The 110,852-nt window shown below is 59.2% G+C and carries 99 protein-coding genes and 5 pseudogenes; 39 read left to right on the top strand and 65 right to left on the bottom strand.

The features are described 5' to 3' along the window. From GR212_RS29475 to GR212_RS29445, 7 genes and pseudogenes are all read right to left on the bottom strand, one after another. Positions 1–260, bottom strand: a 260-nt coding sequence (locus tag GR212_RS29475) for an aldehyde dehydrogenase family protein (protein WP_163992241.1), incomplete at its 3' end; no start/stop codon positions are given. Next, positions 257–1,055, bottom strand: a pseudogene (locus tag GR212_RS29470) (N-formylglutamate amidohydrolase). The pseudogene GR212_RS29470 and the gene GR212_RS29475, both read right to left, overlap by 4 nt. After that, positions 1,056–2,213 carry a M24 family metallopeptidase gene (locus tag GR212_RS29465; RefSeq protein WP_163992239.1) on the bottom strand — a complete coding sequence of 386 codons (1,158 nt, stop codon included), beginning with the start codon at positions 2,211–2,213 and terminating at the stop codon, positions 1,056–1,058. 114 nt (positions 2,214–2,327) lie between these two features. Continuing rightward, positions 2,328–3,143 (bottom strand): ABC transporter permease, encoded by an 816-nt coding sequence (locus GR212_RS29460; RefSeq protein ID WP_163992237.1) that lies wholly within the window; start codon positions 3,141–3,143, stop codon positions 2,328–2,330. After that, positions 3,143–4,018 carry an ABC transporter permease gene (locus GR212_RS29455; protein ID WP_163992235.1) on the bottom strand — a complete coding sequence of 292 codons (876 nt, stop codon included), beginning with the start codon at positions 4,016–4,018 and terminating at the stop codon, positions 3,143–3,145. The genes GR212_RS29460 and GR212_RS29455 overlap by 1 nt, the downstream gene beginning before the upstream one ends. Positions 4,019–4,094: 76 nt before the next feature. Further along, a complete protein-coding gene (locus GR212_RS29450; protein WP_163992233.1) occupies positions 4,095–5,189 on the bottom strand; it encodes a polyamine ABC transporter substrate-binding protein in 1,095 nt (364 codons plus the stop codon). A gap of 36 nt (positions 5,190–5,225) precedes the next feature. Next, positions 5,226–6,329 (bottom strand): polyamine ABC transporter ATP-binding protein, encoded by a 1,104-nt coding sequence (locus GR212_RS29445; protein ID WP_163992230.1) that lies wholly within the window; start codon positions 6,327–6,329, stop codon positions 5,226–5,228. A 512-nt stretch (positions 6,330–6,841) separates the two neighbouring features. Here GR212_RS29445 and GR212_RS29440 point away from each other — a divergent pair. Then, positions 6,842–7,045 carry a cold-shock protein gene (locus GR212_RS29440; RefSeq protein ID WP_163992228.1) on the top strand — a complete coding sequence of 68 codons (204 nt, stop codon included), beginning with the start codon at positions 6,842–6,844 and terminating at the stop codon, positions 7,043–7,045. A gap of 114 nt (positions 7,046–7,159) precedes the next feature. Here GR212_RS29440 and GR212_RS29435 read toward each other — a convergent pair whose 3' ends face one another. After that, a complete protein-coding gene (locus GR212_RS29435; protein ID WP_163992227.1) occupies positions 7,160–7,321 on the bottom strand; it encodes a zinc-binding dehydrogenase in 162 nt (53 codons plus the stop codon). Between the two features lie 225 nt (positions 7,322–7,546). Between GR212_RS29435 and GR212_RS29430 the strand changes: the two genes are divergently transcribed. Further along, positions 7,547–8,581 carry an IS110 family transposase gene (locus GR212_RS29430; protein ID WP_163992225.1) on the top strand — a complete coding sequence of 345 codons (1,035 nt, stop codon included), beginning with the start codon at positions 7,547–7,549 and terminating at the stop codon, positions 8,579–8,581. Between the two features lie 565 nt (positions 8,582–9,146). On the opposite strand, the gene GR212_RS29425 is transcribed toward GR212_RS29430, so the two are convergent. Further along, on the bottom strand, positions 9,147–11,984 hold the full coding sequence (locus GR212_RS29425) for an FAD-binding and (Fe-S)-binding domain-containing protein (protein WP_163992223.1): 2,838 nt from the start codon (positions 11,982–11,984) through the stop codon (positions 9,147–9,149). A gap of 57 nt (positions 11,985–12,041) precedes the next feature. Here GR212_RS29425 and GR212_RS29420 point away from each other — a divergent pair, with 57 nt between their 5' ends. Then, positions 12,042–12,968 carry a LysR family transcriptional regulator gene (locus GR212_RS29420; protein WP_163992221.1) on the top strand — a complete coding sequence of 309 codons (927 nt, stop codon included), beginning with the start codon at positions 12,042–12,044 and terminating at the stop codon, positions 12,966–12,968. On the opposite strand, the gene GR212_RS29415 is transcribed toward GR212_RS29420, so the two are convergent. From GR212_RS29415 to GR212_RS29365, 11 genes are all read right to left on the bottom strand, one after another. Then, complete coding sequence (locus tag GR212_RS29415; protein WP_163992219.1) at positions 12,944–13,888, bottom strand: AEC family transporter; 945 nt, start codon at positions 13,886–13,888, stop codon at positions 12,944–12,946. The two genes, GR212_RS29420 and GR212_RS29415, sit on opposite strands and share 25 nt — an antisense overlap. 32 nt (positions 13,889–13,920) lie before the next feature. Next, positions 13,921–14,934 carry a zinc-dependent alcohol dehydrogenase gene (locus GR212_RS29410; protein WP_163992217.1) on the bottom strand — a complete coding sequence of 338 codons (1,014 nt, stop codon included), beginning with the start codon at positions 14,932–14,934 and terminating at the stop codon, positions 13,921–13,923. 55 nt (positions 14,935–14,989) lie between these two features. Beyond that, on the bottom strand, positions 14,990–16,576 hold the full coding sequence (locus GR212_RS29405; RefSeq protein WP_163992254.1) for a GMC family oxidoreductase N-terminal domain-containing protein: 1,587 nt from the start codon (positions 16,574–16,576) through the stop codon (positions 14,990–14,992). Between the two features lie 63 nt (positions 16,577–16,639). Beyond that, the gene (gene attM / locus GR212_RS29400) at positions 16,640–17,428 is read right to left on the bottom strand and encodes an AttM family quorum-quenching N-acyl homoserine lactonase (RefSeq protein ID WP_163992215.1); all 789 of its coding nucleotides are present in this window, start codon (positions 17,426–17,428) and stop codon (positions 16,640–16,642) included. 59 nt (positions 17,429–17,487) lie between these two features. Beyond that, on the bottom strand, positions 17,488–18,924 hold the full coding sequence (locus GR212_RS29395) for an NAD-dependent succinate-semialdehyde dehydrogenase (protein WP_163992213.1): 1,437 nt from the start codon (positions 18,922–18,924) through the stop codon (positions 17,488–17,490). Positions 18,925–18,995: 71 nt separating this feature from the next. After that, positions 18,996–19,748 carry an ABC transporter ATP-binding protein gene (locus GR212_RS29390; RefSeq protein ID WP_163992211.1) on the bottom strand — a complete coding sequence of 251 codons (753 nt, stop codon included), beginning with the start codon at positions 19,746–19,748 and terminating at the stop codon, positions 18,996–18,998. 11 nt (positions 19,749–19,759) lie between these two features. Further along, the gene (locus tag GR212_RS29385) at positions 19,760–21,520 is read right to left on the bottom strand and encodes a branched-chain amino acid ABC transporter ATP-binding protein/permease (RefSeq protein WP_163992209.1); all 1,761 of its coding nucleotides are present in this window, start codon (positions 21,518–21,520) and stop codon (positions 19,760–19,762) included. Next, positions 21,520–22,425 carry a branched-chain amino acid ABC transporter permease gene (locus GR212_RS29380; protein WP_281411088.1) on the bottom strand — a complete coding sequence of 302 codons (906 nt, stop codon included), beginning with the start codon at positions 22,423–22,425 and terminating at the stop codon, positions 21,520–21,522. Before GR212_RS29380 ends, GR212_RS29385 begins: the two co-directional genes overlap by 1 nt. Positions 22,426–22,572: 147 nt before the next feature. Next, positions 22,573–23,874, bottom strand: coding sequence for an ABC transporter substrate-binding protein (locus GR212_RS29375; protein WP_163992205.1), 1,302 nt, complete (start codon positions 23,872–23,874; stop codon positions 22,573–22,575). Positions 23,875–24,482: 608 nt separating this feature from the next. Further along, positions 24,483–25,061: an amino acid synthesis family protein gene (locus tag GR212_RS29370; RefSeq protein WP_163992203.1), complete on the bottom strand. Its 579-nt coding sequence runs from the start codon at positions 25,059–25,061 to the stop codon at positions 24,483–24,485. A 20-nt stretch (positions 25,062–25,081) separates the two neighbouring features. Next, positions 25,082–26,041: an NAD(P)-dependent oxidoreductase gene (locus GR212_RS29365; protein ID WP_204326812.1), complete on the bottom strand. Its 960-nt coding sequence runs from the start codon at positions 26,039–26,041 to the stop codon at positions 25,082–25,084. A 72-nt stretch (positions 26,042–26,113) separates the two neighbouring features. On the opposite strand from GR212_RS29365, the gene GR212_RS29360 reads away from it, so the two are divergent. Continuing rightward, positions 26,114–27,010 carry a LysR substrate-binding domain-containing protein gene (locus GR212_RS29360; RefSeq protein WP_163992201.1) on the top strand — a complete coding sequence of 299 codons (897 nt, stop codon included), beginning with the start codon at positions 26,114–26,116 and terminating at the stop codon, positions 27,008–27,010. A gap of 13 nt (positions 27,011–27,023) precedes the next feature. Here the strand turns inward: GR212_RS29360 and lhgO are convergent, their stop codons facing one another. Continuing rightward, positions 27,024–28,214, bottom strand: a complete 1,191-nt coding sequence (gene lhgO, locus GR212_RS29355) for an L-2-hydroxyglutarate oxidase (protein WP_163992199.1) — start codon at positions 28,212–28,214, stop codon at positions 27,024–27,026. A 168-nt stretch (positions 28,215–28,382) separates the two neighbouring features. Here lhgO and GR212_RS29350 point away from each other — a divergent pair, with 168 nt between their 5' ends. From GR212_RS29350 to GR212_RS29340, 3 genes are read left to right on the top strand one after another with little or no spacing between them, the layout of a single operon-like run. Further along, the gene (locus tag GR212_RS29350) at positions 28,383–29,075 is read left to right on the top strand and encodes a GntR family transcriptional regulator (protein WP_163992197.1); all 693 of its coding nucleotides are present in this window, start codon (positions 28,383–28,385) and stop codon (positions 29,073–29,075) included. Positions 29,076–29,085: 10 nt separating this feature from the next. After that, the gene (locus GR212_RS29345) at positions 29,086–30,690 is read left to right on the top strand and encodes a GMC family oxidoreductase (RefSeq protein WP_163992195.1); all 1,605 of its coding nucleotides are present in this window, start codon (positions 29,086–29,088) and stop codon (positions 30,688–30,690) included. Positions 30,691–30,747: 57 nt separating this feature from the next. Next, entirely contained in the window at positions 30,748–31,293 is a 546-nt protein-coding gene (locus tag GR212_RS29340) for an SMP-30/gluconolactonase/LRE family protein (RefSeq protein WP_163992193.1), read from the top strand. On the opposite strand, the gene speB (GR212_RS29335) is transcribed toward GR212_RS29340, so the two are convergent. The 8 genes from speB (GR212_RS29335) to GR212_RS29300 all read right to left on the bottom strand — a co-directional run bounded on the left by speB (GR212_RS29335) (position 31,280) and on the right by GR212_RS29300 (position 41,105). Next, positions 31,280–32,221: an agmatinase gene (gene speB / locus GR212_RS29335; protein ID WP_163992191.1), complete on the bottom strand. Its 942-nt coding sequence runs from the start codon at positions 32,219–32,221 to the stop codon at positions 31,280–31,282. The genes GR212_RS29340 and speB (GR212_RS29335) overlap by 14 nt on opposite strands. A 31-nt stretch (positions 32,222–32,252) precedes the next feature. Next, the gene (gene speB, locus GR212_RS29330; protein WP_163992189.1) at positions 32,253–33,215 is read right to left on the bottom strand and encodes an agmatinase; all 963 of its coding nucleotides are present in this window, start codon (positions 33,213–33,215) and stop codon (positions 32,253–32,255) included. A gap of 15 nt (positions 33,216–33,230) precedes the next feature. After that, positions 33,231–35,312 (bottom strand): dipeptide ABC transporter ATP-binding protein, encoded by a 2,082-nt coding sequence (locus GR212_RS29325; protein ID WP_163992187.1) that lies wholly within the window; start codon positions 35,310–35,312, stop codon positions 33,231–33,233. Between the two features lie 2 nt (positions 35,313–35,314). Beyond that, positions 35,315–36,178, bottom strand: a complete 864-nt coding sequence (locus GR212_RS29320; RefSeq protein ID WP_204326811.1) for an ABC transporter permease — start codon at positions 36,176–36,178, stop codon at positions 35,315–35,317. After that, positions 36,165–37,121, bottom strand: a complete 957-nt coding sequence (locus GR212_RS29315; protein ID WP_163992185.1) for an ABC transporter permease — start codon at positions 37,119–37,121, stop codon at positions 36,165–36,167. The genes GR212_RS29320 and GR212_RS29315 overlap by 14 nt, the downstream gene beginning before the upstream one ends. 48 nt (positions 37,122–37,169) lie before the next feature. Continuing rightward, positions 37,170–38,672, bottom strand: coding sequence for an ABC transporter substrate-binding protein (locus GR212_RS29310; protein WP_163992183.1), 1,503 nt, complete (start codon positions 38,670–38,672; stop codon positions 37,170–37,172). A 29-nt stretch (positions 38,673–38,701) separates the two neighbouring features. Next, entirely contained in the window at positions 38,702–39,631 is a 930-nt protein-coding gene (locus tag GR212_RS29305) for a MurR/RpiR family transcriptional regulator (RefSeq protein ID WP_163992181.1), read from the bottom strand. Positions 39,632–39,782: 151 nt separating this feature from the next. Next, positions 39,783–41,105: an aspartate aminotransferase family protein gene (locus GR212_RS29300; RefSeq protein ID WP_163992179.1), complete on the bottom strand. Its 1,323-nt coding sequence runs from the start codon at positions 41,103–41,105 to the stop codon at positions 39,783–39,785. A 225-nt stretch (positions 41,106–41,330) separates the two neighbouring features. On the opposite strand from GR212_RS29300, the pseudogene GR212_RS37300 reads away from it, so the two are divergent. The 3 genes and pseudogenes from GR212_RS37300 to GR212_RS36980 all read left to right on the top strand — a co-directional run. Further along, positions 41,331–41,471 (top strand): annotated as a pseudogene (locus tag GR212_RS37300) (IS6 family transposase); the annotation flags it as partial. Positions 41,472–41,553: 82 nt separating this feature from the next. After that, the gene (locus tag GR212_RS29295) at positions 41,554–42,027 is read left to right on the top strand and encodes an LLM class flavin-dependent oxidoreductase (RefSeq protein ID WP_432444418.1); all 474 of its coding nucleotides are present in this window, start codon (positions 41,554–41,556) and stop codon (positions 42,025–42,027) included. Continuing rightward, entirely contained in the window at positions 42,024–42,278 is a 255-nt protein-coding gene (locus GR212_RS36980) for a hypothetical protein (protein WP_204326814.1), read from the top strand. The genes GR212_RS29295 and GR212_RS36980 overlap by 4 nt, the downstream gene beginning before the upstream one ends. Before the next feature lie 88 nt (positions 42,279–42,366). Here GR212_RS36980 and GR212_RS29290 read toward each other — a convergent pair whose 3' ends face one another. Then, entirely contained in the window at positions 42,367–43,440 is a 1,074-nt protein-coding gene (locus GR212_RS29290; RefSeq protein WP_163992177.1) for an SDR family oxidoreductase, read from the bottom strand. 24 nt (positions 43,441–43,464) lie between these two features. Next, entirely contained in the window at positions 43,465–44,838 is a 1,374-nt protein-coding gene (locus GR212_RS29285) for a PLP-dependent aminotransferase family protein (RefSeq protein ID WP_163992175.1), read from the bottom strand. A gap of 155 nt (positions 44,839–44,993) precedes the next feature. Here GR212_RS29285 and GR212_RS29280 point away from each other — a divergent pair, with 155 nt between their 5' ends. The 16 genes from GR212_RS29280 to accC all read left to right on the top strand — a co-directional run bounded on the left by GR212_RS29280 (position 44,994) and on the right by accC (position 62,047). Continuing rightward, positions 44,994–46,490: an ABC transporter substrate-binding protein gene (locus GR212_RS29280; protein WP_163992173.1), complete on the top strand. Its 1,497-nt coding sequence runs from the start codon at positions 44,994–44,996 to the stop codon at positions 46,488–46,490. A 104-nt stretch (positions 46,491–46,594) separates the two neighbouring features. Next, positions 46,595–47,596 carry a carbohydrate ABC transporter permease gene (locus GR212_RS29275; RefSeq protein ID WP_163992171.1) on the top strand — a complete coding sequence of 334 codons (1,002 nt, stop codon included), beginning with the start codon at positions 46,595–46,597 and terminating at the stop codon, positions 47,594–47,596. Beyond that, the gene (locus tag GR212_RS29270; protein ID WP_163992169.1) at positions 47,593–48,471 is read left to right on the top strand and encodes an ABC transporter permease subunit; all 879 of its coding nucleotides are present in this window, start codon (positions 47,593–47,595) and stop codon (positions 48,469–48,471) included. The genes GR212_RS29275 and GR212_RS29270 overlap by 4 nt, the downstream gene beginning before the upstream one ends. Positions 48,472–48,482: 11 nt before the next feature. Beyond that, complete coding sequence (locus GR212_RS29265; RefSeq protein WP_163992167.1) at positions 48,483–49,640, top strand: ABC transporter ATP-binding protein; 1,158 nt, start codon at positions 48,483–48,485, stop codon at positions 49,638–49,640. Positions 49,641–49,650: 10 nt separating this feature from the next. After that, a complete protein-coding gene (locus GR212_RS29260) occupies positions 49,651–51,183 on the top strand; it encodes an FGGY-family carbohydrate kinase (protein ID WP_163992165.1) in 1,533 nt (510 codons plus the stop codon). Continuing rightward, entirely contained in the window at positions 51,180–52,727 is a 1,548-nt protein-coding gene (locus tag GR212_RS29255; RefSeq protein WP_163992163.1) for an FGGY-family carbohydrate kinase, read from the top strand. Before GR212_RS29260 ends, GR212_RS29255 begins: the two co-directional genes overlap by 4 nt. Continuing rightward, positions 52,724–53,395, top strand: coding sequence for an HAD family hydrolase (locus GR212_RS29250; protein ID WP_163992162.1), 672 nt, complete (start codon positions 52,724–52,726; stop codon positions 53,393–53,395). Before GR212_RS29255 ends, GR212_RS29250 begins: the two co-directional genes overlap by 4 nt. Next, a complete protein-coding gene (locus GR212_RS29245; protein ID WP_163992160.1) occupies positions 53,392–54,300 on the top strand; it encodes an SMP-30/gluconolactonase/LRE family protein in 909 nt (302 codons plus the stop codon). Before GR212_RS29250 ends, GR212_RS29245 begins: the two co-directional genes overlap by 4 nt. A 33-nt stretch (positions 54,301–54,333) precedes the next feature. Continuing rightward, positions 54,334–55,176: a transketolase gene (locus GR212_RS29240; protein WP_163992158.1), complete on the top strand. Its 843-nt coding sequence runs from the start codon at positions 54,334–54,336 to the stop codon at positions 55,174–55,176. After that, positions 55,169–56,158, top strand: coding sequence for a transketolase family protein (locus GR212_RS29235; protein ID WP_163992156.1), 990 nt, complete (start codon positions 55,169–55,171; stop codon positions 56,156–56,158). The genes GR212_RS29240 and GR212_RS29235 overlap by 8 nt, the downstream gene beginning before the upstream one ends. Positions 56,159–56,167: 9 nt before the next feature. Beyond that, positions 56,168–56,944, top strand: coding sequence for an SDR family NAD(P)-dependent oxidoreductase (locus GR212_RS29230; protein ID WP_163992154.1), 777 nt, complete (start codon positions 56,168–56,170; stop codon positions 56,942–56,944). Positions 56,945–56,956: 12 nt separating this feature from the next. Then, positions 56,957–57,502, top strand: coding sequence for a 2,4'-dihydroxyacetophenone dioxygenase family protein (locus tag GR212_RS29225; protein WP_432444417.1), 546 nt, complete (start codon positions 56,957–56,959; stop codon positions 57,500–57,502). Beyond that, positions 57,499–58,617 (top strand): glycerol dehydrogenase, encoded by a 1,119-nt coding sequence (locus tag GR212_RS29220; RefSeq protein ID WP_163992152.1) that lies wholly within the window; start codon positions 57,499–57,501, stop codon positions 58,615–58,617. Before GR212_RS29225 ends, GR212_RS29220 begins: the two co-directional genes overlap by 4 nt. A gap of 15 nt (positions 58,618–58,632) precedes the next feature. Next, entirely contained in the window at positions 58,633–60,165 is a 1,533-nt protein-coding gene (locus GR212_RS29215; protein ID WP_163992150.1) for a pyruvate carboxylase subunit B, read from the top strand. After that, positions 60,155–60,673 carry an acetyl-CoA carboxylase biotin carboxyl carrier protein gene (gene accB / locus GR212_RS29210; RefSeq protein WP_163992147.1) on the top strand — a complete coding sequence of 173 codons (519 nt, stop codon included), beginning with the start codon at positions 60,155–60,157 and terminating at the stop codon, positions 60,671–60,673. Before GR212_RS29215 ends, accB begins: the two co-directional genes overlap by 11 nt. A gap of 33 nt (positions 60,674–60,706) precedes the next feature. Next, positions 60,707–62,047: an acetyl-CoA carboxylase biotin carboxylase subunit gene (accC, locus tag GR212_RS29205; protein ID WP_204326813.1), complete on the top strand. Its 1,341-nt coding sequence runs from the start codon at positions 60,707–60,709 to the stop codon at positions 62,045–62,047. 82 nt (positions 62,048–62,129) lie between these two features. Here the strand turns inward: accC and speB (GR212_RS29200) are convergent, their stop codons facing one another. From speB (GR212_RS29200) to GR212_RS29160, 9 genes are read right to left on the bottom strand one after another with little or no spacing between them, the layout of a single operon-like run. After that, complete coding sequence (gene speB / locus GR212_RS29200) at positions 62,130–63,176, bottom strand: agmatinase (protein WP_163992143.1); 1,047 nt, start codon at positions 63,174–63,176, stop codon at positions 62,130–62,132. A gap of 19 nt (positions 63,177–63,195) precedes the next feature. Continuing rightward, the gene (locus GR212_RS29195) at positions 63,196–63,978 is read right to left on the bottom strand and encodes an enoyl-CoA hydratase/isomerase family protein (protein ID WP_163992141.1); all 783 of its coding nucleotides are present in this window, start codon (positions 63,976–63,978) and stop codon (positions 63,196–63,198) included. Between the two features lie 14 nt (positions 63,979–63,992). Next, entirely contained in the window at positions 63,993–64,769 is a 777-nt protein-coding gene (locus GR212_RS29190) for an enoyl-CoA hydratase/isomerase family protein (RefSeq protein ID WP_163992139.1), read from the bottom strand. Positions 64,770–64,773: 4 nt separating this feature from the next. After that, positions 64,774–65,703 carry a dihydrodipicolinate synthase family protein gene (locus GR212_RS29185; RefSeq protein WP_163992137.1) on the bottom strand — a complete coding sequence of 310 codons (930 nt, stop codon included), beginning with the start codon at positions 65,701–65,703 and terminating at the stop codon, positions 64,774–64,776. A 57-nt stretch (positions 65,704–65,760) separates the two neighbouring features. Beyond that, positions 65,761–66,948: a CaiB/BaiF CoA transferase family protein gene (locus GR212_RS29180; protein ID WP_163992135.1), complete on the bottom strand. Its 1,188-nt coding sequence runs from the start codon at positions 66,946–66,948 to the stop codon at positions 65,761–65,763. Between the two features lie 56 nt (positions 66,949–67,004). After that, positions 67,005–68,075 (bottom strand): extracellular solute-binding protein, encoded by a 1,071-nt coding sequence (locus tag GR212_RS29175; protein ID WP_163992133.1) that lies wholly within the window; start codon positions 68,073–68,075, stop codon positions 67,005–67,007. A gap of 41 nt (positions 68,076–68,116) precedes the next feature. Then, a complete protein-coding gene (locus tag GR212_RS29170) occupies positions 68,117–69,184 on the bottom strand; it encodes an ATP-binding cassette domain-containing protein (protein ID WP_204326809.1) in 1,068 nt (355 codons plus the stop codon). Positions 69,185–69,219: 35 nt separating this feature from the next. Further along, complete coding sequence (locus tag GR212_RS29165) at positions 69,220–70,056, bottom strand: ABC transporter permease (RefSeq protein ID WP_163992129.1); 837 nt, start codon at positions 70,054–70,056, stop codon at positions 69,220–69,222. Continuing rightward, positions 70,053–70,889 carry an ABC transporter permease gene (locus GR212_RS29160; protein ID WP_163992127.1) on the bottom strand — a complete coding sequence of 279 codons (837 nt, stop codon included), beginning with the start codon at positions 70,887–70,889 and terminating at the stop codon, positions 70,053–70,055. The genes GR212_RS29165 and GR212_RS29160 overlap by 4 nt, the downstream gene beginning before the upstream one ends. A 169-nt stretch (positions 70,890–71,058) precedes the next feature. On the opposite strand from GR212_RS29160, the gene GR212_RS29155 reads away from it, so the two are divergent. Beyond that, positions 71,059–71,847 (top strand): IclR family transcriptional regulator, encoded by a 789-nt coding sequence (locus GR212_RS29155; protein WP_163992125.1) that lies wholly within the window; start codon positions 71,059–71,061, stop codon positions 71,845–71,847. 82 nt (positions 71,848–71,929) lie between these two features. On the opposite strand, the gene GR212_RS29150 is transcribed toward GR212_RS29155, so the two are convergent. From GR212_RS29150 to GR212_RS29130, 5 genes are read right to left on the bottom strand one after another with little or no spacing between them, the layout of a single operon-like run. Next, positions 71,930–72,253: a 2Fe-2S iron-sulfur cluster-binding protein gene (locus GR212_RS29150; RefSeq protein ID WP_163992124.1), complete on the bottom strand. Its 324-nt coding sequence runs from the start codon at positions 72,251–72,253 to the stop codon at positions 71,930–71,932. After that, positions 72,225–73,637, bottom strand: a complete 1,413-nt coding sequence (locus GR212_RS29145) for a M20/M25/M40 family metallo-hydrolase (RefSeq protein WP_163992122.1) — start codon at positions 73,635–73,637, stop codon at positions 72,225–72,227. Before GR212_RS29145 ends, GR212_RS29150 begins: the two co-directional genes overlap by 29 nt. A 5-nt stretch (positions 73,638–73,642) precedes the next feature. After that, on the bottom strand, positions 73,643–74,569 hold the full coding sequence (locus tag GR212_RS29140; protein WP_163992120.1) for a dihydrodipicolinate synthase family protein: 927 nt from the start codon (positions 74,567–74,569) through the stop codon (positions 73,643–73,645). Between the two features lie 10 nt (positions 74,570–74,579). Beyond that, a complete protein-coding gene (hydA, locus tag GR212_RS29135; RefSeq protein ID WP_432444416.1) occupies positions 74,580–76,049 on the bottom strand; it encodes a dihydropyrimidinase in 1,470 nt (489 codons plus the stop codon). 40 nt (positions 76,050–76,089) lie between these two features. After that, entirely contained in the window at positions 76,090–76,809 is a 720-nt protein-coding gene (locus GR212_RS29130; RefSeq protein WP_163992117.1) for a GntR family transcriptional regulator, read from the bottom strand. A gap of 175 nt (positions 76,810–76,984) precedes the next feature. Here GR212_RS29130 and GR212_RS29125 point away from each other — a divergent pair, with 175 nt between their 5' ends. Genes GR212_RS29125 through GR212_RS29085 form a run of 9 tightly spaced genes read left to right on the top strand, consistent with a single transcriptional unit; the run spans position 76,985 to position 86,546 of the window. Further along, positions 76,985–78,649: an ABC transporter substrate-binding protein gene (locus tag GR212_RS29125; protein WP_163992115.1), complete on the top strand. Its 1,665-nt coding sequence runs from the start codon at positions 76,985–76,987 to the stop codon at positions 78,647–78,649. Positions 78,650–78,667: 18 nt separating this feature from the next. Next, positions 78,668–79,492, top strand: coding sequence for a hypothetical protein (locus GR212_RS29120; RefSeq protein WP_163992113.1), 825 nt, complete (start codon positions 78,668–78,670; stop codon positions 79,490–79,492). Then, entirely contained in the window at positions 79,489–80,400 is a 912-nt protein-coding gene (locus tag GR212_RS29115; RefSeq protein WP_163992111.1) for an MBL fold metallo-hydrolase, read from the top strand. Before GR212_RS29120 ends, GR212_RS29115 begins: the two co-directional genes overlap by 4 nt. A gap of 3 nt (positions 80,401–80,403) precedes the next feature. Next, a complete protein-coding gene (locus GR212_RS29110) occupies positions 80,404–81,405 on the top strand; it encodes an ABC transporter permease (RefSeq protein WP_163992109.1) in 1,002 nt (333 codons plus the stop codon). Then, the gene (locus GR212_RS29105; protein ID WP_163992107.1) at positions 81,405–82,295 is read left to right on the top strand and encodes an ABC transporter permease; all 891 of its coding nucleotides are present in this window, start codon (positions 81,405–81,407) and stop codon (positions 82,293–82,295) included. Before GR212_RS29110 ends, GR212_RS29105 begins: the two co-directional genes overlap by 1 nt. A gap of 4 nt (positions 82,296–82,299) precedes the next feature. Further along, positions 82,300–83,394, top strand: coding sequence for an ABC transporter ATP-binding protein (locus GR212_RS29100; protein ID WP_163992105.1), 1,095 nt, complete (start codon positions 82,300–82,302; stop codon positions 83,392–83,394). Next, positions 83,391–84,413, top strand: a complete 1,023-nt coding sequence (locus tag GR212_RS29095) for an ABC transporter ATP-binding protein (RefSeq protein ID WP_163992104.1) — start codon at positions 83,391–83,393, stop codon at positions 84,411–84,413. Before GR212_RS29100 ends, GR212_RS29095 begins: the two co-directional genes overlap by 4 nt. Further along, positions 84,410–85,660, top strand: a complete 1,251-nt coding sequence (locus GR212_RS29090) for a cytochrome P450 (protein WP_163992102.1) — start codon at positions 84,410–84,412, stop codon at positions 85,658–85,660. Before GR212_RS29095 ends, GR212_RS29090 begins: the two co-directional genes overlap by 4 nt. Next, entirely contained in the window at positions 85,653–86,546 is an 894-nt protein-coding gene (locus tag GR212_RS29085; RefSeq protein ID WP_163992100.1) for a polysaccharide deacetylase family protein, read from the top strand. Before GR212_RS29090 ends, GR212_RS29085 begins: the two co-directional genes overlap by 8 nt. Before the next feature lie 221 nt (positions 86,547–86,767). Here the strand turns inward: GR212_RS29085 and GR212_RS29080 are convergent, their stop codons facing one another. The 5 genes from GR212_RS29080 to GR212_RS29060 are packed head-to-tail and all read right to left on the bottom strand — an operon-like array spanning position 86,768 to position 92,584. Further along, complete coding sequence (locus GR212_RS29080; protein ID WP_163992098.1) at positions 86,768–87,847, bottom strand: ABC transporter ATP-binding protein; 1,080 nt, start codon at positions 87,845–87,847, stop codon at positions 86,768–86,770. Between the two features lie 48 nt (positions 87,848–87,895). Beyond that, a complete protein-coding gene (locus GR212_RS29075) occupies positions 87,896–89,377 on the bottom strand; it encodes a GH32 C-terminal domain-containing protein (RefSeq protein ID WP_163992096.1) in 1,482 nt (493 codons plus the stop codon). Positions 89,378–89,393: 16 nt separating this feature from the next. Beyond that, positions 89,394–90,266 (bottom strand): carbohydrate ABC transporter permease, encoded by an 873-nt coding sequence (locus GR212_RS29070; protein ID WP_204326808.1) that lies wholly within the window; start codon positions 90,264–90,266, stop codon positions 89,394–89,396. 1 nt (position 90,267) lies between these two features. Further along, positions 90,268–91,212, bottom strand: a complete 945-nt coding sequence (locus GR212_RS29065) for a carbohydrate ABC transporter permease (protein ID WP_163992094.1) — start codon at positions 91,210–91,212, stop codon at positions 90,268–90,270. 58 nt (positions 91,213–91,270) lie between these two features. Further along, on the bottom strand, positions 91,271–92,584 hold the full coding sequence (locus GR212_RS29060; protein WP_163992092.1) for an ABC transporter substrate-binding protein: 1,314 nt from the start codon (positions 92,582–92,584) through the stop codon (positions 91,271–91,273). Between the two features lie 117 nt (positions 92,585–92,701). Between GR212_RS29060 and GR212_RS29055 the strand changes: the two genes are divergently transcribed. Further along, entirely contained in the window at positions 92,702–94,117 is a 1,416-nt protein-coding gene (locus GR212_RS29055) for an ROK family transcriptional regulator (RefSeq protein ID WP_246726044.1), read from the top strand. Positions 94,118–94,171: 54 nt separating this feature from the next. Here GR212_RS29055 and GR212_RS29050 read toward each other — a convergent pair whose 3' ends face one another. From GR212_RS29050 to GR212_RS29005, 10 genes and pseudogenes are all read right to left on the bottom strand, one after another. Beyond that, positions 94,172–95,782, bottom strand: a complete 1,611-nt coding sequence (locus GR212_RS29050) for a ribulokinase (RefSeq protein WP_163992090.1) — start codon at positions 95,780–95,782, stop codon at positions 94,172–94,174. A gap of 1 nt (position 95,783) precedes the next feature. Continuing rightward, a complete protein-coding gene (gene tkt, locus GR212_RS29045; protein WP_163992088.1) occupies positions 95,784–97,820 on the bottom strand; it encodes a transketolase in 2,037 nt (678 codons plus the stop codon). 866 nt (positions 97,821–98,686) lie between these two features. Then, positions 98,687–99,343, bottom strand: a pseudogene (locus GR212_RS29040) (peroxiredoxin). Continuing rightward, on the bottom strand, positions 99,340–100,536 hold the full coding sequence (locus GR212_RS29035) for an alpha-hydroxy acid oxidase (protein WP_163992086.1): 1,197 nt from the start codon (positions 100,534–100,536) through the stop codon (positions 99,340–99,342). Before GR212_RS29035 ends, GR212_RS29040 begins: the two are co-directional and overlap by 4 nt. A 1-nt stretch (position 100,537) precedes the next feature. After that, the gene (locus GR212_RS29030; RefSeq protein WP_163992084.1) at positions 100,538–101,218 is read right to left on the bottom strand and encodes an amino acid ABC transporter permease; all 681 of its coding nucleotides are present in this window, start codon (positions 101,216–101,218) and stop codon (positions 100,538–100,540) included. Then, a complete protein-coding gene (locus tag GR212_RS29025) occupies positions 101,215–101,886 on the bottom strand; it encodes an amino acid ABC transporter permease (protein WP_163992082.1) in 672 nt (223 codons plus the stop codon). Before GR212_RS29025 ends, GR212_RS29030 begins: the two co-directional genes overlap by 4 nt. Continuing rightward, the gene (locus GR212_RS29020; protein WP_246726043.1) at positions 101,883–102,689 is read right to left on the bottom strand and encodes an amino acid ABC transporter ATP-binding protein; all 807 of its coding nucleotides are present in this window, start codon (positions 102,687–102,689) and stop codon (positions 101,883–101,885) included. The genes GR212_RS29025 and GR212_RS29020 overlap by 4 nt, the downstream gene beginning before the upstream one ends. Before the next feature lie 50 nt (positions 102,690–102,739). Beyond that, on the bottom strand, positions 102,740–103,675 hold the full coding sequence (locus GR212_RS29015; protein ID WP_163992080.1) for a substrate-binding periplasmic protein: 936 nt from the start codon (positions 103,673–103,675) through the stop codon (positions 102,740–102,742). 26 nt (positions 103,676–103,701) lie between these two features. Then, entirely contained in the window at positions 103,702–104,811 is a 1,110-nt protein-coding gene (locus GR212_RS29010; RefSeq protein WP_163992078.1) for an LLM class flavin-dependent oxidoreductase, read from the bottom strand. A gap of 10 nt (positions 104,812–104,821) precedes the next feature. After that, entirely contained in the window at positions 104,822–105,139 is a 318-nt protein-coding gene (locus tag GR212_RS29005; RefSeq protein WP_163992077.1) for a YdhR family protein, read from the bottom strand. Between the two features lie 148 nt (positions 105,140–105,287). Here GR212_RS29005 and GR212_RS29000 point away from each other — a divergent pair, with 148 nt between their 5' ends. Continuing rightward, positions 105,288–106,661 (top strand): PLP-dependent aminotransferase family protein, encoded by a 1,374-nt coding sequence (locus GR212_RS29000; RefSeq protein ID WP_163992075.1) that lies wholly within the window; start codon positions 105,288–105,290, stop codon positions 106,659–106,661. 150 nt (positions 106,662–106,811) lie between these two features. On the opposite strand, the gene GR212_RS28995 is transcribed toward GR212_RS29000, so the two are convergent. From GR212_RS28995 to GR212_RS28985, 3 genes and pseudogenes are all read right to left on the bottom strand, one after another. After that, the gene (locus GR212_RS28995; RefSeq protein ID WP_163992073.1) at positions 106,812–107,402 is read right to left on the bottom strand and encodes a mobile mystery protein B; all 591 of its coding nucleotides are present in this window, start codon (positions 107,400–107,402) and stop codon (positions 106,812–106,814) included. Then, a complete protein-coding gene (locus GR212_RS28990) occupies positions 107,399–107,872 on the bottom strand; it encodes a mobile mystery protein A (RefSeq protein ID WP_163992071.1) in 474 nt (157 codons plus the stop codon). The genes GR212_RS28995 and GR212_RS28990 overlap by 4 nt, the downstream gene beginning before the upstream one ends. Before the next feature lie 347 nt (positions 107,873–108,219). Then, positions 108,220–109,342: pseudogene (locus GR212_RS28985) on the bottom strand (type II toxin-antitoxin system HipA family toxin); the annotation flags it as partial. Here GR212_RS28985 and GR212_RS28980 point away from each other — a divergent pair. Further along, positions 109,341–109,982, top strand: a pseudogene (locus GR212_RS28980) (hypothetical protein); the annotation flags it as partial. The pseudogenes GR212_RS28985 and GR212_RS28980 sit on opposite strands and share 2 nt — an antisense overlap. 106 nt (positions 109,983–110,088) lie before the next feature. Here the strand turns inward: GR212_RS28980 and GR212_RS28975 are convergent. Together GR212_RS28975 and GR212_RS28970 are read right to left on the bottom strand one after the other, a co-directional pair. Next, positions 110,089–110,382, bottom strand: coding sequence for a type II toxin-antitoxin system RelE/ParE family toxin (locus tag GR212_RS28975; RefSeq protein WP_163992067.1), 294 nt, complete (start codon positions 110,380–110,382; stop codon positions 110,089–110,091). Then, positions 110,379–110,621: a type II toxin-antitoxin system ParD family antitoxin gene (locus tag GR212_RS28970; protein WP_163992065.1), complete on the bottom strand. Its 243-nt coding sequence runs from the start codon at positions 110,619–110,621 to the stop codon at positions 110,379–110,381. Before GR212_RS28970 ends, GR212_RS28975 begins: the two co-directional genes overlap by 4 nt. Positions 110,622–110,852: the final 231 nt, after the last annotated feature.

Genomic DNA, 110,852 nt, shown 5'->3' with positions numbered 1-110,852 from the left:
AAGCCCCGATATTCGCCGCCATACTTGATCGGCCGGCCCATCTGCCAGGCAAGTTCCGGCACGACGACATCGGCAATCTCGTTGAGCCGGGCGACGCCCTTCAGCACGAGTTGGACACGATCTTCCAGCGGGCGGCGGGCCCAATCCTTCTGTGCCTTGCGGGCGCGTGCAACGACTTCCCTGGCGGCATCCAGCGACAAGGCCGGACGTTCAGCATAAACCTCTCCGTTCACCGGGGAGACGCATTGTATAGTGGTCATGAGCGACCTTCCGTCTGGTTTGCGTTGTCGGGCCCGGCTTGCTGAGTGAGCGCGGCTGAGATCAGTTCTCCGAGATAGACCGCCATCGCATCGATCTCCTTCTGCGTTCGTAACAGATCATTGCGGACCTCGATCATGACGTTGAGAAGCGCATTTTGAATGCCGCTCCCCGAGCGTGTGCGTGACACCATCTTTTGGGGCCGTAGGGTTCATTCCTACGGGTTACAAACGGCTTTTGAGCCTCTCGGCCTCAGCAAGCATTGCATCGTCAAGCCGTGTATCGGCACCGTGGAGGATGCCAACTTCGACGAGGCGCTGTTTGCCAAAATAGACAGGCGTGAAGCTGTGGGCTGTGACCAGAACTGTCCGGCTCCCTGACCGCTTGCGCGCATCGAGCAAGCCGGAAAGTCCCTTCTGAAAGGGATGATAAAAAGCTTCCACGCGCCGATCGCGTTCTTTTGCGGAAAGATCACGGTTGCCGGGAATGTCATAGGTTTCGCTCTCGTCACGAATAGCGCCGGAGCTTTCCGGCGGGCGGTTGCAATCATAAAGTAATCTCGAATAGCGCCGGTAGCACAATGTCGCGTCAAATATATTCGCCAGGCTTATCGAGAGTGCCAACGCCCCCGGATCGTAGGCGATATGGCTCAACAAAGCCTCGTTCTGCAGGCAGAGATCTGCATATCCCACCGGGATCGTTGCGCTGGCATGTTCACAGACCAAAACGACATCGCCTTCACCACTCGCGTTAAAAACACCATAAGGCTCATCGAGCTGATCGCTCGCGGAGTGCATTTATTGAGCCCTCCGCATCGGCACGGATAGAAGCCGGCGCGGTGTTTGCGTGAGACGCTTGCCACCCTCCTTTGTCACCACCACGGTCTCGCTGAACGCCAGGCCCTTGCCTACGGTGTACATGTGGAACACCATGTTCTCGCGGAGTCTCCAGCGGGCGTTCGGACGGAACGTGTAGGAGAAGTCGCTGGAGCGGCAGGTGAAGTGCTGATAATAGCCGAGGCTGTAGCCTGAGATATTGCGGTAACTGTCCTTCAGTCCAGCCTTCAGCATGCCGTCCCTAACGATCGCATCGACTTCACACGCCTCGACGCCGGGGCGCATGGCGGAAAACTGCCGATCCTGGATGCTGACGATATCGTCTGCCGTTTGGCTCAGATGGGCCGGCGCATCGCCAAAATATACGGGACGCATGATGCGCGATGAGTAGCCCTGAAACTGCGGAATAAGCTCGACGTGGAGCAATGCGCCCTCTTCGAGCGGGACATCGTCTACGAGCGCGTGCATTTTGGTATCGTCGATCGCCCGGGTGACCACGCCCACAATTCCAAGGTCACCGCCCAGGCGGATGGTGTGTTTCGAAGCGATTGCCACGCACTCGCGCGCACTGAACCCTGATCGAATTTCCTTGAGCAGTTCGGCGATTGCGTCGTCGGCGATCGTCGACGAGCGTTGCAAAAACTCGAGTTCCTCAGGCGATTTCTCGGATCTAAATGCGATCAGAAAATCTGAGAAATCCGTGAATGAGGCCTCGCCAAACGTAACCTGGAGCGCCTCAAATCGAAGCAGGGTGAGGTTGTAGGAATTCCTGTCGATCCCGATGCTGTTGACGTCGAGGCGCTTCTTTCGAAGCGCAGCCAAAAGGGTCTCGGTCGGGCTTTCCCAGTCTTGGAAGCCGACAATGTTCTCGTCCGGAAGGTAAGAGAATTCCTTGCAGGTGCCCTCGTCCACGGAGCGCAACACCATTAGGGGGTTGCCGCGCGCGGGAACGGCGCAAAACTGATGATAGCCTTCCGACATCGCATAACCGATGAAGTGAAAGATAGTCTCCGGCTGGTCCAGCAGCACAAGGCTGACGTTGCGGCGCTGCATTTCTTGCTGGATCGCGTCCCTGCGTCGATCGAACTCCGACTGGGAAAAAATGGGTGTTTTGGTCATGATCTGGTCCTGGAAGAGAAGTAAAAAACTGGCGCGGTTCCACCGGTCCTGGTTTTGCGACCGAGGTGAAAGCCATTGGATCGCGATGCGTCGAAACGGCGAGCTAAAGAAGCGTTACGGGCTAACCTTTCCGCGCTTTCCTGTCCTGGACAGAAAGAGCCCGATCAGCGCGAGCACCAGCAAACTGAATACGACAAGCAAGGTCGAGACGGCTGCGAGGGTCGGTTCGATTTCGAACCGGATTCCTTCCCACAGCTTCTTCGGCAGAGTGGAAAAGGTAGGTGTCGAGATAAACAGCGCGATCAGCAGCTCGTCGAACGAAATAAGGAAGGCGAACAACATGGAGGATACTACCGCGGGGAATGCGACGGGCAGCGTCACCCGACGTATCGCAGTCAGCCGGTTGGCGCCGAGGCTCCGCGCTGCCTGTTCCAGAACTGGATCAATTCCCCGCAAGGCATTCGACATGATCGTAATCGCGAACGGCACAGCAATGACGGTGTGGCCAATTACAAAGCCTGGAAGGGTCCCAACCAACTTCAGGTACGCCATGACGTTGAACAGCGCGATCGCAGTCACAAGGGACGGGATGATGATCGGCAACATGAGCAGTGCCTCGATGAGGCGCTTTCCAAACACGTTGCCGCGAACCAGAGCGTAGGCCGTGATACTTCCGATCAGTGTGGCCAACACCGCAGTCAGTATACCAACGACGAAGCTGTTGACCGTCGCGCTGACCCACCCGGGAAGCTCCCAATATCTTTCGTACCAACGAAGCGAAAAACCTTGAGGCGGAAAACTGAGCAACGAGGAATTGCTGAATGAGATCGGAACTACGATGAAGTTTGGAATGATCAAGAACAGGAGGATCAAACCCGTAAACGCGAACAGCGCAAGCTTTCCGACAGTGAGACGCCCTTCCATGTTCATCAGGCTGCCTCCCCACGGTAAATCTTGTCGACGTCGAGGATCCAGTTGTAGGCTAGATAAAGAATCATAGTGATGACGACGAGAATGGTCGAGAGTGCCGCAGCAAACCCCCAATCCAACGTCTGGTTGATCTGCACCTCGATCAGTTGGGCGAACATGGTGTCCTGCGGGCCACCCAGGAGCGCCGGTGTGATGTAAAAGCCGAGGCTCAGGATGAACACGAGCAGGCAACCGGCGGCCGCGCCAGGAAGGCTCAAGGGAAAGAAAATCCTGCGAAACGCTGTAAACGGCGTCGCTCCCAGGTTTGCCGCCGCATTTGTCAGGTTCCGAGGGATCGCCTCCATGGTGGCATAACAGGGCAGGATCATGAACGGCAGCATGTAGTGCGTCATCCCGAGAACCACGGCAAAGAAGTTGTAGAGAAGCGAAAGCGGTTGATCGATAATGCCAAGCGCCACCAGATTGCTGTTGATCACGCCATTGCTGCCGAGCAGAGCCATCCAGGCGAACATCCGTACCAGAATGTTCGTCCAGAACGGAATGACGATCAGGACGAAGACAATCGTCTTCAGGCGACCGGTCAGATAGGTGAGCACAAAAGCCACCGGATATCCGAGAGCAAGCGTCACCACGGTCGTTACAAAGGACAGTTTCAGTGTCTTGAGCAGCACCGCCATGTAGACAGGCCGCGAAAACGCCTTGGTAAAATGCTCCAGCGTGAAGGAAGGATCGAACACACTGTGTAGCAGAAAGATGGATATTGGAAGGAAGAAAAACAGCGTGAGAAACAGCAGGCACGGAAGCAGTAAATTGAAATGCACCCACTTCTCCGAACGTTCGAGACGCTTGAAGTGATGCTCGTTGGTGATGTGCATTGTCGAAGAAACCATGATGTGCACGCGCTTGAAGTGTGAATTGGGGCCTTCCGAAGAAGGCCTGGGTCGCAATGGGTTACATTGTCTTCCACTCTTGCCAGCGCTCAAGCATACGAGCGACATTCGGCCCCCACCAATTGTAGTCGCAAACCAGCATCTCATCGAAATGCGACGTCGGCAGCAAGTTCTCGTACTTCTTGGAGGCGAGCGGGATCGCCTTCTTGTTCACCGGACCGTAAGCGATCTCGGCACTGATCCGCGCATTGTTCTCCGGTTGCGAGGCCCAGGCGACGAATGCCATCCCGACATCATTGTTCGGCGCATGGTTGGGAATGGCCCAGGCGTCGACAAGCAGGTGAGCGTCTTTCCAGATCATCTCAACGGGAACCATCTCGTCCAGCAAAGTGCCAACACGACCGTTCCAGATATGGGCGATCGCTACTTCCTTGCTCGACAGCAACTGCGCCGGCTGCGCGCCCGCCGACCACCAGATCGTGTCATTCTTTATTTCGTCGAGTTTCTTGAACGCCGTATCGAGCTTTTCGTCAGTAATAGGGTAGATCTGGTCTTTGGGAACCCCCGCGGCGAGCAAAGCCCAAGGGATGGCATCGAGTGGATAGTCGCGCATAGTGCGCTTGCCAGGAAAACGCTTGAGGTCCCATAAGTCGACAACGGAAGTGGGGACATCACCTTTGATCGCATCGGTGCGATAGGCCACGACGCTTGCCCAAGCGATATTGCCAATGCCGTATTTGGTCACGAACGCCGAAGGGATGCCATCGGTGTCAATGACATTGTAGTCTAGCGGCGCCAGGTAACCGGCCTCGCCAGCGGAGAACGTTTGCTCCAGGCCGACATCGCAGACATCCCAGATGACAGCATTGTTCTTCACCATGGCCGCGATACGCGCGTCGCTGGGATCGGTATCTTCGTTGACGGTGATGCCGGCTTCCTTGGCAAATGGTGTAAACCAGGCGTTGCGCTGGGCATCCTGGAAGGAGCCGCCCCACGATGTCGCGGTCATGGTCTTGCCCGACAGCTTGGATAGCGTTTCTTTCACCGGAGTAGCCGCGACCGCCGGCGTGAGGAACCCGCCTGAACTCAAGGCACCCCCGAGCGCTGCACCACTGAGGGCCGCGTTCCTCAAAAATTCTCTGCGTGAAAATGCCATTGTATCCCCTTTCTAGTTGATCTTTGCTCTACAGTTTCACTCAGCGTCGACGAGAAGCATGTCTTCGCGATTCCAGCCCACCTTGACGGTGTCTCCCGTCCGAAAGTCCTGCGATTTGCTGGTCGCATGCGCGCGAGCCTTGATGAAGGTATCCTCGCCAATTTTGAGCAGGTATTTGATTGCATTGCCGACAAAGAGGAATTCTTCGAGTTTCGCCTCGATGCAGATCTCTTTCGAGCCGGCCGCCACCCCCAAGGCCACGGGTTCAAGGCGCAGCATGTACGTCGCCGACTTCTTCGGGTCGCTCCAACCGGACCGCAAGGGAGCCGTCAATTCGATACTGTCAGCAATGCTCAGTCGGCAGCCATCTGAATTCATTGCCAGAACCGCTCCTCGCAGAAGATTGGATTCACCGATGAAGTCCGCGACGAACCTGCTCTCAGGCTGGTTGTAGAGCGCCTCCGGCGTTCCGTATTGAACGACCTTTCCATGATTGAACACCGCAATCCTGTCCGAAAGTGTCAGGGCTTCCTCTTGGTCATGGGTTACGAAGATGATGGTTGCACCGATGCTTTGGTGAAGCTGCTTCAGCTCGAATTTCATTTCCTCCCGCAGCTTCGCATCCAATGCGCCCAAGGGTTCATCGAGCAACAACACCGGCGGTTCAAAGACGAGCGCGCGGGCAAGGGCAACACGTTGCTGCTGGCCGCCCGATAACTGCGCAGGACGACGGTCGCCAAACTTATCAAGCCTGACAGCTGCGAGACTGCGCTTTACCCTTTCAGCGATATCGTTTCGCGCAACGCCTCGCATTTCGAGAGGGAAAGCAACGTTTTGGGCAACGCTTAGATGCGGGAACAGCGCGTAGTTCTGGAACACCATTCCGATATTCCGCTTGTGAACAGGCTGCTGAATGATGGAGTTCCCGTTCACTTTGATGTCGCCAGAACTCGGAACCTGGAAGCCGGCAATCATCATGAGCGTTGTAGATTTGCCTGATCCGCTCGGCCCCAGAAAGGTAACAAATTCACCTGCGTCGAAGGAGAGGTTTACCTTCTCGACGGCATTCAGGTTCGCGTAAGACTTTGACAGGTCTTGGAGTTCGATATGAGCGCCACGTTTTGGCGGTGCATTCACCACTTACATGTCCCCCTTTTTGTTTCCTGAGCTATATAGCACCCCCCTTAGGCCGTCTATTTCATAAAAGACCTGACTGCATAACCTGCGGGAATGGGATTGAGGGACCCGATGAATAGAATGGGTCGTAGTGGCTTTTCTCGGGACAGAGGGGGCGTAATCCTGCTTCTGGTGGGGTGCAGATCCGGTCATGGGTTGGACAGAGTAAAAATTGGAAGGTTGAGTGTGGAGCAGTGAAAGCCGATCTTTTCAACGGCCGACAGCTCCCTCGGGCGCGCTCGCGGCCTCTCGTCCGGGCCCGCTGGACGAGCTGCGCAATGTGATAGTTACCGGATGGCCAAAACCCGGTCTTTGGGTTCGATGGAACGGCGGCTGGTCGGAGCAAAGTGGCGACAAGGTGCGGTAGAATAGAGCACGCTCCCCGCTAGGGATACGTTCAATACTGCATTGCCGCCAGTTGACTCAACCGATAGGGTATTTCATGCAAACTTCTGCAAAACCGACGAGGGCGTTCAATGGCAACTGGTACCGTCAAATTCTTCAATCAGGACAAACGCTTCGGCTTCTGCACGCCCGAGAATGGTAGCGCGGATGTCTTCGTGCACGTCTCGGCGCTAGCGCGGGGAGATCTGCTCCGTGAAGGCCGAAAAATCAGTTACGAGCTCGGCCAAGATCGCAAGACCGGAAAATCGAAAGCCGAAAACGTCAATCCTCTCTGACACGACCCGAGATTGCTCCGATAACCTGCGCGCAAGTTCAGCGCCAATACTCCGATGGCTCCGGCAAGAGGACCACGGCGGAAGGTGCTTCCGATTCTATCGCGTTACTCCCGGTCAGAACTGGATGATCAGCCGTCCTCTGGTACTGCCGTCCTCCGGCCAGCGATGAGCTTCGGCCGCCCGTTCCGGAGGATAGGTATCGTCCATGCGAAGCGCGATGTCGCCGGCGTGGACCTGTTGCTGAAGCCGATCCAGCTTCTCCCATTCCTTGGGCATATGACCGCACAAAGGTTGCCGAGAAACGGATATCCTGTCGCTCACAGGACTGATCGGCGGTCGAAACACGGCAATAAATGGCAGCACGCTGTTCCAATTGAACCCTTACGAATTTTGATGCCCGGAGGCGTTGATTGATGCCCGGAGGCGTTGATTATGGGATGGCCCGCCCTTCCGAGGACATCGAGTATGATGATCCGTCATTGAGGGAAGAGGAGCCGATCCATGACGATTTCAATTTTGGGTATCGATATAGGTAAAAATAGCTGCAGTGTTGTCGGCGTCGACGACAAAGGTGCGGTAACTATTCGCCGAACGATGCGGCGGCAGACGCTGCTTGATTTTGTCAGCAAGATTCCGACCTGCATCATCGCGATGGAGGCGTGCTGTGGTGCTCACCATCTGGGTCGACTTTTTGTGTCCCAGGGACACGAGGTCCGACTGATGTCTCCGGAATATGTCCGCCCTTATGTGAAGGCTCAGAAGAACGATGACCGGGATGCGGAGGGCATAGCAGAAGCCGCTTCGCGTCCGACGATGCGGTTTGTTGACCTCAAAAGCGAAGAACAACTCGATATCCAGTCGTTGCACAGGGTCCGATCCCGCCTCGTTGCAGAAAGAACGACGCTGATCAATCAGATGCGTGCTATTCTCTTGGAGCGCGGCCTGATCTTCGCCGCGGGCCGTTGCAAATTCGAAAGTGCTGTCGACGCCCTTCTGAATGAGCAGACCATCAGCTTATCTGGGCGCGTTCAGAGGCTGGTTGCCGAACTTCGAGACGAATGGAAGATGCTCGACACCAAGATAGCAGCCCTCAATGCCGAGTTCTTGTCGCTGGCCCGAGATGATCTCGCAACGCGACGGCTAACGGATATCCCAGGAATTGGGGTACTGAACGCCACAGCGCTGATCGCCGCTATAGGAAACGCCAGCAGCTTCGATCGTGCCCGAGATCTTGGCGCGTGGTTAGGACTTGTACCACGACAATTTACGACCGGCGGCAAGCCACGGCTGCTGGGCATCACAAAGCGTGGCAACGTCTACCTCCGAACTTTGCTTGTTCACGGTGCGCGAGCGGCCATGCCCACACTCAGTCAGAGCGACACCCCTCTCGGGCAATGGCTACGAGGCCTGCTTTCCCGGGGTATGCACCGCAATGTCGTAATCGTGGCGCTTGCAAACAAGCTCGCCCGCATTGCCTGGGCCGTCTTGCGAAAGGAACGTCCATTCGATCGCGCGTACGGCGCCACCACAGCGTAAAAAGATTGGCTGCGTCTATCTGCAGCCCATGACGTTTGCGAGAAGGATCATAGATGGCCTGACAGTTGACCGGCGTACGGAAAGCCCAGCAGTGCAAATGGCTCGTTGAAGCCGTGTTGATTATTGAGGCTCCGGACGCGCGGATATCCATCTTGGCCACGGCATGACCGTGAGACCGAATACGTTGAAGCAGACTGTGCAGGATTCTAAAAATTCTACTTGCGAACAGGGCGGGCCATACGTTTGCATGGGCTGGTTGTTGTCCAGAACAGACTTTGGATGGCTTAAATCCGAACTCGGCGCATCAACGCCTACTGTCAGCTGAAACGACGTCGTATGCTGGCATAGGGTGCCAACCATTTCTTTACAAAGTAGACGGCCCCTAAACGGGCGTTGAAGGCATGGTCATGCTGGCTCTAGCTAGTGTCCCCGAGTTCATCATCGGTCCCGATTGACACCCAGTCCTCTCTTCCTCCGACTGTCATCATAAGGCGATCGAACTTGACCTGATCCTGACGATGAGCGTCTATTGGCTGAGTCACCTGCCGGGTATCCGCCGAGAGAGTTACCTTTTCATCAAGGTAGCAATCATCCCCAGAGGGTGGCGGACTCGAGTGCCAGCCAATCGTTTTACCTGGCACCGACAGGAAAAACCTGTGACGGCAAGCGGCTTTCTGCTCTCGGTATGCCGTCGCCAGGAGAGCTCGAACAACTTTCGGGAAACGAGTTGGTGGCGCTCTTCATGACCGAAGAGCCCTGCCATTCCACAACACCCGGTGGATGGTGTCTGTACGGCGATTCCCAGACCTTTGAACACCTGCGACCAGTCGGCCGGTGCATTCGGTTGTCCGGTTGCCTCGGTACAATGCGAGAGGATTTGAACGGGCTCGGCTCCTTGCGTATGCGGGAATTCCTTGCCATTCTTCATCTCGGCCGCAAGGAATTCCTGAGGTAGCAGAACTCGCGGTGGCTTGAAGCCGGCTTTCGAATAGTCCTGCCTCAGTTGCATGACGAACGCCGGATCAATCCCGACCAGCGGGCGCCCCGTTTGCGCAGCTTTCTGCAGCAGGGCGACGAGGCGCGCGGCCATGGCACGGAAGCCCTCGAGCTCTCCCATGTTCTGCGCCGCCTTGCCGGCTGGAAGCATATCGAGGATAACCGGCGCATAGCCCAGCGCGGAGAAGCCGGTCAGGACATCATGCTGAAGCTCCGGGTCGAACAGCGCCGTAAACCAGTCCTGGATGAGGATCACGGCGTTATCGGGCAGTTTTCGCGACGGCATGTCGGAGGACTTCAGGCGTTGCTGCGAGCCTGCCCTCAAAGCAAAATCCCTCGGCAGATCGACCGACTTCATCACCCTCTCGCCGAGCGTTGCCATGATTGGCCAGAAAGGGCGCAAGAGTGGCGCTGCGGCAAGGATGAGTGGGCTTGACCTTTCTGCAAGCAGCACCAGCTTGTCTTTGAGAGGCCTGCCATTCCTCCCAAAGAAGTCTGCATAAAACGCGGAGCGCATGGTGGGGATATCGACCTGGATCGGACAGCTTGTAGCGCAGGCCTTGCAGCCGAGACAGCCGTCGAGCACATTAAAGAGATCAGCCTCGAATTCCTTATCGACAAAGCCTGCCTGCCGGTTAGAATGCCACTGTCGCAACGCGTCGGCGCGTCCCTTGGGGCTGTGGCGGAGATCCGCGGTGGCCTTGAAGGAGGGGCACATGGGCGTCCTTTCGGAGTAGCTCAGACATTGGGCGTTGCCATTGCAGCGGAATGCGCGCGTTAACGGATCTCCTTCCGGCGCGTTGAAGGAGCGGAAGGGTGTTGTCGCTATGCCCATGATGTCGTCGCGCGGACTGACGAGCTTTCCCGGGTTGAAGCGTCCCTCGCGGTCGAAGGCACTCTTGACGCCCTGCAGCGCCCGATAGGCTACCGGGCCGATCCATTCGCGAAGGTACTGGCCACGGACACCCTTACCATGCTCGCCCCAAAAAATGCCCCCATATTTGCGTGTCAACGCGAAAACGCTGTCTGATATGGCTACCAGTTTTTCCCGGTCACGTTCCATGTCGATGTCCAGCGCCGGACGAATATGCAGGCAGCCGACATCGACATGGCCGTAGATGCCGAAATTCAGCCCGTAGCCATCGAGCACAGCCAGGAACTCCTCCACAAAGTCAGGCAGATTGTCCGGGGGAACAACGCAGTCTTCGACAAAGGCAACCGGTCTTGCTCTGGCATCCACCTTTCCAAGCAGACCGACACCGGCAGACCTGATCGCCCAAAGCTCCCGTATTTCATCAAGGTCGGTCGCAGCATGCACGAATCCGGCCCCCGGCAGCGTTGCCAGAATACGATGACAGGCCTCGGCGCGCGCGTCGATAGCCGCCTTGTCCGTGTCGTTGAATTCCACGAAGACGTAGGCGATCCGGCTGCCGGCCGCAGTTTGCAGCGATGTCGGCAAACGAGAGAGGATTCCGGCACCCTCGGCAATCGCCTGCACATGCTCATCCATCACCTCCACGGCGGTCGGGTCCGCTTCGAGCAGAGGCGTGGCAGCCGCCAGTGCATTTTTAAAGCTGTCGAAGCCGACAACAAGCAGTTGCTTCTCACGTTCGGTCCTTGTGAGCTTCACCCTGATGCTGCTTATAAGCCCCAGCGTTCCCTCCGAGCCAAGGAACAGCCGCCACCACTCGAAGCCTCCTTCGGGGGGGCAGGCCCGCTCGAGATCGTAGCCGGTGAATCGGCGGTTGAGCTTTGGCGTGTTTGCTACAAACGCCGCTCGGCCGGAGCGCGCTGAGGCCTCCGCCGCTGCAAGCAGTGGCACGGCCCAGGAAGGCTCGGGCGACGTGCTGGAAAGCAGGCCTTCCGGCCTCGCCGTTTCCAGGCCGAGAATATTATCGCTTGTCTTGCCGTAAATGCGGGAGCCCTTTCCCGATGCATCCGTGCTCACCATTCCACCGATGGTGCAGCGGGTCGATGTGGAGGTTTCTGGTGCGAAAAACCAGCCATGCGGCCGCAGCTTTTCATTGAACTCATCCAGCACCATGCCCGGCTCTACATCCGCCCAGCCCGCATCCAGATCGACGTCGATAAGCCGGTGCATATGCCGTCGGGTGTCGACAATGATGCCGTGGTTGAGGCTCTGTCCGTTCGTCCCGGTGCCACCACCTCGAGCGGTGATCGGGAGACTGGCAAACCGCGCATCGGCTGCCACCGCGAGCAGTCGGACCATGTCGGCGGCATCGACAGGTGCGACGATTATGTCAGGTGTGATCTGATAGACGGAATTGTCCGTGGACATCGCAGCGCGCAGTGCGCGATCAATCTCGATCTCCCCCTGGAAGCCGTTAGCAGCAAGGGCTTTGGCAAAATGGTCTATATCGTCGTCCAATGAAAAGTGCTGTGTCATGACTTACCTCTTCAGACCTATTGACCACAGATGGAGAATTCTGAAAAATAGAATGTTATGAAGCTGAATTCGGAAAATCTGAATATAAACCTGCGGCATCTGAGGTCCCTTCATGCGGTCGCGCGACATGGAACATTTAACCGTGCAGCAGCTGAGCTTGGCGTCGTTCCCTCGGCGCTGACGGAAACCATCCGCCAGCTGGAAGAAGCCATCGGTGCGCCACTGTTCGACCGCAATGTCCGACCGATCGCGCTTACGCCACTCGGTCGGCATATGCTTGCGGAAACCAGCCTGCCTTTGGAAGGACTGGATTTCGCTCTGGCTCGGGTCAGGAACCATGCCGACATGGAAACCGGCTCGCTGACAGTCGGAGCGGCACCTTCTGCGATATCCGGTCTGGTCGGGCCAGCGCTGAAAAACTTCAGGGCAGCATATCCGAATGTTCGCTGCTACCTGCGCGACGATATAGGGGAGCGGCTGGCGAAGCTGGTAATCGACGGCAGCCTCGATATAGCTGTTGCAGGCAATGCTATCGAGACGCCCGATCTCAGGCAGACGACGCTTGCACGGGACCGCTTCGGGCTTGCCTGCAGCGCAGGTCATCGACTTGCAGTGCAGCGTTCGCTCCATCTTTCGGCGCTTGATCCTGACGAAATCATCTCCCTCGACACGGAAACGGGCACGCAGCAGCTACTCTCCGCCTGTGCGGACGTTCCGGCTTCTCTTCGCATCGGCCACCTGCAGGCGCATTCGACGGTCGCGCAGCTCTGCATGATTCGCGCCGGTCTTGGTGTGGCGCTGCTGCCGGAAAATGCCGTCGGCCTATTTGGCGACCCCGTAATCCGCTTCATCCCTCTGGAGGACTTGGATCTCTGGCGTTCGCTTTATCTGCTGGAGCCGGCGCGTCGGCCACAATCACATATTGCTGAAGCGTTCAAACGAGCCCTCATTGCATCCCTTCAGGGAAGCGCCGGCCAGCTATGAACGACGTAAAGCCAGGCTGACATCGTGCCCATACCTGCCAGCGTCGACAGCGACAGAGCCGAGGAGGCAACCTGCTCGCCAACACCAACCCGCCTCGCCATCAGGTATGCATTTATTCCGGATGGGCAAGTGGCGAACAAGACGCATACGGAAGACCATGCGACCGGCATCGAGAAGGCGTACCGGGAGAGAATGAAGGCAAGCAGCGGGTGCAAGACCAGCTTCATGAAACTGATCGCGATTGCCGGCTGTATTTCGGCGGTGATCTTGCGATCGTGCAAAGCCATGCCGATTGCAATCAGGGCGCAGGGCGCGGCCGATGAAGCAATCAGGTTCAGAAACTCATTAGTGGTGCCGCTAAGGTCAATCTTCGATATGGCAATGGCGGTTCCGACATAAATGCCTATGAGGATCGGGTGGGTTACAAGCATGCGTGCCACCTTCTTCAGCACCTCGCCCAGGCCCCGCGCCGTCACGCCCTCGAAAGCCAGCGTTGCTACTGCGGTCATGATTGGCAGATGGATTGCAAGCAGCAGTGCAAGTGGCGTCGCTGAATCCGGCCCGACGGCCTGGATGATGAGTGGAAGCCCTATCAGAGCGGTATTCGCGTGGGCGCTGGAAAAGCCAAAAATAACGGTTTCGTCACGTTCCCGCTTGAAGATGTACAGCGCGATATAGCTGATTAGTATCCAGACAGTTGCGGCCGCGCCGAAATAGGAAATCCAGTATCCCCATGGCTGAACCTGAGGAAAGGAGGCATGGGCGATCGTCCTGACGAGCAGGCACGGAATGGCCACCACATAAACAAATTCCGACAGGCCCGCCTCAGCCGTCTTCGTCAGCAGTGAAAGCCTGGACAGGAAGAAACCGAGAATGATTAGCCCGAAAACCGGAGCAACAATCTGAAGGACAACACTCATTCTGGATACTCTTTGAAAGCAGGTCCGAGAAACTAGAAGTGCAGCAATATTTTCGATGCAGAGCGGCTCCTGATGAGATCAAGCGCTTCCAGATATCTGTCGAAATGCAGCACATGGCTGACGGTCTCTTCGAGGTCTGGCGCCTCGGCCAGCATTCCGGGGATATTCTTCCACGTTCCGCGATCGTAGGCACGCGCCCCGATGATCGTCTTCTCCGAAAGCGCCAGTTCGGCAGACGAGAAGGTTGCATCGTCTGCGGGCAGGCCAAGACAGATGAGCCGCCCTCCCCTGCCAAGCAGTCGCACACCCTCGCTGACCGCGACGGTGGCACCGGCCGCTTCGATAACCACGTCGAATGTCCCATACATTCGTTCGATCGCACTGCTCTCGTCGTAAACCTCGCGTGCACCGAGCTGAAGACAGCGCTGCAGCTGCAGGGCATCCGATTTCGTTCCGAAAACTGCGACGTCATACCCCTTCAGCGCGCCGACCGTCAATTGGCCGATTGATCCGGGGCCGATAATGGCAATCCGTTCTCCAACCTCCGGAGCGGCAAGCTCGACAGCATGTGCCGACACGGCGAAAGGCTCCGCCAGAGCGGCGAGCCTGTCGGTCACACCATTGGTAACAGGCACCACCACGGCAGCGGGAAGGTTGAAGACTTCGGCGAAAATGCCATCGGTATCGAGACCGAGGACCTTTTTGCGCTCGCACAGCATCGAGCGGCGGCTGAGACACCACTTGCAACTGCCGCAGGTCAGATGACAGCCGCCGATAACACGGTCGCCGACCGAAACATTCTCCACATTATCCCCGCGGGCGATGACGCGACCGAGAAATTCATGACCAAGCACGATCGGAAACGTTGGAAAATACCCGCGCTCGGGTCCAATCTCGCCATTGATCATTGCGAGATCGGTATGGCACATGCCGGCAAAGATCAGCCGGATTTGTACCTCGTCGTTGCCTGGCACCGGAGCATCCGGTAACTCGGCCCTCCGCACATGTCCCGGGCCCGGCTTGTCCTTCAACAGCACCGATCGCATTGTGAATTTCTCCCCAGAAAGGTAAGTCTTCCAGATGGAAGCCTCGCCTGTGGACTCAAGCCGCCGTACGAAGATGGTCTGACGCCTTTTCGGCGATCATGAAGGTTGCCGCGTTCGTGTTTCCGGACACCATCGTCGGCATGATGGAGGCATCCACGACGTAAAGGCCGTCGAGACCATGAACCTTGAGATTGCTGTCGACGACAGCCATGGCATCCTGACCCATCTTGCATGACCCTCCAAGATGAAAGGATGTCTGTCCGTTTCGCCGAGCAAAATCGAGCCATTCCTGGTCGGTGTTCACCTCCTTGCCAGGATTCATCTCGTAGGCCCGATATGCATCAAGCGCGGGATTGTTGACGATCCGGCGGGCGATTTTCATGCCCTCGACCAGACTGACACGATCCTCCTCTTCCGCCAGAAAGTTTGGACGGATTTTCGGTGCGGCCAACGGATTACCACCACCGATGTGCACAGACCCTGCCGATTGCGGGCGCAACTGATAGACGGACATGGTCATGCCCGGATCATGATCGAGTGTGCGCCGCGCGTGATTGGCATAGCTGCCCAGATTGTAGTGATACTGGATGTCAGGCGTTTCAAGGTCGGGGCGCGACTTCACAAAGCCGAAGATGACGGCGCTCGGCGCTATGAGAAGCCCCTTTTTCTGCAGATAATACCTTGCAACTTCCCAGGCGAGCGGCAGCCCGTGGGCACGTTCGTTAAAGGTGACCTTCTTTTTCACACGCCAGTTCATCCGTGGTGTGTAGTGGTCTCGCAAATTCTCGCCGACGCCCGGAAGCGCATGGATCACCTTGACGCCCGCATCGGAAAGCACCTTAGGATTGCCGATCCCCGAAAGTTCGAGGATTTGCGGTGACTGGATCGCCCCGGCGGCGAGGATGACGCGTTTTGCCCGCAGTTCGCGAAGTTGGCCACGCTGGCGAAATTCGACTCCGACGCAGCGTGTGCCGTCCATGATGAGCCGTGTGACGTGCGCGTCTGTCTCGATGCAGAGGTTCTGGCGCTTGCGGATCGGATCGAGGTAGGCATTTGCGGCCGAGACGCGCCTCCCCTCCTTCTGGTTGATCTGCAGATACCCGAAACCTTCCTGCTCGCCGTTGTTATAATCGTCGTTGAAAGGGAAACCTTCATTCCGTGTCGCCTTGAGATAAGCATCCGTCAACTCGTTGCGGAAGCCGACCTTGTGAACGTTCAAGGGTCCGTCATGGCCGCGCGTTTTATCGCCGCCATCCTGATAGGTCTCGAACTTGCGGAAATAAGGCAGCACGTCTTCCCATGACCAGCCGCGATTGCCGAGCTGGGCCCAGGTGTTGTAATCCAGCGGCTGGCCACGGACTATGAGCATGCCGTTGATCGCACTGGACCCGCCAAGGGTGCGCCCGCGAGGGATGGGAATGGGACGATCGAGCGTGTAGGGCTCGGGTTCGGTCTGGAAACACCAGTTATAGGTCCGGTTGCCCATGAGCTTCGTGAAGCCGACGGGAATCGGAATCCACATGCTGTTGTCTGGCGGGCCGGCCTCCAGCAGAGTCACCTGGTGACTGGAGCTTTCGCTCAAGCGGTTCGCAAGAACACAGCCTGCTGTACCGGCTCCCACAATGATGGTATCGCTCACTATTGCATTCCTTTAATGCCTGCGGGATGGCCCGGCCGCCGGTGAGCGTCAGGGCCAGTCCATGCGTCAGCCATAATATTCCGGGAACTTCTTCAATGTCGGCCACATGTCTGGATCATGGCCGGTGATGATCGTGGCATCGTTGACATCAGCGATCATACGCAGCTTCTGAACCGAACGGGCAACCTCAATCGCACTCGTCATCGAACCCGGCAGGCATTTCTCGTTCCAGTGATCCATGGTGTATGCGGCATCGATCGTCAGCACATAGGCACCCGAATTTGGCAAGTTGAGAAGGAAGGACTGATGGCCCGGCGAATGGCCCGGTGTGAAATAGAACTTCACCGTGCCATCGCCGTAAAGATCGAAGCCATCATGATCTTGGCCTTCAAGGAAGTGCCACTTCAGCCCAGGCCGGTCAAAATCCGCCTTCACATAGGCCCCCCTGGAAAACCAGTCTGGCGCATAGGCAAACTCGTATTCCCGGCGCTGGACGATATAAGTTGCGTTCGGAAAATGTCCGAGCGCGCCAGTGTGGTCGATATGCAGATGCGAATGAAGCACATAACGCACGCTCTTCGGATCGAAGCCCGCCTCCACGAAGCGGTTGAGGCAGCCGTCCTCCTCCTTCATCAGCGGGAAATAGCGCTCTGCGACCGTCCCCCAATGCTTGTGCGGGTCTATTGCCGCCTCGACCGGCGTGCCGCCGTCGATGATGATGTTGCCCTTGGGATGTGTGATCAGGAACCAGGGAATAGGAGTGATGAACTCGTCCTGGCTCGCTCCCATCTTAATGTCGACTTCCTGCTGACGAATGTGGCCAGTCTGGAAAAGGTAGAGTCTGATATCGGTCATCGGCAAGTCCTCCCAGCCAATATGGTGATGAGCGACGTAGCCATCGCCCGGATTTGTCATCAAGCAGCGGTGTCCTGCGTCAGGAACTTCGCAACGAGATAGGCCTCGACAGCCTCGGGGCCACCCTCCGAACCGTAGCCGCTGTCGCGTACGCCGCCGAAATGCGTTTCCGGCAGCCCAATGCCCAGGTGATTGATGGTCATCATGCCGACGGATACTTCCCGCGCAAGCGTGCTTATCGTCTTGGTCGAACGTGCGAATGCGTAGCTCGCAAGGCCGAAGGGAAGACGATTGGCCTCTTCAATGACCTCGTCAATGCCGCTGAAGCGGCGGACAAGCGCAACGGGGCCGAACGGCTCCTCGTTCATTGCACGCATTTCTGTGGTCACATTGGCAAGCACAGTCGGCTCATAGAAGCTGCCGGCATTGGAGATGCGCCGGCCGCCCGTCAGCAACTCCGCGCCGCCCTTCACCGCGTCCTGCACCAGCGTATCGACAGCCGTTACCCTCTTCTCATTGACCAGTGGCCCCATCCGGGTATCCGCATGCAGGCCATTGCCGACCACAACGCTGCGCGCACCGGCGACAAACTTGTCCAGAAATTCATCGTAGACATTCTCATGCACGAGGAAGCGTGTCGGCGAGACACAGACCTGACCCGCATTACGATATTTCGAGGTCACCAATGTCGCAGCCGTCTTGCCGACATCCACGTCATCGAAGACAAAGACCGGCGCATGACCGCCCAGTTCCATCGTAGCCGGCTTCATGTAGGTTCCGGCCATCGCAGCCAGATGCTTGCCGACGGGCACCGAACCGGTGAAGGAGATCTTCCTGATAATGGGGTTAGGCACCAGATAGGACGAAATGTCCGCCGGCACGCCGAAGAGCAGACCGAGCACGCCCTTTGGCACGCCTGCATCATGGAATGCCTTGACGACAGCGACCGGCGAACCCGGGGTCTCTTCCGCCGCCTTGACGACGATGGAGCAACCGGCAGCAAGGGCTGCACCCACCTTACGGATCAACTGACTGACCGGGAAGTTCCAGGGTGTAAAGGCGGCTACCGGGCCCACGGGCTCATGCACGACGAGCTGCTGGATGGTGGGGCCGCGCGATGGAATGACTCGACCGTAGGCCCGACGACCTTCTTCGGCACACCAATCCAGAATGTCGACGGAAAGACCGAGCTCGAGCTTTGATTCCGCCAAGGGCTTTCCCTGCTCTGTGGTCAGGATGGCGGCTATCTCATCCATCCGTTCGCGGATGATGTCAGCAGCCTTGCGGATCAGCTTGCAGCGATCATAGGCGGAGGTCGAACGCCAGAGCTTGAAACCAGCCTCCGCGCTGGCCAGCGCCTCATCCATGTCCGATTTCGTCGCTATCGACGCGCCGCCGATGACTTCGCCGGTTGCAGGATTGATGACCTCGATCATCTGGCCGTTGGACGCGTCGCGGAAACGACCGTCAATGTAGAGCTGAATCTTGGGATACATTTCATTTCCTTCTCGATTGGTGACCGGCTTGAGATCCGGCTCGTAACGCTTATGGTCCGACCTCGGGGGCTTCAGAAAAGATCCCAGAAGTGCTCGCGCTTGCGCGCCGCCTCGGAATCTTCGGTGAGCAAAATCTCACCCATGCGCAGGTAATAGACCCGATCCGCCACGCGTAGTGTCGAGCGCACGCTCTGGTCGACGATGATGGCTGCCATCTGCCGCTCCTTGCAGAGCTTGTTGATCACTGCAAGAATCTGGTGCGCGGTCTGCGGGGCGAGCCCGATCGAGGGTTCGTCCAGCAGCATGAGGCTTGGCCGGCTCATCATCGCCATGCCGACTGCCAACATCCGGCGCTCGCCACCGCTGAGCGTACCGGAGGCTTGCTTCTGGCGTTCGCGCAACTTTGGAAAAGTCGTATAGACTTCCTCCATCAGCGCGGGCAGTTCCCTTGCATTCTCCGTGTAGCCACCCAGCTTGAGATTGGTTTCCACATCCAGCGCGCCAAAGACGGGTGCTTCGGCCAGCGAATGGGAAATGCCGCCCTCGACATTCTTGTAATAGGGAACACGGGAAATATCCCGCCCCTGGAAGGTAACGTTGCCCGACTTCGGAATGGTTCCCAGAATGGATCGAAGCAGCGTGGACTTGCCGGCACCGTTATGGCCGAGGACGGCCACTACCTCGCCAGGGTGAACATTCAGGCTGACATTGCGCAACACCTGTCGCTTGCCATAGCCGGCGGAGAGGTTCTGTACATCGAGTGTCGGCATGTGCGCCTGCGCGTTGTAGGTTTCATTGACGATCTTGAGAAGCGGTGTAGCCATGGTCTGCTCCCTCAAGTTCCGAAGTACAGATCGACGAGATCGGGACGCGATGTGACATCGTCGATCGAGCCATCGGCTACCACCTTGCCGGCGTTCATGAACACCACACGGTCGGCCAGTTCGGAGACGATGTGGAGGCTGTGCTCCACAATGCAGATGGTCTTGCCGTTTGCTGCAAGCTGCTGGACCAGCGCGATGATCTGCTCGGCCGCACGAGGGTCGACGCCGGAGGCCGGTTCGTCGAGCAGCAGGACCTCTGCACCTGTCGCAATCAGCCGGGCAAATGCGACGAGCTTCTGCTGCCCGAAAGGTAGATCCTGGACGATGCTGTTCGCCAGATGACCTATGCCCACAAAGTCCAGCAGTTCCATGGCTTTTGCACGGACTTCCTTTTCCTTGGCGCACGCCGCAAGGGGATTGGTCAGCAACCTGAGCAGCTTTTCGCCGGGCTGATGTGGCATGGCAAGCGCCACGTTGTCGAGCGCCGTCATGTTGCCGAACGCCCGCACGCCCTGGAAGTAACGCACCATGCCGGTCTTCGCGATCGTTGCTGTGCCAAGGCCGAAGATCGAATTGCCGTTCAGCTTGATGGTACCGGTGTCGCTGCGCTGGTTGTCCATCAGCAGGTTGAAAATGGTCGTCTTGCCAGCGCCGTTCGGGCCGATGAGTGCAACAATTTCACCTTTGTAGAGATCGATGGAGAAATCTTCGACTGCCTGCAGTCCGCCGTAACGCTTTGAAAGATTCCGAGCTTCAACGACTGGCTTGCGATTTTCAGGGACGATCTTTGATAGCTTCTGCTTCTTGCCGCTCGAGACAGGCATATCATGACTTTCAGGGGCAGCAGCAGGTGTCCTGCCGCCAAACCAGCGCATGTTTTCCGGCAGAAAGCCTTTCGGACGGAAGCGGATGCCCAGAACCAGCAACAGGCCGAAGATGACGCTTTCCCACGGAATGGCGGCGGTGCTGGTCATGCCGAGGTTCTGCAGCACCGGGCGAATGCTGCCGATGACAATCGCAGCGACCGTGCTGCCCAGGATGTTGCCCGGGCCGCCGAGCGCCACGCAGGCTGCAACGAGCACAGCGAAATCGAGATTGTAGGTCGCCGGTGCAACGAACTGCATGTAGCTGGCTGCAAGGGCGCCGATGCCGCCTGCAATACCAGCCGCAAGTGCGAATGCCAGCGACTTCGGCAGAACGGTCGTCTTTCCAAGCGCGCGAACGACGCCTTCGTCTTCACGGATGCCACGAAGCAGACGACCGAAAGGAGAACGAGCCACGAAAGAGCAGAACAGAGCACTCAGAACAGCCACGACCGCGAAGAAGACCAGAGCCTGATCTGTTGTGTCGATGCTGAAGTCACCGATCGCCATCGGGGGCATGGCCATTCCGTTCGGGCCTCCTGTGAGGCTGACGAAGGTATTGGCGCTGGTGCTAAATAGAAACTGGAAAGCGAGTGTCAGCAGGATGAGATAATCACCGCGGACACGCCGCGCCGCCGGCAATGCGACGAGGAAGCCGGCAAAGACGGAAACGACGACCGCGCTGAGGAAGCCACCCCAGAATGGCCAGCCTGGCCCGACGGCCTCGGAACCGCCGTAAGTTATACCCGTCGCCGTCATGATTGCGCAGGTATAGGCTCCCACGCCATAGAAAGCGGCCGTTGCCATGGACATCTGGCCAGCGACACCCAGAAGCAGGTTGAGCGAATTTGCCAGGATCACCAGGAACAGGACCTGGGTTGCGATATCTGCGAAGTAGGAACCGGTCATTAGTGGTCTTCTCCGGCAACAGCGAAGCGAGCAGGCAGAAGCCCCTCGGGACGGAAGATAAGGATTGCAGCCAGCAGCGCGAAGACGAGGATGACGCCGAAGTCGGGTGGTAGGAAAAGCCCGCTGAGTACCAGAATGAAGCCCAGCAGGAAGCCGCCGAACGCAGCGCCTCTTGCGGTGGCGGTGCCACCGAGAAAGATGCCGATCAGGCCGTACAGTACGGGCTGCAGGCCCATCGTCGCCTGGGCGGCAGAATCCATTGTCGAGAAGCATCCTGCAACGCCGATCAATGCGCCGCCGATGGCAAAGACCATGCGGAAGACACGCGCCTGAGAGATGCCGACTGACATGGCCAGCGCCGGATTAGAACGTACGGCGCTGATGGCAAAACCGATTTTGCTGCGCGTCAGCATGACGTGGATGATCAGCGCGAGCACGAGCGATGTGACAGCTGTTGTCAGGCGCAGGGCCGTGATCGTGATGCCACCGAAATTCAGAATGGAGTTGGGAACATTGGCGACCCGGAAGGCTTCCGGCCCGAAGATGATCTGGATGAGATTGGGTCCGGCGATGGCAATACCAAGCGAAGCAAGGAACACACCGAGCACTGAAGCACCGCTTGCCCGCAATGGTGCATAGACGATCGCCTCCATCGCGACACTGGCAGCCACTGCCAACGCGATACCGGCAAGCAGACCCAGCCAGATAGGCAGGCCCGCCCAATTACAGACCATGACCATTGCATAGCCGGCCAGAGCGTAATTGACCGCGTGTGCAAGATGGAAAGTGCGTGTCGTGGCATAGATGAGCCAGAAGCTGATCGCCACCAGCATATAGTTCAATCCGAGCAGAATGCCCGAAACAACCACCTGCCCGACCAACACTGCCAGATCGGCAGAAGACATCGTCAGCATGATCCGTGCCTCATCTTCGTATTCCTCCTCAAGTCCCCCGGGTGCGTTGTCCCAGGTCAGTTAAGCCATCAAGGATGCCCCGTTTCCAAATTGGAGCACCCTCGACATTCATTCATATTAGGTCGTGTCAGCACGGCCTCAGGCCGGCTGCACTTCCGTCGAGTTCTTCATGATCGAAGCAACGCGCGTGAGTGCGCCGCCGTCGCCGATCTTGAACACGCCCATCGGCTTGGTGACCGAGTGATCCTTGTTGAAGGTCATCTCGCCGGCATTGTCGGCGGAGCCGCCGTAAAGAGACGGGAATACCGGATTCTTTTCGATTGCTTTCGCAAGTGCGAGACCGCGGCCCGGTGTGTCGCCATCCTTGATTGCCCGCTGGATCGCAGCCCAGAGCACCATGGTGCATTCGAAGAAGTTCGCTTCGAAATAGCCGGGATCAGCGTTGTGTTTGGCCTTGTAGGCCTTGACGAATGCCTGGTTATAGGGGTTCGGATTGGCCACCTGATAGCCGTCTGTTGCCAGATAGACATTGTCCGAAAGTGCCGAACCGGCAATCTGCGCGCCCGATGGCGCAAGGTCGATGATCAGGATGGGCGCGGAGATGCCGGCTTCGCGAACCTGCTTGATGAAGAAGCCGCCGTCGTTGCCATAAAGCGTGGTGAAGATGACATCGGGCTTGGCAGCGCGGATCTGGCTGATCGATGAGCTAAAGTCGGTACCGCCAGCATTGATGACTTCCTTGTAGACAACGTCACCGCCGCTTGCTTCCTTCCAGGCCTTAGGCGCGATATCGTTCACAGCCGGCAGACCGTTTTCCGTTTGTCCGAGAATGGCAAGGCGCTTGGCATCCTTGAACTGCTTGGCCATGTAAGCGATGCCGCCGGCTGTTGCGTCGACAGCCCAAAGCGCGATTGTAACAAAGACGTTTGGACGATTGAGACCACTTGCGCTCGGGCCGCCGGTCCAGAAGGTCGTCACGCCGAACTGGTTCGTCAGCGGAAAGATTGCTTCCGTTGCAGCGCCGTAGGATGAGGCCAGCGAGTTGATCTTGTCCTGAGAGATGAGGCGACGGACACCCTGGACTGCCGGCGGAACAAGGCCGCTCTGGTGGTCGTTGAGGGCGATCGACATCTTCGGACCGCCGGATGCAGTAATGACCTCAGTCGCGAGGCGCGCGCCACGCTCCATGGACGTACCGAAATCGGCACCCTGGCCTGTCATGGATAGATTGAGGCCGTGGACCCAGATCAGGTCACCACCAGCTTCCTTGCCGCCCGGTCCGAACCACGGTGCAAAATCGCTTGTTCCTGCAGCAAACGCAGCTGGCATGTCGATAAAGCCGGTGGCGCCGACGATTGCGGCCCCAGCCATGCCCTGCAGCACGCGGCGACGCGAAAGCGATGCACCCAGTGGTCCCTGGCGGTCATTGAATTCAGTCATGTTGTTCTCCTCCGGTGTTCGTTTCAACAGCCGAGTCTTCCCACTCGTCCCAAGCGCCCCTAGGTCTTTGCAAAAGCAACCTCATCTACCGATGTCGCCGTGCATGCCCCTCGCTTGAATATTCTTCCTAACCAAGCCGACCCCATAAAGAAAATGCCAATCTATCTGCAGGTCATGATCCTGGGTTATGACATATGGAGCGTAGGATCGGCCGGCTGGATATGCTTGCAACCCATGATGCCCATGCAAAAATCAAAAACTCGGACAAGACGATCATGCGCGAAAAGTGCGCCGGCAAGGCTTCTCCAGTGAATGATGCGGTGGCCATGTCCTCCGACCTTCTGGCCAATCTCCTGTACTCCTCCCGCGGCAGACCACGCTGCTGCACTGCAAAACACGCTAGCAAAAATGACCGTGCGCAAAAAGTTCGTGATCCTTGTATTCGGTACTCTTGGAAATGAATCTCTACGGATAGGGTAAAAATCATCAATCCCGAGCGATCCGCGGTGCCAAAATGACAAAAGAAATCGGCGCACCCTCACAGATGCGCTGACCTCTCATTATGAAAGCTCCGGCAACACCGGGCCCTTATCACTCACGCTATGGTATCAGCGCTGACCGTCATTAACGCTGATATCTTCGGGACGCAGACCGCCCAGGCGCTGATGGATACGGCCACCCGTTGCCATGACGATCGTGTAGAGCAGTTCATTTGGCTTAGGTGCATCCAATGCACCGACGTCCATACTGTTGAAGTGCCCGCGAACGTAGCTGGCGTGGATGTTGAAAAGCGGAACCGGCAGCTGGTAGCCTGCAGAAGCCACAGTCTTGGCAGCTGGCACGATGGACTTGCCGCCGAGATGAGCACGCATCGGCCAGCCGCCAGCCTCATGCCAGATAGCGCCGTGCTCAAGCTCGCCGTTTACGCCGACGATGGCGCCTTTGCCCCAAGCCTGGATGGCATCCTTGCCGCCAAGTGCTTCGGTTAGCTCGCTGGTCATGTCTTCGCCAAGGCCGCGCAACTCTGCCATGAAGGGCATCAGATCTTCGGCATAGCGGCCCGCGAAGGGATTTGCCAAGACGACATAAGCGGCGCCCATCTTCAACGGCTTTTCCGGCTTGGGACCACCTTCGTGATAGATCGTATCGATCCTGAGTGAACGCTTGCGAATATTGATTAGCGACATGGACACTACCTCCTCGTTGGTCAGTTTGGTTCCGATCCGAACTGGGCGCCCGCCCAGTGTTCGAAATGTTTGATGGTTTCAGCGAAATCCTTCTGGCCGTCACCCTGGGATATGGCGAAGGACAGGAATGCCCGCGCCGCGGGACTGACGAGCATCGTGGCACCCATGTTTTCTGCCTCTTCCAGGCAGAGCTTGACATCCTTGTGCATGAGCTCCGTCGCAAATCGGTTCGGAAAATTGCGATTGATGACTGTTTGCGGGATACGTTCCTGCGTGGCGAATGAACGGCCTGTCGACACGTTGATAATGTCGAGCATAGCCTGCGCATCAAGGCCCGCCTTGGTTCCGAAAACCAGGGCCTCCATGCTGGAGACCATGGCGACCGCACACAGGGTATTGTTGATCACCTTGATTGTCTGGCCAAGCCCGGCATCCTCGCCGAGGAAGAAATGCTGCTTACCGAGAACATCAAGAACCGGCTTGAGCTTGTCGAAATACTCTCGGTCACCCGATGCCATAATGGCGAGCGTTCCCTTTTCGGCAGCGACCGTCCCACCACTGACGGGCGCACCGATGAAGCGAATATCCTTCGCTGCAACAGCGGCAGCGATCGCACGTGATGCCGTCGGTCCGGTGGTTGAAAGATCGACGATGCATTTGACGCTCGACCCGGCGCCGACACCGTTTTCAGACAGCACCACCTCCTTGACAATGGGCGGCGACGGCAGGCTCATTAAGACAATCTCGACGTGCGACGCCAAATCCTTGCCTGATGTGGCAGACTTGGCACCGCGGCTTCGCAGCGTTTCGACAACGGGCTGGTTGGTATCGTAGACTGTCAGATCCAGACCGGCGTCAAGCAGCCGGTATCCGAAATGAAAGCCCATATTGCCCAGTCCGATCAGACCGATTTTCATTATGGCTCCCTGATGAAATGCAGCGGGACCGACGCCCGCAAATCCTCCGCTGAACGGCTTCATATCAGGAGGCAGCTCTTGCAAAAAAGGCTAAGATGTTCGAAGGTCATAATCTGTTGTTATGAGTTGACCTGAATGAAATTCAAAATCCGCCAAATGGAGGTCTTCCGTGCCGTGATGATCAGTGGCTCGATCACCAATGCCGCGAAGATGCTCTTCGTTTCCCAGCCAGCTATCAGTCGCATCGTGGCCCATACGGAGTCGTCATTGGGGCTTCAGCTTTTCAAGCGATCGAAGGGAAAACTGATCCCTACACCGGAGGCGTTGCGGCTCTTCGAACAGGTGGAGGTCGTCTATGATTCCGCTTCGCGCGCCAGCCAGTTTGCGGAAAATCTTGCCGGAAACCTGAATGGCACCATCCACCTCAGTATCAGCCCATGCTTGAGCAGGATGGTCATTGCGCGTGCTGTCGCGCCCTTTACCAAGCGCTATCCCGACGTCTCGGTGCACATTCATTCGCGCATGCTGGGAGAGCTGCCATTCGATCTGCTCAGCAGCAAGTCTCATGTGGCCGTGTCAGTCCAGCCGCTGGAGCATGCAAATCTGATCAGCGAGACTGTAACCACAACCAGGATGGTGTGCGCCCTGCCCCGTGGCCACCGGCTTTGCGACGGGGAGACCGTTAAACTTTCCGATATCGCCGCCGAACCCATGGTCATGCATGCCGAAAAGCTGACTTTCGGCGAACTTGTGCGGGATGCTTTCAAAGCAGAAAAGCTTTCCCACAAGGCAGTAAGTCTGGTGCATCAGACAGACAATGCGTGCTCTCTGGTCAATGCCGGCGTCGGTCTGGCCATCATCGATCCCTATTCCGCCCACTGGGGTGGCTATCCCGACGTCGTCACCCGCCCCATTAGCCGGACTATTCCCCTACGGCCCTCGATTGTCCGATCAAATTTCGAAAATCTCGGCACGGAGACCGAACGTTTCATCAAATATGTGTCGAAAATGAACTGGGAAAGTGCACCATGACCGCGCCGGCTACCTACAGCTTCATGTAGGTATCGAGGATATGGTCGGCAATCGCCAGTGATGATGTGGCTGCCGGTGACGGCGCGTTGCAGATGTGGATCATCCGCGCCGTCTGGAGAACGAGAAAGTCGTGCATGATCGCGCCATTATCCATGACGACCTGCGCCCGCACGCCGGCCTTCCGGCGCCCCAAATCCTCTTTGCGCAAGCTCGGCATATATTTCCGGCAGGCCTCAAGGTAGACTGAGGTAAAAAACGAATTCTTCATTTCCGAAAGACCTGAGGCAAGGTTTCCCTTCAGAAATTTCCAGAAGCCGACGTAACCGACTATGTCGACGAAGTCTGAGAAATTGAACGAGAATCGGGGCAATCCTTCGCGGGAAAGTCCGAGAACCGCGTTCGGCCCGACGCTCAACCTGTTCCGTACCTCGTGGGTCAGATGGATCCCGAGGAATGGCAGTTCGGGATCCGGAACAGGGTATATCAGGTGATTGATCCTGGCGCGCAGGCTTGGGTCGACTTCGTAATATTCACCACGGAACGGAATGATGCGGAAATTGGTCTTAAGACCGGCCATCCTGGCAAGTCGATCCGATTGGGCGCCAGCGCAGGCAACAAGACGATATGCCTGAAAGGTGGCGTCGCCGGCGTGAATTGTCACGCCATCAGCCGTCTCGTTGATGCCTGTTACCCGTGCGCCGAGCCTCAATTCACCTCCATCCGCAACGAAGATATCCGCCATCTTCCGTGATACCTGCCTATAATCCACGATGGCCGACTCGGGGAAGAAAAGCGCCTCGACGCCGCGGATCAGCGGCTCGCGTATCTTGAGTTCATCCCCGTTGACCTCAGAGAAAGGGATGCCGTTCGCGGTTGCGCGCTCGCGTAGTCCCTGAAGTCTCTGCTTTTCGATGCTATCGGTAGCAACGATGAGCTTTCCGCATTGCTCATATTCGATACTGCTCCGATCACAGAACGCCTTCATCATTCTGGCGCCCTTGCGGCAGAGCTGTGCTTTGAGGGAACCGGGAGCGTAGTAGACCCCCGCGTGAATCACACCCGAGTTATTGCCGGTCTGATGCCGGGCTACGGCAATCTCTTTCTCCAGCATCAATATCCGCGCGTCTGGTCGGCGCTGCTGAAACTGATAGGCGGTCGCAAGACCAACGATGCCTCCCCCAATGACGACGAGGTCATATTTCATCAAACATCCTCCCGGCGTGGCATGCACAAGATCATAGTCGACAATCTGCTAATCCGACTTCACTACAGATTATCGATAATATTGTCCATATTCTGATTTATAATATTATCGCCAAGATTGACAGCCATCTGGCACGCCGATATAGCTGCGGCGAAGAGGGAGTCGGAGATGCCGAGAAACAAGGGAGCAGAGCTGCTGCCGGAAACAGCTCCGGACGGCAGTGCGGTCCGGACAGCGGAGGCAATCTACCGAATTCTGCGGCTCGACATCGCTTTCGGGCGACTCATGCCGCGCCAGCGCCTCGTCGAAAGTGAGCTCTGCGAGCGCTTTGGCACTTCCAACCACAATATCCGGCAATCCTTCGAGCTGCTTGATCGCGCGGGATTGATCGAGCGCAAGGCCAACCGTGGCGTGGAAGTCCGCGCCCTATCGGCCGCGGAACTGAAGGACCTCTATGACATTCGTGTCATGCTGCAGACCGAAGGCGCGCGGCGCATCGATCTTTCCAGAGCAGAGGAGCTGGCCAACATCCTCGCGGAAATCAATAGCGCCTATGAAAAGGCACTTGACGCGGAGGATTTCGAAGCTGCGGCGGAAGCAAACGACCGCTTTCATCTGGCGATGTTCGATTGCTGCCTGAATGCCGAGCTGGCCGAACTGCAGCGCGCCTACTGGCTGCGCGCCTCGGCCTTCATTTCCAGGGCGCTGAGCGACACAAACCTGTCTCGTGTTTCGCGGATTGAACATCAGAAGATCATATCTGCAATCAGGGAAGGAGACGTGGACCGTCTTGTGGAGGTGACCGTGGCGCATATTCGCCCCGCACTGGATGTCTACAAGCGACTCTACGGGATTATCTAGCGAGGAGATCATGGCGAGTGACAGCAGCAACCCCGACTACATCGTAATAGGGGGAGGGTCTTCGGGTGCCGTTCTGGCGGCGCGCCTGACCGAGGATGCCAATATCAAGGTAGTGCTTATCGAGGCAGGCGGAGAGCAGAGCAATCCCTGGATTCATGTGCCGCTCGGTTACGGCAAGCTGTTCCGCAATCCCGCTGTCAACTGGATGTATTCCGGTGTGCCGGAGCCCGGCTTGAACGATCGAACGATCTATCATCCCCGCGGTAAGGTACTGGGTGGCTCAAGCGCGGTGAACGGGCTGCTTTATGTCCGCGGCCAGCGCGACGACTTCGATCACTGGGCGCAAATCGGATGCCGAGGCTGGAGCTTTGACGACATTCTGCCCTACTTCCGGAAGGCTGAGCGACGCACAGCGGGCGGAAACGAGTTCAGGGGTGACAGCGGCCCACAGCCCATCTCGCTACCGCAGAGTACCGACGAACTTTGCGATGCCTATATCGATGCCTGGCGGCAGGATGGCCTTCCCTACAATGAGGATTTTAATGGCAGCACGCAGGAAGGCACAGGCTACTACGAATCCACTCAGCTGAACGGCATTCGCTATAGCACGGCCTCCAGCTACTTGCGAAAGGCACGCCGCCGGAGCAACCTGAAGATCATCACCCACGCCCTGGCAACCAGAATCGTTTTCGATGGCAAGCGCGCGGTGGGAATTCGCTACGAGCGCCATGGGCAGGAACATGAAATCCGCGCAACGCGTGAGGTCGTCATAAGCACCGGCGCCATTGCCACGCCGCAGCTGCTTGAATTGTCTGGAATAGGCGATGGCGACCGGTTGAACCGGCTAGGCGTTTCAGTCGTGCATCATTCGCCAGCCATTGGCGAACGGTTCCAGGACCACCTGCAGGTACGATGCGTTTATGAATCGAATTCCGGCAACACGGTGAATGCTCGCTACAACAACGTATTCCATCGGCTTGGCATCGGCATCGAATATGCTCTCAAGCGCACCGGTCCGCTTGCCGTGGCTGGGGCCTACGCTGGCTGCTTCTATCGAACGGAAAATCATCTCGACACGCCGGACATGCAGAGCCTCTTCATCATGTTCTCCGTTCGCAAGATGGGCGACAGATTCGATGACTTCTCCGGTTTCACGGCAACTTGCTATCAACTGCGGCCGGAGAGCCGTGGGCATGTTCATGCGATATCTCCCGACATCCGTCAGCGCCCTGCAATTTTCGGAAACTATCTTGCAACGGAAACCGATCGTCGCGTGACGATCGAAGGACTGAGACGCCTGCGGAAGATCATGCGCAACCCTGCGATGGCGAGGCACGTCAAGCGCGAGGTGGATCCAGCACCTGATACGGAAAGCGATGAACAATTGCTCGCCTATATCCGCTCCACAGCCTCCACCGTATACCATCCTTCCTCTACGTGCGCCATGGGCGCCCGGGACGGAGACCCATGTGATCCGCAATTGCGTGTTCGCGGCGTCAGCGGCCTGAGGGTCTGCGATGCCTCCGTCATTCCGGCGATGACCTCAGGCAACCTGAACGCGGTTGCGATCATGATCGGTGAGAAAACGGCAGACTTGTTGAAGACAGGTCAATGAGTAAGTGCGTTAGCGCAAAGACGATACCTGAGCTGGCAGAATATGTAGGAGAGTCTAATGCTTAGACCCGAGATATTTGCTGAGTGCGAAAACACTTTGGGCGAAAGCTACTTCTGGCATCCGGACAAAGCCTCGCTTTGGTGGACAGACATCAAGGAGAGGCGCATCTTTTCGCAAGACTTGCGCGGTGAACAAACTTGCTATTGTCTTCCCGAACGGGGATGCTTTATTCTTCCACACCGGTCGGACGGCTTCATTATCGGCTTTCCCAAGAAGATCGTGCAACTGTTGCAGGCAATGCTGGCCGAAAGCATCTGCGCCGCCGAGCTGCGGCGCAGTGCCACTAACGCTCTGGTGGAGCCCAATGCCCCAGTGGAAATTGGCAATCTTCCATATGGAGAACAGCATTTTCAACTTCCGCGAAGCACCACGGACGACCACAACTTTTTCCTCGCCGTGATGCAATCCAGGTTTCGCCGCGAAATCCGTTCATCACCGCTCAATAAAGGATATGTCGGCGTCGTCATGCGCCGCGTGCGTATCGGGGAAACGCTGCGAAAAAGATACCGAGCACTTTGGGGAGTGAAAACTAAAGACTCCTAAAGATTGCACCGAGGAATTCAAGCACGGCGGTGCTCGCCATCAGGGACGTCTGTCCGGCCAGGTCGACGAGCGGATTGATCTCGACGCAATCGAAGCCCACGATCTTGCCCTTTTCGGCCACCCGCTGCAGCACCGCCTTCAGTTCGTGATAAAGGAGCCCATCGGAGCATGGAGAGCCCGTTCCAGGGGCGATCGACGGGTCCATCGCGTCGATATCGATGGTGACATAGATATTCGACATGTCCGGAATCCTGTCGAGCGCAGCCTCGATATCGTCGCGGATCATCTTGCGGGTAATAACGCTTGCGCCTTTTTCATGGAGGTCACGCCAATCCTCCTCGCGGGTCCTGACGTCGCGGATGCCGATATGGGTCATGTTGTGCACGAAGGGCAATTCCTTCGTCCGCCGCAGCGGGCTTCCGCTCGCGAACTTCACACCGTCGACATTATCGATCCAGTCAAGATGCGCGTCGATGTGAACCACATCCAGTTCGGCGAACCGCGAAAATGCCCTGACGCAGGGGAACGTGACGGAATGATCTCCACCGATCATGACCGGCAGGGCACCGGAATCCAGAATGGCTTCGATATTGGCGGTGATCAGGCCGAAATTGCGCTCCATGTCATAGTAGGCGATGTCGACATCGCCACAATCCACCATCCTGATGCCTTCGAGCCGCCGCTCGTTTGCGTCCAAATCCCAGTAGCCGGCGGGGTTGGCACCGCCCCAGGGGGTGAAGCGCTTGGAATATTCGCGCAGCGAGCTGGGCCCGAAACGCGTGCCCGGCCGATATCCGACGCCGCCGTCATATGGAATGCCGAGGAAGGCGACGTCGGCATCGATTTTTGAAAAGTCCTCGCAAACCGACGATTTGAAAAACGTCGCCAGGCCCACGGATGTCAGGTTGGCATTATAGCGTTCGGTCATGTTCTTTCTCACTTCAGCTTAGATTTGAAGATTATTTCGACGAAGGTTTGCGGTTGGCAAAGATCGCGCCAAGGAATTCGAGGATCATCACGCTGGCGAGGAGGCAGGTGCGACCGCCCTCATCGACCATCGGATTGACTTCGACGAGATCGAACCCCACGACATTGCCGGCGGTCGCCACCCCTTTGAGCAGGCCGCGCACTTCGTGGTAAAGCAACCCGTCCGGCGTCGGCGAGCCGGTTCCGGGCGCGACGGACGGGTCGAGCCCGTCGATATCGATGCTGACAAAGACATTGCCCAGTTCGGGGAAGCGGCCAAGGATGCCCTTGATCCCCTCGTCGCGGACCTCGTCGCGGGTGATGACGATCGCTCCCGCCTCCTCGGCGTCCCTGACCTGGTCTGCGGTGGTGCGAACGTCCCGAATACCGATCTGGATCATGTTTCGGACGAAGGGCAGTTCCTTGATCCGGCGCATCGGCATGGCATTGGCGTGACGGACTCCATCGATTTCATCGCGCCAATCCATGTGGGCGTCGATGTGAACGATGTCTATCGTCTCGAAACGCGAGAACGCGCAGACGTTCGGGAAGGTCACCGAGTGATCACCGCCGATGATGACGGGCAACGCACTCTGATCCAGGATCGATTCGATACTGGACGTGATGCGCTCGGCATTGCGGTCGAAATCATAAAACGCGATATCGACATCGCCGCAGTCAGCCATCGTCACGCCGTCGAGATAGCGTTTGCGGTCCTTGATGTCCCAATAGCCGTTCGCAGAATGGCCGCCCCATGCACCGTATCGAACCGAAAGGTTTCGAATTTCACGGGGCCCAAATCTCGTGCCCGGCCTCCAGCCGTTGCCGCCATCATAGGGAACGCCGAGGAACGCGACGTCGGCGTCCACCTTGTTGAAATCCTCGACGACGGGCGCGCGAAGGAAGGAGGTTAGGCCTACGCTGGGTAGGCTCGCGGAATAGCGAGGCCGTGTCATGAAGTTTCCTCTCGTTTATTTCGATTCTTGCGATGCAGGGAATTTGCCCGGAACGCGCGATGCGGCCGCCGCGAGCTCCTCGAGGGGCAGGTGGCAGGCAATGCGATGGCCGGGCGCAGGCTCCAGGACGGGCGGGGTCATGGTTTCGCAGATCGATCCGATCTGGCGCGGACAGCGCCCCTGGAAGACGCAGCCCTTGGCAACCCGCCGTGTCGTATCGCCCGACAGCACGATCCGGCTATCAGGCTGATGATCGCCATCGGGCGAGGCCGCAGCCGAAAGCAGGGCCTCGGTATAGGGATGGTAAGGCGGCTGCAGGACGCGGTTCGTCGGCCCCTCCTCCACGATCTTGCCGAAGTAGAGGACCGCGATCCGATCGGCGACGTGGGATATGACGGCAAGGTCATGGGAGATGAACAGATAGGCGAGCTGCAGCTCCCTGCTGAGGTCGAGAAACAGGTTCAGCACGGTGGCCTGGACCGACACGTCGAGTGCGGAGACGGGCTCGTCGCAGACGATCAGCTGCGGATGTGACGCCAGCGCGCGAGCAATGCCGGCCCGTTGCTTCTCGCCGCCGGAAAGCTGATGCGGATATCTGTCATAATAGCGCTTCGGCAGGCCCGCCCGATCCATCAGGGCTTCGACCTGTGCCCGGCGATTGGCACCCTGATCATTACCTGACACGGTGAAGGCCCGGCCGATCGCATTGCCGATTGTCCGTCGCGGATTGAGCGATGAGGTCGGGTTCTGAAAGACGATCTGCGCCTTTCGCCGAAAGCCCTCCAGATCGCGCTCTTTCGACGCCGTGATGTCCGATCCGTCGAAAACGACGCGACCGCCGCTGGATTGAATGAGCCGGAGCATGATCCGGCCGAGCGTCGATTTCCCGCTTCCGCTTTCGCCGACAAGACCGACGATCTCGCCCCGCGCTATCGACAGGGAAATCCCGTTGATCACGTCGACGCGTTTCTTCACGGGCGCCGGCACCGGGATGGCGCCGAAGGCCCTGCGCCATTCGATCGTTGTCGCGGGAAGCGCGAAGCTTTTGCTGACGCTGTCCAACTCGACGAGCGCGCGGCGATCGGCGGTCACGGCAGGGACACTGCCGGCATCCGGCGGATCCGGCCAGCGAAAGTCCGACACGTCTTCGGCCCTCCAGCATTTCACCAGGCGATCGGAAACGGGACGAACCTGCTGTGCATCACCACATCCATCCTCGGCGAACGGACAGCGGTCCCTGAAAATGCATCCCGCCGGCAGGTCGGCGAGATTTGGAAACCGGCCGCCGATCGGCGTCAGGCGTCGCAGCCGGTCACGCTCGCCAAGTCGCGGAATGGAACCGAGAAGCCCCCGCGTATAGGGATGAAGCGGCGAGCGCAGGACGCTGCCCTTGGGTCCGAGCTCCAGAACCTGGCCGGCATAGAGCACGCAGACGCGATCGGCGATCTTGTTCACCACGCCGAGATTGTGGGTGATGAAAAGGACACCGGCGTTCCGGCGTGCCGAAATCTCCTGGATGAGATCGAGAACCTGGGCTTCGATCGTGACGTCCAGGGCCGTCGTCGGCTCGTCGAGGATGAGAAGCTCCGGATTGCAGACCAGCGCGGAGGCAATGAGGACGCGCTGGCGCATGCCCCCCGACAGTTGATGGGGATAGGATTTCGCCACCGCTTCCGGGTCGGCGATGCCTACCTCGCGCAACGCTTCGAGCGCTTTCGACTGCGCCTCCCGCTTCGACAGGCCGAGATGCGCGATCAATCCCTCCGCGACCTGGTTGCCGATGCGGATCGAGGGGTTCAGCGAGGTGAACGGATCCTGGAAAACCAGCGATATCCGGCTTCCGCGCATGTCTCGCCGCTTGTCGGCATTCATGGCGCTCAGATTTTCGCCGTTGAATTCGATCGTTCCAACCACGCTCCTGCGATCGATCATGTCCATGATGGCCATGGCGATGGTGCTTTTGCCGGAACCGGATTCACCGACGAGCGCAACCGTCTCGCCCGGCGAAATCTCCAGGTTGATCCCCTTCAGCGCCTGCAGCCGGCTCGGCCCGGTGCCGTAGGTAACGGTCAGATCCTTGATGGACAGAAGTGGCATGTTCAATGACCTCGCGAGCCGGTACGCGGATCGATCGCCTCGCGAAGGCCATCGCCAAATAGGTTGACGGCAATGACCGTCAGGCACATGGACAGTCCGGGAGCCAGGGCGACCCAGGGGGCCTGCGCGATGAAGGGACGCGCTCCGCTGATCATCAGGCCCCATTCGGGACTAGGCGGCTGCGCACCCATGCCAAGAAAGCTGAGGGCTGCGCCGAGAAGGATCGCAAAGGTGATGCGCAGGCTGCCTTCCACGGCAATGGTCGGCCAGGCGTTCGGCAGGATTTCCCTGAGGAGGATGTACCAGGTTCGTTCGCTGCGCGCCCTCGCCGCCTCGATGAAGTCCTCATTGGCGAGATCCAGCGTCAAGGCGCGCGTGAGGCGGACGATGACCGGGATGTAGACGAACCCCACGGCTAGGATGGCCTTCCAGGCCGATGGCTGGCTGACCGCCAGAAACAGCAGCCCGAGCATGATCGGCGGCATCGAAAGCAGCACGTCCATGCATCGCATGACGATCTCGTCGAACCGGCCGCGCTTGTAGCCGCACAGGAGGCCGAGAGGCACGCCGGCGACGAGACTGAGTGCCGTCGCGCCGAGGCCGATCGCCAGCGACATCTGCGCTCCCACGAGCGTTCGGCTGAAGACGTCCCGGCCGAGCTCGTCGGTGCCGAACCAATGCGCCGCACTCGGCGGCTTCATCCGCGCCAGGATGCTCATCTGGTCGTATTGATAGGGCGCCACCCAGGGGCCCAGAACCGCAATGATGATGATCGCCGTCAGCAGCACGCCGCCAATCAGCATCTTCGAGGGCATGGCTGCGAATGCGAGCGCTGCCTGACGGTGAAAAGGCTTAATCTGCGGCATTTCCGTACCTGATCTTTGGGTTAACGAGCGCGTACAGCAGGTCCGCAGCCAGATTGGCCAGACAGTAGATGAGAGCGATCACCAGGATGCTCGCCTGAATGAGAGGGAGGTCGTGGCGCTCGATCGCGAACATCAGCAGGCGCCCGATCCCGGGATAGGAGAACACCATTTCCACGACCACGATGCCGCCGATCAGCCAGCCGATGTCCAGCGCCAATACGGTGATGGTTGGCATGAGGGCGTTGGGCAGCGCGTGACGGAACACGACCGTCGTCTCCGACAGGCCCTTGGCCCGCGCGTTGCGCACATACTGGCTGTTCAGGGTTTCGAGCATACTCGAACGTGTCAGTCGAGAAACGTGCGCGACCAGCGTCAGCGTCAGCGTGACGACCGGCAGGGCTAGGTGCGCAAACCAATCCGCCGGCGAACTGAAGAACGAACCCATGCCACCGGAAGGAAGCAGCTGAAAATAATTCGCGAAGCAGATGATCAGCACGATACCCCAGAAGAATTCGGGGATCGATATTCCGACATAGGTGAAGATCGATACAGCATGGTCGACGATCCCGTCCTTGCGGACGGCGGCAACCACACCGAACAAAATTCCAAGGACTGCGACGCAAATGAAGGACAGCCCGGCCAGCACCGCCGAGGCGCCGAAAGCGTCGGTGATCAACGATCCCACCGGCCGCTCCATGACGATCGACTGCCCGAAATCGCCGACGAGGATGCCGGACACCCAGCGCCAATATTGCACAACGACAGGGTCATTGAGGCCGAGCTTGACGCGGATGGCCGCAATCACATCCGGCGTCGCGAACTGTCCGGCGATCGCGTGCGCCACATCTCCCGGCATCACCTGAGTGATCGCGAACACCAGAACGGAAATCACGATCAGCACCGCCGCCACCGCGACGAAGCGTTTTAAGACATAAAACAGCATTTTCTCACCCTTGCGGGGGCCAGACATCCGTCTGGCCCTTTCGCTCGATCAGTGAAGCGAGACTTCGCGAAGGTCCAACCACATCATCGGGCTGGACTTGAAGCCGTGAACCCTGTGGCGGACCGCGTTCGCGTGATTGACGACATACGGTATGACGCTTGGCGGATTCACCACCGTAAGCTCTTGGAATTGCTTGTAAAGCGTCGTGCGTTCTTCTTCGGATGTCGCCGCGCGGGCCTTGTCGAGGACCTCGTCGATCTTGGGGTTCTTGTAGTTCCACAGGGTGGTGTTCCACGACCCTGCGGAGTTGAACCAGGGATAGACCGACGGGTCGACGGCCGGTCGGGAATAGAAGCCGTCGACATAGAACGCGGCCTTCCCTTCGATATCGCTGATGAATTTGTCCCATGGAACGGTCTGGATATCGACCTTGATGCCGATCGCCGCCAACATCTCGCGCGCCGCCAGGCCAAGGCGCTCCTTCGGCGGACGTCCGCTGGGGACGTAGAGGGTCGTATTGAAGCCGCTCGGGAAACCCGCTTCGCTCAGCAACTGCTTGGCCTTGGCGACATCGGCCTGCGGGAACGCGATATCCTTGTTGTAATAAGGGCTGGTCGGCGGGATCGGCGTCAGGGTCGGCGTTCCGCTGCCGAAAAGCGCGAATTCTACCATGGCCTTGCGATCGATGGCGGCATCGATGGCCTGACGGACCTTGACGTTGTCGAACGGAGCGATGGCGTTGTTCATGATCAGGCCATCCCAGCTCGAGGTAGCGACGCTGTCGATCGTCACATCGGGATTGTTGGCGAGCTGCTGGATGCCCTCAGGCGGAATATCCCACACGAGGTCGACTTCGCCCGTGGACACGGCGGAAACGCGAGCGGCGGATTCCGGCATGATGCGCAGATCCACGCCATCGAGCTTCGGTTCGCCCTTGATGAAATAGTTGGGGTTCTTGACGAGCTTTACATCTTCGCCCGGCTTGAATTCCTGGAACATGAACGGCCCCGTACCGTCTGGCTTCGCCGCGATCGTGTCCAGCTTGTCGCGGGGCACGATCTTGACCTGACGGTCGGCAAACAAGTCCGGGAACCCGGCATAGGGAATGGAAAGATCGAACTTGATCGTCAGCGGATCGACCACCGTAATGGTGTCGACGATCGTGAAATTCGCGCGGGCGACGGAACCGATCGCCTTGTCCTTGATGCGTTCGATCGTTGCCTTGACATCCTCCGCGTCCAGCGCGCGGCCGGAGTGAAACTTGACGTCCGGACGCAGCTTGAAGGTCCAGCTCTTCTGATCCTGGGTGGACGACCAGCTCTCGGCCAGGTCGGGAACGACCTTTCCGTCGGGGCCGATGCCGGTGAGGCCGGAATAGACCAGAAAGTCGACGACGTACTCGTCGCCGATCTTCGTCTTTGCCGGATCCAGCGTGTTAAGGTTCGACGAAAGCGCGACCTTGAGCACATCGTCCGCATGCGCAGACGCTGCAAAGCCGAATGCTGCTGCAGATATCACTGCGGATGAGACCAACCGCGAAATTGCAATCATTTCATTCCCCTTCGGATTGTTATTGAGGGCTAAGCGGAATCGGGCTTCTCCTTGGCCGTCTTTTTGCGGCTTTTGAACTTGGCTTCACGCGGCGGTTCTTCCCACCACTCACCAAGAGCTCGACGGTGTTCCTCCCGAACACGGACGGCAGCGGGAACTTTTGTTCCTTCGGCACCTGCCACGATTGCGATGAGCGTCTCCACGGCGGCAAATGCCGACGTCATCGCATCAAAGAACGCCGGACTATCGTGGTTGATGAGGATCACGGTGTCCGACACCCGTCCCACCGGCGATAGCGGGGAATTGGTAATGGAGATCACCTTCACGCCGCGCTCATGCGCGAAACGGGTGATCTCGACGGATTGTCTTGCCGCCGGCTCGAGGCTGATGACGAGAAGCGCGTCCTCGGGACCGCAATGCGTCATCGGGTCGGCGCCGATTCCCCCCGGACCATCCACCAGCACCGTCTTCGTGCTGAAATAGCCGTAGAGATAGGCGAAGTGATAGGCGGCGGAATAGGCCGTTCTCTGGCCCGCACTGTAGACGGTGCGGGCATTCATCAGGGTCTTTGCCGCCTCGTTGAGTGCCGCCCGCTGCGTCGGATCCATCAACTGACCGACATTGGCGCTCAGCCGCTCCACCATCTGAGGTGCGATATCGTCGCCGGTATGCTTGCGTTGCTCGACCAGGTGCTCGGCCCTGGAGCTGAAGGGCTCGATGGAATTGCGAACCGCCCCGACGAAGATCGACCGCAACTCTTCGAAACCGGCAAAACCAAGCTGCTTCGCCAGCCGCGTCATCGTGGCCGCCGGCACGCCGGCACGTCGGGACTGCTCGCGCATCGACAGAAGCGCGACCTCCTGCGGGTTGTTGAGGAGGAAGCGAGCCGCCACCTGCATCTGTCCAGGAAGCTTGCCGAAGTTCTCCCTTATCTGGTTGCTGACAACATCGATCTTCATGGCCTGACCGTAGGTCGTTTGATCGCTGGATGCAACACTTGTTTCATTATTATCACGATTCAATTCATTTGTTTTCTTCATGCCGTTACCCTCGGTCGGAAAACGGCACTGTTTCACGTTGAAACAAATGTTTCAACGCGGGCTTCCGGCATCAGGATTCGAGGGCGGCGGTGACGGCCGAGGCCAGGCGGTCGACGATGATATCGACCTCGCCGCGGGTAACGATGTAGGGCGGCGCGAGGAGAACATGATCGCCGGCCTTGCCGTCGGCCACGCCGCCGGTCGGATAGACCATCAGCCCGCGCTGCATGGCGTTCTTCTTGATCACCGCATGCAGCTTGCGCGAGGCCTGGAACGGCCTTTTGCTCTCGCGATCCTCGACGAGCTCAATGGCCTGGAAAAGTCCCCGCCCCCGGATATCGCCGACATTCGGATGCTGACCGAACCGCTCGTTGAGGCTTTCGGACAGGTAGCGGGCCACGGCGCGAACATTTTCCAGAAGGTTTTCGTCTTCGATGACCTTCTGGACTTCGAGCGCGGCGGCACAGGCGATCGCGTGCCCCAGATAGGTGTGACCGTGGGCAAAGCCGCCGTCGCTATTGATGGTATCGAAGATCTCCTGGGTGCAGATGGCCGCGCCGATCGGCTGATAGCCGGCGCCCATGCCCTTTGCGATGGTGACGATATCGGGAGAAATGCCTTCCTGCTCGAAAGCGAACAGGCTGCCGGTCCGGCCCATGCCGCTCATGACCTCGTCGAGGATAAGGAGGACACCGTACTGGTCGCAAATCTCGCGGATACGCTTGAAATAACCCTCGACCGGCGGCACGGCTCCGGCCGTCGCACCGACGACGGTCTCGGCGACGAAAGCAGCGACCGTTCCCGGCTCGCGTGCGAGAATTTCGCGCTCCAGCTCGTTTGCCACGCGCAGGCCGTAGTCGAGATCGGTCTCGTTGCCCTGCTTGCCGCGATAGGGATAGCAGGCCGCGATCTGCACCGACTTGAACAGCAGCGGTTCGAACGGCGCACGCCGCCAGGCATTTCCGCTGATCGCGACCGCGCCCAGCGTGGCGCCATGATAGCTTCGCTCGCGCGAAATGATGACGCCGCGCTTGGGCTCGCCCTTCGCCACGAAATACTGCCTCGCAAGCTTCAACGCCGTTTCGACGGCCTCGGACCCGCCGGACACATAATGCACCTTCGTCAGCGTTTCGGGCGTCCTGCGAACCAGGAATTCGGCAAGCTCTTCGGCCGGTTCGCTCGTAAAGAACGACGTGTGCGCAAACGCGAGTTTCTGGCCCTGGGTAATAATGGCATCCCGAACCCGGGCGTTCGAATGGCCCAGGCAGGAGACGGCAGCGCCCCCGGAGGCATCGAGATAGCGTTTCCCATCCTTGTCGATGATGAAAACCCCATCGCCCGCAACGGCGACGGGCGGCAGATTTCCGGGGAAACGATGAAATATATGGCTCATGGCGCCCTCCATTTCAGGGCATATGATCCATATGTTTCTATTTAGTCAATATATGATTCAAGTGAATCTTATGGCGGAACCGCAAATTACGCTCGACAGGGATGCGCTGAGCAGACAGTTCGCCAACGGGCACGGTAAGATTTCCCAGCTGCTTTGAAGAGGACGGGTGTGGTCGGGCTTACGAGGAGACAACTAACGCCGACGAAGAAACGACTTTGGTGGAACATGGCTGAGCGCGGCATTGATGTTTCGTTCCAGACTGTCGCGAAATGGGCCGCCAAGTTCGGTCAAGACTATGCCCGCACCATCCGGCGGCGGTCGCGGAGAAGATTTGCCGACAAGTGGCATCTCGACGAATTGGTCGTCTGTCAATCGGCCACTATCTCGATGTCGCCCGCACGGCCGAGGGAGCCGCTTCGATTTCATCTTCCTTGCCGATGCACTGGCCGTGCGGCACGGAAACCTCGCAGCGCTCAGCCGTTGGCCGCAATATATGGCCTATTTCGAGCCCACCACCCTGCTGTCGGCCATGGCGGCCGTCACGTGCCATATCGGCCTGGTCGGAACCGCGACGACGTCCTATAGCGAGCCCTGCAATATCGCCCGCCGCTATACCTCCCTCGACCACATCAGTAAGGGGCGGGCTAGCTGGAACGTGGTGACCTCATCGAACCAGAACGAGGCGCGTAAATTTTCCCGTCAGAGCCATTTCGACCACGACGAGCGTTATCGGCGGGCCGAGGAGTTCATCTCTGTGGTCAAAGGCCTGTGGGACAGTTGGGACGACGATGCATTCCTGCGGGACCGGCAGAGCGGGCAATATTTCGATCCGAGGAAACTGTTCCACTCGATCATATCGGCGATCTGTTTAGCGTCCGCGGACCGCTCAAAATTGCACGTTCGCCGCAGGAGCAACCTGTGATCGTCCAGGCGGGCGCCTCGCCGGCGGGCCTCGATTTTGCCGCCGCGCATGCCGAGTTGGTGTTCGCGATGCAAACCAGGATCGATCATGTCATCCCACTCCTGCAGGGACGCGGCTATGTTCGTAGCGATTACGGAGGTATCACCTTGAGAGACAATCTTGGCCTGGACCATCCCGCCAACCGCTATACTGCGACCGGGCTGCTCAGTCTTCGCGATACAAAGCCCCCCAACTCCATTCGACGCCATTGAGGGCATAGGTGGACAGCAGTTCAGATAGCATTGCTCTTGAAGGGAATCGAACCACCGGCAACGGATTCAAAAAGCAGTAGTCGGTCGGTCAACGCGGAAGAATTTTGGCGCGTTGAAGGTCTTCGAATATTTCGTCGAACATCTCTTCCGTATCCATGCAGTCGTGAAAACCGTGCTGGCGTGCCTTGATCGTTGAGACGATAGAATGATGCGGATAGGTGCGGCCATGTCGCAGCAGATAATCCATGAACTGCCAGGACGAGACCATCTGCTCGTAGCGATGCGGCACGAGGCTGTGCTTCAGAACGATACGGTCCCATATCGGGCCCTTGTCCGCCATGACCTCCGCGAGCGAAAACGGATGGTTGATCCCCGGCTCTACGCCGAAACGTCTGGCGAACGATGGCCACAACGTCGGCCAGGAGAAGCAATCGCCGTTGGCAATGTTGTAGATTTCCCCGCGGCAACGCTGTTCGCTTCCCGCCCATTTGATGGCCCGCCCCAAGAGCCGTGCGTCCACCGCTTCCTGCAGGCAAGCCGGTCCGCCCGGAAAACGCAGCGGCTGTTCGAGCTCCCGGCAAATTGAGGCATAGACGCCGAGCGCCGTTACGGCGTTCATCGGATTGCCGAGCGCGAAGCCGCAGACGATCTGCGGACGCAGTACCGTGACGCCAAATCCGTCGCGTTCGCCGCGGGCGCGGGCCAGATCCTCTTGCTCATAGTAGAAATTCGAAGCGATGAACCGCGGATCGCATTCCCTGGCCGGCATCCGATAGGACCCGTGATGAACGCCATAGGCCTTCGTCCCCTGCAGAAGCGTCAGATGTTCGAAGGGACCGACCGCATCGAGCAGTCGCTTCAGCATTGCCTCGTTGAGGCCGATCTGGTGCTGCGACGTCCAGCCGCTGACCAAGTCGGTCTCTTCCTGTAGGGCGGCATAGACGACATGGCTGAAGGGCCCGGCCGCGGCAACGCCGTCCCGCAAACCATCGCCGCCGAGCAGGTCGGCCTCCAGCCAGGCCGTCCGGCCGTCCATGGCCGGCCGCTTGCGCGACAGGCCCGTGACCTTCCAGCTTTCGTCCGCCGCATAGGTATCCAGCGCCGCGCGGCCGACGACACCGCTTGCGCCCACGATCAGAACTGAGCCTCCCTGCCGTTCCACCGTCTGTTCCTCCATTGTCCGTCTTTAGGTCTCGAAATTGCTCTTCGGTTGCGAGTTCAACAGGCGCTCCAATCGGCCGCAAGCGACTTTGAGCGTCTCCACCGAGGCCGGCGACCCGATGCAAAGGCGCACCGCATGCGGCATGGGCCGTCGCCCGACCACGAAACTGTGGGTCGGCGCAATCGTGATACCGTCGGCGGCAGCAGCGTCGATGAATTCTTCGGCACGCCATTGTTCGGGCAGCGGCAGCCACACATGCGGGCTGGCGATATCGGTGCGTGCCGTTCCCAGCAGCGGATAGGTGGCCAGCAGCGAAAGCCGTCGGATGTTTTCGGCCTGCTGCCAGCGGATCATGCCGTCGAGATGGCTGCCGTCGATCCAGCGGGCAATGATCTCCGCCGCCAAAAGTGTGGCAGAGCCCGTCGACATGCCGACGCCAGATTGGGTCTTGGCGACTTCGTTCAAGGGCGATACGAGGCAGCCCACTTTGATGCCGGGGCCGGCGATGCGCCCGAGGCTAGTAATGAAATGCGTGCGCTCCGGCGCCAGCGCATAGATCGGCGGAAGCGGGTCGGTCATCGTGGTGCCGTAGATGTCGCTTTCCACGATCGGCAGGTCGTAACGGCGGCCGATTTCGGCGATCGCTTCGCGCCGCGCCAGCGGCAGCGTCGCATTGGTCGGGTTCTGCGCTCTCGTCGTGACGTAGATGGCGGCGATCGTCTGGTTGCGGCACAACAAGTCGAGCGATTCCGGGATCATTCCCTCCTCATCCATATCCACCCCGACAAGCTTGCGATCGAGATAGCTGGCGACCGATTTCATCTTCGGGTCGGTGAATTCTTCGGTCGCGATTGTCTCGCCGGCATGCGTCAGGGTCGAGAGTGCGGCCATGGTCGCGTGCTGGCCGCCATTGGTGATGATCACCTGGGCCGCCGACGCCAATACACCCGAACGCTGCAGCCAGCTCACCATCGACTGGCGATGGCCGGGCTGCCCCGCCGCAGGAGAGGAGCCGAGGATCTGCTGCGGATGATGTTCGGCGATGATCGCCTTCATCGTGTCCGCTAGGATCGAGTCGAGATCGGGAACCGGAACCCGATAGACGGAGAGATCGATTGTTTCAGCTGAAATATTGTCTGAGATATCGCTGGAAGGCCCACGCCCACCGGCAATAAAGGTGCCACGCCCCACGTGGCTCTCGACAAAACCCTGCTTCTCCAGTTGCGTGTATGCGCGACCGACCGTGGCGATCGCGACGCCAAGCTGGTGCGCGAGTTCGCGTTGTGGCGGCAGCCGCTCTCCGGCAACGAGGATACGGCGCGCAATTCCATCGACGATCGTGGCAACGATGGAGGCATAGCCGGGCTTATCGCCGAATTGTATCATATTGATCGTCATTTAAGTATGGCAATATTTTGATTGTCATAGTTCATTAACATGCATAGTCTCCTGACGAAAGCTGAATTTGCCCGTCGCCAGAGATTGGAGGCTCAGGCGGACGGAACGGGGAATTCAGCCGATGAGGACCATGTGATCTGGGAGGACACACCGTTATGCATCGCATTTTCAAACGATCCGAAGTCGCCGAACGCGATCTCGACACGCTTTCCAGCATCGATACCCGGGGCCTGATTTCGCGGCGCGAGCTTATGCGCCGCTCGGCCCTCTTCGGGGCGGCCGCGACGCTGTCCACCTTCGGCGGCGTGCTGTCGGCAGCGGCCGCTGGCGGCTCCGGTAAGGTGACGGTCGGCCTCGACAGCGGCGCCTTCACGCCGATCCTCAAGACCTTCGCGCCGGAATTCAAGGCGGCGACGGGCATCGAGGTCGATTTCGCGTCCTACCCGCTTGGCAACATGTACGACCAGAACCTGCTTGCCCTGCGCCAGGGTACGGCTCGCTTCGATGTCTTCGATTTCTGGCCGAATTTCGTGGGCGACTTCGGCCCGTTCCTCACCCCGCTGGCGGATGTCGGCTCGCTGGACAAGCTGAATTTCTCCGACATCGCTAAGCCGTTCCAGCAGTTGAACATCTATGAGAACAAGGTCGTCGGCGTCATGATCGACGGCGATATGTTCATCAACACCTACCGTACCGACCTGTTCGAGAACGATCAGGAAATGACGGCCTTCAAGGCGAAGTATGGCTACGACCTCAGCGCCCCGAAGACCTACAAGCAATATCGCGACACTTCCGAATTCTTCACGCGGCCGGACAAAAACCTTTATGGCAGCGTAGAGGTCACCAGCTTCTTCGTCTACGCTTTCTTCATCAATCACCTCGTGCAGTTGCAAGCCGAAAAGGGCATGCGCTACGGCGAACTTTTCGACGAGAAGATGAAGCCGCTCATCAGCAACGATGTCGTAGAGGAAGCGGTCGATCGCTACAAGGAAATGACCGCCTTCATGCCGAAGGACCTGGCTGCAGCCATGCCCTGGGACGTCGGCCGCCAGATCTTCTTCGAAGGCAAGGTCGCCCAGGCGAACTGGTGGACCGACATGCCGAAGGGTGCCGCGGAAGGCAAGATTTCCAAGGTTGCCGGCAAAATCAAATGCGCCCACAGCTATGGTGACGTGACGATCCTGCCCTATGGACGCGCGGTCGGCATCGCCGGCAACTCAAAAAACAAGGAAGGCGCATTCTCGGTCATCGCCTGGCTGCAGCAGTCCAAGAACGCCAATCGCTGGGTGGCGGAAACCTTCGAGCAATCGCTGATGGATCCGTGGCGCAACAGCATGTTCGACGATGCCAAGACGACCTTCCCGCTGCAAGCGGAATCCGGTTTCGCGGACAATTTCGCCAGCATCAGCAAGGCGCAGCTGGCCAGTCCCAAGACATATCTGGACATATCGATCCCCGGCACCAACCGCTACCTCGCCTCCATCATGCAGCACATCCCGCAAGCTGTCACCGGCCAGGTATCGACGAAGGATGCGCTGCAAGCGATTACCGGCGAATTCGAGGAAACGACTGAAACCTACGGCCGCGACCGGCAGATCGCGCACTACGACGAATACCGTCAACGGATGATCAAGCAGGGCTACTGGTCCTGATCCTCCCGGCCCGCCGCCATCCGATTTGATGGCGGCGGGTGCCGAGGCCACGCGATGGGCGCCGAGCCGGTCGCGGCATTTTCAATCGAAATGTGGATGAACCGATGAGCACGATATCTGTCCATGGGACAGCCTCGCCTTCCCTCAAGGCGGCCAGAGGCGATGCCGCCAGGGAAAGGCGCGGGACGTTTCTCCTGCTGGGGCCTGCGCTTGTCTTTCTGACGCTTCTGTCGATCTGGCCCTTCGCCTACCTGATCTATGCGTCCTTCACCTCGTATCAGCTTGCCATCCCCATTCCGATCGAATGGGTCGGCATCGACAATTTCACCAAGACTCTGTCGAACCCGCGCTTCTGGAGCAGCCTGTCGATCACCCTGGTCTTCGCACTGATCGCCGTGCCGCTGCAGATCGCGATTGGGCTGGCGCTGGCGCTGCTGCTGAACGGGGTGGTGCGCGGGCGCGAGATCTATGCCTCGCTGTTTCTCATCCCCATGATGGTGGCGCCGATCATCGTCGGCTTTTCCTGGAATCTCTTCCTCAATCCGATCTACGGGCCGCTGAACAGCTTCCTGAAGAGCTTCGGCTTCGATCCGCCGGCCTGGGCGCAATCGTCGAGCTGGGCGCTGCCGACCCTTGTGCTGGTCGATACCTGGCAGTGGACGCCCTTCGTCATGGTGGTGCTGTTGGCCGGCCTCAATTCGATCCCCCGCCGCGTCTACGAGGCGGCGCGCGTGGACGGTTCGAATGCCTGGCAGACCTTTGCGCACATCGTTCTGCCGATGCTGTTTCCCTACATTACGGTGGCCCTGGTGCTGCGCTTCATCGACAGCTTCCGGGTTTTCGACATCATCTACATCCTGACACGCGGCGGACCGGGTACGGTGACCCAGAACCTCGCCTACTACACCTACGACATGGGTTTCGGGCGCTTTGAATTCGGCACAGCCGGTGCGCTGAGCATCGTTCAGCTGGTGCTGCTGACCGCCGGCACGATGACGATCCTCGGTTTCGCAAAGAGGCGCGACAAGGCGCCGGCCCCCGCCAAGCCGCTGCGGCCGACCGTGATCGGACAGAGCCAGTCGGCGCCGCAAGGGAGGGTGAAGTGACCCAAGTCGTATCTCCCGACACATCAAACGCCATGCCTCCCGCCGAACACGAGCCGCTTTCGGTCCGCGCCCTGCCCGTCATCAAGCATGCGATCCTCATCGTGCTGCTGGTGCTTTTCCTGATGCCGCTGGTCTGGCTGCTGATCACGGCCTTCAAGCCCTATTCGGAGCTGTTCGTCAGCCCGCCTTCCATTCTTCCGAAGGCACCCACGCTGGTGAACTTCGCCGACGGCTGGGCGATCGGCGGCGGCAAGGGCATCGGCGACAGCCTGATCGTCTCGACGATCTCGACCGTTCTGTGCCTGTTGCTCGGCTATCCCGCCGCCCATGCCCTGGCGCGCCATTTTCCGCCGCACGGACAGCTCAGCTTCACCATCCTGTCCTTGCGGATGATGCCGCCCATCGTCCCGGTCATCGGCTTCTATCTGATGTTCCAGGAACTGTCGCTGTTCGACACCTATACCGGACTGATCATCGTCTACACCTTCATGAACCTGCCGCTGGTCATCTGGCTGCTGGCGGAATTCATCCGCCAGATCCCAAAGACCTACGAGGAGGCCGCGCGCATTGACGGGGCTCCCTGGTATCGGCTGTTCCTCGACGTGCTGCTGCCGCTGTCGGCTCCGGCGATCCTGACCGCCGGCATCCTGGCGATGATCTTCGCCTGGAACGAGTTCCTCTTCGCGCTTGTCCTGACCGGCGAGAACGTCATCACCCTGCCGAAGGCGCTTGCCAGCTTCTTCCTCTTCCAGCAGCCGAACTGGGGCCAGCTTGGCGCCATCGGCATTGTCGCGATCGCGCCGCTCCTGGTGGTTTCCTACTACATGCAGCGCTTTCTCATCCGCAGTTTTTCCGCCGGCAACGGCGGTCGATAAGGAGACCGGACATGGCCTCAGTGACCCTTTCAGGCATCAACAAGTGGTATGGCGGCGCCGTACATGCCGTCCAGGACATTTCGTTCAAGATCGAGGACGGCGAGTTCTTCGGACTGCTCGGCCCTTCCGGATCCGGCAAGACCTCGGTGCTGCGCATGCTGGCCGGGTTGGAGCGCCCGACCTCAGGCACGATCGCCTTCGATGGCCGGTCCGTCGAAGCCGAAACCCCGCAGGCCCGCAACGTGGCGATGGTGTTTGAGCAGAACGCGCTCTATCCGCACATGACCGCACGGCAGAATATCAGCTATCCCCTGAAGATCAGGGGTACCGCCAAGCCGGAGATCGAGGCCAAGGTGGCCGAGGTCGCCTCGCTTTTGAACATCGGCCATGTGATCGACCGGCGCGCCTCGCAGATGTCGGGCGGCCAGCAGCAGCGCGTGGCGATCGCCCGCGCCCTGGTTCGTCGGCCGAACCTGCTCTGCCTTGACGAGCCGATCGCCCATCTTGATACGCTGCTGCGCGCTCGCCTGCGCGGCGAACTGAAGCGCCTCCAGCGTTCGCTCGGAACCACATCGGTCATCGTGACCCATGATCCGATCGAGGCGATGACCATGACCGACCGCATCGCCCTGATGCGCGACGGCGTGATGCAGCAGGTGGGTACCGCCGACGACATCTTCATGCGTCCGGTCAATGCCTTCGTCGCGCAGTTTTTCGGCCTGCATTCGATGAACGTCATCACCGTCAGCGACATCGTTGAGACGCCCGAACTGGTCGGCCAGTGCGGCACCCAGAAGGTCGCCCTGCCCGGCTGCGTCAAGCCGCATGTCGGCGCCAAGAGCCGGAAGCTGCAGCTTGGCAGCCGACCGAGCAGCGTTTCCGTCTACAGGCAGGGCGAGGCGCCGCGAAGCGGAGATACCGTGGTGATTTCAGGCCGGGTCTACGTCGCCGAACAGTTGGGTGACGCCATTCTGGTCACCGTGCAGGCCGGCGATGCCACGCTCCAGGCGATGACACTGCCGACGGATCGCTTCGGCCTCGACGAACCCGTCGATCTCGTTATCCGCGAAGACGCCCTCTACGTCTTCGACGGCGAGGATCAGCGCACCCTGCGCTTCGCATCCGGCCAGTCCGCTCCGCGGATCGACCGCCTGGCCTCATACGCCTGAAGGAACGGTGATGCGCTATGTTCTCGGCATAGACAAGGGTACCTCGGTCATCAAGGCGGTCGTCTTCGATGAAACCGGCCGGGCCTGTGGTATCGGCCAGCGGCGCATGCAGGTGCTTCAGCCGCGTCAGGGCTGGCACGAGGAAGATCCCGAGGCGACCTGGGCTGCGTGCGTCGCTGTCATCAGGGAAGCGCTTGCCTCGGCAAACGTGCCCGCGACCCACATAGCGGCAATCGGTATTGCCGGCCACATGGGAGGTGCCTGGCTGATCGACGGCACGGGCCGCCCGGTGCGCAACGCCATCTGCTGGCCGGACAGCCGCGCGCAGGCCGACCAGCTGGCGCTGGAAGAGGCCAGCAGACTGAACGAGATCTTCGAGATTTCGGGAAACGGCCTGATGCCCGGCATCACCACGATGATCCTCGGCTGGCTGTCGCGACACGAGCCGCAAGCCCTTGAGCGCACCCGCGCCATCCTCTGCGCCAAGGACTATCTGCGCTACAGGTTGACGGGCGCCGTCGCCACCGATCCCTCGGATGTCTCCTTCGTCCCCGGCGACATCGACGAGCGAAGGCATTCAGCGCGGGTTCTCGAACTGTGCGGTGCGCTGGAGTGGACGGCGAAGATGCCCGATATCCGCGATTCCGGCGCCATATCCGGCTCGGTCACGGCGCAGGCGGCACTGGAGACAGGCCTCGTCGAGGGGGCGCCGGTCGTCACCGGCCTGGGCGATGCCTGCGCCAACGCGATCGGCGTCGGCGCAGTCAGGCCGGGCGCGGCGTTGACGATCCTCGGCACGAGTTGCCTCAACAGCCAGGTCCTGGCGGGGGCGGACCGCGCGCCGGCCGGGCTCGGCTTTCTCTTCTCCATGCCGCTTGAGCGCTACCTGCGCATTCTGCCCAACACATCGGGTACCATCGCCTTCGACTGGTTCCTCGAGCGTTTCGGCGCTCCTGAAACCGTTGACGGCGCGACCGATTTCGCCGCTCTCGAAAAGGCCGCCGCCGCCATCCCGCGTGGCGCCGGCGGTGTGGTCCTGATTCCCTACGTCAACGGCAGCGGCGTCCTCGCGCCGTTTTTCGACACGCTGGCGCGGGGCAGCTTCTTCGGCGTCGGCAGCCACACGACGCGCGACCATCTGCTTCGCGCGGTCTACGAATCCCTCTGCTTCGCCACCCGAGACTGCTTCGAGGCGATGAGCACCGCCCCGACCTCGCTAGTGCTGACTGGCGGTGGATCGAAGAGCGGTTTCTGGGCACAGATGTTCGCCGATGTCTGCCGATTGCCGATCGAGATCGCCGCCGTCGAAGAATCGGGCGCGCTCGGCGTCGCCCTTCTCGCCGGCGTGGCGGTCGGCATCTGGAGCGATATCGAGCAGGCCGTCAGCCACACGGTGCGCATCGCCGCGCGCTTCGAGCCGAACCGTCATGCCGCCGACGAATACGACGGATGGTTCGATCTCTACAGACGCGCGCGTGATGTCTATCGCACCTATTCCGCCGCCCGCTCCCGGCTCGTCTCCGAAGCGGAGGTGGCGGCATGAGATACGTGCTCGGCATCGACAAGGGGACGACTTCCACCAAGGCTGCGGTCTTCGATGCGGCGGACGGCCGCGTCCTGGCGACCGCGCGGCGGCAGACGAAGAGCTTTCGCCCTCATGCCGACTGGCATGAGGAGGACATGAACGCCACCTATGAAGGCGTGGCGACGGCGGTGCGCGAGGCAATCGCGATCGCCGGCGTAAACGCGCGCGACATTGCCTGCGTCGGCGTCAGCGGCCATATGGGCGGGCTTTGGGCGCTCGACCGAAACGGCGAGCCGGCCGGCCCGGCGATTGCCTGGCCGGATGCGCGTGCCTCAGCCATGCTGGGCCGCTGGACGCTCGATGGCCGCGTCGATCGCCTGTTTGAAATCTCGGGAAACGCTCCGATCCCCGGCCTTCCGCTCGTCTTGCTGGCCTGGCTGAAGATCCACGACCCTGACTTCTACGGCCGTATCGCCACCGTCTTCTGCGCCAAGGACTACATCAACTATCGCCTGACAGGCATCGTCGCCACCGACGAGTCCGATCTGTCCTTCTTCCCCTGTGACATCCGCGGGCGCCTGCCCTCCCCCGAACTCTTCGAACTTGCCGGCATTTCGGAGATGCATGACCGGCTGGCTCCCGTCCTGAGGATCGGCGACATCGTCGGACACGTCACGGCGAAGGCCGCCGAGGAAACCGGTCTTGCGCAGGGAACGCCTGTCGTCACCGGCGCGGGAGACGCGGTGGCGGCGGCGATCGGCGTGGGTGCGCTCGACAGCGGCCAGGCCGTGACGGTCATCGGCACCAGCTTCATGAACAATCTCACCGTCTCCGAGCCGCTGTTCGAGCCGGCCGGCGTCGGCTTCCTGTTCCTGATGCCGCAGGGGCGCTGGCAACGGCTGATGTCCAACACCGGCGGCGGCTCGCTCTGCCTCGACTGGATCGTGTCAGCCTTTGGCGCCAAGGCCTTCGCCTCCATCGAAGACATCTTCGAATGCATCGAGCGCGAGGCGAGAGCCGTTCCGCCGCTCGGCAACGGGCTAATCATCCACCCCTACTTCAACACATCGGGAATGACCGCGCCGCGCCACGAGCCCCTGGCACGGGGGTCGATCTTCGGTCTCGACATGGCGACATCGCCGATGGCGCTGATCCGGGCTGTCATGGAAGCGGTCGCCTTTTCGATGGTCGATTGCTACGGGGCACTCGACGCTCCGGTCGATGAAATCCTGATCACCGGCGGCGGCGCCCGGTCGCCGCTGTGGCGGGAGATCTGTGCGGCGGCAATGAACCGATCCCTCAGGATCCCGGAAGTCGAGGAAACCGGCGCTCTGGGCGTCGCCCTTCTGGGCGCGGCGGCGGCAGGCCTCTATCCCGACCTTCAGCAGGCGGCCCGCGCCATGGTCCGCATTGCCGGAACGGTCGAGCCCGATCGGCATCTGGCAGCCCGATATGCACAGGCATATCCGCTGTTTCGGGATCTCGGACGAGACCTGGCGCCCCTTTGGAAATTTCGCGCCGCGCTTGTGGAACGCAGCAACAGCAGGAAAGAGACGCCATGATGCCCAGGAAACATGTTCTTTTCGATCTGGACGGTACGCTCGTCGATACGAGAGCGGCGGTGGTGGAATGCTACAGCAGGGTTTTCCGCGAAAAACTTGACAGCGTTTTTCCGCCCGAGGCGTTTCCGACGTCCGAGCTGTTCGCGATGCGGCCTCCGGAAGTCTTCCAGATCGTCGCGCCGGACCGCATCGATGAGCTTCACGCCGCCTACCGGGATACCTATCCGCATTGCGCCCATCTGGTGAAGGTATTTCCCGGCGTGTGCGACATGGTCAACGCGCTGGCCGAAAGCGGCCGCAGTCCGAGCGTCGTGACCAACAAGGGATTGGCGCGCACGCTGATCGACCTCGGCGTGGCCGGCATCGCTCCGGAAACCTTTGCCGCGATCGTTACCGCCGAGGACACGATCGACCGCAAGCCGCACCCCGCGCCGATCCTTCTCGGTCTCGAGCGGGCGGGCGCTGACGCCGCCGAGGCAATCTATGTCGGCGACGGACCGCAGGACATCCTTGCGGCGCGCGCCGCGGGAATGCCTGTCATAGCTGTGACGTATGGCTTCTACGATCGCGAGCGGCTGGCGGGGCATGCGCCCGACGTTATAGCCGACAGCGTGGCCGAGCTTTGCGATGCGCTGGGTCTTTCCCAGGCTCTGGAGGCCGAACGATGAGGCCTTTCGTCGAACTTGCCGATGGTCTCGGCTTTCCCGAAGGCCCGGTGCTGATGCCGGATGGCAGCATCGTTGTCGGGGAGATCGCCGCCGGCTGCCTCACCAGTATCGCGCCCGATGGCCGCAAGACAAGGGTCGCCGACACCGGTGGTGGTCCGAACGGCCTGGCACGCGGACCGGACGGCGCGCTATACGTCTGCAACAATGGGGGCTTTTCCTGGGGCCGTAGCGACACCGGACTGCGGCCTCTGGCCAAGGCCGACGACAACACAGGCGGCAGCATCCAGCGGGTGCATCCCGAGACCGGCAAGGTGGAGCTGCTTTACGATCGCTGCGGCGATGTTGCCCTGTCGGCGCCGAACGACATCGTCTTCGATGGTTCGGGCGGCTTCTATTTCACCGATCATGGCCACCGCCAGGGGCGCAAGGTGGATTTTGGCGCGGTCTATTATGCCATAGCGGACGGAAGCCGGATCACCGAGGTCGCCTACCCTCTCCTCGGGCCAAACGGCATCGGGCTCTCCCCCGATGGCAAGATGCTCTACGTGGCGGAAACTTCGTCCGGTCGGCTCTGGTCCTGGCGGGTCGAGGCGCCGGGGGTGTTGGCAAAGGCCGACTGGCCGTCGCCGACGGGCGGAGATCTTGCCGCCGGACTGCCCGGTTTCCAACGCTATGACTCGCTGGCCGTCGAGGCCGGCGGAAACATCTGCATCGCCACGCTTCGCTTCGGCGGCATCGTCATCGTCTCGCCGCAGGGCGAGGAAGTCGAGCGCGTGAGGACGCCCGATCCCTACACCACCAATCTATGCTTCGGCGGCACCGACATGAAGACTGCCTTCGTCACCCTGTCCGGCTCGGGCCGGCTTGTCTCCATGGATTGGACACGCCCCGGCCTGGCCGTCTGAGGCGTACCGCAACATGCAAAGAGGACTTCGATCATGAGCATATTGAACCACCCCTCGGCGGACGTCGACCTGCCCGCCCTCAAGGGCCGCGCGCTCAACCTGCGGCGCAAGATGATGGGTATGGCGACCGGCAAGGGCGAAGGCTATATCGCCCAGGGCCTCGGCGTCGCCGATTGCCTGGCGAGCCTCTACTTCCACGAAATGCGATACGATCCGCAAAATCCGGAATGGCCGCAGCGCGACCGGTTCGTGCTGTCCACCGGTCACTACTCCATCGCCATGTACGCGGTGCTGGCCGAAGCCGGGATCATTTCGGCCGACGAATTGCCGACCTATGGACTGAACGGCTCGCGCCTGCCGATGAGCACCTTCGACGAGACGCCGGGTGTCGAAATGGTCGGCGGTTCGCTCGGCCATGGCCTCGGCCAGGCGGTCGGCATGGCCATGGGCCTGCGCCTCGACGGATCGTCGGCCCGCGTCTTCTGCGAGTTTTCGGACGGTGAGCTGCAGGAAGGCTCGACATGGGAGGCGGCCATGGGAGCCGCGACCTTCAAATGCGACAACCTCGTCGCCCTCATCGACTGCAACGGCATCCAGGCCGATGGTCCGGTCATCGTGCGGATCGAGCCGGTTGCCGACAAGATGACCGCCTTTGGCTGGGAGACGATCGAAGTCAACGGCAACAGCATGGAGGAACTCGTCGATGCGCTTGCCGCCTCGCGTGCCGCGAACGGCAAGCCGAAGGCGATCGTCATGCGCACCACTCCGGGCTTCGGCGTGCCGACCATCATGGCACGGGACCGGGCGCATTTCGTGCGCATCGACAATTCGGAATGGACTGCCCTGACGCAAGAACTGGAGGCCAATCATGGCTGATACGCAGACCCTGCCCGGCGGCCGCACGCGCGGCATGGGCGAAATCGTCGATGTCGCCGGCAAGGTGACGGAGATCGCCCCCTTCGGCAATACGCTCGCCGAACTGGCCCGCGAACGGCCGGAGATCGTCGGCCTGACCGCCGACATGGGCCGCTACAGCGACATCCTCCCCTTCCGCGACGCCCATCCGACCCGCTTCTTCAATGTCGGCATGGCGGAGCAGAACCTGATCATGACCGCCGCCGGGCTCTCCAAGACCGGCAAGATCGCCTATTGCACAACCTATTCGGTGTTCATCACCCGCCGTGCCTACGACTTCGTGGCACTCGCCTGCGCGCACTCTAAAGCCAACGTCAAGATCTTTGCCGGGATGCCCGGCCTGGTGAACGGCTATGGCGCGACTCATCAGGCAACCGAGGATCTCAACATGATGCGCGGCATCGCCGATCTGACGATCATCGATCCCTGCGACGCGACCGAGTTGAAACAGGTGGTGCGCGCCGTCGCCGATATCCCGGGAACGGTCTATGTCCGCAACCTGCGCGGCAAGGTGCCGGTCGAGCTTGGTCCAGACTATCGTTTCGAGGTGGGCAAGGCCAAGGCGCTGCGCCCGGGCCGTGACGTCGGCATCATCTCGACGGGCTACATGACGGCGCGCGCGCTGGACGCCGCGAAGGCGGCCCAGGATAAGGGCATCGACGCCGGCGTTCTGCATGTGGGGACGATCAAGCCCTTCGATGCGGCAGGCGTGCTGGAATTTGCCGCCCGCTTCGATCGCGTGATCGTCGCCGAAAACCACAAGACATCAGGCGGCCTCGCCTCGCTGATGGTCGAGGCGCTCTACGAGGCCGGCATCGTCAAGCCGATGATCAAGATCGGACTGGCGGACAGCTTCTTCGAATGCGGATCGCAGGAATACCTGGAGTCCAAATACGACGTCGATCTTCCGCGCTTCGTCCGCGCCATCGTCGACGGCCAATAGGAGGTAACAATGCTGCTGAAAGACAGGATCGCGCTCGTCACGGGCGGCGCGAGCGGGCTCGGCTATGCCACGGCGACCGCATTTGCCCGCGAGGGCGCCACCGTCGTCATCAACGACCTGCGCGTCGACGCGGCGCGGGAGGCGGCGGCACGGCTGGGTGAAAAGCACTTCGCGGTTGGCGGCGACGTCTCCAGCGAAGCCGATGTCCAGGCGATGGTCGAGGCCGCGCTCGTCCGCTTCGGCCGTATCGACATCCTCGTCAACAATGCCGGGATGCCCGATAGTTTCACCCCGACGGTGGACCAGACGCTGGCGCATTGGCAGCGGCTGATCGATGTCCACCTCACCGGGACCTATCTGGTGTCGAAGACCGTCGCGGCGTCGATGATCGCCCAAAAATCCGGGGTGATCCTCAATCTCAATTCGATCGCCGGGCTGATGGGCCTGCCGGTCCGCACCGCCTATAGCGCCGCCAAGGCCGGCATTGGCATGCTGACCCAGGTGCTCGGTTGCGAATGGGGGCCGCACAACATCAGGGTCAACGCAATTGCGCCAGGTTACATCCTAACGCCGTTGACCAAAAAGCTGATCGCCGAAGGCAAGATCGAGGAGAAGCGCATCCGCCGGCGAACGCCGATGGGCAAGATGGGATCGGCCGAAGACATCGCCGAGGCCATGGTGTTCCTCGCCTCCGATAGAGCGGAGTTCATTACGGCGATCACCCTGCCGGTGGACGGCGGCTATTGCTCGTGGGGCGCTCCCAGCGACGCCTTTCCCCTCGATTGACGGAGCCGCGCCATGCTTCACGACACCACCACGCCCGACCGGCGGGACAGTTCCAAGGTCGCCTATCGCAAGCCGCAGCCTTTCGGCATGATGACCGACATCTTCCAGGGAACGGGACTGGATCTCGACACGGACGAGCATCTCTGGGTGCCGCAGGCGCCGGGCGTCTGGTTCAAGCCGCTCGTCCTCAGCGTTAGCCAGGGCTATTACATCAACCTGCTCAGGGTACGCAATTCCGGTGTCCTGTCGCGACACCGGCATGCCGGTCCCGTCCATGCGTTCACCCTGCGCGGCCGGTGGTCCTACCTCGAGCACGACTGGGAAGCGGTGCCGCAGAGTTACGCCTTCGAACCGCCGGGCGAGACCCACACGCTGGTGGTGCCGCCCGACGTGCCTGAAATGATCACCCTGTTCCACGTCACCGGCGGCTACGTCTACGTCGATCCGGATGGCAAAGCACTCGGTTACGAGGATGTCTTCACAAAGCTCGCGGCTGCGCGGGCTCATTACGAAGCGATCGGTCTCGGTGCGGATTTTTCCGAAGGAGTGACGCGATGACCGGGCATTACCGGATATTCGGCACCCCGCCACGTTATCTCCAGGGACCCGGCGCGCTCGATCAGCTGGGGACTGTTGCGGCCCCGTTCGGCGCCACGCCCGTGGTCATCGGCGATGCCTTCATTCTCGAAAAGCTGAGGTCGCGCATCGAAACCGTTCTGCGAGCGGCTGGGCTGACGCCAACCCTCCTATCCTTCGGTGGTGAGATTACTTATCCGGCTGTCGATGACCTGAAGGCATCGCTTGGCGATCGTGTTCCTTCCGTCGCGATCGGCATCGGCGGAGGCAAGTCGCTGGATGCCGCCAAGGCGCTGGCGCTGAAGCTCGGTGTCAACGTCATCACAGTTCCGACCATCGCCTCGAACGACAGTCCGACAAGCGCATCAATCGCCATGTACGACGATCGGCATGTTATGATCTCCGTTGATCGTCTCTCGCACAATCCACAAACAGTGATCGTCGATACCCAGCTGATCGCCAATGCTCCTGCCGCCTTCCTGAGGGCCGGCATCGGCGATGCGATCTCCAAGAAATTCGAGGCGGACGGCTGCCTTGCCGGTACCGGCGTAACGCCCTTTGGCACCCGCCCGCTGCTGACCGGCATCGCGGTCGCCGACCTCTGCTACCGCACGCTGCGCCGGCATGCGACCGATGCGCTGCGGGCGGTCGAACGCGGCGAGGTCGATGACTCGGTGGAGGCGACCATCGAGGCCATCATCCTGATGAGCGGTCTCGGCTTCGAGAACGGTGGCCTGTCGCTGTCGCACTCGCTGACGCGCGGGCTGGTCAAGGCGCGCGGTGCTTCGAAGGCCATACACGGCCAGCACGTCGCCTGGGGCGTTCTGGTCCAGTTGGCGGCGGAAGATCGGTCGGATGCCGAGATTGCCGACCTGATCGGCTTTCATCGCAAAACCGGTCTTGCTTGCAGGCTTTCCGATCTCGGCATGGAAGACGCGACGGATGCGGAAATCGACGAGATCGCCGCGCTGACCATGACCGCGCCGCATCTTAAGAACCTTGGGCGGCCGGTCACCGCTGCCGACGTCGCATCGGCAATCCACCGCATCGAGGCACTGGCCGCCGATGGCCATGCGCGGCCAGGCGGCGTCGATTGAATTGAGGAGAAAGCCATGACGACATCAGAAACAATCGCCTCGGTCTTCAGCAAGGGCGGACGGCCGGCGGGAAGCCGACGCGAGATCAGGGTCATCGACACCACCCTGCGCGACGCGCATCAGAGCCTGTGGGCGACGCGCATGCGCACCGAGCACATGCTGTCGATGCTCGACGACTTCCAAGCCGGCGGCTTCGCGCAGGTCGACATGATGGCGCCGATCCAGTTCGACGTCTCCGTTCGTTACCTGAAGGAGGATCCGTGGGAGCGGGTCAGGCTGCTTCACCGGCATGCGCCGAACACCAAGTTCCGCGCCCTGATCCGTTCGAAGAACATCGCCTCCTTCGATTTCCTGGCCGACGACGTGATCGAGGGCTGGGTCGAGCGGCTCTATGCCAACGGCTTCCGGGTGATCGGCTCGTTCGACGGCCTGAACGACATGGACAATATCGCGCCCGGGCTCAGGCAGGCGAAACGCCTCGGCGCCTCGACCTTCGGAGCACTGTCCTTCTGCGAAAGCCCCGTCCACACGGACCAACTCTACATCGACAAGGCCAAGGAGCTGATCGACAAGACGGATGTCGACGCGATCATGCTGAAGGACGCCGGCGGTCTGCTGACGCCCGAGCGCATCCGCACCCTGGTGCCGGCCATCAAGGAAGTGATCGGCGAACGGCCGCTGGAAATTCACAGCCATTGCCTGACGGCGCTCGCGCCGCTGGTCTATCTCGAGGCCGTCGAGCTCGGCGCCGACGCGCTGCATACCTCGATCGCGCCGCTCGCCAACGGCGCAGGACAGCCGTCGACGCAGCGCATGGTCCGCGATCTTCGGGCGCTGGGTTACGTGGTCAACGTCGACGATGCGCGCATCGATGCCATCAGCAAGCGGCTGACCGAGATCGCCGAAGACGAAGACAAGCCGCTCGGAAAACCGGTCGAATATGACGGGCTGCACTACATGCACCAGCTGCCGGGCGGCATGCTCTCGAATTTCCGCTCGCAGCTGGAGACCGCCGGCCTGTCGCACCGCTTCGACGAGTTGCTGCACGAGGTGGCCCGGGTGCGCGAGGAACTCGCCTTCCCCATCATGATCACGCCCTTTGCCCAGTTCGTCGGCACCCAGGCGGTGATGAACATGATCTCCGGCGAGCGCTACAAGGTGGTGCCGAACGAGATCAAGAAATATGCGCTTGGCTATTACGGCAAGCTGCTGGCGCCGATCGCGCCCGATCTCAACGCCCGCATCATCGCCAACGGCGCCTCGAACATCGCGTTGGAATCGACAGCGATCCCACCGATGATGCCGGACCTCAAAGCGCGCTATCCGAACGAAAATATCGACCATCTGCTGCTGCGCGCGATGTTTGCCGGCACCCAGGTGGACGAGATGCAAAAGGCGGTCGCCGCCGGCGACCGGCCCGACGAGACATCGAAGCCCGTCCTCGCGCTGATTAAGGCACTGCACCAGAAGAAGGATGCCGGACGGATCGCCATCAAGACCGCTGATCTGCAGATCAGCCTGCAAAAGGGAGCAGACAATGTTGCTTAAATCGCTCGACCTTAAGGAACTCAAGGCGATCGTCGACTGGGTCGGCGTGACCGACGACGTGCGCGAATTCTCGCTGAAATTCGGCGACGTCGAATTGTTCGTCTCGCGCAACGCGCAGGCATCGGCGCCATTTTTCCATCAGCCCGCCGCAGCGCCGGCAGCTGCACCGGCATCGGCGGCGCCCGTCGTCGTTGCCGCGCCTGCGGCATCGCCGGCACTAGCTGCGTCCGGCGCCTCGCCGAAGGCGGCGGTTCAACTGGCCGCCGACGAAGTGCTCGTCAAGGCGCCGATGGTCGGCACCTTCTATGCCAAGCCGAAGCCCGGCGCGCCGGACTTCGTCGCCGCGGGCGATAAGGTTTCCAAAGATACCGTGCTCTGCATCGTCGAGGTGATGAAGCTGATGAACAACATCGAGGCCGGTGTCGAGGGCACGATCGCCCGCATCCTCGTCGACAATGAGCAGGCCGTCGAATACGGCCAGCCGCTGATGGTCATCAAGTGCGCCTGAGTCGATGGCCGGAAAGGAAATGCGATGCCTGAACTGCTGAAAACCGTCCTCATCGCCAATCGCGGCGAGATCGCTTTGCGCATCATCCGGGCCTGCCAGGAACTCGGCATCCGCAGCGTACTCGCCTATTCCGAGGCGGATGCGGGCTCGTTGCCCGTTCGGCTTGCCGACCAGGCCGTCTGCATCGGCCCGGCGCAGGCCAAGCTCAGCTATCGCAATGCGACAGCGGTGCTCGGCGCCGCGCGCGCCTTCAAGGCCGACGCCATCCATCCCGGCTACGGCTTCCTGGCGGAAAACGCCGAGTTCGCGGAACAATGCGAGAAGGAAGGCATCGTCTTTATCGGTCCAGCAAGTCAGGTTATCCGCAGCATGGGTGACAAGATCGAGGCGAAGAAGATCGCCCGACGCGCCGGCGTGCCGACCGTGCCCGGCTCAGTCGGCGCCATCTCAGAACAGAAGGAAGCGCTGGCCGTTGCCCGGGAAGTCGGCTTTCCGCTGCTGATCAAGGCGGCAGCTGGCGGCGGCGGGCGAGGCATGCGAGTCGTGCGGACGGCGGAGACGCTGGCGAAAGACCTGACGGAGATCATGTCCGAGGCGGAGGTCGCATTCGGCGATCCCTCCGTCTATATCGAGCGCTACCTTACCGACATCCGCCATATCGAGATCCAGGTCATATCGGATGGAGAGCGGACGCTACATCTCGGCGAGCGCGATTGCACCGCCCAGAGACGGAACCAGAAGCTGATCGAGGAATCGCCCTCCCCCGTCCTCGATGACGACCTGCGGCGCGGGTTGGCGCAGGCGGCGGTGGCACTGTGCCATCAAGTCGGCTATCGCAACGCCGGCACGGTCGAATTTGTCTTCGACAATGTCGAGCGCAAATACTACTTCATTGAGATGAATACGCGTATCCAGGTCGAGCACCCGGTCACGGAAATGGTCACCGGCATCGATCTCATCAAGTTGCAGCTGCAGATCGCCAGCGGTATCCCCTTGATGCTCAGGCAGGAAGATATTCGTCTCACCGGCCACGCTATCGAATGCCGCATCAACGCTGAGGATCCCCAGCGCGGCTTTGCGCCGTCGCCTGGGAAAATTCCTTGGTTCCGCGCGCCGGGCGGCTTCGGCGTGCGGCTCGATACGCATATCGAGACCGGCTATGTCATCCCGCCCTTCTATGATTCGATGGTCGGCAAACTGATTTGCTGGGCTGGCGATCGCGACGAGGCGATCGCCCGGATGCGTCGCGCCTTGGATGAACTCGTCGTGGACGGTGTCACGACCACCTCTCAGTTCCACAAGACGATTCTCGAAAGCCCCCAGTTCAGAAGCGGCGAATTCAATACCGCCTTCGTGGGCACACTGCTCAAGTAACTGAGAAGCGACTAGGTGGTCAATTTTATAGCCATTGCACGATATCGAGCTCTTGAAGGGAGTTGAACCGACCACCCATTGCTTAGCTAGCCATTGAAGTGCTGAAGACCATCAAGCTGAGAATTTCGAATAGCACTTGAGCCCCGGCATGAGCGGTGTTGGTGGTCGCGTCATACTGAGGCGCGACTTCAACGACATCTCCGCCAACTATATTCACGCCCTTCAAACCTCGGATGATCTCGAGAACTTCGCGGGAGGTTAAGCCGCCCATCTCGGGCGTCCCGGTGCCCGGCGCGAAGCTTGGATCGAGGCTATCGATATCGAAGGACAAGTAGGTTGGGCCACCTCCGACGATCGCCTTGGCTTTCTCGATGATCGCCGGGATACCAAGGCCGCTGACCTCTTCCGTGTGGATCACAGTCATTCCAGATTCGTAGGAGAATTCCCAAAGATACTCGGCAGATCCCCGGATGCCAATCTGGATCGTGCGTGCCGGGTCGAGAACGCCGTCGAGCACGGCATTCCGGAAGGGGCCGCCATGATGGAATTTGGTCTGATCGAAAGCGCCGCCGGTATCGCAATGGGCATCGATATGAATCATGCCGACGGGTCGCTTTTTACCAACGGCTTTCAGAATCGGATGGGTGATCGAATGGTCACCGCCGACCGCAAGAGGCAGAACGCCGGCCTCGACGATCTGATTGAACCGCTTTTCGATGTCTACGTGGCTCATCTCCAGCCGATAACGACTGCGGAATGGAACGTCACCGATGTCGGCCACGCGCAGATCGAAGACAGGCGCTGTCTCCAGAACATGGTTATAAGGCCCAATACGCTCGATTGCTCTCAAGGCCCTAGGCCCAAACCTTGACCCGGGTCGGTTGGTGACGCCCAGGTCCATTGGCACCCCTACGATCGCCACCTGCAGGTTGCCAAAATCGGGCACTTCGGCATCGACCGGCATGTAAGGCGCCGAGAGGAAGGTCGGTAAACCTGAGTAAGGCGCCAATCTTGTGCCTGACTTCGAAAAGATCTTGTCTGCGACCTTGCGGAAGCGATCGTCGAACAGTTCGCCGCCATGACTGTCACCGTATTTCGCGCGCAGCGCGTTAAGCTTGTCCTGATCCATATAATCACCCTTTTAAGATTCAGCGGCCGGTGAACACCGGCTTACGCTTTTCAATGAAAGCGCGTGCCGCTTCGGCATAATCGTCTGTCGTGTCCATGAACATGTTGAGGTCGGTCTCGATGCGGATCCCTTCCTCCAGCGGCACTTTCTCGCCACGTAAAATCGCCTCCTTGGCATATTGAACGCCGAGCGGCGCGTTGGCCGAGATCATGCTCGCGATCTTGCAGACTTCTCCCATGAGCGCGTCCGTAGACACGACCTTGTTGACCAGACCCATGCGTAATGCGTCACTCGCGTTCAGTCGCTCGCCGGTAAAGATCATCCACATGGCCTGGCTGCGGCCAATCAAGCGCGGCGCGCGCTGTGTCCCGCCCGCCCCTGGGAACGTTCCGAGACCCGTTTCTGGAAACCCGAACCGCGCATTCTCAGCCGCAATACGCATGTCGCAGCATAGGGCCAGTTCCAAACCTCCGCCCAGCGTATAACCATGAACGGCAGCAATCGTCGGCATGGGCAATTTTTCGATGCGATCGAAAATATTACGCGAATAGTGCCTCGCACGAGCTTCGACCGTCGTTGCGACTGGCTTGAATTCCTTGATATCGGCGCCGGCGCAGAAAGCCCTCTCGCCTCGTCCGGCCAGGATGAAGACGCGCGGGCGCGCCCTCTCGACTTCGGCAAGAGCGTCATTGACTTCGCCAACCAGCTGCGCGCTCAAGGCGTTCAGCGCATTTGGACGGTTGAGCCACAACTCAGCGATCTCGTTCTCGATATTCAGTTCAATGCATTCCGGCATTGGCATCCTCATGATTTCGTTCAGGCGCCCTTGAAGCGCGGCTTACGCTTTTCAACGAAGGCCCGGGCAGCCTCCGCATAGTCCTCCGTCGTATCCATGAACATGTTGAGATCGGTCTCAACCCGTAGACCCTCGGCCAGCGGAATCCGCTCGCCTCGCACGACGGACTCTTTGGCGTACGCAATGCCGAGTGGCGCCTTTTCGGAGATGCGCAGAGCGCAGCGACGCGCCTCATCGACAAGCGCTTCCCGCGGCACCACCGCCGTCACAAGCCCCATGCGCAACGCTTCGGACGCATCGATCCGTTCGCCCGTGAAGATCAGTCGCTTCGCCTCGCTTCGGCCAATGAGCTGCGGCAATCGAACCGTGACGCCCATTCCGGGGAACGTGCCCAGCGCGGTCTCCGGAAGGGCGAAGATCGTATCGTCCGCCGCGATGCGTACGTCGCAGGGAAGCGCGAGCGCGATGCCACCGCCAAAAGTGTAGCCATGAACCGCCGCGATCGTTGGCATCGGCAGCGCCTGGAGTGCCGAGCAGACATCGCGCCGGTAATGATAGGCCCTTGCATCGACGGTGGTCGCAATTGGCCGGAACTCCTTGATGTCTGCGCCAGCGCAAAAGGCGCGCTCCCCTCGGCCAGCAAGGATTAGCGCTCGCGCATTTGACCGGGCAATGTCCGCAACGGCCTCATTCAACTCGTCCATCAGTTGACGGCTGAGCGCATTGAGGACTTTGGGGCGGTTCAGCCAGATTTCTGCAATGCGGCCGTCATAGATTAGCTCGACACACTCAGCCATGCCGTCACGCCTTCAGCAGACCGGCGAGCTCAAGCGCGCTGCGGAGCGCCGCACGCTCTTCGTCCTTGATTGCCAGAAGTGGCGGACGCACAGTGGCGCGCTCCAGAACGCCGAGAAGAACCAGCGTCTCCTTCATGCGCGTATGCATGTCGATGAATGGCGCCTTGTAGAAGCATTTGGTCAGCGGTCGGAGCTTTTCGTGGACTTCGCGGGCAGCAAAGAGATCGCCTTGCTCGACTGCCTTCCACATCTCTCCCAGTTCGGCCGCGATGACGCTTCCACTCCCGGACAAAACGCCCTCGCCGCCGACGGCAAGCGAAGACAAAAGCGACGAATTGTTCGAGGTCAATACGGGCACCGGCGGATTGGCTTCGCGGCAGATCTCGACGTTGAGCTGGTATGGCACCATGCCCGCACTGCCTTCCTTGATGCCGACGACATAAGGCAATGCCACTAGCTTGCGCAGAGTGTCTGGCGTATAGCCAAGCCCGCCGCCCGGGCTGAACTGGAAAAGCACCAACGGGATCTCTGCCTGCTCGGCGACGGTCTGATGCCACAACAGCGGCATTTCGTGGCTGGCGCAAGCACCATCGGCGAAAATCGGTGGCGGGAAAACGGTGACCGCATCCGCGCCGGCTTGCTTGGCATCCTTGGCATGCGCGACGGCTTCGGTCAGCGAGTCCGTATAGACACCGGCCAAGACCGGGACACGCCCCTTCACCCGCTCGGCGATGACGCGTGTGACTTCCGCACGCTCTTCGCGTGTCAGTGCGGCGACTTCACCGGCGTGTCCGACGCCGAACAGGGCTGCGACACTTTGTACTTCGAGGCATCGATCGACGAGACGACGCAAGGACGCGTAATCAATCGAAAGATCGTCGAAAAAGGGAGTGAGCAAGGCTGGCACGACGCCGCCGAGTTTTACGCTTCTCATGGTTTTTCCTACCTAGTTGAAAATGCTTTGGTTGCCGCCGGATGGCGGCCATTGTGATCAGACGACTTTGTCCGCCTTCAGGGCCGCGATGCGTGCTTCATCGAAACCCAGTTCGTGCAGAACCTCGTCCGTGTGCTGGCCCACTTCCGGCGCTGCTCGACGCGGATGTCGCTCCAGCGGTGCTTCTGACATTGTGATTGGGCTTCGGATGTTGCGAAGCGTGCCGAGCCGCGGATGCTGCATCTCGAACATCATCTTGTTGTGTTCCATCTGCGGATCGACGAGGAGCTCATCATATGTTTTCACCGGCCCGCACCAGATCCCCTTGGCAAGCAGATGGTCCAGCCATTCTTCCGCTGTGCGCCTCATCATGATCGGTTTGACGATGGCATGAAGTTCTTCCCTCCGGCTGTAGGCTTCCTCTTTGGTGAATTCCGCAATCGAAGGTTCTTCGAGCGCATCAGCGAGTTGGGCGGTCGAAACGTCGGATATGACGATGCAACCTTCCTTCGTCTCGAACACGCCGTAGGGCGCGCTGGCGCCGGGGCTTGCAAGGCCGCACTCGCTGCGGACCTTCTTGATACCATTGGCGCAATCGAAGACGTTTTCCGTTTGCAGATGGACAGCCGCATCCATCAGGCTGGTGTTTATCAGTTGGCCCTTTCCGGTCTTCGTTCGGTGGAACAGCGCTGCCGAGATGGCAAAGGCGTTAAGGGCGGCCGAATGCAGATCGATGACGGATGCGCCCGTGGGTGTCGGCAGGTCGCTTCTTTTGCCGGTCGCACTGGCAAGTCCGGTCAGTCCTTGCAGGATCAGGTCTTGTCCAGGGCGTGACAGATAAGGTCCAGATGGACCGAAACCCGAGGCCGAAAGATAGACGATACCTGGATTGATGTTCGACAGCGCCTCGTACCCAAGGCCAAGCCTGTCCATCACGCCCGGTCGGAAATTCTCCACAACGACGTCAGCGGTCGCGACAAGTGAGTTGACGATATCCTTGCCTTGCGGCGCCTTCAGATCCAGCGTCAAGCTGCGCTGGTTCCGGTGCAGCATATGGAATAGCAGGCTTTCGCCGTTGCGCAACCGATAGGTCCGTTCCAGTGAACCCGTACCGGGCCGCTCGATCTTGATGATATCGGCGCCCAGGTCGCCCAGCAACTGCACGCTGGCAGGTCCCTGCGCCAACTGGGCAAAGCTGATGACCTTCACGCCCGAGAAAGGGAGGTTCGGTTCTGCCTCTGTCATGTTATTCACTCCTCAATGGGAGCCGACCGATATCGGCCGGCCCCAGTCTGTATCTGTTAGTTTCCGGAGAACCACTTTTCGTAGGCGGCATTGATCGCCTGGCCGTCCTTGCGCAGGTAAGGCCAGTCATAGGTGAGCGGCTTCACATCGGGGTGGCCGGCAAGCGTCCAGGCCTTGTATTTCGGGTCGACCTTGTCCATTGCCAGCGTGTTGGCCGGCCCTTGCGCTACCTGCGCGCTGAGTTTGGCGTTGTTGTCCTTATCCAAGATGTAGGCGATGAGCTGCATGGCCTCCTTAGGATGCTTGCTGCCTTTTACGACGGCGATGGAGGCTGCAAGCACGATGCTCGAATCCCAGGCAAAGCCGAGATTGGCGCCGTCCTCGTTGGCGGCGACGATCGAGCCGGCGTCGCAATGACCGGCCATGACGACTTCCTTGTCGCGCAGAAGCTGCGGGCATTGTGGGCCTTGGGCAAACAGAACGAGATTGTCGGAATCGCGTAGCTTGTTGAGCGCTTCGAACGCCTTGTCGAGTTTATAGGGCACAAGCTGATCCCGCGGGACACCGGCGCCCGTCATTGCGCCCATCAACACCGTGCCGGCTGCGGTCGGGCGCGCAAGCACGCCGCGTTTGCCAGGAAATTTCTGAATATCGAAGAAATCTTGCCAGGTCTTGGGTGGGTTATCCCCAAACTTGGCTTTGTCATACGCAAAGCCGTTGACCAGCGTCCGCGTGACGATGGTGTAGTCGCTTCGGTTTGAGTCCTGCATGATCTCGTTGCAGGGGATGACCGTGCAGTCGATCTTCTCAAAGTAATTCTCAGGGTCTGTTGCGTAGAGGTCGCCCTCATAGAGATCCCAGGTCACATCGCCGGTCTCTCTCATCGCCTTGAGTTTTGCCCACTGGACACCAGTCTGGTAGATGACCTCGATATTGGGATGCGCTTTCATGAAAGGTTCCAGCCAAAGCTTCTTCACGGCTTCGCCACTGGCGCCGCCATAACCGACCCAGACGAGCGTTACTTTTCCCTGCGCCATGGCAGGTGGCGCAAGGGTGCTGCAGAGCATCGCCCCGACCGTGACGGCGGCGATAAGAGATCTAGATATGCGTGCAATCACTGATGTCATTGTTATTCCCCTTGCTTTGAGTGCTTGTTACGGTCGGTATCTCAGCGGCTGTATGGAACCGCGACGGGCAGGTCGCTTTTGTGCAGATCCAGGCCGACGAGATCTCCCGTTCGCCAGGCCTCCGTCGAGTTGCAGCGGCATTCAAGCTCGTGGCCGTCGCCCAGATCGATCATCACGCGCATTTGGCCGCCCAAGAATATTGCCTCACTCACCCGCCCGTCGGCCAAGTGGATGCAGCCATCGGGAAGTGTTGCATCCGGTTTCCGCAGCGTCGCAGTCTCGGCCCGGAAAACGGCAGCCGCGGAGCCGGCAATCGGTCTATCCGCATTAAGGCTGACGGGGATAACCCATGCCCGCTCGCCGACGATGGCCCAGTCCGATCCCTGCCGCTCCAGCCGCCCGCCAAGCAGCCGGCCCGCGCCGACGAACGTCGCCGAAAAGGCGGATCGCGGGGCGCGATAGAGTTCAGCCGGCGTACCGGTCTGTTCGATGCGCCCATTGTTAAAGAGGACGACCTGATCGCTCATCGCAAGCGCCTCCTCCTGATCGTGGGTGACATACAAAACGGTGCAACCGAGTTCGCGGGTGATGCGGACGATCTCCCTTTGCAGATGACTGCGCAGGCCGGCGTCAAGCGCACTGAGCGGCTCGTCCATCAACAATACCTTCGGGCTGAAGACGAAGGCTCTGGCCAGCGCGACACGTTGCTGCTGCCCGCCGGACAGTTCTGACGGGTAGCGCCCGGCGATATTCGACAGGCGAACCAGTTCAAGAGCCTCACCGACGCGACGGCGCCGTTCCCCTGACGGGATCTTCCGCAACTTGAGCGGGTACTCGATGTTCTTCTCGATCGTCATATGCGGAAAGAGCGCGTAGTTCTGAAAGACGAAGCCAAGCTCCCGCTTTTCCGCCGAGAGCCGGGTCACGTCGCGCCCGGCGATCTCAACCATCCCTTGGTCGGCGTCGACAAGACCGCTGACGATATTGAGCGTTGTTGTCTTGCCCGACCCGGACGGACCGAGAAAGGTGCAGAAGCTACCCGGCGCTACGTCAAGCGTAATGTCATCGAGGGCAATGAATGAGCCATAATGTTTGCTGACATTGCGCACAGTGATCGGCGCACCGGATCGTGGGGTTGCGATGTTCATGAAGATGCTCCCGAGCGCAGTAGAACATTGGCCGCCTGTCCCGTCGGCATTCGGCGCCGTCGCAATACGACGATCAGGCCGCCAATAAGAAGGATCGCGATGCTGACCAACGATAGGAGAACGGCCGCTGTCGCAGCGATCGGGTCCAAGACGTTTTGCATCTCGCCCCAAAGCTTGAGGGGAAAGGGCTGGACACGGGCGGTGCCAAGCATCAGAGCCCCGACGACGTCGTCCCAGGAATGGAGAAAGGCCAGAACTGCGCCGCCGATAATGCCGACCGAGATGAGCGGCAGTGTGATGGTGATGAGCGCCTTGCTGAAGCTTGCGCCCATTGTTCGTGCCGCTGCTTCTAGTCGCGGATCAAGAGTGCGGCTGGCCGAGACGACGGTGATAACGACATATGAAACACCGACAGTGGTGTGGGCGACGACGAGGGGCACGATCGAGTCAAGAACTTTCAGCGTCGCGAAGACGAAGTAGAAGCCGACCGCGAGGCTGATTGCCGGGAGGATCAACGGCGTTGCCACCAGTGCCTGGACTGAATACTGGCGGCCGATTGCTCCGCGTGCCACGCCGAGACCAAGAGGCACGCCGAGCACTAAAGACAGCAGAACGGTCACCGACCCGATCAGCAGGCTTGTCGTGATCGATTGCGTCCAGACCGGATCGGACAACAACGCCGATAGCCATCGTGTCGAGTAGGCAGGTGGTGGAAAAGTCATGCTGTTGGCGTCGGAAAATCCGAGCATCGCCACCACAACGAGCGGCGCCCATAAAAAGACGTTGACGAGGATCAGCAGGATCCACCCAAAGGGGCCAAGCCGGACAGTCATGCCCCCCTCCGATCGGTTGCGGAACGGTTGAATAGGTTGATGACGAGCAGGCCTGCCAAGGTGATCACAACCAGGGTCGTCGACATAGCGGACGCCGCGCCGAAATTCCCATACTCGGACTGCGTCATGATCGAGGCGCTGATCATCTGTCGCGACGGATCTCCGAGGAGTGCCGGCGTCGCGTAAAAGCTCAATCCGAGAATGAAGATGAGGCCGCACCCAGTGAGAATACCGGCACGGGTTGCGGGAACGAAGATTTGCCAAAAGGCCTGGATCCGGCTGGCGCCAAGACTGCGGGCGGCGGCGACCGTTGCAAGGTCGACACGCTGCATCGAAGCATAAAGGACGAGGATCATATGCGGCAGCAGAACGTGGCTTGTTCCGATGATGGCACCGAGATCATTGCGCATCAACTTCAATGGCTGGTCGATGATGCCGCAGGACATTAGTAGCTTGTTGATGACACCATGAGTCTGGAGCAACTGGATCCACGCAAAAGCCCGGGCAACCGAACTGGTCGCGAACTGTATGGCGAGAAAGAGCATGAGGTAGATCTTGAGTGGTTTCGGCCCGACGCGCATGGCGTAGGCATAGGCATATCCACCAACCAGGGTGACGATCACGACAAACGCTGACGCCTGGATCGTGTTCAGCAAGATGACGAGCGAGCGCCATTCGATGAGGCGAGCGTAGTTTTCAGGCCCGGGATCGGTCAGGCTGCGGTTGATCGTAAATACGAGCGCAGCGCCGAACCCTGCGACGATGAATAGAATTCCTGGCAGAGCGCCCCATGTCCACGGGTCGCTCCAGCGCCTTCGCGCCATATGCACCATAACTGTACCCCTGGAGATTGCTTCAGCAACTTTTCCGTTTTTCGGAATTGCAATTCCGTTAAATGGAACGTAAACAGTATCGGACGCGGCTGTCAAGCCGATTGTTTGAATGCCGGATAGCGACCGCGTAAAAGTATGGCGGCGAGGAATTCCGAGATTGAGGGGACTGATGGAGAAGAATGACGCAAGCGAAGGTTCGGCGCCTCTCGCGCGAGCCGCTCAGATCGTGGATGTCGTCGCCGCAAACAAAGGCGGATTGACATTGAAAAAGATCAGCGAAGCCGTTGGACTTGCACCGTCGACGACACACCGAATGGTCAATAGTCTCGTCGCTATCGGATATCTGGCATCACGGGAACAGGATAAGACCTATGAACTCGGTCAGCGATTGATCCGTGTCATGCACATGGCATTTGGATCACGAAACATTCAAACGCTGTCGGATCCGATCCTCACTCGCCTGCTTCGACAGTTTGGTCAGGTTTCTTATGTCAACCAACTCGTGGGTAATAAGGTTCGGCTCGTCGCCTTCGCAACACCAGAAAGGATGGATCGGACGCTCGTGGTGCCAGGCGAAGCCTCGCCAATTCACGCGACCGCGTCAGGAAAGGCCATATTCGCGTTTCAGGATGCTGCGATCGTTGATAGAGAGCTTTCCCTACCTCTGCAGAAGTATTTACCGAATACGATTGTTGATCCCGCCGCAATCCGCGAGGAATTGGCTGAAGTTAGAGTCAGAGGCTACGCTATAACCAAATCGGAATTCGATCTTGGAGTCACTGCCCTCGCTGTTCCGATCGAAATTCCGATTGCTGGCGTCGTATTCTCGATCGGGATGACTGGTTTCGAGAACCAGATGTTTTCCGAAGCCAGCCTTGACCAATACGTGCTCGCTCTCTCAGAGGCCGCTGAAGAATTGAAGCCGGTCTTGTCGTTTGTTGGACATGCAGAATTGTAACATACAGGGTGCAAGAGGCCGCTTGCTGTCGTACCATTTTTAGCGCGATTAAAGCTTATCCCGCCAACTTGTCATATGGGTGCTAATTCTGGCGCTCGGGAATGTGCACGATCAGACCTTCTAAGTCATCCCTCACTCTCAACTGGCATGTCAGCCGGCTGCGTGACGCTTCAGGTTGCCAGGCAAATTCGATCATATCCTGCTCGATCGCATCGGGAACAGGGAGTTTATCGATCCAGTCTCTATCAACATAAACATGACAGGTCGAACAGGCACAAGCACCGCCGCAGTCGGCGACAATGCCGGGGATATCGTTTTCGCGCGCTCCTTCCATTACTGAGCTCCCGACCTCCACATCGACATCGCGGCGAGTTCCGTCAGCCAGAACGTAAGTTATCAGGGTCATGTGAAGGGTCCTTTCTGGTCATCCTAATTGACCGGCCGAGCGCGGCAAAGAGGGCCGCTGAGATGCGGATTCCACTCATGAAGCAGTCGATGGAAATATTCTCGTTCGGCGCGTGGTTGGCTTCATCCGCATTGGCAAAAGGCAGGAGGAAGGTCGGCAGACCGAGAATCGTAGAAAATACATGGGTGGGCAGCGTTGCGCCGAGGCTTGCTTGGATCAACGGCTTGCTACCGCATACTGCCCTAACGGCTTCGATCAGATAGGTGGCATAGGGGGAGTCGATCGGAGTCCTCGCCGGCGGAGTGCCCTGTAGAGGCCGGAATTCGACATCGGGCGCAAAGGCGTGGACATGGTCGGCGACGCAGCGCATCACGTATTCCGGTGTCTGTCCGGACACGAGCCTCATATCGCATTTGGCAAAGGCCGTCGCCGGAATGACTGCCTTGGAACCCTCGCCCTCATAGCCGCCGTGTAGTCCGTTGATGGTGAGTGTCGGATGGAACATCAGCCGGTCATAATAAGGCCGGTCCTCTGGTCGATCGATTGCACGGAAGCCGAGTGTTGACTGGACTGCGCCGAGATCGACCGGCAGCGCGTCGGTAGCTGCACGTTCGCGATTGGAGGGCGGGACGACCTGATCGTGCAGGCCAGCGATGGTAATATACCCGTCGGCATTTTTCATAGTGCCAAGCAAATGAACGAGCGACCAGATTGCATTAGGCATCACGCCGCCGAAATTTCCGGAATGCGCATCCCGGCTGCCCGTGCGGGCGTGCAACTCGAAGGAAACGAAGCCGCGATTGCCGAAACAGATGACAGGTTGACCGCTCTCATGCAGATGGCCGTCGGAAATCACCACGAAGTCGGCCGCCAGCCTTTCGCGATGCTCGCGCACGAAGCCCGCAAGGTTTGGACTTCCGACCTCCTCCTCACCTTCCAGCATCAGGATGACATTGCATGGAAAGCTGCCATGGACGGTATGCCAGGCTTCGAGCGCCAGTATATGAGCGAAATGCTGAGCCTTGTTGTCTCCGACGCCCCGCGCATAGACGCGGCCATTACGGATGGTTGGCTCGAAAGGCGGGCTCAGCCAGGCCTCGTAGGGCTCTGGCGGCTGCACATCGTAATGGCCGTAGATGAGCACGGTGGGCTTGTCAGGAATAGGGCCGTGCCGGGCCAAGATGCAGGGGAAGCCCGCAGTCGGCAGCAGCTCCGCCTCCATGCCGAGTCTTTCGGAAATGATATCGCAGGCAAGCATGGCTGCCTCGTCCATGCCGATGCGCTGGGCGCTGATGCTCGGCTGCCGCACATACTCCATTAGGCGGGCAACGTAGTCGTGAGCCTGAACATCGACATGGGCGAGAACTGCCTCGAGATCGCTCATCGCGCTCACCCGATATTGGCGCGGGGATCATGGCGCGACATGCGCTTCAGCAGCAGTTCGACCTCACCTTTGCCAGCAGGACTCAGCTCCGGGCCGGGTCGGCGCTGAGCTTCGCTGGAAAGCACGCCTCGCCGATGCAGTACGTATTTACGGGCCGCGAGACCCAGTCCCGGTTGCTGCTCGTAGCGCACCAGTGGCAAGTGAACGTCGAAAATGTCCATTGCCGCCTCGATATCCCCTTGTCGCGCCCGATCGACGACATCGACCAGCATTTCGGGGAAAGCATAGCCTGTCATCGCACCATCCGCGCCGCGAGCCATTTCCAGGTCCAGGAAGGCGCCGCCATTTCCGCACAGGATCGAGATCGGTCGTAACGAGCCGTCGGCCTGCCAGGCTCGCAGTTGGGTGATTTTGTCAAGCCCCGGCCAATCCTCATGCTTGAGCATTGCGCAGGCGGGATTGTCGTTGACGATGCGGCGAATGACGGCCGGCGACATGACGACGGACTGGGCCAGCGGAAAATCCTGGATGACCAAGGGAATGTCGCTGCCGATCGCATCCAAGACGTTGGCGTAATAGCCGACGATCTGGTCGTCCGTCCTGAGGTTGGCCGAAGGCGCTACCATTACGCCGGCCGCACCGAGCGCCATCGCTTCCTGCGCCAGCCGCTGCATCGGGGCAAAGCCAGGCGACGAGACCCCAACCACGACCGGCACGCTGCTATGCGCCATGAAGCGGCGGATAACCTCGGTTGCTTCCGCGGCATCGAGTTTCTGGGCCTCGCCCATCATCCCGAGGATGGTGAGCCCGCAGGCGCCGGCCTCAGCGTAGAAATCACAGAGCCTGCCAATCCCGTCAAGATTGATCCGACCGTCGTCGTGAAAGGGAGTAACCGCGATGGCATAGACGCCCTTGGCTTCGTTTATGGTCATGATGACTCCTTCAATACAGTTCGGCGCCGAAATTCCGGGCGCTGTCCATTTCGAGCGGCAACTTGCCGGTTGGAATGGCGGCTTCGCCGGCGGCTCTCGCCAGGAAGCGTCCTGAGCCAGCTGCAGCGTGGAGCTTGCCGTCGGCCACAATCACTTCGCCGCGGCGGATAATGGTTTCCGGCCAGCCCCTGACCGTGCGACCCGAAAACGGCGTAAACCCCGACAAATCGTGCACAGCCGAATCGCTGAAGGTCACGGTTTTCCCCGGATCCCAGATCGCGATGTCGGCATCGCCGCCGATGGCAATGCTGCCCTTCTTCGGTGCAAGCCCGTAGATTCTGGCCGGCTCGCTTGCCGTCCAGCGCACGAAGTCCTGCACGGAAAACCGGCCGCTCGATACCATTGCATCGAACATCAGCGGCAGCCGCGCCTCTATGCCGGGAACCCCGCTGACCACCTGCTTGAAGTTCGGCACCGCTGCATTGCGCAGCTTGCCGGTCCCGTCGAAGGCATAGGGCGAATGATCCGACGAGATGATCTGCAGATCGCCGAGCGACAGCGCCTGCCACAATGCATCCGCGTCCGCCGTCTCGCGCGCTGGTGGCGAGAACATGAACTTGGTCGCTTCATTGCCGGGCCGGTCGAGATCCTGGCGTGTCAGGAAGAGGTATTGCGGGCAGGTTTCGGCAAATACTTTCTGGCCACGACCGCGGGCTTCGCGAATGACGGCGGATCCCTCCACCGTCGAGACATGGTAGACCATGACCGGCTGATCGACGAGTTCAGCCAAAGCCAGGAAGCGGTAAATTGCTTCGCGCTCCGCAAGTCTCGCATGAGCCAGCGCATGATATCGGCCGTGCTCATACCCGCGCTTGAGCAGCCGGTTGGTGAGCCAGGTGATCATCCCGTGATTTTCGGCATGGGCCATGACGAAGGCGGAATTCTCGCGAGCCTTCATGAGGATCTCGAGAATGCGCTCGTCATCGACCCTCACCCGGTCATAGGTCATGAAAATCTTCAGCGACGAATGGCCCGCCTTTATCAGGCCCGGCAGTTCGTCAGTCAGCACCGCCTCGGTCGGATCGCCGAGGATCATGTGGAAGGCATAGTCGATGACCGCGCCAGCTTTTGCCACCCGATGGTAATCCTCGACCACGCGTGCCAGGCTCTGCCCGGTGTTTTGCGCGGCAAAGCTGATGACACTTGTCGTGCCACCGAAAGCCGCCGCTGTCGTGGCCGACAGGAAGGTGTCGGAATTTATGAAGCCGCCCGACGACATCTGCTCGATATGCGCGTGACTATCGACCCCGCCCGGCAAGACGAGCCGTTCGCTCGCATCGATCGTCCTGCGCCCTCCCGGCAGATTGACGCCGATAGCTGCAATCTGGCCATCACGCACCGCCACATCAGCCCTGAAACATTCGCCGGACGTAACGACCGTACCGCCGCGGATAACAAGATCGAACACATGCCTCATCAAGCTGATTCCTTCGAAAAATGGTGCGGTAGAATCTCACTCTCTAACCGGCGACAATCGGAATGCGTCCGGGATCGCGCAAAAGCGCTTCAATGACACGTTGATTGGTCTCCTGAGTTTCTTGCAGGCAGATTGCGACTGCGCGGTCGACGTCTCGACGACGCAAGGCGTCGATCAGTTCAAGATGCGTTTCCTCAAGATGACGGACCGGCCAGGATATGATGCCGAGATTGAACAACCGTTCAGACTCATCGAGTATGCGCGTCAGCATCGAGACGATGCGGTGGTTTCCTGTTAGTTTGGCAACGCCAAGATGGAACGCCCTGTTCAGTCCTATCAGGTCAGCGGCCTCGGTAGGAACCGGATTTGGCAGGCGCGCGATCGCTGACAAGGCATCGATCGCCTGGTCCGACGCTTCCGCAATCAACATGCGCACGACACCGGATTCAAGAATAAACCGTGCGTCCCCGAGGCCCTTGAAATCACTGAGACTAATTGGCGTCACTTGATAACTTCGGCCATTGGCCGGCGAGACCAGGCCTTCCTGCCTGAGGCGCGACAGTGCATCCCGCACCGGCGTTGGGCTGACGGAATATTCGCGCGCCAATGCGACCTCAGAAACGGAGGCGCCGGGCGCAAGTTCGCAGGAGATGATGCGGCGGCGCAGCTCCGCATAGATCTGCGCCCACCGCGCCTGCGGCACCTCTGCCTCAATTTCCATGCCGACCTTTTGCATTTGCACCGTCATCCGGCCACCGACCATTCCATACCTCCCGCAACGCAGCATTTTTCATATTAACTGATCACTACAGCGTTGACATAAAACCACTGTAGTGATTAGCATACTGATCACGATAGTCCAGTAAGGAGTGATGCCAAGCGGCATTTTCGAAAAAATTAGTTGTTTACGGGCGCTCAGTTACAACAAGGGGAACGGCATGCCTGCAAAACATACGCTTCTGACATCTTCTATTTTCGTTGCGGCCGCGTTATTCGGTACCTCCGCTGCCGCACAGTCAAACCCGCCGACAAGCTGCGGGACGACCGGCGGCACAATGGTTGTCGCCATGCCGGCAGACATTCTGCGCAGCGATCCGATGCTCGCCTCCGACACGCAGGTCTGGTACATATCCGGAAATGTCATGCAGGGCCTCATGGGGCCGAAGCCCGGCAAGGTCGCCGAGCTCGAGCCGGTGCTCGCCAAATCGCTTCCCGACATCAGTGCCGACGGTATGGTCTACAAATTCCAGCTGCGCGAGGGCGTGACGTTCCATGACGGGACGCCGTTCAACGCCGTGGCCGTCAAGTATAATCTCGACCGCTGGACATCGCTTGCCAAGGAGCTGCAGCCCTACGCCCCCTATACGGCGGCGACGATCGGCTTCGGCGCGAACAGCATCATCAGCGCGGTCAAGGTCACCGGCGACTACTCCGTCGAAATCGACCTGAAGAAGCCGAACTCCTCGTTCCTCGACTACCTCGCTCTCGCCGGCTTCTCGATCGCCAGTCCGACCGCTCTAAAGGCCGGCGGCGCCGACAATTCGGTGACCGACATCAGCAAGATCCCGTTTGCGCAGGGCGGCCCGACCGCACTTGTCGGAACCGGCCCGTTTAAGTTCAAGGAATGGGCAAAGGGCGATCATCTGACGATCACGCGCAACGACAAATACTGGGACAAGGCCGGCATTCCCTGCCTCGACCAGGTGGTGTTCCGGCCGATTTCGAACCCGGCAACGGTCCTGAACGGCCTGCAGGCCGGCGATATCGACGTCGCCTTCCAGGTTGGCCCGAGCGACGTGCCGATCATCAAGGCCAATCCGAAGCTCCAGATCGTCGAGCGTGGCGACAGCTGCAACATGTTCCAGCTGGCCCTTAATGACGAGGTCTTCCCGTTCAACGACCCGAGGGTTCGCCGGGCGATCGCCTATGCCATCGACAAGGACGGGCTGATCGACGGTTTCTACGGCGGCTATGCCGACGCAGCGGACGGCTTTCTGCCGCCTGCCTTCCAATATGCCAAGCCGCTCAACCTGCCGAAATACGATCCGGCCATGGCCAAGAAGCTGCTCGCCGAGACGGGATATACGCCCGACCAGCTGAAGATCCAGTTCTGGTATCCGTCGAATGTCGTCCGTCCCTATATGCCGGATGCCAGCGGCGAATTCCAGGCGATCGCCGCCAATCTGGAAGCCGTCGGCTTCAAGGTGGAGCCGAAGTCCGACATCTGGTCGCCGAACTATCTCGACGCCTACGTCACGGGCAAGTATCCAATGTATCTGATGGGCACGATCTGCCAGTGGGCGAGCGCCGACAACTTCCTGCTCGTCAACTATTTCGGCTATGTCGACGGCAAGCCGCGCAAGCAGTGGAACTACAAGAACGACGCCCTGCAGGTGAAGATGGAGCAGGCGCTCGCCGCACCCAACACCCAGGACGCAACCAAGCTCTGGGGTGAAGCACAGGACATGCTCGGCAAGGATCTTCCGATCATTCCGCTCGTCAACGCCAAGCCTCCGGCCGCCGCACAGACCCGCGTCAAGGGCTTCGTCAGTTCCGGCAATCTCCGCGAGCAGATGAACACCGTTTGGCTCGCCAAAAACTGAACCGAATAGGATTTCGACATGATTGCTCCGATTGAAATCGTTCCCGGCCGGATCTACCGGCTGGGGGGATCGGTGAAGCTGAACAACAACGTATCGTGGGTGCCTGCCCATGTGCGCGGATACCAGCCCCAGAACTGTTATCTCGTGGTTGAAGGCGATCGCGCCACTCTGATCGATACCGGCATTGCCGCGCACAAGCACATCATCACAGAGCAGTTGCTCCAGGTGCTTCCGAAGGGCATGCCACTGACGGTCTTCCTGACGCGTTCCGAATATGACTGCATCGGTTCGCTGGCGGAAATCCAGAAGCATGTGCAGGTCGAGCGTCTGCTGGCCGGCGGATCGGTGAACCCCTTCGACGCGTTCGATGCTGTCATCGAGCTCGAGGGCACCTGGGACAACCGCATCCAGCTCGGACGCAATCCGGTCGGCGGCGCATCGACGCTGGAAACATCCGATCAGCTCGAGACGATCACACCGGCGCTGCGGCTTCTCGTGACCTTCTGGGTCTATGACAAGGTCTCGAAGACCTTCTTCTCCTCGGATCTCTTCGGTCATACCGTCACGACCAACGAGGATGATGCCGTCATCATCGACGCCGGTCAGGCCGATGCGATCACACGGACGGGTGTCCGCGAACATATGGAATCCAAATTCCACTGGCTGCCGCATTCCGTTCCCGACGGCGTCCCCGCCCGCGACCTGCGAAAGCTGTTTGCCGAACGCGAAATAGAGAATATCGCGCCGTCGCATGGATTGGTCCTGCGCGGCAACGAGGTGGTCCAGCGCCACTTCGACCACGTCATCACCCTACTCGACAATCCCTGGGGGACTGCGGCATGAGCATCGAGGCTTCCGGCCGCCCGCGCGAGATCGCGCCGGGCATTCACCTTCTGGGCATCTGCCACGTCTATCAGAACGACGTGCGCTTTCCCTTCGTCAACGGCAAGCCGATCCATCTGCACCTGTCGAACTATGTCATCAAGGGAACGGAGAAGACCGTCCTCGTCGATACCGGCGAGCCTGCCGGCTGGCAGATCGTCTCGGAGCAGCTTGACCAGATTCTCGGCAACCGCAAGCTCGACTACCTCTTCTCGACGCATCCCGAATTCCTGCATTCAGCCAATTTGGCGCGCATCATGCAGAAATATCCCGAATGCACGCTCGTGGGCGACATCCGCGACTACGACATGTATTTTCCGGGCCTGACGGACAGGTTTGCGCCGATACCGCTGCGCAGCGTGCTCGATCTCGGCGGCGGCTACGAATTCGTCATCCTCGAAGCGCCGATCAAGGACCTGCCGAGCACCACCTGGGGCTACGAAAAGAAGAACAAGGTGTTGTTCTCCGCCGATGCCTTCCAGTTCGCGCATGTCCATGCCAGCATCCCGGGTCTCGACTGGACCGAGTTCCACACCGAGCAGGAATGTTCGATGACCACGGAAGAACTCCCCGGCGGCGTCGGGCAGGTCAAGGACAATGCCGCCTTCATCTTTCGCGCGGCGCTCTACTGGCTGCGCTATATCGATCCGCAACCGCTCTTCGATCGCGTCGAAGCCCTGTTTAAGGAATTCCCGCCGCGCATCATCTGCCCCGCGCATGGACATGTGATCATGAACCCGCATGATATCGTGCCGATCATTGAGGCCGAAATGGAATCCATCAGCGGCACCAGCGGAACGTCCAAGGACCGTCCGCTGACCGAGGCTGACACCAAGGCAGCGGCCGGCCACGGCGCTCAGCAGGGCTGAGATATGATCCGATACGTCACCAGGCGTATTCTTGTATCCATACCCGTCCTCCTCGGGGTGACCTTCATCGCCTTCGTCTTCGTCCGGCTTCTGCCGGGCGATCCGGCGGCGGCGATCCTCGGGGATCGCGCGACGCCGGAACTGGTTGCCAGCCTGCGCGTCAGCCAGGGGCTGGATCGCCCCCTCTGGGTCCAATATTTCGACTATCTCGGCAGGCTCGCGAGAGGCGATCTGGGCTCGAGCCTGATCACCAGCGCGCCGGTGCGCACTGAGTTTTTCAGCCGTTTTCCGGCGACGGTCGAGCTGTCGGTATGCGCGCTTGCGATCGGCGTCACGGCCGGCGTGTTTCTCGGACGGCGCGCCGCGCGTAAGCCAGGATCGAGTGTCGATACCGGCATGACGGCGCTCTCGTTGCTCGGCGTATCCGTGCCGATCTTCGTGCTCGGGCCGATCCTGCAATATGTCTTCGGCGCCTGGCTGCAATGGCTGCCGACATCGGGGCGGATCGATCCGCGCCTCGGCATCACCATCTATTCGAACTTCCTGCTGATCGACACGCTCGGCCAAGGGCGCATGGACGCCTTTCTCGACGTCCTCGCCCATCTCGTCCTGCCGGCCATCACGCTCAGCATGATGCCCATGGCCATGGTGGCGCGCATGACGCGGATCAGCGTGATGGAGACGTCACGGGAAGATTATGTCCGCACAGCCCGCTCCAAGGGCATCAGCCTCCGGCGCGTCGATCAGCGCCATATCATGCGCAATGCATGGCTTCCGGTCAGCACCGTGATCGGCCTGCAGGTGGGGGCGCTGCTCTCCGGCACCGTCATCACCGAAACCGTATTCGGATGGAACGGTGTCGGTTCTCTCGTCGTCAATGCTATCAACGATCGCGATTATTTCCTGATCCAGTCGTCCATCCTCGTCTTTGCCGTCATCTACATCCTCGTCAACCTGGCGGTCGACATCAGTTATGCCGTCCTCGATCCGAGGATTCGCTACTGATGGCGGCGGTCGAGATCAGACCTTCTGTCATCGCATCGTCCCGTAAAGGGGAGTCGTTCTGGAAGACGGCGCGGCGCCGGCTGCTGCGCCACCGTGCCGCCATGCTCGGTCTGGCGATCATCCTCGTCTTCGTCGCAGGGGCGATCGCGGCACCATGGATCGCGCCCTACGATCCGGCAAAGATGTCCATGCGGGCTGCCCTGCAATCGCCGAGTGCCGCACATCTCCTGGGAACCGATAAGCTTGGCCGCGATGTCTTCAGTCGTGTCGTCTATGGCTCCCGCTACAGCCTGTCTTCCGCTGGGCTCGCCGTCGCCTGGGCTCTTCTGATCGGCGGCGCGCTGGGCGCCATTGCCGGGGCCGGCGGCCGGATCGTCGATTCCTTCGTCATGCGCATCACCGATGTGCTGATGGCCTTTCCGAGCATCCTTCTCGCCATCGGCGTAGTCTCCTGGCTGGGGAAGGGCGATTTTCAATTGACCATCGCTGTCGGCCTCTCTCTGGCGCCGACCTTCACGCGGTTGTTGCGGGCAAGCCTCCTTTCGCTGCAGGCGGCGGATTTTGTGACGGCGCTACGCGCTGCCGGCATTCCGAAATGGCGCATCCTCTTTATCCATATGCTGCCGAATGCACTGACGCCGATGATTGTCCAGGCGACGCTGGCGCTCGGCACGACGATCATCACCGTCGCGGGCCTCGGCTTTCTCGGTCTCGGCCCGCAGGATCCGCGCATTCCCGAATGGGGCGGCATGATGATCGAGGGCGCCGCATCGCTTCAGTTCCCGCATCTCGTGCTCGGCGCGGGCATCTGCATCGTCGCGGTCGTGCTCGGCGTTAATCTCTTCGGCGACGGCTTGCGGGATGCTCTCGATCCGAAAGCGAAAAGGTGACGCCATGCCATTGCTCAGCGTCAAGGACCTGACGGTCACCATCAAAAGCGAACGCGGCAAGGTGTATGCCGTCAACGCGATCAGCTTCGATCTGGACCAGGGCGAAGTGGTTGCCATAGTCGGGGAATCAGGCTGCGGCAAGTCCGTGACCGCGCTAGCGCTCACCAACCTTCTGCCCAAGCCTGCCGCCCGGATCGAGAAAGGCTCGATCCGCTTCGACGGCACGGATATCGCCACGCTCTCGGATGCGGCGATGCAGGAACTGCGCGGCGGCGACATCTCGATCATCTTCCAAGACCCGATGACCAGCCTCAATCCGGTGCTGACGATCGGCGAGCAATTGTCCGAAGCGGTCACGCGGACCGACGAGAGGGCGGACCGTGCGGTCGTCCGCCGGAAAGCGGCGGAGCTCCTCGACATGGTCGGCATCGCCGGCGGCGAGGCGATGCTGCGCGCCTATCCGCACCAGATCAGCGGCGGGATGCGTCAGCGTGTGATGATCGCCATGGCGCTGGCGCTGAAGCCGCGCCTGCTGATTGCCGACGAGCCGACGACTGGTCTTGATGTGACCGTCGAGGCGCAGATCCTCGACCTGATGATGGGCCTCGTCAGCGACATGAAGACCTCGATGCTGCTGATCACCCACGATCTCGGCGTCGTCGCCGGCACGGCGCAGCGGGTCGTCGTCATGTATTCCGGCATGATCGTCGAGATGGTCACGACGGACGATTTGTTCGCCGCGCCGTCCCATCCCTATACGATCGGTCTGTTGCGCGCCTCTCCGCGGATCGACGGGGAACAGGAAAACGCGCTCGTGCCGATCGACGGCGTGCCGCCGAACCAGCTGCTGCCACTGCAGGGCTGTCCCTTCGCGCCGCGATGTCGCTGGCGGCGGCCGATCTGTTGGCGCGAGGTGCCGACATCAGGCGCCTGGACGTCTGCGGCGGGGACCATGCATGTTGCCGCCTGCCACAATCGCCCGACCCCAGCGGAAGCTGCAGCCGGCATGCCGCTCGACCCTTCCTTTACGGCCGCGCCACCCCCCGACGGCCTATCGTCGCCTGACATCGTCCTCTTCGAGCGCCGGGAGGTAGCATGACCACAGTGACGGCAAATTCCGCTGCACCTCTTCTCGACGTCAAGGGGCTGAAGGTCCACTATCCGCTGGTCAAGGGCATCGTGTTCTCGCGCCAGGTCGGCGTGTTGCGGGCCGTCGACGATGTCAGCTTCCAGCTGGCGAAGGGCTCTATCCTGGCGCTCGTCGGTGAATCGGGCTGCGGCAAGAGCACGACCGGCAAGGCCGTTCTCGACCTCGTCAGCCCCACTGCCGGCTCGGTGGAATTCGACGGCACGGAACTGGCGAGGATGAAGGGGGAGCCTCTGCGCCGCATGCGCCGGCGGATGCAGATGGTCTTTCAGGACCCCTATTCGAGTCTCAGCCCGCGCATTAGCATCGGCGCGACGCTGATGGAATCGCTGGCAGTTCACGCTATCGGCACGGCATCGGACCGCGGCGCGCGAGTGGGCGACCTGTTGCAGCGCGTCGGTCTTCGCCTCGACATCCGCGATCGCTATCCGCACGAGCTCTCCGGTGGCCAGCGCCAGCGCGTCGGCATTGCCCGTGCGCTCGCCGTTTCGCCGGATCTCATCGTCGCCGACGAACCGACCAGCGCGCTCGACGTGTCGATCCAGGCGCAGATCATCAACCTCATCCAGCGTCTACAGGACGAAATGTCGTTGAGCTACCTGTTCATCAGTCACAACATTTCGATCGTCCGGCATATCAGCGACCGGATCGCCGTGATGTATCTCGGGCGCATCGTGGAAAGCGGGCCGACCCGCGAGGTGATCGACGCGCCGGGCCATCCCTATACCAAGGCACTCGTCTCGGCCGTGCGCAATCCGGATCCGGTGACCGAACGGCGCCGTCAACGGATCGTGCTGACGGGCGATGTGCCCTCGGCGGTGTCGCCGCCCAGCGGCTGCCGCTTCCACAATCGATGCTGGTTGCGAAAGGCAAAGGGCAACCCTGATATCTGCACCCAGATCGAACCCCAAACCCGCCCTCTCGCTGCCGAGCGCAGCGTTGCCTGTCACTTCGCGGAAGATTGCCAATGACCCAAACGACCAAACGCGTCATCCTCTTCGATATTCCCAAGACCAATAGCTATGCCGAGGCCGAGGCCGTATTGCGTGCCAAGGAGTTGATCCAGGGCGACGCGCTCGAAGGCGGACGCGTGCCGCATTTGCCTGAAATCATCACCTCCATCGACGGAGAGCGGCATATGGCCCGTCGGCGGCTGGTCGCGACCCTGTTCCGGCCGGCAAGGCTCGCCTTCTACGAGCACGACATTCTCGTCAAGGAATTGCGCACACGTCTCGACGCCGCTACAGGGCAGAGCCCGGACGGCCAGCCTGCGCGCGTGGAAAACCTGCCGCGCATCATCCGCTCGGCCATCGTCAAGGTCTCAGCCTCGCTCATTGGCCTCGACCTGCCAACGGAAGAGGCCGTGGACGAACTTGTCCTGCATTCCACCAACATCGCCAATGGTCGCGACCAGGTCTGGGCCATGGAGCCAAACGAGGCCGCCATCGTCCAGGCCCGCCAGACCTGGAAAGAATTCTGCGACAATTTCTATTTCCCCTCCCGGCAGCGCCGCATCGATCTGCTGGCAAAGGTGGTAGAGGGTACACTTGGCGAAAAGGACGTGCCAGATGATCTCATCACGCTGATGCTGAAGGCCAAGGATCAGGATGCCGCCCTGGACGATCTGATGGTCTACGAGGTCGGCCTGTTCCTAACCGCTTCGGTCAACACTACGGCGGCGGCAACGCCGAAGGCCGCCGAAGCGCTGGCGCGGTGGATCGAGGATCACCCCGAGGACAGGAGCAAGCTCAGCGACGAGGAATTCCTGCGGATCGCCGCCCAGGAAGCGTTGCGCCTCTATCCGACCGTACCCTTTCTGGTCAGGGAAGCGACGAGCGACATGGAGCTTCCGTCCGGCCGTAAGATGAAGGCCGGTGACCTCATCCGCGCCGACATCTCCGGCGCCAATCGCGATCCGGAGGCATTCGGAGAGGAGCCGGACAGCTTCAATCCCTATCGGACAATCACCGCGCCACGCCTCTATGGCCTCAGCTTCGGCGCCGGCCCGCATCTGTGTATGGGCCGGGAGATGACGACCGGCCGGCCGGGCACCGATGGCGCAATCGGTCTGCTCGTGCATGTGCTGAAGGAACTCTATCGCCGCGGCATGGAACTCGACCCCAACGACCCGCCACGTCTCGTCTGCGGCACATCGCAGCACAAGTATCTCTCCTTCTGTGCGATCTTCAAGACCCCGAAAGGTGATCAGCATGTCTGACGACGCCGCCCATCTCCAGCCCTGGCAGTGGTCCGAAGATCATTGGCGCAAGATCGTCGGCCAAGTGCGTGCCGGCCGGCCGCTGAAGCCGAAATCATGGCCGAACGGCGCGCGCTGCGCCGTCGCGCTCTCCTTCGATTCCGATCACGAGACCAACGAGCTGCGCGACGGCGGTAAATCGATCGGCCGGCTCGCCTGGGGCGAATTCGGCACGCGGGTCGGTGTTCCGCGCATTCTCGAAACGCTGGCGCACCACGCCGTGCCGGCCACTTTCTTCGTTCCAGCTGTCTCGGCCATGCTGCATCCGGAAGAGCAGGTGCGCGTCATAGCCGAAGGTCACGAGATCGGCATCCATGGTTGGATCCACGAACTGAATTCCGTTCTGCCCTATGAGGCGGAACGCGATCTGATGTTCCGTGCCGCCGACATGCTGGAAAAGATCACCGGGAAGCGGTCTGTCGGCATGCGCACGCCGTCTTGGGATTTCAGCCCAAATACGCTGAAGATCCAGCAGGAACTCGGGCTACTCTATGACAGCTCGCTGATGGCAGACGACGAGTGCTATGAACTGCTGATCGAAGGCGCGCCCTCCGGCATCGTCGAAGTACCGGTAGAATGGATCCGCGACGACGGAGCCTATCTCACCATGCATCGCATGGGTTCGCTACGACCCTACATAACTCCGCGAGCGGTACTCGAAATATTCATTCAAGAATTCGACGCTGCCTTCGATCAGGGCGGGATATTCCAGTTAACGTGTCATCCTCATATCCTCGGCTATCGTTCGCGGATCTGGTTGCTGGACGAACTCATCAGACACATCAAATCGCGAGGTGGTGTATGGTTTGCCACGCATGCGGAGGTCGCTGATTATGTAAAACAGTGATGGCTCTTCCCACAATTTAAATCCGCAGTACGGCCCGCGAGGATTTGCCACTGTTTATGAAACCGCAGATCAATCTGACGCCTATTGCGGCGTGCGGGAATAACCACCAGCAAAGCGCTCCAAGCGTATGAACGGCGTTCTACTCGACTGCATCACTACATCACTACCACGTCAACTTTCTAGAAGGCAGGGCGGAATCGAACGGCCTGGCGTGATAAAAATCAGTAGCCGAGCTTACGAACACGCTCGCCGGAGGTGACGTCGAACAGGTGCACTTTGCCCAAAACCGGCTCCAGATGCACGTCAGAGCCCGCCGTCAACGGCACACGGTCACGGAACGTTGCCACGATCTGAGCAGCACCGGCTTTCACCAGAAGCTGAGTCTCCGACCCGGTCGGCTCGATCACCTCGACCTTGCCCGCAATGCCACCACTCGGCGCAAGATCGAAGTGCTCTGGTCGAATGCCATAGAAAAGTCGCTGGCCCGCAGAAACGTCAGCGCCCGAGGGCAGCGGCAATTCCAGACCGTCATCGGTCCGTACGATTGCGTTGGTCCCAAGGACCACGGTGCCCTCAAGCAGATTCATCGCGGGTGACCCGATAAAACCCGCCACAAAAAGGTTCTCCGGCTGATCGTAGAGGTCCAGTGGAGCCCCGATCTGTTCGACCCGCCCCCCGTTCATCACGACGATCTTGTCGGCCATCGTCATCGCTTCGACCTGATCGTGGGTGACGTACACGGTCGTCGTTTTTAGGCGCTGATGGAGCGCACGGATTTCGGTCCGCATCTGGACGCGCAATTTTGCATCCAGATTGGAGAGCGGCTCGTCGAAAAGGAACACCTTCGGGTTTCTAACGATCGCGCGACCCATTGCGACGCGCTGGCGCTGCCCACCGGAGAGCGCTCTGGGATAGCGGTCTAGAAGCTGTCCGAGGCCAAGGATGCGGGCGGCATTCTCAACACGCTCGTCGATCTCGGCCTTCGAACGCTTCATGAGTTTCAGGGCGAAGCTCATGTTCTCCTTTACCGTCATGTGCGGGTAAAGTGCGTAGTTCTGGAAGACCATGGCAATGTCGCGTTCCTTCGGCGGAACGTCATTGATGACGTCGCCATCAATCGCGATATCTCCGCCGGAGATTTCCTCAAGCCCCGCGATCATGCGCAGCAAAGTAGATTTGCCACATCCAGACGGCCCTACCAGAACAACGAACTCTCCGTCGGTGATCTCGAACGAGAGCCTAGGAATAGCCTCCACGCTGCCGTAGCTCTTTTTGACATTGTGTATTGAGACGTCTGCCATAAGTCCTCCAAAGCGACTGCGCTGGACGCAGCCCCTGAAATAAGCGCGTTAGGAACGGGAGCTGGTGAAAAGGTCGTTGGCATTGAGCTGCCAGATCGTGCCGGACACCGTCGCCGCCTTTTCCTGCGAAGAAATGGAAATCTTCGTCGGGCCCGAGATCAGGGGCACGACACGAGCTGCGCACGCTTCATCGTTGACGAACACCTCTGCCACAGTCCGATCGACGAGTAGACGAACCTTTGCGACATCTCCGGCAAGCGCGATCGCGGCCTCGAGCGTGTCGATCGTCAGCTTGCTCCTGGAAACGCGAACTTGAAGGTTGCCCGTGGCACTTGCCAACTCGAAGGATAGTGTGCCGTCGCCCAAACCACTGACGTCGGCCTCGATCTCCGTTGCCTGCCCCTCGGAAATCTCGCGAACCACGGAACCGCTGGCAGCCAAATCAAACGATACCCGGTCACCTCGAAGCTTTTCGAGTTCGGCAACAGGTTTTTGGATCAGGCGGTTGCCTTCGACCTTAAGCTCGCGGGGCAGTGAGACGCAGCAGTTCCACCCCTTTGTGTCCTTGAAGCCAACCAGAGCGCCCCAGCAAACGGCCCGACCCTTGTCGTCGTGGAGAACATTCGTGGCATAATAGTTGCGGCTGTAGTCGGCAGTGCCGGATGCTTCGACGGTGAAGGTGTAGTTTTCGAGGTCAAGTTCGCCGATATGATATTCGACTTCGGCATGAGGCGAGACCAACAGGACCCATTTGCCATCGAGCTTGAAGAGGTTCGGGCATTCCGAACTCGGCACCTTTCCACTTGGATGGGTAAAGATGATGCCCCGATAGACCCACTGCGAATATCCTGGATCGGTCGCTTCGTAGAGTGCGACAACGGGATGGCCACCATCGGCATCGAGTTTGCGCCCACCGAGAACCATGAAGGTCCGACCCTTTTCCTTGAAGATGAAGGGGTCGCGCCATTCGCCGATGTTGTCGTCACCATGCAATGCGTAGGTCAGCAAAGGGTTCTTCGGGTGCGGCTTCCAGGTCATCAGGTCCTTGCTGCCGACGGCTGCCCACTGTGTTGCAGTGTCTTCCGGTCGAAGGTCGGGACCGATGGCGGTGTAGAACGCCATTGGATCGCCTTCGTCATTGATGACCGTGCAACCGAACCACACGAAATGCTCGCCCTTCTCGATCGACGGATAGACCGCGATCGGAAGGTGTTCCCAGTTGACCATGTCGCGGCTGCGGGCATGCCCCCAGACGGTAATGCCGCCGGTCCAGTCTTCACTCTTCGGGTCCCAGACGCGGACCGCAGTCTTGTAGACCATCCCCGCACGGTGCTCGGCGCTGTGAGGATTGAGGCTGTACATCATGTGATACCAGCCATCATGGTAAATGATGCCGTTCGGGTCATCCATCCATTGCGACGGTGCACGGAAGTGATAGAGCGGTCGGCTCTTGTCGGTCTCTGCGATGGCTGCAGCGGCGGTGATGGATGCTTCTGCCGTATCGACAAGCAGCTGAAGGTTCTCGGACACGATATTTCCTCTCGAATTATTTGAGGCCTGTCAGGGCAACGCCCTTCACGAACAGGTCTTGAAGGCAAAGGAACATGACGACGACCGGCAGCAGGCTCAGTCCGACAGTCGCCATGAGCGCGGGCCAGTTCGTCGAGAACAGCCCTTGCGCGGTGTAGATGCCGAGCGTCAGCGTCTGGTGATCGTTGCTGCTCAGGAAAATCAACGGACGAAGGAAGTCATTCCAGGTTCCGACGAAGGTGAAGATCGCGAGCGTGGTCAGGGCGGGCTTGGAGAGCGGCAGGAAAATCCGCCAGTAGATACCCCATGGAGAACATCCATCGAGCGTCGCCGCTTCAGCCAGTTCCTTGGGCACGCCGATATAGAACTGACGCATGAGAAAGATGCCGAAGGGGGACACCACGGTCGGCAAGATGATGGCCCAAGGCGAGTCTAGCAGGCCCATGTCGCGAAGAAGCGCGAAGGTTGGGACAAGAAGAACATGATACGGGATCATGATCGTAATCAGCACGACCACGAACAGTGAATCCTTGCCCGGATATTTGAACACCCATGAGAACGCGAATCCGGCCATGGAACTGGTGACCAATGTTCCGATCAGCGTCAGCACGGCGATAAAAGCGGTGTTCCAAAGCTGCTTGAGGAACGGCGAGTCAAACAGAACGGTCGCGTAGTTTTGCCATTCCACGGACGACCCGACGAGAGTCGGTGGGTACTGGAAGACCTCACCGGCAGGTTTAAGGGAGGTCGCAATCATCCAGACGAACGGGAGCAACATGATCACTGCACCGATCGTCAGCCCGATATACGAAACGACACGGCCGATGCGTTGGCTTTTAGCCTTGCTCGAATAGCGGCGACGGGTGGGAAGAGTTTCGGCGATGGCCATATCAATCTCCCTGCGACTTGTTCAGCCGGAACTGGATGAGAGTGAGAACGAGAACGAGAAGAGTGAGAGCCCAGCCAAGCGCACTTGCGTATCCCATTTTGTAGAACTGGAAGCCGTTCTGATAGATGTAGTGGACGAGCACGGACGACGCGCGGTTCGGTCCACCGCCCGTCATGACCATGACCTGATCGAAGACCTGGAACGAGTTGATGATCGTGATGACGGTCACGAAGAGAGTCGTTGGCCGCAGCGACGGCAAGGTAATATACCAAAGCTTCTGGACCGAGTTCGCTCCATCGAGTTCCGCCGCTTCGTAGTATGAGGTCGAAATTCCCTGGAGACCGGCCAGGAAGAGCATCATGTTGAAGCCGATGTTCTTCCAGACGCTCGTGATCATGACCGCAGGCATGGCCCAGTTTTCGTTGGTGATCCACTTCGGACCCTGGATGCCCAGAAGCGACAGGAACCAATTGATCAAGCCGAAATCGGCGTTGTACATCCACTGCCAAACCATCGACATCGCGACCATCGAGGAAATGACGGGCAGGAAGTACGCAACGCGGAAGAACCGCAGGCCCCTAAGATTTTGATTTAGGGCAATCGCCAAAAGCAGTGGAATAACCAGCAAGACCGGTACGGTGACGACTGTGAAATAGACCGTATTCCAAAACACCTTGATCGCTGTGGCGTCGTTCAGCAGACGCTCGTAGTTTGACAGTCCGGCCCACTTTGGAGCGGTGTTCAGGTTCCAGTTCGTGAAACTCAGCACGAACGAAGCGACAGCCGGATAGAGAGTGAAAGCGCAAAAGCCGATCAGCGCAGGCGCAAGGAAGATCGCGGGCCAGAAGTAAGTCGTTTGCGACAGCGTTTTTTTCCTCGGCCTTGCAACACGCCTCGCCAAATAGGCGACGCCCTCGCCTGCCTTCTGTGTGGCTTTGATTCCCATGTCGGTCTCTTTCATTGGAAGGGTGGCGGACGGGTTGGACCGCCCGCCATCACAAAGCTTACTGCGGCTGCATCGCTTCGTTAACGCGCTGCTGTGCTTCAGATAGCACCTGATCGAGCGGCTTATTCGAATAGAAGAACGCCTGCAGCTCGTCGGACATGATGTTGTAGACCTCGTCCGCATTGGTGATCTGGTCAAACCAGCGCAGACCACTCGTCGTCCAAAGGGACTTCATGTCGATCCAACCCTTCGGATAGACCTTCCCATCGTACCATTCCTTAAGCTTGTCGGGCTCGTACATGGAAAGGCGGTTCGGCATCCACAGGCCGCTCTTGTAGATCGGCGTGGCGAACTTCATCGATGTCAGGAAGCTGACCAGTTCGACGGCCTCCTGGGGATGCTTGGTTCCAGACCAGACCGCGTCGATGTTGCAGGAACTCATCGGCGTGAAAGCGCCGTTCATCTTCGGGGGCAAACCCGCACCAAGGTCGAGCTTCGAAGCGGCGAGTTCCTGAAGGCCCCACGAGCCCATGAACAGGCTGGCAACGCGGCCTGTCAACAGAAGCTGGGTCGGAGAGTTGGTGGTGTCGAGACCTATTGAAGACGGGTCGGGAGCGATACCAGACGTGCGCAGCGCCTTGATTTTTTCGAGCGCATCCTTCGTTTCCGGAGAATCCATGCCGACGGCCTTGGTGAAGTCGTCGTTGAACCACTTCGCGCCGTTCGAGGCGACCATTTCCTGGGTGGTGTAGAGGTTCATCCCCTCCTCGAAGTTGGCCGTACCATATTGCATGGTCTTGCCGTTTTCGACCTTGGTCAGCTTCTTCATGTTTTCGACGAACTGGTCCCAGGTCCACTGGTCTTCCGGCTTTGTCGGCGGATACGGAACCTTGGCTTCGTCGAAGAGCTTCTTGTTATAGTAGAGAACAGGACCAACGGTGCAGACGTCGACGCCATAGATGTGGGTCTTTCCATCAACGGTGACCTGCATCTTCTTCTGCGAGCTGGCGATGAAATCCTTCATGTCCCAGTATTTCGAGAATTGGTCGCTGAGATCGAGGAGCTGGCCATTGTTGATGAAGTCACGCTGATAGTCAGGGTTGAGATAGAAAACGTCGGGAGCAGTTCCGGCAGCCATCATCGTGCGCAGCTTCGCGTGATGCTGGGCGAACGGTGCCGTAACGTATTTGACGTCGACGTTGGGATGGGCCTTTTTGAAGTCTTCCAGCCCAGTCTTGATGCTCGCAGACTCCAAGGGGCTGGCTTCCCAGCTCATGAAAGTCAGCTCGACCTTGTCCTGAGCCAACGATTGAGACGCAAATCCAATAGCAGGCAACGCAAACATCGTTGCCGCAAGCAGCTTCAGCTTCATGCTCTCCTCCCAATAAAAATCTTAACTTCAAGGCCTCCGCCTTGCATATTTGGCGTACCGCTTATGCAAATTAATGTCAACATATATGTATAAAAATATGCAAAAGTATCCGCAATTATGAAAATTGACATTGAAAGTGCAGGCAAGGTACCGCACCTTATAGCTGCGCCGGTGCGAACGGCGGCTCCAACGCAGGCATCGACAGAGGAAACATGTCCGGCTTATGATAAGAAATTCCAAAACGCGTCGGTGACGACGCACCATAATGATTTCGAATTTGCCGCGACGGGCGTCGCCCAGGAGATTTACGAAATGAAGAAGGCCGACAGCCCCATGGACGCCTCGCTCTCAAATTCAGCCGATATCTTTTCGCTGGTTGCCACTGGGGTGGCATCGTCGCGCGCGGCTCTCCTGGAAGCGTCGGGCCTGTCACGGGTGACAGTGACGCAACGGCTGAATGCTCTATTGACGGCCGGACTGCTCCGCGAGACGGAACAAACGCTGCCAAGCGGCGGCCGTCCGACGCGGGTTCTCGCTGTTCGCGAGACAATGGGCGTCATCCTCGTCGCCAATATCGGCGAGACCCATATTCACCTCGCGTCAATGGATTTGCAGCCCTCCATTATTTCCCAGAAGACGATCGAAATTTCCGCGTCGGAAGCTCCCGCAAAAACGCTGGAGCAACTGGCGGACAGCTTCTCAGAACTGCTGAACAAGGAAGATGTCGCAGGCAGGATCGTCTGTGGAATCGGGCTGAGTCTGCCGACACCGGTCGACTTCAAGCGCGGGCGGGTCGTCGGACCGTCGGTTCTTCCCCGTTGGGACGAGTTCGACATTCGTGGCTGGCTGCGAAATCACTTTGATGCTCCCATCTTCGTGGAAAACGACGTGAACCTGATGGCGATCTTCGAGCATCGTCACAACTATCCCAATGTCGACGACATGTTCTTCATCAAGGCAGGGACAGGCATTGGCAGTGGGATCATCACCGGCGGCAGAATCTTCAGGGGCGCCCAAGGTGCTGCCGGTGACATCGGGCATATTCAATTCTCGTCCGAAGATCCGCCATTGTGCCGGTGTGGAAAGCTCGGATGCGTTGAAGCGCGTGCTGGAGGTTGGGCAATCGCGCGTGACCTAAGCAAACGTGGTTTCCACGCTGAAAACGCGCGGGATGTCATCAAGCAAGTAGAATCCAGCCGACCCGAGGCCATCATGTTCGTGCGTCGCGCGGGACAGACGATCGGAGAAGTCGCGTCCGACGTCGTCAGCATCCTGAACCCATCGCTGATTGTCGTGGGCGGCACACTCGCGCAGGCCGGTGAGTTCCTTCTCTCGGGCGTGCGCGAATTGGTCTACCAACGCTGTCTTCCACTTGCGACACGGGAACTGCAGATCGTATTGGCTGACCCGCAGAGGGAGAGCGCACTGTTCGGTGCCGCTCACCTGGTAATGGACGACGTGTTCAGCAAAGGAAACATCGAAGGTCTGCTTGACCGCTTCATTCGAGGCCATTCGCTGACCAAGGTGGCATGACAGCAAGCAGCCCTGGTCAACCAATCCACCAGTTGACCAGGTATTGCACCAACGTCAGGCGACCGATCGCTCGATATGAGGATCGGCGTTGTTGCTGCCAGCGTCCGCCGATGGCAGCGAATGCAGCGTGTGCATCGAAGCCCTCGCCCGCACCGATTGGCTCATCTCCCGATAAAGGCCGTACAAGGTGTCGTAGGTGCTTGCATTCCGGGAGTTCGGGACATAGTGTCGGTATGACTTTGCGCCGAAGCGGACAGCCCCCTCTTCGTAAGAACCCACGACGCCACCCGCGACAGCTCCGTGAATTGCGGCTCCAACCGCCGTGGCGTTTTCAAGCTCCGGTACATCGATAGGACGCTTGATCACATCCGCCATGATCTGGATGAGAAGTCGGTTGTTTTGCGCCAGTCCGCTCGTCATCAGAACTCGCTCAATGTCGATATCACCGGCTTCGAACAGGTCGATAATTGACCTTGCTCCAAAGCAAAGGGCCTCCATCAGCCCGCGATAAATGTCGATCGACGATGTCTGCATAGACAGGCCCATGATGATCCCGCTGAGCCTTGAATCAGCAAGCGGCACCCTGTTTCCGTTCCACCAATCGAGCGCTACCAGGCGGTTTTCCCCAGGTGTCAGACCCGCTGCGCCGGCATTGTAGAGATCGAAGCTCTCTCCTGGATCGGTAGAGCGCGGGAAGTTCTTGTTGAACCACGCGAGCGTGTCACCGAAGCTTGCTTGTCCCGATTCGTAGCACCAAAGGTCTCGCATCGAGCCATTGAACGCCACGCCTTCGATGCCCGCGGGCAGCGGTTGATAACGCTCGCTGAGCAGCAGATAAGCTGCGGAGGTGCCGAGCGCCCCGACGAGGCAACCCTTGCGCACAGCCCCAATCGCGGGGAGCACGACATGGGAGTCGATTACGGAGACAGCAATGGCGGCCTTTCCCAATATGCCGGTCTTCTGTAGCCAGCCGTCCGTCAGGTAACCAGCATTCGTTCCCACGGGCGCCGGGACGTCGAGGCGGGTTTCCAGACCAGCCAATATGTCGCCAGGATAACCATCCTCTTCGGAATATTGCGCCTTGTAGGCGGCAAAACCCAGGCTCCTGCATTCACGGCCCGAGAGCTGCCAAACCAGCCAATCACCTGATTCAATAAATCGCGCAGTCCGGTTCCAGGTTTCTGGAGATTCGGCAGCGATCTGGACCGCCTTCGCAAGAAGCCACTCTCCCGAAACCTTTCCGCCAAAATTCTCCAGATAACTGCCGCCCCGCAGATTGATATCATCTGCGTACTTCTGCGCCGCACCGTGCTTCCACAACTTGACGTACGCATGCGGATCGGCCGGATAGAGTTCTGAAAGCGGTTGCCCGTTCGCAGCGACAGGCATTGGCGAACTGGCCGTGAACCCCAACCCAATCCCTTCGATATCGCGGCCATTTCCGAGTTCCGTCAGAATTGCCTCGGCTGCCTCAACATAGTCAGTCGCGTTCTGCAGTGCCCAGCCGCGAGGAAGCTGCTCTCCGCCCGGTAGCGTCTGCGTCATGATGCCATGGCGGTAGGCATGGGTATGGCTTGCTACCTGCAAGCCTGTGCTGACATCAACCAACACGCCGCGCGCCGATTCCGATCCGTAATCAAGGCCGATGAGATAAGAGGTCGCCATATCACCTGCCCTCCGTCCGATTGGATGAGGAGAGAAGTGACTGCGCTGCCTTCACAACCGCAGATGCGGTTACACCGAAATGTTTGAACAACACATCTGGAGCGGCAGATTCCCCAAAGGAATCTATTCCAACGACTGCCCCTTCAAGCCCCACATACTTGCGCCAATAGTCTGCAACGCCGGCCTCCACGGACACGCGGGGAATGTTGGCAGGCAGAACATCCTGGCGGTAGGCATGATCCTGGCGATCGAAAAGGAAAGTGGAAGGCAGCGAAACGACCCGGACGCCGATCCCCTGTCCTTGAAGCTCTCGTTGCGCCTCCACTGCAATTTCCACCTCGGAACCCGTGGCAATGATCACCACCTGCAGCGGAGATGCCTCCTTGCTGAGAGTATAACCGCCCTTTGCGATATCATTGACCTGCTTTGCTGTCCGGGTTTGGGCTGGCAAATTCTGGCGCGACAAAGCCAGGACAGTTGGCGTTCCATTGTGCTGAAGAGCGGCTTGCCAAGCGACTGCGGTTTCCGTGGCATCGCACGGTCTCCAGACGTCGAGGTTTGGCATCATTCGCAGGGTCGCCAGTTGCTCGATCGGCTGGTGTGTGGGGCCATCTTGGCCGAGCGCGATGGAGTCGTGCGTAAGAACATGGATGACGCCGAGCTTCATCAACGCCGCCATGCGGATGGCGTTTCGCGCGTATTCGGAGAACATCACATAGGTGCCTCCAAACGGCCGAACCCCGCCATGAGCCAGCATTCCGTTCACGATGGCTGCCATGCCGAACTCGCGAACACCGTAATAGACGTAATTGCCGCCACTGGCTTTTGTGAGGGGTTTTGCCTCGCGCCCGATCGTCATATTGGAGCCAGCGAGATCGGCAGAGCCGCCGACCAACTCGGGCAGCACCGGGGTAAAAGCCTCGACGGCATTCAGACTCGCCTTCCTGGTCGCGACTGCATCGGCCTGCGAAGCCGCCTTTTGAACGAAGTCATCAGACAGTTGCGAAAAATCGGCGGGCAGCCTGCCATTGATGCGACGGTCGTATTCAGAGGCAAGCTCGGGGTACTGGTCGCGATATCTTGCAAACCGCCCTATCCAGTCCGATTCCCTCTCTCCGCCCAATTTGTCTGCGTTCCACGCATCGTAAACCTCGAAAGGGATTTCGAAAGCGGGGTGCGGCCAGTCCAAAGCCCGGCGAGCGGCGGCAATCTCCGCAGCGCCGAGCGGGTTGCCATGACTGTCATGGCTCCCGGCTTTGGTGGGTGCGCCCTTGCCGATCACGGTTTTGCAGCAAATGAGCGTGGGTCGGCCGCGATCTGCCTTTGCAGCATCAATCGCCGCCAGCACCTCGGAAATATTGTGCCCATCAACTGCAGGCATGACGTGCCAATTATAGGACCGGAACCTCGCTGGCGTGTCGTCGGAAAACCAACCCTCGACATGGCCATCAATTGAGATGCCGTTGTCGTCATAGAATACGATCAGCTTCCCAAGACCCAGTGTTCCAGCCAGAGAGCAAGCTTCGTGCGAAATGCCCTCCATCAGGCATCCATCCCCCAGGAAGGCGTAGGTGAAATGATCTACGATCGTATGGTCCAGTCGATTAAATTCAGCAGCAAGAACCTTTTCAGCAACGGCCATTCCAACGGCGTTTGCAATACCCTGACCCAACGGTCCCGTCGTGGTCTCGACACCCGGAGTGTAGCCGCGCTCGGGATGGCCCGGGGTTTTACTGTGTAGCGTCCGAAAGGCTTTGATGTCGTCGATCGACAGATCATAGCCAGTCAAATGCAGAAGGCTGTAGATCAGCATCGAGCCGTGGCCATTGCTCAGAACAAATCGATCTCGGTCCGACCAATTGGGGTTCTTGGGATTGTGCTTCAGATGGCCCGCCCAAAGCGCGACCGCAATGTCGGCCATCCCCATCGGCATTCCAGGATGCCCTGAATTGGCGTGCAGGACCGCATCCATCGCAAGGACCCGTATTGCATTTGCCATGGGTACAGATGCCGATAGCGATTTGACGTCGTGAAACATTCTTCCATCCCGGAATTTAAGGGACGGGCTGCGACAGTGCCGAAAAGCGCATGTCGATCCTCCCTGAACTCAGAGATACAATCGACCATGATCAAAAGTCAACGCATATATGTATGTTTCTATACATATATACGCTAATGGGAGCGCAATTTAATCAAAAATAACTGGATATGTCGTTATTCGACCTCCCTGATCGACCCCGATTCGGAATTGCGACGGAGCGCTTGCCGCATTCAGGCCCAACCCGGTCAACTTGTGGAAAGTCAGCCCCTTAGGCGGCGGGCATTTTGACGATGAAATAAGTTTAACCCGCAAGAATTCTAGGTGGAAACACTGAGTCCGCAGGGAGTAGAGATCAACAGGTCAGATCAAGTTTGTTCTTCTTCCAGACCATGGATGAGCATGGTTGCAAGGGAAACGAATTCTCCAAGCGGATAGCGCTGAAGATAAGCTTTGATCGCCGACAGCAATTCTGTTCTTGAGGCAGAATAGGAGCTTGGTCAATCCGTTATCGGTTACCTGTCATCGTTTGGTCGTCGTCCATGCCCGCGTCGGCTCTGCTAGGAGTGGGAAATTGCTCTTGATGGGATCGGAACCAACAACCCACGAATTACGCTGCCAATTGATCTCGACAGCTCAATGCGGGCTTTCTTCTTGTGGAACTTGACTCTCACCACCAAATTGATGGGGCGGGTTGCTGAGCGAGAGCATGCAGACCGCCTCCGAAACTCTCTGTCCAAGACAGCGCAGGCAGTCTGTCGCTCACGTGCGCTATATTAACAATTGTTCCACCCAACAGCCGGACAAGTTGACTTATCTTGAAGTGGGTCGCCAAAAGGAAGACCCATAACGTCGCGCAACTTTTCTCAGCGTGGTTGCTTCGTCTTGCGAAGGTACGGAAGAACAGCGTCGAACGAGCCAAATCGGGAGATTGCGTCTTCATTCGAAACGGCCGCAGTGATGATGACATCTTCCCCTTGTTTCCAATTCGCGGGCGTGGCCACTTGGTGCTTCGCCGTCAACTGGATCGAGTCTATCGATCGAAGAATCTCATCGAAATTCCGACCTGTCGTCATCGGATAGGTCAGGATCAGCTTTATCTTTTTGTCAGGACCGACCACGAACACGGAGCGCACTGTGGCATTGTCCGCGGGTGCCCGCCCTTCCGAGGTATCACCTGCTCCCGCAGGTAGCATGTCGTAGAGCTTGGCAACGTTGAGGTCGCTATCCCCGATAAACGGGTATTCGACCTCGAAACCCGTCGCCTTCTGAATATCGCCCTTCCACTTTCCGTGGCTCTCGACTGGGTCAACCGATATCCCGATGATCTTCACGCCGCGGTTCCGGAACTCGTTTTCCAAACCCGCCATCGCGCCCAGTTCCGTCGTGCACACTGGCGTGAAGTTCTTCGGATGGGAGAACAGCACCGCCCAGCCATCACCGATCTATTCATGGAAGCGAATCGGTCCCTGGGTTGTTTGAGCGGAAAAGTTCGGCGCGATATCGTTGATCCGAAGGCTCATTTAATCTCTCCCTGTTCGATTTGTAATTGGCGGTTTAGGCTTGCGCCTAAAAGTCGCTCCATTACCACCGGAAATGCTCCTAGAGGATGGACGACACCTATCGCGGGCACTTGCCTTACATAGTCAGGACTAAGCTCGGAGATGAAATTGACGCCCAACAGAGCCATAGCGATGACCAACTCCTCCTCGAGCAATTCCAGAAGGCGGAAAAGCCCGGCTCGTCCGCCTGCGGCCAACGCCCATGCCTGCATCTTCCCGATAGCGACGGCCGACGCTCCGAGTGCTAGAGCCTTCGCAATGTCCGTACCGCGCACGAATCCGCCATCGACAACGACTTCTGCACTGCTTCCGACTGCTTGTACAATTTCGGGAAGAACCTCGATGGAGCTCTGGGCGTGGTCCAGCGCCCGGCCCCCGTGGTTCGAAACATAGATTGCATCGACGCCATGCTCGACCGCAAGACGCGCATCGTCGGGTGACATGACGCCCTTCAAGATCACGTTCAGGCCTGAGCTCTTCAAATCAGATATCATCGACCAGCTCATTCGAGCACCATCGAGACCATCGGACGATCGATTCGCTCCGTCCCGGCGCGACTGCGACAGCAGCTCCGAATAGAGTTGTTGCGGTTTGAACGCGGTCCGTACCTGGCTCATCAGATCGCGCTCCCGCCGGGTATAGAAGACGGCTTCGCTGACAAGCGCAATGCTTCCGAATCCGGCGTCGGCAATCGCGCTCGCGAGATCGCGCAACGGGGCCAACCCTGGGCGCGGATGAACCGCGTAGCCCATATCCGGCACGGCGCGACCGATCACATCATAATTCGGCTGGGCGTATCCGCTCATTATGTGGAGGATACCGAAGTCCCTCGCGACTTCCGCGGCGGACAATGCCCCATCGGGATCAAGAAGGGCGATGGAACCGATGGGGGCCAGAACGACCGGTATCCGCAACTCTTTCCCGATCAAACGGGACTTCGGGTCGATCCGGCTGACGTCCCGCATGATACGCGGCACCAGGGCCAAGCTGTCGAGACCGAAGCGGTTGCGCCTTACCGTCGTCTCGCTATCAGTCCCGTAGGTGACATAGTCCCAGACATCCTGAGGCAATTTGGTCTTCGCCGCCCAAACGATATCCTGAATCGTCGCGAACTCGCTTGCGGCTTTATCGGATTTCGATTGCGATTCCCGCATCTCAGAAGGCCGCCACCGAAACACCAGTCTTCGACAGGCGCTTCTCGAGGAGGTGCGCCATGATCGAAAGCGGATAGGCGATCGCCACGTAAAACAAGGCGGCGACCCCATAAATCTCCGTTGGCCTGAAGTACTCGCTGCTCAACGAATGCGCTTGCATCATCAGCTCCGGTGCGGTGATGGCGGATGCCAGGGAGGTCGACTTCAGCGTGATCACCGCATAGTGGGCGATCGGCGGTATCATGACCCTGAACGCCTGCGGCAACACAATGTAAAAGAGCACCTGCGGTTCGCGCATTCCGATCGACAGCGAGGCCTCGCGCTGGCCATGATCGATTGACAAAATGCCCGCACGGAAGATCTCCGACAGATAAGCGCCGCTGTTCAAGGTTATCGCAATGACCGCCGCTGTGAAGGCGGTGAAGGTCAAGCCCAGTGACGCTAGGCTGAAGTATACGATCAACATCTGAGTGAGGAGCGGCGTCCCCCGAAAGACTTCGACATAGGAACCCGCCAACGTTCTTAGCAATCGACCGCCGCTCAACCGTGCCACAGCGACGGCCAGCCCGAGCGCGAGTGCAAGTGCAAACGCCAGGGCGGCGATCCGCAGGGTGACCAGCGCGCCGGCGAACAGATCCGGCAACCACTCGAGAACTTCGTTTCCCGAAAACCATCCTATCATTGCGCCGCCCTCATACCCGTCCAGAGGCGCTTCTCGACAGCACTGGCGAAACGGCTCAGCGAAAGACTGAGCGCCAGATAGATCACTGCGGCATAGAGATACATGAGATCGGTCAGGTCCATCTGGTTCGCAATACCTCTTGCCCGAAACATGAGTTCCGGGACAGCGATTGCGGACGCGATAGACGTGTCCTTTAGCAACTGGAGAACGTAATTGAAATAGGGTGGTATTGCGGTCTTTCCGGCCTGTGGAAACAGGATGTAGCGCATCGACTGCAATGGCGTCATTCCGATTGACAGAGCGGCTTCGCGCTGCCCGGCTGGCACAGACAGCAGTGCGGCCCTAATGATCTCGGTGACATATGCGCCACCATGAATGCCGAAGCCGATCAGCGCCGTCGGTATCGGCTGCAGACGGATGTTGAACGACGGCAGGCCATAGTAGACTAGGAAAAGCAGCGACAATGTCGGGATCGCCCTGGCCAACGCGACATAGGTCGATGACAGAACTCGCAGAAATGCATGGCGGCTACTCGCCAAGTAGGCGAAGAACAAGCCGAGCAAGGTCGCGACGGCTGCCGACCCTAACGTGACGACAAGCGTCATGCCAGTCGCACTGATAAGAAGCGCACTGATCTCGGGAAAATTCCTGGCGAATTCGGTAATCAAGATTGCAAATGCCCTTCCCGCCTCTCACGCGCCAATACCCTCGACAAAAAGGCGGCAGTCCGCTCATGTCTGGGTTTCCGGAGCACTTCGCTCGGAACACCCTCCTCAACGACGCGGCCGCCATCCAGGAAAACCACACGATCAGCGATGTCTTCGGCGAAATGCATTTCATGGGTGACTACGACCATGGTCGTTCCAGTCCTTGCGACCATTCGCATGACGTCCATTACCTCGCCGACGAGCTCTGGGTCCAACGATGCGGTGGGCTCGTCGAACAGCATAAGCTTGGGTCGCATCGCCAAGGCCCTGCTGATGGCCACCCGTTGTTGTTGGCCGCCCGAAAGCGTAGCTGGGTAAGCCCCCAGAAAGCGCGACAGACCCACGGCTTCGATGAAATGAGTCGCTGTCTCCCCTGCCTCGCTCTTGGTCTTTCCCAAGACCTTGGTCAGACCGATACTGACATTCTCGAGAACCGTCAGGTGCGGGAATAGGTTGAAGCGCTGGAAGACCATGCCGATCTCGCTGCGTTTCGCCGCCAGACGCTTCGCGGAAAGGCGCGATCCGGGCTCTCTCGAGTTCCAGATCGCCTCCCCGTCAATGCTGATGGTGCCCTCGCTTGGAGTTTCGAGGAGATTGATGCAACGCAGCAGCGTGGACTTCCCCGACCCGCTGGGGCCGATGAGGGTCAGCACTTCTCCAGCCGAGACGTCAAGGCTGATATCTTTGAGGACCACGTCCTGTCCGAATTTCTTAGAGAGGCCTGCGATTTGGACGAGCTTCCTCTTGAACTCGGGAGCGTTCAAGACATCACCTTCCTGTACCACTCGAAGCAAGGGCGACGACATCATAGCTCCTACGCAAACAGGCCGCTGAAGTCTTTCGGATCATGGGCGCTCGGGCCCAGGACTTTTCCAGACGGATCGCGGTCCACGCCGACGCGCGGGTCCTTCGCCAGCGGCTGAAAGTACGCTGGATCGGATAGCCCGTATTTATCGAAAATCTCGCGCGACTTGCCCGACGATGCCGCCCATTTAAGCCCGGCGTTCACGGCATCCAGAAGGTCTGGATTATTGAAGTTCAAGCCAAACACGGACTGACTCCGGCCAGTCAGGATCGCGAACTCGGCATCCGGCTCGAAGACGACATGCTTGAGCTTGAGGTCCGGCTTGCGCTTGGTCTCGAAGGCGATAAGCGTGGGATCGAGGACGCCGAAATCGAGACGGCCCGAGGTCAGGTCGCGGATGACCGCCTCGCTGTTGTCATAGAACTTGACGTCGGCGATATTGGGAATCTTCTTTAGATCGGCAGAGGAAGAAGCGCCAGTCAGCGTGCCAGCCCGCAGGCCGGAGATATCCGAAACTTTAAGAACGTCGGGCAGCTTACGGTCGGATTGGGTGATGACGCCATAGGTGACGTAATATGCCGGATCAGACAATGCGATGACCTCGGCCCTTTTCGCCGTCCAGCGCATATTGCCAAGCATGAGGTCGGCACGACCTGACCTGACGGCCTCGATCGTCCCGGCATTGTCGACGAGCGCGGGCTTGACCTTCAGACCGAGCTTTTCGGCGATAGCGGTAATGATTTCGCCATCGGTGCCCGTAAGGCGGTCAACGTCGATGCCGGAGGCAGGCAGCTCACCGAGAGCGGCAACCGTGAGGAAGCCCGGCTCGACGGTCTTGAATTGTGACGGAGCCGCGGCGACACGAAGGCCGGAAGCCGCGACGAGGCCCCCTGCCAAGCCTGCCTTGAGAAGGGTTCTGCGGCGGAATGATATGTTCGAAGTCATTGGATATCCTGAATTTGAAGGGTTGATCAGACGGCCTTGCGCCACTGGCCGCGTTCGGCCAGCGCCGCCCTGAAGGCGGGAATGATGTGCTGCCCGAACTCCGGGACGTCATTCAGCCTGTTGAAGCCGTCGAGGATGAATGTCGTCACCCCGGCATCGACATAATCGAGGAGTGCATCGACGATGGTCGACGGGCTGCCTACCAGCGCGCTGGACTTCCCTCGTTCGGTAACGCCGGAAAGGCCCGTCCACAACGCGCGGTCATGGCGCTCGGAAATCCCGTTCGCTTCCAGCTGTCGGCGATCGCCAGCGCTTGCGTCCCGGCCATCTTTCGAAGGCAGCCAACGGGTCTCCGATGGCTTGACGGAGCCGCTTTGGGCGATAGCCGCCTGCTTGAGGCCCTCGGCTTTTTGCCATGCGAGCTCGTCTGTGGCGCCGACGACAAGCCGGACGAATATAATAATGCCTGGCAGATCAGGCCGTCCGGACGCCTTCGCTGCCGCGTGGATTTTGGCAATATCCTGCTTCAAGAATTCGATTGGCTGGGCATAGAGAGCATACCGATCAGCCTCGGCGGCGCCTACCTCGAATGCCACATCAGAATTCCCGGCGAAAAAGACAGGAATTCGTGGTTCCTGGATCGGAAAGACGGAGGCGACAAAGCCCTGGATATCATAATGGCGTCCACGGAAATCGAAAGGTTGACGCTGCGTCCAAGCCTGCTTGATGATTTGCATGAACTCTTTCGTACGGCCGTATCGATTCTCTTTCGCCAGTGGATCGCCGTTCTTGAGGGTGCCGTCGCTTTCCCGTCCCGTAATGACGTGGAATGCAGCACGACCGTTCGATATCCGGTCCAAGGTCGCATAGCTGCGCGCCGCCCAGGTTGGATTGATCAGTCCGGGTCGGTTGGCGACGAGCAACCGCAGCGTCTTCGTTTCGGTCGCTGCCAGCGCCGCTATCTGCAGGCTGTCGGGGCCGTCGCTGCCAACGCCGATCAGAACGCCGTCGAAACCGGCATACTCGTGCTCGCGAGACTGCCGCTTGATGTATTCGACATCGAGGCTGGGGCCGCTTGCGAGATGAACCTCAGATTCGTTTCGATGGGTAAGGTGGCCAAAAATCTCAACGCTCATGTCCGCTTCCTCAGGCCGCAGCAGCGTCAAGGGGAGCCTGCGATACGCGGCTGAGCTCTTCATCAACGTCGAACAATTCGACAGTTATGTTCGAATAAGCGCTGTGAAATGTCTGATTTGCACGGGCTGCCAGCCACGCCTCGGCCGACGGACGGTCCTTGAAGAGAAAAAGGCCGCCACCCCGCTTGGCATTTTCGTCACGCAACCAAATCTTCCACAGAAAGCCCGGGATTTCGGTACGCTTCTCGGCTGTTTTGATCTTGTCGGGCCGCGCGACGCCGTCCTGAAAATCGCTATCATAATTCACTTGAGCAATCACAAAGCCCATGACAAAACTCCATTTAATGTCTATCGAATTGGTAGGGTATTTGGTGATACAGGTCAATATGTTCGATCTCAAAAGCAATTGTTCATTTTTTTTACGCTGTTTTGAACATATTATTGGCGCTTGTGGACCGAGAGTGGGATAAATTTCTATGGATATGGAATTGGTGAGTACGCAATTGCAGGCGAAAGACATCGCTGTGTTATTTCAAGGTAAGGATTCCACTCACATTGCGACACAGTTTCGAGAACTCATCGAGACCGGGTCCATTGCGGAAGGTAGCAAGATGCCTTCCGTGAGGGAGATGGCCTCGAACCTTGGCGTGAGTGTTGGAACAATTGCGCTCGCTTGGTCAGACTTGAAAAATGAAGGACTGATTACGACGCGACGACGTGGGGGAACTTATGTCGTCGGACTAAAGCAAGCGCAGGAAGTTGGTCGCACTTCCTGGCCACCTGCTCCGCTCAACCTCTCTCAAGCTTCACCTGACCCACGACTGCAGCCTTCACTGGAAAAAGCGCTGATTGCGGGTTTGAATGCCGACAAGATGAATTCCGTCTCGTTGGACTACATCATCGAACCGCTGCGCCTCACCGTACAGTCGCAGTGGCCGTTCGAAGCGGAAGCCTGGACGATCGTCGGTGCGAGTTCGGAAAGCATGCTCCTTTGTCTGCAAGCAGCAACATCGCCCGGCGACAAGATTGCAGTCGAACAGCCGACGAGTTCTCGCCTACTGGCAATCGCCCGCTTGCTTAATCTACAAATTGTCGGTGTTGAATGTGACCAGTCCGGCCCCATGATTGAACCCTTGAGCTCAGCGCTTGGTGATAGTCCGAAGGCATTCATCTACCAGCCGCGAGGCCACCAACCACTTGGCATTACGGTCTCAGTGGCGAGAGTGGCCGAAATGGCAGCTATCTTGCGAAAGCATCAAGACGTTTGCGTCATTGAAGACGACGCCCTTGGGCCGCTCTGTGCTGACGAATCTGCGAGTTTAGGTTCCATGTTGCCTCAGCAAACTCTGCTTATCAGATCCTATTGCAAGGCATTCGGGTTGGATCTCAGGTCGAGTGTAATCGGCGGCGCGTCGGAATGGGTCGATCGAGTTCGGCTCGAACGTTCGCGAGGTTTGGGCGTTACGAGTCGTATTCTTCAAGGCGCACTGAATTACCTTCTTCGCGACCCCGAGACCGAAACAATGGTATCAGTGGCGCGCAAAAATTACGCGTTTAGAAGGAGAACCCTTTCAACAGTGCTGGATAGACTCGGCGTCGAAATCTCGCCAGCGCGCGACGGTCTCATGGTTTGGATATCTGTTGAAGACGAGGCCGCTGCAATTTCTCACCTCTCATCCAAGGCGATACAGGCGGCTCCCGGTCGCCGCTTTTTTGGCATTCAGGTCAAAGGCCATCATATCGCAATCTCGGTCGGCCAACTGCCCACCGATCGTGTCGGTATAGAAGCTGTCGCAAGCGAGATTGCTATAGCGGCCAGGATAGGCACAGATGACATCTCCTTTGATTGAAGGGAGTTGAACCGGCGGCCCTGCTGTTGTTTTCTCTAAGCTAATGGTTTCGTTGATATTATTCGGCACGCTGCTTTTCCATGCCACTTGTACCGGTGCATCGGTTAGGCTTTGGCTTTCGCGACAACGGCACCCGATCTGGATCTAAATTTAGGAACGCGCGAATCTTTGAAGCGGTGCAAAGTCGTAATTGTCGCCTGCACGTACAGCGTCGATATAGGCCCTGCGCACGGCATTCGCATCGATGAGGCCGGCACCACCCCAGGTGAAGCGACGACCACCCAACGCCACCACCAGAAGATCAGCCGCAAGACGCGCGTGACGGCCATTTCCATTTGGGAACGGATGAATCCAGGTCAAGCGCGTATGAAATCGAAGTGCAATTTCATCCGGTGCGAAAGTGGAATGTGCGCTCCAGTAGCGTACATCATCGAGGAGTTGGCGCAACTCTACGCCGATTTTATAGGCGTCAACTCCGATGTTTCGCGGTGTAGTACGGAAACTTCCTGCCCATTTCCATACATCCCGGAACATCCGCTTGTGCAGGCCTAACAGAAATCGCTCATCGAGTACGTCGCGTTTGCGGCCAAAGGCCCATCGGTCAGCTTCCGCGATCCCAAGTTGCTCTACCTCATTCAATTGGTCGCGCGTAGTAATGTAGCTGGGGATCAGATCGCGGCGCTCATCCGGCGTCAACGGCGTCGCAGCATCATCCTCTGCATCGATCAGCGGACCGCTCATGTGTCCGCCCACAGGCGCTTATAGTCTCTTAGAATCTCCTCCGCGAGGTCATCTCGGGCGCGTTCCAGTCGGGCGCGGCTGACCGCTTGATTTTCCAGCCGCATGGTCTGGTCCGTCCGTTTGAGTTGTTGTTCAGCGACATAACGAGCTCGGGCTTTCACCACATCTTCCAGTCCGGCCTTGGGTACGACGGCATAGATGAGAACGCAGTCCAACGCCTCGGCTGCTTGCCGTAGGCTCTTGAGCGTTACTACTTCGTTTGCCTCGGCGCGCTCAAGAGCTGCAATGCGTGGCTGGGCAACGCCCAGTCGCTTCGAGAATTGCCCTGTCGTCATGCCGATAGATTCACGAATAGCCCGAATCCACCCCCTTTCTGGGCGGATCAATGGCTCCATTGTTCGCAGAGGCTTCAGTTGCTGGTCCAGCGCCCACCGAGCGAGCGCGTTTAGATTTCGCTTCTTTGAATTCATAGGTTTTCAATCTCCTATAATCTTTATAACTTATAAATTCTGAAATTGCTATAACTGCTGAACTTATAGATTCAAATTACTTAGCATTCCAGAATGGCTAGGTTCTATTGGATACATTTCGTGAGAGTCACGGACCAATCTTTAAGAGTGGCAAGGAACGAGGATTGCAGCGGCTTATTTCAGCCACCATACCGGACGAGCCCAAGATCAAACGCATTCACTGCTATCTATCTGTTGTCAGGGCAAGTTTTCTCGCAGTCGGCGTCTGGCGCGGGCGGTCGCCCGCGACACAAGTCGGAAAGTCTCAGCGGCTTTTTTGGAGCAGATCAGCGAGGTTGGCCACCACTTCAGTCTGCACACGTGCCAAGGATCGGTGTCATCAGCCTTACATGCGTATCGATACGCTCGAGAACCTCCGTCGGAACGACTGTGCGTTCCGGCAACGACCACCAAAGTTCGTTCACGCGCTCCACCGTGTCGGCCACCACCTTGAGTACGGCCGCTTCCGGCAGGTGTGCACGATTGGAGAAGGCTTTCCACCGCTGTACGTTCAGCGCCTTGAAGGGGCGCTCGCCAGCGAGCGACAGAGCCATGGCATCCGCGGGGATGTAAGGGACCGTCGAGAGCACGTCATAGACAGGCGCGAGTTGCGGTTTGTCACCTCCCTCGCGATAGATCAATGACCAGTTCTTCAGGTGCATATCGCCATTGCCTGTTATCGCAGCCAGAGCCAGCCGGCGGACGAACTCAAGCGCAGCAGTGGACGAAACTGCAACATTCAAAGCTGCGGCGATATCATGGTAGGCGGCTCCCTCGTATTTCCGGGAAGGATAGACGCCGAACGCCTGCGCGAAATCCTCGATATGGATCCGCTCACCGTCTGCGCTGCGATCGAAGCGTTTGACAAGCAGGACTTTTCCATCCGACAGCGTCTCGAATTCCTTCGGTATACCCTCGAACTCCGATTGCTCGACCAGTTCACGTTCCGGAACCTCCATGCCGATCGCTTCAGCCAATGCCAGGTTGGCATATTCATTTTCCCACACGCCGGGAAATGAGGTCGATGGAAACTTGGCGATGTAGGATCCCTGGTCGTCGCCGAGCGGCAGCGTCAGTCCACCGCCCTTGCCCGTGTTCTTGATCACCGAAAGCTTCATCTGAAAACCGGCAAGCGAAAACCGTGCTTTCGGCTTAGGCGCTGGCAGATTATCGAGAGGGGCAATCGCCCTGTCGCTCGGCATGACGCGGACGGCACCAGGCAGATCCGACCCGAGCGCGACGAGCAAGTCGAAATCGTTTCCGGCGCGAACACTCCCCGCGTGGTGTTTTTCCATCGCCTCGCGCAGCTTGTCTTCGGGAAGCAGATTGGCAAAGAGCGCGGGCAACGGGTTTCGGGTCCTTACGCAATCCGCCAGTGGCTGCGCGAAAAGACAGGCTGAGCACAGGAAAGCCGCCCGTTTCGCGATAGCTAGGCCTGCATCTCGGTCTTCGTCAGAAGAACCTGCGGCAACTGCTCGTCTGCCCGCGCGGGCATTTCCCGACATCCGAACGCCGCCTCGAAGACATGAAATGCGGAGAATTACGCTGGAGCGATCGCGACGGCGGCTGGGAAGTGCTGATCCCGTCGGTCGCGTTCAAGAATTCAGGCTCGTCGTTTTTCGGGCAGAAGCCATTCAGGTTGATTCTGCCTGATCTGCTCGATCTCTACAAATACCTTGAGGCCTATATCGACAAGCATCGCGGCGTGCTGCTCGGGAGCGCAAAGGATCCTAGCACATTCTTCGTCAAGACAGTGAAGACGACAAGCCTCGACGCCGCCTACGACTCAACAAAATTTTACGAGGCTTGGCGAACCGTGATCCAGCGATATGGGATCTACAACCCTTATACCGGTCGCGGCGCGATCAAGGGCTTGCTACCGCATGGACCACATAATTTGCGGGATATCCTTGCAACTCATATTCTGAAGCAAACCGGCTCCTATGAGCAGGCGAGCTACGCGATCCAGGATACGCCAGATGTCGTGCAGCAGCATTATGGTCGCTTCTTGCCGCAGGATAAGGCAGCGCTTGCGGCCAAGATCCTGAACCAGGTCTGGGAAGCGGCATAACCATCGATCCCGTCAGATGCGGAAAAATCGCGCCTGACGGGTCGGCTTCGCCTTGAATAGAATCGAACCTATGGCGTGCGGAAACAAGAGGTTCGTCCGCCATGCCCTATATTGAATCGCTTACCCAATCTTCATGCCCGTGCCGAATGCGTATGACGAGAACTGTCTCATCTTCGGCTATCCGATAAACGATCAGATGTGCTTTGAAGGGATGAATTCTGACTGGCGGGTCAATCTCAACTCTCTCGCGTGCAATACGTGGATTTTCGGCGAGCAAATCCAGTAGAGCAAAGAGATCATTGTGGTAGCGGCGCGCCTGATGGGCGCCAAACATGCGTACACCTTGCTCCGCGATCGCGATAATGTCCTCTTCCGCCTCGAAAGAAAGCCTGTAGCTCATGATTTTTTGGCGCGAGCCTCAGCCTCGGCAAACAGATCATCCCTCGATCGAGTTCCAACCCCACTCTGGAGACCGGCGTCAACAAAGGCTTGCATGGCAGCAATCTTGTCGTTTCGCGCCTGATCACGTCTGATCAAGTCGCGAACGTAGTCGCTAGCATTCGAATACCGCCCCGTCTTTGCCTGTGCCTCGACCCAGTCTTTCATCGGGTCCGGTAGAGATACATTCATCGTTGCCATTGGCCAACTCCATTCCTGGAGATTATAAGCGCCTTTGGCAAAGATTGTCAAAACCCGTGATAGGGCTCTTGACCCAATTCAAGCCGACCACCTATTGGTACAAAGTAAGCGATGAAACAACCCCGTCTGGCGACGGCTATGCCGAGGATCTATTCGTGCCTGAGTAATGAATGAGTTCTGGTGTGAAGTGCTATGTCTGCTCCTATGTCCGAACATAGAACGTTTCATATG

The sequence above is a fragment of the Martinezella lusitana genome (genome assembly GCF_010668395.1).
GTDB classification, from domain to species: Bacteria; Pseudomonadota; Alphaproteobacteria; order Rhizobiales; family Rhizobiaceae; genus Rhizobium; species Rhizobium lusitanum_A.
Note: the sequence above shows the minus strand (reverse complement) of the source record. Positions and strands in the feature narration are given on the sequence as shown.

Excerpts from the sequence above, each read along its gene's own strand:
- GR212_RS29465 (WP_163992239.1), bottom strand. The coding sequence starts at position 2,213 with ATGACCAAAACACCCATTTTTTCCCAGTCGGAGTTCGATCGACGCAGG.
- GR212_RS29460 (WP_163992237.1), bottom strand. The coding sequence starts at position 3,143 with ATGAACATGGAAGGGCGTCTCACTGTCGGAAAGCTTGCGCTGTTCGCG.
- GR212_RS29455 (WP_163992235.1), bottom strand. The coding sequence starts at position 4,018 with ATGCACATCACCAACGAGCATCACTTCAAGCGTCTCGAACGTTCGGAG.
- GR212_RS29450 (WP_163992233.1), bottom strand. The coding sequence starts at position 5,189 with ATGGCATTTTCACGCAGAGAATTTTTGAGGAACGCGGCCCTCAGTGGT.
- GR212_RS29440 (WP_163992228.1), top strand. The coding sequence starts at position 6,842 with ATGGCAACTGGTACCGTCAAATTCTTCAATCAGGACAAACGCTTCGGC.
- GR212_RS29435 (WP_163992227.1), bottom strand. The coding sequence starts at position 7,321 with ATGCCCAAGGAATGGGAGAAGCTGGATCGGCTTCAGCAACAGGTCCAC.
- GR212_RS29430 (WP_163992225.1), top strand. The coding sequence starts at position 7,547 with ATGACGATTTCAATTTTGGGTATCGATATAGGTAAAAATAGCTGCAGT.
- GR212_RS29425 (WP_163992223.1), bottom strand. The coding sequence starts at position 11,984 with ATGACACAGCACTTTTCATTGGACGACGATATAGACCATTTTGCCAAA.
- GR212_RS29420 (WP_163992221.1), top strand. The coding sequence starts at position 12,042 with ATGAAGCTGAATTCGGAAAATCTGAATATAAACCTGCGGCATCTGAGG.
- GR212_RS29415 (WP_163992219.1), bottom strand. The coding sequence starts at position 13,888 with ATGAGTGTTGTCCTTCAGATTGTTGCTCCGGTTTTCGGGCTAATCATT.
- GR212_RS29410 (WP_163992217.1), bottom strand. The coding sequence starts at position 14,934 with ATGCGATCGGTGCTGTTGAAGGACAAGCCGGGCCCGGGACATGTGCGG.
- attM (WP_163992215.1), bottom strand. The coding sequence starts at position 17,428 with ATGACCGATATCAGACTCTACCTTTTCCAGACTGGCCACATTCGTCAG.
- GR212_RS29395 (WP_163992213.1), bottom strand. The coding sequence starts at position 18,924 with ATGTATCCCAAGATTCAGCTCTACATTGACGGTCGTTTCCGCGACGCG.
- GR212_RS29390 (WP_163992211.1), bottom strand. The coding sequence starts at position 19,748 with ATGGCTACACCGCTTCTCAAGATCGTCAATGAAACCTACAACGCGCAG.
- GR212_RS29385 (WP_163992209.1), bottom strand. The coding sequence starts at position 21,520 with ATGACCGGTTCCTACTTCGCAGATATCGCAACCCAGGTCCTGTTCCTG.
- GR212_RS29380 (WP_281411088.1), bottom strand. The coding sequence starts at position 22,425 with ATGTCTTCTGCCGATCTGGCAGTGTTGGTCGGGCAGGTGGTTGTTTCG.
- GR212_RS29375 (WP_163992205.1), bottom strand. The coding sequence starts at position 23,874 with ATGACTGAATTCAATGACCGCCAGGGACCACTGGGTGCATCGCTTTCG.
- GR212_RS29370 (WP_163992203.1), bottom strand. The coding sequence starts at position 25,061 with ATGTCGCTAATCAATATTCGCAAGCGTTCACTCAGGATCGATACGATC.
- GR212_RS29365 (WP_204326812.1), bottom strand. The coding sequence starts at position 26,041 with ATGAAGCCGTTCAGCGGAGGATTTGCGGGCGTCGGTCCCGCTGCATTT.
- GR212_RS29360 (WP_163992201.1), top strand. The coding sequence starts at position 26,114 with ATGAAATTCAAAATCCGCCAAATGGAGGTCTTCCGTGCCGTGATGATC.
- lhgO (WP_163992199.1), bottom strand. The coding sequence starts at position 28,214 with ATGAAATATGACCTCGTCGTCATTGGGGGAGGCATCGTTGGTCTTGCG.
- GR212_RS29350 (WP_163992197.1), top strand. The coding sequence starts at position 28,383 with ATGCCGAGAAACAAGGGAGCAGAGCTGCTGCCGGAAACAGCTCCGGAC.
- GR212_RS29345 (WP_163992195.1), top strand. The coding sequence starts at position 29,086 with ATGGCGAGTGACAGCAGCAACCCCGACTACATCGTAATAGGGGGAGGG.
- GR212_RS29340 (WP_163992193.1), top strand. The coding sequence starts at position 30,748 with ATGCTTAGACCCGAGATATTTGCTGAGTGCGAAAACACTTTGGGCGAA.
- speB (WP_163992191.1), bottom strand. The coding sequence starts at position 32,221 with ATGACCGAACGCTATAATGCCAACCTGACATCCGTGGGCCTGGCGACG.
- speB (WP_163992189.1), bottom strand. The coding sequence starts at position 33,215 with ATGACACGGCCTCGCTATTCCGCGAGCCTACCCAGCGTAGGCCTAACC.
- GR212_RS29325 (WP_163992187.1), bottom strand. The coding sequence starts at position 35,312 with ATGCCACTTCTGTCCATCAAGGATCTGACCGTTACCTACGGCACCGGG.
- GR212_RS29320 (WP_204326811.1), bottom strand. The coding sequence starts at position 36,178 with ATGCCGCAGATTAAGCCTTTTCACCGTCAGGCAGCGCTCGCATTCGCA.
- GR212_RS29315 (WP_163992185.1), bottom strand. The coding sequence starts at position 37,121 with ATGCTGTTTTATGTCTTAAAACGCTTCGTCGCGGTGGCGGCGGTGCTG.
- GR212_RS29310 (WP_163992183.1), bottom strand. The coding sequence starts at position 38,672 with ATGATTGCAATTTCGCGGTTGGTCTCATCCGCAGTGATATCTGCAGCA.
- GR212_RS29305 (WP_163992181.1), bottom strand. The coding sequence starts at position 39,631 with ATGAAGATCGATGTTGTCAGCAACCAGATAAGGGAGAACTTCGGCAAG.
- GR212_RS29300 (WP_163992179.1), bottom strand. The coding sequence starts at position 41,105 with ATGAGCCATATATTTCATCGTTTCCCCGGAAATCTGCCGCCCGTCGCC.
- GR212_RS29285 (WP_163992175.1), bottom strand. The coding sequence starts at position 44,838 with ATGACGATCAATATGATACAATTCGGCGATAAGCCCGGCTATGCCTCC.
- GR212_RS29280 (WP_163992173.1), top strand. The coding sequence starts at position 44,994 with ATGCATCGCATTTTCAAACGATCCGAAGTCGCCGAACGCGATCTCGAC.
- GR212_RS29275 (WP_163992171.1), top strand. The coding sequence starts at position 46,595 with ATGAGCACGATATCTGTCCATGGGACAGCCTCGCCTTCCCTCAAGGCG.
- GR212_RS29265 (WP_163992167.1), top strand. The coding sequence starts at position 48,483 with ATGGCCTCAGTGACCCTTTCAGGCATCAACAAGTGGTATGGCGGCGCC.
- GR212_RS29260 (WP_163992165.1), top strand. The coding sequence starts at position 49,651 with ATGCGCTATGTTCTCGGCATAGACAAGGGTACCTCGGTCATCAAGGCG.
- GR212_RS29255 (WP_163992163.1), top strand. The coding sequence starts at position 51,180 with ATGAGATACGTGCTCGGCATCGACAAGGGGACGACTTCCACCAAGGCT.
- GR212_RS29250 (WP_163992162.1), top strand. The coding sequence starts at position 52,724 with ATGATGCCCAGGAAACATGTTCTTTTCGATCTGGACGGTACGCTCGTC.
- GR212_RS29245 (WP_163992160.1), top strand. The coding sequence starts at position 53,392 with ATGAGGCCTTTCGTCGAACTTGCCGATGGTCTCGGCTTTCCCGAAGGC.
- GR212_RS29240 (WP_163992158.1), top strand. The coding sequence starts at position 54,334 with ATGAGCATATTGAACCACCCCTCGGCGGACGTCGACCTGCCCGCCCTC.
- GR212_RS29235 (WP_163992156.1), top strand. The coding sequence starts at position 55,169 with ATGGCTGATACGCAGACCCTGCCCGGCGGCCGCACGCGCGGCATGGGC.
- GR212_RS29230 (WP_163992154.1), top strand. The coding sequence starts at position 56,168 with ATGCTGCTGAAAGACAGGATCGCGCTCGTCACGGGCGGCGCGAGCGGG.
- GR212_RS29225 (WP_432444417.1), top strand. The coding sequence starts at position 56,957 with ATGCTTCACGACACCACCACGCCCGACCGGCGGGACAGTTCCAAGGTC.
- GR212_RS29220 (WP_163992152.1), top strand. The coding sequence starts at position 57,499 with ATGACCGGGCATTACCGGATATTCGGCACCCCGCCACGTTATCTCCAG.
- GR212_RS29215 (WP_163992150.1), top strand. The coding sequence starts at position 58,633 with ATGACGACATCAGAAACAATCGCCTCGGTCTTCAGCAAGGGCGGACGG.
- accB (WP_163992147.1), top strand. The coding sequence starts at position 60,155 with ATGTTGCTTAAATCGCTCGACCTTAAGGAACTCAAGGCGATCGTCGAC.
- speB (WP_163992143.1), bottom strand. The coding sequence starts at position 63,176 with ATGGATCAGGACAAGCTTAACGCGCTGCGCGCGAAATACGGTGACAGT.
- GR212_RS29195 (WP_163992141.1), bottom strand. The coding sequence starts at position 63,978 with ATGCCAATGCCGGAATGCATTGAACTGAATATCGAGAACGAGATCGCT.
- GR212_RS29190 (WP_163992139.1), bottom strand. The coding sequence starts at position 64,769 with ATGGCTGAGTGTGTCGAGCTAATCTATGACGGCCGCATTGCAGAAATC.
- GR212_RS29185 (WP_163992137.1), bottom strand. The coding sequence starts at position 65,703 with ATGAGAAGCGTAAAACTCGGCGGCGTCGTGCCAGCCTTGCTCACTCCC.
- GR212_RS29180 (WP_163992135.1), bottom strand. The coding sequence starts at position 66,948 with ATGACAGAGGCAGAACCGAACCTCCCTTTCTCGGGCGTGAAGGTCATC.
- GR212_RS29175 (WP_163992133.1), bottom strand. The coding sequence starts at position 68,075 with ATGACATCAGTGATTGCACGCATATCTAGATCTCTTATCGCCGCCGTC.
- GR212_RS29165 (WP_163992129.1), bottom strand. The coding sequence starts at position 70,056 with ATGACTGTCCGGCTTGGCCCCTTTGGGTGGATCCTGCTGATCCTCGTC.
- GR212_RS29160 (WP_163992127.1), bottom strand. The coding sequence starts at position 70,889 with ATGGTGCATATGGCGCGAAGGCGCTGGAGCGACCCGTGGACATGGGGC.
- GR212_RS29155 (WP_163992125.1), top strand. The coding sequence starts at position 71,059 with ATGGAGAAGAATGACGCAAGCGAAGGTTCGGCGCCTCTCGCGCGAGCC.
- GR212_RS29150 (WP_163992124.1), bottom strand. The coding sequence starts at position 72,253 with ATGACCCTGATAACTTACGTTCTGGCTGACGGAACTCGCCGCGATGTC.
- GR212_RS29145 (WP_163992122.1), bottom strand. The coding sequence starts at position 73,637 with ATGAGCGATCTCGAGGCAGTTCTCGCCCATGTCGATGTTCAGGCTCAC.
- GR212_RS29140 (WP_163992120.1), bottom strand. The coding sequence starts at position 74,569 with ATGACCATAAACGAAGCCAAGGGCGTCTATGCCATCGCGGTTACTCCC.
- GR212_RS29130 (WP_163992117.1), bottom strand. The coding sequence starts at position 76,809 with ATGGTCGGTGGCCGGATGACGGTGCAAATGCAAAAGGTCGGCATGGAA.
- GR212_RS29125 (WP_163992115.1), top strand. The coding sequence starts at position 76,985 with ATGCCTGCAAAACATACGCTTCTGACATCTTCTATTTTCGTTGCGGCC.
- GR212_RS29120 (WP_163992113.1), top strand. The coding sequence starts at position 78,668 with ATGATTGCTCCGATTGAAATCGTTCCCGGCCGGATCTACCGGCTGGGG.
- GR212_RS29115 (WP_163992111.1), top strand. The coding sequence starts at position 79,489 with ATGAGCATCGAGGCTTCCGGCCGCCCGCGCGAGATCGCGCCGGGCATT.
- GR212_RS29110 (WP_163992109.1), top strand. The coding sequence starts at position 80,404 with ATGATCCGATACGTCACCAGGCGTATTCTTGTATCCATACCCGTCCTC.
- GR212_RS29105 (WP_163992107.1), top strand. The coding sequence starts at position 81,405 with ATGGCGGCGGTCGAGATCAGACCTTCTGTCATCGCATCGTCCCGTAAA.
- GR212_RS29100 (WP_163992105.1), top strand. The coding sequence starts at position 82,300 with ATGCCATTGCTCAGCGTCAAGGACCTGACGGTCACCATCAAAAGCGAA.
- GR212_RS29095 (WP_163992104.1), top strand. The coding sequence starts at position 83,391 with ATGACCACAGTGACGGCAAATTCCGCTGCACCTCTTCTCGACGTCAAG.
- GR212_RS29090 (WP_163992102.1), top strand. The coding sequence starts at position 84,410 with ATGACCCAAACGACCAAACGCGTCATCCTCTTCGATATTCCCAAGACC.
- GR212_RS29085 (WP_163992100.1), top strand. The coding sequence starts at position 85,653 with ATGTCTGACGACGCCGCCCATCTCCAGCCCTGGCAGTGGTCCGAAGAT.
- GR212_RS29080 (WP_163992098.1), bottom strand. The coding sequence starts at position 87,847 with ATGGCAGACGTCTCAATACACAATGTCAAAAAGAGCTACGGCAGCGTG.
- GR212_RS29070 (WP_204326808.1), bottom strand. The coding sequence starts at position 90,266 with ATGGCCATCGCCGAAACTCTTCCCACCCGTCGCCGCTATTCGAGCAAG.
- GR212_RS29065 (WP_163992094.1), bottom strand. The coding sequence starts at position 91,212 with ATGGGAATCAAAGCCACACAGAAGGCAGGCGAGGGCGTCGCCTATTTG.
- GR212_RS29060 (WP_163992092.1), bottom strand. The coding sequence starts at position 92,584 with ATGAAGCTGAAGCTGCTTGCGGCAACGATGTTTGCGTTGCCTGCTATT.
- GR212_RS29055 (WP_246726044.1), top strand. The coding sequence starts at position 92,702 with ATGAAAATTGACATTGAAAGTGCAGGCAAGGTACCGCACCTTATAGCT.
- GR212_RS29050 (WP_163992090.1), bottom strand. The coding sequence starts at position 95,782 with ATGGCGACCTCTTATCTCATCGGCCTTGATTACGGATCGGAATCGGCG.
- tkt (WP_163992088.1), bottom strand. The coding sequence starts at position 97,820 with ATGTTTCACGACGTCAAATCGCTATCGGCATCTGTACCCATGGCAAAT.
- GR212_RS29035 (WP_163992086.1), bottom strand. The coding sequence starts at position 100,536 with ATGCGGGAATCGCAATCGAAATCCGATAAAGCCGCAAGCGAGTTCGCG.
- GR212_RS29030 (WP_163992084.1), bottom strand. The coding sequence starts at position 101,218 with ATGATAGGATGGTTTTCGGGAAACGAAGTTCTCGAGTGGTTGCCGGAT.
- GR212_RS29015 (WP_163992080.1), bottom strand. The coding sequence starts at position 103,675 with ATGACTTCGAACATATCATTCCGCCGCAGAACCCTTCTCAAGGCAGGC.
- GR212_RS29010 (WP_163992078.1), bottom strand. The coding sequence starts at position 104,811 with ATGAGCGTTGAGATTTTTGGCCACCTTACCCATCGAAACGAATCTGAG.
- GR212_RS29005 (WP_163992077.1), bottom strand. The coding sequence starts at position 105,139 with ATGGGCTTTGTGATTGCTCAAGTGAATTATGATAGCGATTTTCAGGAC.
- GR212_RS29000 (WP_163992075.1), top strand. The coding sequence starts at position 105,288 with ATGGATATGGAATTGGTGAGTACGCAATTGCAGGCGAAAGACATCGCT.
- GR212_RS28995 (WP_163992073.1), bottom strand. The coding sequence starts at position 107,402 with ATGAGCGGTCCGCTGATCGATGCAGAGGATGATGCTGCGACGCCGTTG.
- GR212_RS28990 (WP_163992071.1), bottom strand. The coding sequence starts at position 107,872 with ATGAATTCAAAGAAGCGAAATCTAAACGCGCTCGCTCGGTGGGCGCTG.
- GR212_RS28975 (WP_163992067.1), bottom strand. The coding sequence starts at position 110,382 with ATGAGCTACAGGCTTTCTTTCGAGGCGGAAGAGGACATTATCGCGATC.
- GR212_RS28970 (WP_163992065.1), bottom strand. The coding sequence starts at position 110,621 with ATGGCAACGATGAATGTATCTCTACCGGACCCGATGAAAGACTGGGTC.